Source organism: Streptomyces sp. NPDC031225, assembly GCF_055570355.1.
On the sequence record NZ_JBVIHJ010000016.1, the window covers coordinates 56529 to 171613 of the forward strand.

The window sequence follows — 115085 nt, forward strand, 5'->3', positions numbered from 1 at the left end:
TCGGGGTGAGCGCGCACGCGAGCGAGGTGGCGGCGAACGCTGCGACGCCGATACGGAAGACACGGCGGCGGCCCGCGATGTCGCCCAGCCGGGCGCCGGTCAGCAGGCCGAGCGCGAACGCGAGCGTGTACGAGGCGCTGAACCACGGGATGTCGGCACTCGCGCCGCCGAGGTCGGTGTGGATGACAGGGCCGGCGATCTGGACGATCGTCGCGTCGAGGAGGTTCATGGCCTCGGCGACCAGCACCGCTGCCAGGGCGAGCCACCGCCACCGGTACGCGGGCTCAGGCTCCGCAGGCCCAGGCCCAGGCCCAGGCCCAGGCACGGACTCGGTCGCGGGGCCCGGCTGCCGGCGCGGGTCGGCGGGTGTGCTGCGGTGCGTGGCGCGGGACATGCGCTCTCCCCTGCGGTGTCCGGGACGGCGGGCGCCCCGGTGAGGCGTCCGGCGACCACCGTGCCGCCGCTCCCGCATCTACATCCATCCCTGGACAACGGATAGGTGATTACTTCCATGAGGTTCGACTAGTTTGGTGAATATGCTCGTACTGGATGACCTGGACCGTGGCCTGATCCACGCGCTGCAGGTGGACGGGCGGGCGCCGTTCACGCTCGTCGCCGACGTGCTCGGCTCCTCCACACAGACCGTGGTGCGCCGCTACCGCCGCCTGTACGCCGAGGGAGGTCTTCGCGTGGTCGCGCTGCCCGCGCCGCGCAGCTCCGGCACCCACCAGTGGTTCGTTCGGCTGACCGCCGCGACGCGTACCGCGCATGACATCGCGGTCGCGCTCGCGCGCCGCCCCGACACCTCGTGGGTGCGGCTGACCTCGGGCGGCACCGAAATCGTGGCGATCATCCACACCAACCCCACAGGCCCGGACGCCCACGCGCTGCTCCTTCGTGACATCCCGCGCACGGCGGGGATCACCGCGGTCTCCGCGCACTACCTGCTCCACACCTACTTCGGCGGGCCTACCGCATGGCGCGGCCGTGTCGACGCCCTCGACGCCGTACAGGAGGCGCGGCTGCGCGCCGAGAGCGGTGCGGGCCCCGGACCGGACGCCGCTCCCGCGCACACCACCGCGGCGGCCCACGGCCGGCGGACGGCAGACGCCGGGCTGGAACCGGCGGCTCCCGTGTACCTGCTCACCGACGCCGATCGGCGGCTGCTGGACGCACTGCGCGAGGACGCCCGCATCAGCTACGCCGACCTCGCTGCCGCGACCGGCTCGACCGCGTCCACGGTGGCCCGCAGGCTCACCGAACTGCGTGCGCGCGGTGCGCTGTTCCTCGACCTGGACGTCGACCCGGCGCTGCTGGGCATCACCGTCTCAGCGGTGCTGTGGATGCAGGTGGCGCCCGCCCACCTGGACGATGTCGCCACCGCGCTGGCCGGGCACGAGGAACTGGCGATGGTCGCGGCGACGACCGGCCCGACGAACCTGGTCGCGCACGCGCTGTGCCGGGACGCCGAGGGACTGCACCACTATCTGACCCGGAAGGTGGCGTTGGAGGCGATCGCGCGAATCGAGACCGCGCCGGTGCTGCGCACCTACAAGGCCGCTGCGACCTTGCGGACCGGCTGAGCAGGGCCGCACCCGGCGCGGTGGCACCCACGGATCCGTCGACTCTCCGAGCAGGATCGACAACAACTGCAAGACCCCGGCCGGCCGGGGTGGGATCAAGTCGGACGGACCATCAGCGCTCGCTTCCCGAAGACTTTGGTGGGGTGACTTCGCGGATTCGGGGCACTCGACAGACACGCAACGGACTACGCCAGGAGGTACGTCATGATCGCCCTCGGCATCATCCTGCTCGTCATCGGTTTCCTCACCGGCATATCGATCCTGTGGACCCTCGGCATCATTCTCGCCGTGATCGGAGCGGCATTCTGGATCATGGGGTCCATGGGCCACGCGGTCGCCGGCCGACGCCACTATTGGTGACGCAGCAGCCCTGAACGCGACGGCGCTCGGCAGGCCGTCGCGCTGCGCCCTGCCGTGGGGGCCTCTTCTCAGAGGCCCCCGCAGCGACGTCCGGCCGGTGGCTCGAACGCGGGCGCCCCTTCTCATGGGGCACGGATCATCGGCGTACGGTCGGCTCCCGTCCCGGCTGCGCGGGGAACCCCCACGGGCATCACCGGACACGCGTGCAGCCCGTTGCTGCCCGGCGTTGCCCCTCAGGGGGTCGGCAGCTGGTCGTACGTCCGGAACGTGTAGGTCGCGTCGTACGCCATGAGATTTCCGCTCGGCGCCGGGAGACCGAGCCTCCTGTTGAGCGGCGCGGTCAGCGGCCCGCAGTTCGCAGCGGCGGGAGCGGCGAAGGTGTCGTCATATGCCGAGAACTTGATCAGGGGCGGATCCTGTGAGACCCACTCCGAAGGGCCCGACCGCTTCAGCCGGAAGTCGATCGGCGCACGCGCCCCGATGGTGCAGTCCTTCGACAGCAGCGGATTCAAGAGCCGGAAGCGCAGACTGAACTGCCCGGTGTAGAAGTCGGATCGGCCACCGTACTCCGCCTTGATCGCCAGCCGGAGCTGCCGCGGGTACTCACCGGCCGCAACACCGGTCAGTCCGCCCGGAACGGCGGTGGGCACCGTATGCATCGCACCCCACACCTGCCCTTCGGTGCCGTCCGGCATCGGCCCCTCAGCGTGTGTCATGGTGATCGGGGCGAGAGTCAAAGTTATCTTCCCCATCGCCAACTTCGGTTGTGCGGTGTGCACTTCACATCTCCAACGGACCGGATCCGCCCCGGCGGGAAGTGGCGGGCAGTCACTGAAATCGGCCGCGGACCGGGCGGTGGCGGCTTCGGCCCTCGATCCGGCGTACGCGAGATTCGGAGTGCACAGCCCCGCAAGGCCTGCCAGGGCCGCGGCCCCGGCGAGGGTCACCGCTGCGCGGCGGGCACGAGAGGGGCGGGAGGCATCGGCTGTGGTGTTCGGCATGACCAACAGCCTGCTGGCCGCGACCGGGCGACGGCTATCGGTGATGCCCCTGCCTCAACCCCCAGCCGACCCTGATGGACCGTCAGGGTGACGGTTCAGGCCGGGGCGGGCGGCGTTGCCGGTGGCGACGGCCCGAACCTGGTCGCGGCGATTCCGAAGACGTTGCCCGCGCGGCACAGGCTATGGACGGTGCACGATGTCGAAGCGGCGCTGCTCGGGTCGTCGGCCTCCGTCGTGATGCCCGCCCGCATCGAAGTCATCGGCTCTTCCTCTCAGGGGTGACTCCGCCCGAGGGCCTGTCCGGCGGTCGGACGGCGGCCTTGGCGCCCGTCCCGTTCATGCGGGGCAGCCGCCACGCAGCGGCCGTCGTAGAGGCGACCGGATGCCGATCCGACGGCCGGAACCCGGACCTGCCATTTCGCGCCGGACGGGTGGTTCGGAGCAGCCGGCCGTCGGCACACCGGACCGGATGGGAGCTCTGTCGCCCGTGTCGGCGGCACGAGGCCCCACTGGAGTCGCTTCGGATCGGCGCCGGGATTCTGGGCCGTTCCGCGTGCTGTCGTGAAGGACTGGGGTGTCACCACGGTTCGAACAGGCCGGAAACCGGGTTGTGTGAACCACTGCAGGAACGACACTCGCCACTCCGGAGGGCTGAGCCATGACCGCGCCGATCCCCGTCTACTTCATCCATGGGCTGTGGCTGCACAGCACCTCCTGGCAGCCGTGGATCGACCTGTTCCGTCAGGAGGGCTACGAGCCGTCCGCCCCGGGCTGGCCGGGCGATCCCGACACCGTCGCGGAGGCGCGCGCGAACCCGGAGAGCATCGCCGACCACGGAATCGACGAAGTCGTGGAGCACTACGCGGCACTGATCGCCGAACTGCCCGCGCCGCCCGTCCTGATCGGCCACTCGTTCGGCGGCATGATCGCGCAGAAACTGCTCGGCCAGAACCGCGCCGCGGCGGCCGTCGCGATCGACGCCGCACAGATCAAGGGAGTCCTGCCGCTGCCCCTGTCGGCGCTCAAGGCAACGCTTCCGGTGTTCCGGAACCCCGCCAACAAGCGCCGTGCGGTGTCCCTGACCGCCGAGCAGTTCCGGTTCGCCTTCGGCAACGCGGTCTCCGAGGAGGAATCCGCGGCACTGTACGAACGCTGGACCATCCCCGCCCCGGGCAAGCCGCTCTACGAGGCGGCCGCGGCCAACTTCAACCCGCACTCCCCGGCCAAGGTCGCCACCGACAACTCCGGACGCGGCCCGCTGCTGCTGATCTCGGGCGGCAAGGACCACACCGTTCCCGAGACCGTCACCCGCGCCACCCTCAAGCAGTACCGGCACTCCGACGCCGTCACCGACATCATCGGCTTTCCCGATCGGGGGCACTCCCTGACCATCGACGGCGGCTGGCGTGAGGTCGCCGAAACGGTGCTGACCTGGCTGGGACGGCAGAACCCGGAGGTCGCGCGATGACGTCGAGCACCGTCGGGCCCTCCGTCTTCGACCTCGGTCTGGCCGGGAGGAGCGCCGTGGTCACCGGCGCCGGGCGCGGGATCGGTCTGGCGGTCGTCGAGGGTCTTCTCGGCGCCGGTGCCCGCGTCGTCGCGGGTTCCAGGAGCCGCACCGATGCCCTCGACGCCCTGGTCAAGGGCGGTGCTGAACTCACCGTCGTGGAGCTCGACCTGGCCGATCCCGACGCCCCGGCCGGGCTGGTCGCGGAGGCGGTCGCCGTCCACGGCGGCATCGACGTGCTGGTGAACAACGTCGGCGCGGTGCGCCCCCGCGTGGACGGCTTCCAAGCCGTGTCCGACGCCGACTGGGAGTGGGCCCTCACCATCAACTTCATGTCCGCCGTGCGGGCCACCCGTGCCGCGCTGCCCCACCTGATCGCGAGCGGCGACGGACGGATCGTCACCGTCTCCTCGGTGAACGCCCGACTGCCCGATCCTCTGGTCATCGACTACGGTGCCGCCAAAGCGGCCTTGACGAACTTCTGCAAAGCCCTGTCCAAGCAGGTCGGGCGGGAGGGCGTCCGCGTGAACACGGTGAGTCCCGGTCCGGTGGAGACCGCGCTGTGGAAAGGCGCGGGTGGCGTCGCCGCCACCGTCGGGCAGTCGCTGGGAGTCGATCCGGTCGAGGTGGCCCGCAACGCCGCCGGCGCGGCGGCCACCGGCCGGTTCACGACCCCGGCCGAGGTCGCCGACGCCGTGCTCTACCTGGCGAGCCGGCGCTCCGGGAACATCACCGGCGCGGACTTCGTGATCGACGGCGGCATGATCGACGCCCTCTGACGTACATCTCTGACGTATGCCTCTGCGGTACGTCTCTGGCGTCGACAGGCCTGCACATGCGATGAGCGGACGGGACCGTGCCAACGGGTGCGGTCCCGTCCGTCCATGAAACCCAAGTTCCGGGTGCCGCGCGGTCTCGGTCGTGGCGGCGGCAGTTGGCGGACCGGTGCTCCAACACGGCCACCCGGCCGAGCTGTTGTGGTCAGCCGGGGCTTTCCCCGGTTGTCGAGCGGAAGCGCCCCGCGGACGACGTGTGTTCCTGGGCCGAGGAGACGGCACAGTCACCCGCATCCCGGGTTCGCCCCCGGATCGTCGGCCGCGGCGCAGTACCCTGACCTTCCAGGCAGACCGAGCGGGGGGACCCGGCTGGTGGGGGGAACGTGGATCTCGTCGGCCGGGACGAACAGCTGGACCTGCTGCGCAGACTCCTGGCCGAGCCACTGAGCCACGGGAGCGCGGTGCTCGTCCGCGGGGCGCCCGGCATCGGGAAGACGGCGCTGCTCGCCGCGACCGCCGCTTCCGCCGAACGGCTCGGCTACCGGGTGCTGCGCACCAGTGGCGTAGAGGCCGAGAGCGAGATTCCCTACGCCGGTCTGCAGCGCGTCCTCCGTCCGTTGGGGACAGGACGCGCCGGGCTCGCCGCCTCGCACCAACAGGCTCTGGACACCGCGCTCGGGCACTCCGGAGCCGGTGTCCGCGACATCTTCCTGGTCGCTCTGGCGGTCCTCAACCTCCTGGCCGACGCGGCCGCGGTCGCACCGGTGCTCGTCCTGGCCGACGACGTCCAGTGGCTCGACGACGCCACAGCCGACGTCCTGGCCTTCGTGGCGCGCAGAGTCGGCACCGAGCCGGTCGTCATGGTGGGAGCCGCTCGGGAGGGATACCGGTCGCGGCTGAACTCCGACGAGCTCACCTCCGTGATCCTGGACCCGCTCACGGACGGCCAGGCCGCGCAGCTCCTCGCGGACCGCGCCCCGGATCTGCGTCCCACCGCGCATCGCCGGCTGCTGGCCGAGGCGGCCGGCAACCCGTTGGCACTGACCGAACTGTCGCGCACCCTCGGTGCGTCGCCCGATCCGCACATCTCCCGGCTGCCCCTCACCGAAAGGCTCCAACGGGCCTTCACCGACCGCCTGGAGACCCTGCCCGACATCACCCGAGATCTGCTGCGGATCGCTGCCCTCAACGACAGCGGGTCGCTCCCCGAGATCTACCGCGCGACCCGGGAGTTCACGGGCACGGCGGCCGGACCCGCCGACCTCGACCCGGCCGTGCGCGTCCAGCTCGTCCAAGTCGTCGGTACCGAAGTGCGGTTCGGGCATCCGCTGATGCGGTCGGCGATCCAGCAGACCATGCCCACCGGCATCCGCCATGCCACGCACGCCGCCCTCGCCGCCGTACTCGACCAGGATCCCGACCGACAGGTACGTCACCGGGCCGCCGCGGCCGACAGGCCCGAGGAGTCGATCGCCGCCGCTTTGGAGGACGCCGCCCACCGGGCCGCACGCCGCGGCGGCATCGCGGCGGCCGTGGCGGCTCTCGAACAGGCCGCCGGGCTCAGCGAGGACGCCGGCCGTCGGGCGGAACGCCTGTTGCGCGCGGCCGACTTCGCCGTCGAACTCGGTCGCCCCGAGACCGTGACCCGACTGCTGGACCAGGCGCTCACCGGGCCGCTGTCACGGCGGCAGCACGCCACCGTCGTCTGGCTGCGCGGCAGCTTCGACGAGGGACTCCACAGCCACGCGTCCGGCGCCATCTCCCTGACGGCACTGGCCGAGGAGGTGGCCGCGGAGGACCACGCGCTGGCCCTGCGGATCCTGTGGAGCGCCGCGCAGTTGTGCTTCTGGTCCGACCCGGGCCCGGACGGCCGCAACAAGGTCCTTCAGGCCGTGGAGCGGATGGAGCTGGACGAGCGCGATCCGTGGCGGCTGGCCATCTGCGCCTACGCCGCCCCGATCGACCGCGGGTCGTTCCTTCTGCACCGTGCCCGGCACGTCGAGCCGAAGGAGGGCGACGACGGCCGTACGTACCGCATGCTCAGCACCGCGTCACTGCTCGCCGGAGGCTTCGACCTGGCCCGGGCGTTCTCAGCGGCCGGCGGTGCGCCGCTGCGAGCTCAGGGACGCCTGGGTCTGTTGGCCCGAACGGTCGGTGCGGACGCGTGGAGCGCCCTCGTGGTCGGCGACCTGGGCGCGGCGATCGCCGCCACCGAGGAGTCACGAAGGCTGGCGCGCGAGACCAGCCAGACGATGATGTACGGGTTGATGACCGCCACCGCGGCCAAGCTGGCCGCGCTGCGCGGTGAGGTGGATTCCGCCCTGCGGCTGGCCGAGGAAGCGGAGGGGATCGGCCTTCCGGCCGGGGCACGGCCGGTGCTGGCCACCGCGTCGATGGCACGCGGACTGGCCGCGTTGGGCGCCGGACGGTTCGAGGAGGCCTTCGGCCACTTCCGCCGGCTTCACGATCCGGCGGATCCCGCCTTCCAGGTCGCCCTGCGGCTGACCGCCGTAGGCGACCTCGTCGACGCCGCGACCCACTGCGGGCAACTGAAAACCGTGCTCCCGATCGTCACGGAGCTGGAAGAGGTCGCCACGGTGACCCCCGCACCGGTGCTGCACGCAGACCTTCGTCTGGTCCGGGCCCTGCTGGCCGCCGACGAGGACGCCGACCCGCTCTTCGCGGCCGCGCTGGGCGCCGACCTCACCGCCTGGCCGCTGATCAGGGCCCGGACCCATCTGCTCTACGGCGAATGGCTACGCCGTCGGCGGCGCAGCGTCGAGTCACGTGACCACCTCCGGGCGGCCCGTGACATGTTCGACGCGCTCGGCGCGATCCCCTGGGGGGAGAGAGCCAGGCAGGAACTGCGCGCCTCGGGTGAGACCAGCCGCCGCCGCGCCCCGGACGCCCGCGACCAGTTGACCGCCCACGAGCTGCAGATCGTGCAGCTCGCCGCCGAGGGGTTGACCAACCGTGAGATAGGCCAGCGGCTCTACCTGTCGCACCGCACCGTCAGCTCGCATCTGCATCGGATCTTTCCCAAGTTGGGCGTGGTCTCGCGCGCCGAGCTGCGGACGGTGGTCAGCGCACTGCGTTGACCACCGTCACATGACGCTCGCCGACGCGTACGCGTCGCTCTAGCGTTCCCCACGCAGGTGTCCCCGAGCAGGGGCCCATGCGGAGGGCATCGACGAGTGGGGGAGCGGTCCCGTGGTGTGGAACGCAGCTCGGCAGGCAACCGTCCGACCCGTGGCCACGGTCGCCATGGTCGGCCGTCACGCCGAACGCGAAGCCGTCGGACAGCTGCTCGACGCGGTACGTGACGGCCTGAGCGGCGTCATGGTCCTGACCGGCGAACCCGGAATCGGCAAGACCCGGCTACTGGAGTACGCCGCGGCCCAGGCCGCCGAACTGCGCGTGGTCCGGCTGACCGCGGTCGAGCAGGAGACCGGTCTCGGCTTCGGCGCGCTGCACCGGCTGCTGCGGCCGTTCCTCAACCGGGTGGCCCGGCTGCCCGACCCGCAGCGGGCCGCACTGGACGCGGCTCTGGGCCTGGCGTCGAGGCTGCCCTCGGACCGCTACCTGGTCGGGTTGGCGACGCTGACCGTGTTGTCCGAGGTGGCCGCCGATCAGCCACTGCTGCTGTTGGTGGACGATGCGCAGTGGCTGGACCGGGAGTCGGCCGAGGCGCTCGCGTTCGCCGCCCGTCGGCTGCATGCCGACTCCCTCGGCCTGATCATCGCCGTCCGTGAAGGGCTCGCGGGCACGGGCCTGTTCGACGCGCTCAGCGTGCGTTCCGTCACCGGCCTGCCCGAGGCGGAGGCCAGGGCCCTGCTCTCCTCCGGTACCCGGCGGGTGGACCCGGCCGTGGCCGACCGGATCGTCGTCGGCACCGGAGGCAATCCGCTCGCGCTGCTGGAACTCGCCGACGCCCTGACGGCCGAGCAGCTGTCCGGGATCGCCCCCCTCCCCGATCCGCTGCCGGTGGGCCGTCTGCTGGAAGAGCACTTCCAGCGCCTGGTCCGAGCCCTGCCGCCGGAGACCGGAACCCTGTTGCTGCTGCTCGCGGCGGCTCCCCCGGGCGAGACGGGGATGATGTGGCGAGCCGCCGGCAGGCTGGGCCTTTCGCCCCGCGCCGTCGAGCCGGCGGTCGCCGCGGGCATCCTCGGCCGTGGGCTGCCGACGGCCTTCCGGCATCCCCTGATCCGCTCGGCGGTGTACTCCGGCGCCGAACCCGGCGAGCGCCGCCGGACGCACGCGGCACTCGCCGCCGCCTGCGATTCCGTGCGGGACACCGACCGCCGTGCCTGGCACCGGGCCGAGGCCTGCGAGGGAGTGGACGAGAAGGTCGCCGCCGACCTTGAGGCCGCCTCCGAACGAGCCCGCTCCCGCGGTGGCTACTCCCAGCAGGCCCTCTTCCTGTCGCGCGCCGCTGATTTCACCAGCGACCCGGCCAAACGGACCGAGCGGCTGCTCGACGCGGCGCAGGCCCATCTGATGTCGGGCGACGCATCGGCGGCACGGACCGCGCTCGACCTGGCCGGGGCCGACATCCGTGGCCCGGTCATGCGCACACGCGAGCTGCGCATGCGGGCCACCGCACAGATGTTCAAGATCCGCGTCGCCGACGTCCCCGCCATGCTGATGGACGCCGTGGCCAGGCTCGGTCCGCAGGACCCACGGCTGACCTGGGAACTGCTCTGTGAAGCGCTGCACGCCGCGCTCGTCGCCCATGGCTGCACGCAGGGCACGTCGTTGGCCGACGTCGCGGCGGCCGTCGTCGCCGTGCCACGCGCCCCGGACACGGCCGCGCCAGGCCGTGACCTGCTGATGGAGGGCCTGGCCCGTCGCGTCGCCGAGGGTTATGAGCACGGCGCGCCCATGCTGCGCACCGCTCTGGACCGGCTGCGGAACGGCGGCGAGTTCGGGGACACGAACAGCCCGTTGGCCGTGATGGTGGCCATGGGCTGTGACGATCTGTGGGACATCCGGGCCGGGCGCGAACTCACCGAGCGCCTGGCGGTGGCGGACCGTGACGCCGGCGCGCTGTACGCGCTGAGCATGACGCTGCTCGTCGAAGCACGCTGTGAACTCTGGGACGGACGGTTCACGCGGGCGGAGGTCCGCTACGCCGAGTTCGACGACATCGCGGCCGACACCGGCTTTCCCGGTGGCGGGGACATCAACCGCCTCCACCTGTTCGCCCTGACCGGCCGGGAGGCCGAACTGCGGGCGGCGGTGCGGCGGACCGCGGAGATGAGGGGCAGCGGCCACGGCCTGCTCCAGCTCCTGGCGCAGCACGCGCTGAGTCTGTTCGAACTGGGGCAGGGACGCTACCGGCAGGCGATGCGGCACGCCCGAGCGGTTTTCGAGGCCGACCCCCCGGCCTGCGGCAACCTCGTTCTTCCCCTGCTCATCGAGGCCGGTGTACGGGTCGGTGACCGAGCCGGCGCGGGCGCAGCCCTGGCCCGGCTGGAGGAACGCGCCCCGCTCGCCGATACTCCCTGGGCACTGGGCACCCTGGCTCTCGGCCGGGCTCTGACGGCCGAGGGCGACGATGCCGAGCAGTGCTACCGGGAGTCGGTCGACGTGCTGGAATCGGTCCCGATGGCCCTGGAGCAGGCCCGGGCACGGCTGCTGTTCGGCGAATGGCTGCGTCGCCGCAAGCGGCGTTCCGATGCCAGGACACAGTTGCGCGCCGCGTACGAGAGTTTCGACACCTTCGGGGCGGTGCCGTACGCCGAACGTGCCCGGGCCGAGTTGCTGGCGACCGGCGAGACGGCCCGCAGGCGGACGGAGGAGACCAGGTCCGACCTCACGCCGCGGGAACGGCAGGTGGGCTCCATGGCCGCCTCGGGGCTGACCAACGCGGAGATCGCGACGCGGTTGTTCATCACCACCTCGACCGTCGAGTTCCACATGAACAAGGTGTTCCGCAAGCTCGGCATCACCTCCCGGAGGCAGATACCTCGCGCGATCGGCGAACCGGACCCGGCCGACGGCTGAGCCGTGGGTGCCGTTCAAGGCGCTCGGCACAGGCCGAACCGGGTCCGGGACATGGGATCGAGGCCGCACCACCGCACTGCACAGCCGGGCCGGGCGGGCCGGGGTCAGGAGACCGTGAAGTCCTGGAACTCCGCGATCCCGCGAGCGCTGGTCCAGCCGTTCGCCGCCGTCATGAAGACCCCCACGTCCTGGGTTCCGGCGGCGCCGCCCGGTGTGGCCGTGCCGATGGTGGTCCACGTCGTGCCGTCGGTGCTGGCCTCACCCGTGTATGCGGAGCCCGCGCGCGTCAGGCGCAGGAACACCGGTGCGGTGAAGGAGCCGGCCATCTTGATCGAGTCGAACCTCCCGTCCTCACCGGAGTCCCAGGACAGCACGCATCCGTTGGACGGCGTCACGGCCAGGTTGACGTACCCGGGCGAGCCGTCGGCCGACAGGTCGTTGCGCACGATCAGCCCGGCTCGGGCCCAGCCGCCGGTGCTGTCCTGCGAGACCACCTTCACCGTGGCGGTGGAAGCGGCCCCGAACGCCCCCGCGCGGTGGATGGCACCGAACTGGTTGGTGCCGGCCCACAGGTCGGCGCCCGCGCCCTCGATGGCGAGCGCGGAACCGGACTGGCCGAACACGGCGTCGTTGAAGCTCACGGTCCGGTACGGCTCCCGCACCCCCGTCGCCGCCATGAGCCGCACCGACGCCGCGGCCGTCCCCCTGGGCGAGCCCGCAGAGGCGCCGCTGCGGTAGGTGGCGGTGGCAGGGACGCGGGTCACCAGGTCGGTGACGGTGCCGGTGAGCGTCAGCTCGAAGTCCGCCGAGAACGACTCACCCGGCGCGACCGAAGCGGAGGTCACCGCACCCACCGGCTTGGCGGTCATCCCCTTGGGCGCCTGGACGGACAGCGTCACCCCGGTGGCCGGCGCGAACCCGTTTCGGTTGGTGAACGCCACCGTGACGGTGACCGCACCGCCCTCCGTCACCGCGCCCTTGGGGGAGGACGCCGTCAGCGTGGCCTGGTGCGGGTCGGCGGCCAGGGCGTCGTGCACCCGCCGCGCCAGCTTGTGGACGTCACCGGTGGTCCTCGTCGGGTAAGTGTCGTGCTGGTGCGCCCAGTTGTCCTCCAGCACGAACCAGTCGATCGCCTTCGGGGCGCGGTTCTCCTTCAGGGCCCGGGACAGTTCCTGGAAGTACGTCTTCCAGCGGGTCAGATAGAGGCCGCCGACCAGCCCGGACCACTCCCGGTTGGCGTAGTCGTGCAGCCCCTCCTCGCTGCTGACCCGGCCGCCCCAGGTGGTGATGATCGACCGTGCGTCGTACTCCAGTTGGTCCTTCTCGGCCCTCGTGCCGCCCCAGGAGCGGGCATCGGCGAGCCACCGGCCGAGCAGGTGCTGCCCGCTGGTGGCCAGCACCTTGTCCATGAGCCTCATCCAGTCCAGCCAGACGCCGGTGAGCTCGTCGAAGCGGGCGCGGTCGGCGGTGTCGTAGGCGGCCTTGATCTGCGGCAGCAGCATCCGGCTCCGGTTGGACAGCACCTGCCGGGCCACGTCTGCCAGGTCGTACCGGTAGGCCGAGCTGTCGCGCAACGCGGGCGCCACCTGCAGCAGTTCGGTCAGCGCCCGGTCGAAGACGGTGGTGTCGTAGCGGTCCGCCTCCGGACCCCAGGCGGCGGCCTTGTTCGCGCCCAGGCTCGGGCGGGCACCGAACAGTCCGTCCGGTGCCTCGCTCCAGGCGTCGGCGCGGGTCATGCCGTACGCCGTGTCGCGGATGGTCTGCCAGGCGGCGAGGGCGTGCGGGTCCGCGGCGCCGTACCGGGACACCGCGTACGAGGCGAACCAGTCGTCGAGGTCGATCGTGCCGGGTGTCCAGGCCAGGTCGGTGAGCAGGGCCAGCGCGGCGTGGTTGTTGTCGGCGCCCTCCGGCATGGCGGCGATACCGGCCAGGGCGCTGTTGTCCTTGTCCCGCCACTTCGGGTATTGCTCCACCCAGTCGGGGGCGTTGGCGCCCATCGGGGTGTGGCCGCCGAAGTTCCAGATGCTGCCGAACGCGTAGGGGGTGCCGCCCCAGTCGCTCTCCCGGTCGGTGACCGTGGTGTAGCGGTCCGAGAGGCCGTCGACGACGAACATCCCGGACTTGTCGACGGCGTCGAGGATGTCCCTGCTCGGGTTGTTCTGCCAGCCGAGGATCGCCCAGACGGCGCCGGGGTGGGCCTTGCGCAGCGCCGCCTCCACGGCCTTCGCGGCCTCTCCCACGGGTACGTCGCCCGGGTTTCCGCCTTCGTGCAGCAGGTCCATCTTGTACATCGAGCTGTCGCCGAGGCGCCCCGACTGGGCGCGGTAGAAGGCGGCGGCGACCTCCGCGAACGCCGTCGTGCGCGGGTCGAGCCAGTCGGGTCGCTTGAAGGCGCCCCAGTCGCCCTGGGGCACGACCCGCGCGTCACCGCCGTTCCGCGTCACGAACCCGTCGGGCACGGTCCCGAAGTAGCCGGGCAGCACCGGGGTCATGCCCAGGTCCCGCAGCCGGTCGGTGATCTTCGCGGCGAGGTCGGCGCGCTTCTCGATGAGGCGTCGGGAGACGGGGCCGCCGAACCCCGACATGTTCTGCAGCAGCCACCACGGCTGATGGGCGGGAGCCGGTATCCACGCCCGCAACTCCGCGTCGGAGTAGCCGAATTGGCGGAAGGTGTCGTAGTAGACGGCGTCGGCACCGGTGTAGACGAGGACCTCGTTGACACCGTGCAGAGCGAGGACGTCCAGTTCCCGTTCCCAGGCGTCCCAGTCGCGGTACGGCCCGGTGTAGCCGTCATTGGTGTCGTTGAGGGCGAACCGGTGCGGCACGTTGGCCGTCGCGGTGATCTCCCCGTCGGGGGCGGGCAGCAGCCGGGGCAGGTCCAGCTGTTCGCCGTTCCAGGAGATGTCGGCCTTCGCCGCCCGCCCGAGATAGGTGTGGAGGCCGGTGAGCAGCACCGCCGGGCTGGTGCCCTGCACGGTGATCGCACCGGTCCGGCCGGTGACACGGAACCGGTCGGCGCCGCCGGGGGCCAGTGCGCGGAGCGTGACCTGACGGTGGTGATCGGGCAGCAGCCGGCGCAGCGCCACCGACGCGGGGGTGGTGTCGAACGGCTTCGCGGCCTGGCCGACCGCCCCCGGAGCCGCGTGGGCACCCTGCGGCGGGGACAGCAGCACCACACCGCCGAACGCGGCCGCTCCCGTCAACAGACCTCTGCGGCTGAGGGGTTGATTGCCTGTCATGACGTTCCTCTCAAGACTTTCCGGATCTTCGTGCTCAGATCGGCTCGGCCGCACCGCGGCTCGGATCAGGCGACGGTCATCGCGAAGATGTGCAGGGCTGGACCACCGCTGCCCACGCCGTCGCCGACCTTCGGCAGCACGACGGAGTGCAACTCCCTGTCCTGGAGATCGACGCCGGAGGTGAAGAGGCTGACCGCGCTGTCGTCGCGGCCCGACGGAAGGTTGCGGTACGGCAGCACGACCGCCGCGGAGGCGTACGCCCCGTACCAGTCGGGGACGTCCACGGAGAAGTCCTGCTCGGTGCCGTCCGTGTACACGACCTTCCCGGTGCCCCGGCCCGCGCCCCAGGTGCTGGTGCCGAGAAAGGCCAGCCGGCTGCCGGTGCCGGACAGCCGTACGCTCTGGCCGAGCGACACCACGTTGTCCTTGCTGCCCGGCTCGGTGTCCGGCCAGGTGAAGGCGGTTCCGTCATAGGTGACCGAGGCGCCGGGGGTGAGTCCCGCCGACGCGAGCGCCTCGGCGGACAGGCTGGAGCGCGAGCCGTCGATGTCGGCGGTGGTGGTGTCGGTGTCGGAGGAGATCCCGGCGTTGTCGAAGGCGCCGGCCAGTGTCCGGTAGGGGAGGTGGAGCAGCGAGGTCGCGCGGGTGCAGTCCGATCCGTGCTCGTGCACGTCGAAGACCGCGTGGGCGACGAACGGGACCACGCCCTCGGCGTCGTCGGACAGCCGGGTCTTCCAGGTCCGGGTCACCGACCGGCCGGTCGCCACCGTGCCGAGGGAGACCGTGCGGCCGGCGCCGCCGTCCACGGAGAAGGACAGCACTGTGCCGCGCAGCGCGATCCGGGTGGTGTTGGTGAGTTCGGCCGTGAGGGTCACCGACTCACCGGGACCGGGCGCGGCCGGCTCGAAGGTGAGCGAGACGGGCGGCGTGAGGAAGTCCTCCTCGGGGCGGTAGCGGCTCACGCTTCCTCCACGGTGAAACGGTCGAAGAGCGCGCGGACGGTCGTACCGGGATAGTTGGTGTTGACCGCGCTGGCGACCACACCGGCGTCCATGGCCCCGCTCGCCGAGGGCACCGTGACACTCGCGACCTCGGTCCAGGACAGCAGGTTGGTGGTGCTGTACGCCGTGTACGTGGTGCCGGAGCGGACCAGCCGCAGCCAGGACGGGTGGGCCGAACCGCCGCCGCCGGCCCAGGTGTCGAGACGTCCGTCGCCGTCGCTGTCGGTCATGAACTCCAGGCCGTACCGCAGCGACATCGTCAGGACGGCGTAGCCGCCCTTCTCGGGCGCGGTCAGGTCGTTGGCGACGGCGATGCCGTACTTCGCGGTGGGGTTGTCGGTCCCGGTGAGGCCGACGGCCTCGACCTGCACGGCACTCGACTCGGTGACGGAGCCGGGGAGGTGGACGACCCCCTTCTCGTCGGTGCCGCCGGACAGGTCCCGGCCGCCCGCCCAGATCACCAACTGGCTGCCGTACTGGGCGAATTCGGTATGGTCGGCGGTGGTGAACGTGCGGTACGGGTCCCGCACCCCGTTGGGCACGTAGGGCACCGTGAACGTCTTCGCGGCCCGTGCGCAGTCGGTGCTGCGGCTGTCGACGTCGAAGACGAGGTGCGCGGAGAACGCCACGTCGCCGGCCACGTCGGCCGGCATCGCCGTCTCCCAGCGGCGGGTGGTTCGCGCGCCGCGCCGCAGATCGCCGAGCGGGACGGTCTTCGCCGCGGTGACGGTGCCGGGGCCGATCAGATGGAGCACGGCGTTGCGGAGCGGGAAGGGACAGTCGTTGGTGAGGACCGCCGTTGCGGTCACCGTGTCGCCACTGGTGGGCTCGGCCGGCTCGGTGGTGACGGTGAGCGTGGGCCCCAGGGTGTCGAACTCGGTCGCGTTGCGGATTCCCATGCGGCTCACCGGTTCCAGTCGACGGTGAAGACGTTGGCGATGCGGCTGGGAAGGGACGACGGGACGCTGATGTGGATCTTTCCGTCACGGCGGGTCCACCTCAGGGTGCCGCTCGTGCCGAGGAGCCTGATCCTGGAGGTGGCGCTGATCGGGATGTCGCCGGGTATGGAGAGGGTGCCGCTGGGCGCACCCAGGGCGATGATGTTGAACTTGCCGGGGGAGACGGTGTACCGGATGCCGAGCGGGCCGCCTTCCTCCTCGGCCCGTACCCAGGGCGCCGATCCGTAGATCGCGGGGCCGTTGACCTTCAGCCAGGCGCCGATGTCCCGCAGGCGTTCCTGCATGATGCCGGGGATCGTGCCGTCCGCCTTGGGCCCGATGTTGAGCAGCAGGTTGCCGTTCTTGCTGACCACGTCGGCGAGCAGCCGGATCAGGAACTCGGAGGTCTTGTAGTCCTCGTCGGGCTCGTGCTTGTTGTAGCCCCAGGAGTAGCCGATGGTCATGCAGCACTCCCACTTCTGCGGGTCCATCGTGGGGTTGGTGCGCTGCTCGTACGTCGCGAAGTCGAAGTGGGTGTCGAACCGGTCGTTGATCACGACACCCTTGGGGTGCTTACGGTTCTTGGCCCGGTTGTAGTAGTGGGCCATGGCTTCTTCGCTGCGCCAGGGCGGGTTGCCGGTGGGCCGGAACCACTGTCCGTCCGCCCACAGCAGTTCCGGGTCGTAGCGGTCGATGATCTCGTGCAGCTGCTTGAGCTCGTAGTCGCCGACGTAGTCCGTCACCGGCTTGTAGCCGGTCAGCGGGATCTCCTTGTCGGTGTAGAAGTTGCGCATGGGCCGGCCGATCGACGGGTTGAAGAACTCGCCGAGCGAGTAGTACAGGCCGGGTCGTACGGTGCCGCGCTTGCGGGCCGCCGTCATCAGCTCGCCGACGAGGTCGCGCTTCGGGCCGTACGCCACGGAGTGACGGTTCGTCACCTTGCTGGGGTAGAGGGCAAATCCGTCGTGGTGCTTGCTGGTCAGCGCGAAGTACTCGGCACCCGCCTGCTCGAACAGCCTTACCCACGCGTCCGGGTCGTAGTTCTGCGCGGTGAATTGCGGGATGAGGTCGTCGTAGGTGACGTTCTCGCCGTAGGTGTCGCGGTGGTACTTCCACTCGGCGGTGTCCTTGGTGCTCTGGTACCACAGGTACCACTCGGAGGCGCTTCTCGGTGTCGCGCCCGCGATGGCCGAGTAGATGCCCCAGTGGACGAAGACGCCGAACTTGGCGTCCTTGTACCAGCGCGGCACCGGGTGGGTGTCGAGCGACGCCTTGGTCGGCTGGTAGTCGGCGATGCCGTTGCCGGTCGGGCCCGTGCCGGTGAGGGCCTGGGCGGTGCCGGGCGGGGCGAGGAGCACGGCGCCGCCGACGGCGGCAGCCGTGGTCATGAAGTGCCTGCGATTGACTGCCATTTGGGAGCCTCTCACTTGGTCGTGGAGAAGGAGTCGAAGACCGCGGTGGTGGTCTGGCCGGGGTAGTTGAGGTTGACGGCGCTCGCGACCAGGCCCGCGTCGCCGTCGCCGCTCGCGGACGGCACGGTGGCGGCGGCGACCTGCTGCCAGGCGGTCCCGTCGGCACTGGCGTAGGCCGTGTAGGTGGTTCCGTCGCGGACGAGCTTCAGCCAGGCGGGGTGGTAGGAGGAGCCGCCGCCGGCCCAGGTGTCCAGGCGGCCGTCGCCGTCGCTGTCGGTCAGGAACTCCAGGCCGAACTGCGCGGACATGGTCAGGACGGCGTAGCCGCCCTTCTCGGGCGCGGTCAGGTCGTTGGCGACGGCGATCCCGGCCTTGGCGGAGGGCCCGCTGCCGGTCTGCCCGACGACGCGGGCCGTCACGGAGCCGGCGGCGGGTGCGGCTCCGGGCAGGTAGACGGCGGCCTTCTCGTCCTTCCAGCCGGACAGGTCCTGGCCACCCGCCCAGATGGCGAACTGGCCGCCGTTCTGCGCGAATTGGGCGTCGCCGGTGGTCGCGGTCGTCCGGTACGGCGCCTGTACGCCGGAGGGGACGGGGGTGACCGTGGCGTCCACCTCGTCGGCGTCGGACCGCGGTCGGCCGTTCTGGTGGTAGGAGGTGCGAACCCCCAACGGGTGGGTGCCCCAAGCGGTGTCGGAGCCGGGGGTGACGGTCCAGGTGACGGTGGTGCTCTGCCCGGGGCCGAGGGTGCGCAGGCGTTCGCCGCCCGTCGGTTCGGCGGACCAGCCGGCCGGGAGCTCCAGCCGGGTGCGGAGTCCGGTGGCGGCCGTGCGGCCGTCGTTGGTCAGCGTCGCCGTGATCTTCGTGCCCTTGCCGCCGGTCCCCAGACTCGGCCGGTACGGGGTGAGGCGGACGCGGGTCGAGGGGCAGTCGCGCGCCACGCGCAGGCCGGGAAGGTCGATGGCGTCGGCGAACGCCTTCATCCCGGTGTCGTTGGGGTGCAGATGGTCGCCGGAGTCGAACGCGGCGCCATACCGGGTGGGATCGTCCGGGTCGCGTACGGCCCGGTCGAAGTCGGCGTACCCGTCGAGGAATCCGCCGGAGACCCGGACGAACGCGTTGACCTTCTGCCGGTCGGCCTCCTTGGCCTCGGTCCACCAGTCGCCCCAGCCCCGGTACGGGACGACCGTCGCGCCGATCAGCCGCATGCCGCGGCCGTGCACGCGCCGGGCGATCTCCTTCATGCCGTCGATCACCTGGTCGCCGGTGGCGCCACCCCAGCTGAGGTCGTTGACGCCTTCGAAGAGGACCACCGTGCGGGCGTTCGGCTGGGTCAGGACATCGCGCTCCAGCCGTTCGAGCGCCGAGGGGTTGCCGTCCGTTCCCGCGGTGATCCGGTTGCCGCTGATGCCCTCGTTCAGTACTCCGGCGGGGGTCGTGCAGGCGGACAGCCGGGTGGCCAGGTAGTCGGGCCAGCGCCGGTCGGCGTTGGACGTGGAGGACGCCCCGTCGGTGATGGAGTCGCCGAGCGCCACGACGGACCCGGCCGCACTGCCACCCCGCACATCGACCCCGGTCAGGAACGGGAAGGTGGAGTCGGTCCTGGTGAAGGCCCCTCCTTCGGCGTCCCCGGCGTGGTCGCCGCCGCCGTCGGATGTCCAGTAGACGGTCTGCAGGCCCATCCAGTGCTGGCTGATGTGGGTGAGCCGACCCGGGAAGTACAGGCTGACCACCACGTCGCTCAGAGCGGGCACGGTGAGCCGTACCTGGTCACTGGCCGCCTGCCCGCCCGCCGGGATCGTCACCTCGCTCTTCCCGCCGAAGCTCAGCTTGCGCGGCTTGGTGACAGCGCTGCCGTCCTCACGCAGGCCGACGGTCGCGTGTCCGATCGTCACCGGCTCGGTGGTGAAGTCGTTGGTGAGCCGGATGCGCACGCTGGACCCGCCCGCGCTCACCCGCACCGGGATGCGCACGGTCACCTCGGAGGTGCCCGGGTCGTAGGCGGCGTGCTGGGCGGTGGCCCAGGTCCCGGTCCACCCGTGGGTTCCCGTCCGTGTCTGCTGCACCGGTGCCGCTTGTGCCGTGGGCGCCGCCGGGAGCAGCAGCCCTGCCAGTACGGCGACCGTGCCCGCGGCCAGGGCCGCCAGTCTTCTTCGGTGTCCGAGAACTCGGAGCACTACGGTCCTCCTCAGGAACAGCCGCGGCCGAGGCCGAGCGAGGTCAGGTCGATGGAGTCGGCGAACGCCTGCATCCCGGCGTCGTTGGGATGCAGATGGTCGCCGGAGTCGTACGCCTCGCCGAGCCGCTGCGGGTCGGCCGGATCGCGTACCGCCCGGTCGAAGTCGGCGTAGTCGTCGAAGACGCGGCCCGAGTGCCGTACGAACGCGTTGACCTGCTGGCGCCGGGCCTCCGTCTCCTCGCTCCAGCCGCCCCAGGTGAAGCCCTTGTACGGGGTGATGGTGGCGCCGACGACCCGCATACCGCGCTGGTGCGCCCGGCTCGCGATGGTCTTCATCCCGGCGATGATCTGCTCGGCACTCGCCCCGCCGAGGTCGTTGATCCCCTCGAAGAGGATCAGGGTCCTGGCCCCCGGCTGGGACAGCACGTCCCGTTCGAGGCGGTCCAGCGCGGAGGGGTTGGTCTCGGTCCCGGCGGTGATCCGATTGCTGGCGATGCCCGCGTTGAGCACCCCGGCGCCGGGCCGGCAGGCGTTCAGCCGCGCGGACAGCAGGTCGGGCCAGCGCCGGTTGGTGTCGGCCGTCGAGTAGGACCCGTCGGTGATCGAGTCGCCCAGCGCCACCACGGCCCCCGCCCTGGGCGCGCTCACATCGACGCCGGAGAGGAACGGCCAGCTCGTGGTGGTCCAGGTGAAGGCTTCGCCGCCGGGGTCGGCGGCATGGTCACCGGCCTGGTAGTCCGTCCAGTACACGGTCTGCTGCGCCCACCAGTGGTCGGTGATGTGTGAGACCTGACCGGACAGATAGAGGCTGACCACCAGGTCGGCACCGGCGGGCAGCGGGAACCCGACCGGGTCGCTGACCGCTGTGCCGCCCGCCGGGATCGTCACCTGCCGCTCCCCGCCGAACCGCACCTCGGTCGGCCGCTTGACGGCGGAGCCGCCGTCGCGCAGCCCCACGGTCGCGTGACCGATCGTCACCGGCTGGGTGGCGTACGCGTTGGACAGCCGGACGCGGACCCGGGACCCGCCGACGCTGGTGCGCACCGGCATCCGCACCGTGACCTCGGACATGCCCGAGACGTCGTAGTGCTCGCTGGGGGCGGTCGCCCAGGTGCCGGTCCAGCCGTGACCGTGACCGGCCTGCCGGCCGGCCCCGGCGGGCGCGACCGGCCCCGCCAGGACCGCGATGAGCGCAAGCAGCAGGGCGATGGGCCCGCCGCGTATCGCTCGCGTCCGGGCGGCCATCAGGAACCGTCCGCACAGGTCAGCCTGGCGTTGGCCCAGTCGGCGTGGTCGCTGGAGACGTCGCCGCCCCCGTCGACCAGCAGGTCGAGCCAGCGGGCGCCGGACACGTCCACGTCGACGGCGGTGCCGCCGTCGGAGCCGGACACGACCGGGGTGGTGGCGAGGGTGCGGCCGTCGGCGACCACCTGGAAGGAGACGCTGCCGCCGTCACCGACCTCGTCGTCCACCCCGGCGACGGCGGTGAACCGGGTGCAGCCACCGCCGAGATAGACCCGGACCTGACTGTTCGCGTGGACGCCCAGACCCTTGTCGTAGGAGGTGCCGGCGATGGTGAGGGTCCGTCCGTCCCCGGAAGCGGCCTCGCCGTTGGACAGGTCCTTCTCTACGGGGCCCCAGCCGTTGACCGCCGTGACCAGGGTCAGATCGCTGACGTACGCGTCCTTGGAGAGCCCCGGCGGCGGCACCTGCACGGCACGTTCGCCGGTCACCGTGGACGGGTGGCCCTTCTGCTGAAGCGCAGCGGTCGCTGACAGCACGGCGTAGTGGACCGGGTCGGCGGGCGGGGTCACGGTGTACACGGCGGTCACCGACGCGCCGGGCCTGACCCGTGCGAAGCCGGTGGCCCCGTCCGCGGTCGCGGTCCAGCCGTCCGGGACGGTCAGGGCCAGGTTGACGTCGTGTGCGGTGGGGGCGTCCTTCGGCACGGCGAGCGTGACGGGGACCTTGGTGGCCACGCCGGTGCTCAGGAACGGCTCGGCGTCCACGGAGACCCGGGCCCCGGCGTCCGGCATGGCGTACGTCTTCGCGTCGTACGAGGGCGCGGCCACCGGCTTCACCTTGATGCCGCCGGCCGTCGCGCCGAGGTCGACGAGTTTCGCCGAACCCGGGCCCGCCGCCTTGCCGTTGGACCACACCGCCAGGGCGATGCTGTTGTCGCCCTGCTCGCGCAGGATGCCCTTGGGGATGACGAAACGGGTCTGGGGCCCGGTGGCGGGCAGATAGCGTCCGATCAGCCAGCCGTTGACGAAGATCTGCGCCCGGTAGGCCGTGCTGCCGCCCTCGGCCTCCGCCAGGTCCAGCGCGATCGCGTTGTCCTGGCCCTTCGGCAGGTCGAGCTTCGCGCTGGTGCGGTACCACCGCACGCCGGGCTCCGTAGCCGCGGACCTGGCGGCGAGTGTGGTGCGCTTCCAGTCGCCGTCCGGGTAACCGGGCAGCGACCAGCCGGCCCGCTCTCCGTACAGACCGCCGTTGTTGTACGGGCCGCGTGCGGGGTCGACCGGGTTCTCGCCGCCACGGCTGCCCTGGATCTTCCAGGTGAGGGTGGAGGCCCCGCCGATCACCTCGGCGCCGAGCAGGCCGCGCGGCTCCTTGGAGTAGTCGTGGCCCCATTCCTCGTTGTGGCCCGCGTTCTCGGCCAGGACGGCGAGCACGTTGTCCGCGCCGGCCTTGAGGGTGCCCGCCGGGATGTCGAAGGTGTGCGCGCCGTCGCCGGAGGTGCCGAGGTGGCGGCCGTTGAGCCAGACCGCGTACTGGCCGGTCGGGCCGGTGTCGGCGTTCAGGGCGAGCGCGGTCGCGGCCCCGGTGGTCTTGAAGCGGCCCCGGTACCAGACGTCGCCGTGGTGGTAGCCGTACTCGTCCATCGCGAGCACCGGCAACGAGCCGTTCAGGGCGGCATTGTTGGCGGTGAGACGGGCGGCCGTGGTCCAGGAGGAGTCGTCGAAGTCCGGGGCGGATTCCGGGGCTTCCTGCTTGTACTTCCATGCCGACAGCCTCGGAAGCCTGACCGGGCTCGGCGCCTCGGTGACGGTGGTCCTGCGGCCGTTCCAGGTGGCCTTCTTCGCGTCCGCGATGACCTCGATCTTCTCGGCCTTGGCCGAATCGCCGGTCAACGTCAGTGTGCCGCCCGTGACTTCGGCCGTACGGACCAGGGACGGGCCGCGCACCAGAACCGGCCCGGCGGAGGTGTCCTGACGCCACCAGTGGGCGGTCTCGGCGACGTCGGCGATCAGCAGTTCCAGGCCGTTCACCCGCACCCGGATCAAGCCCTTTTGGGTGTAGTTGAGGCGCAGGTCGCCGCGTGCGGCGTCCCAGGTGGTGGTGACGTCGCCGTCGAGTACCTTCACCCGGGGCCGCTTCGCGTACCGCAGCACGGTCTCGCCGGCCTCGCCCGCACGCCCGTACAGCAGGGCCACTTCGCGGTGGCCGATGGCGGCGTGCGTCATGATCTCCGAGGTGGAGTAGACGAGTCGCTGGTCGCCCAGGTCGTAACCGGCGACGAGGAGTTTGGCGTCCCGGCCGTCCACGGTGATCGCGCCCTGCTGCGGCACGCGCGGATAGTCGCCGTCCGCGCCCGACAGGGACAGCGTCGTCTCGTCCTCGTCCTTCACCCGGGTGTCGGTGTGCCGGACTGTGAAGAACTGGGTGCCGTCGTCCGGGTTGACGCGCCGGTCGATGCGCAGCGCCTCGTCGGACGGGGTGGGCGCGGTGGCCTTGTCGGTCCGTGCCAGTGAGCCGACCGAGTTCACGAAGTATCCGAGGCGCTTGAACTCCTGGTATTTGTCCGTGAGTTGGCGGGACTCGTTGATCGGGGCCCCGTAGTCGTACGACGTGTAGACGGCGTTCGGGTCGGTGAGCCAGCCCCAGTTGGTGCCGCCGTACGTCATGTAGAAGGACTGACCGGTGACACCGGCGGCGATGTTCATCTTGCCGAAGACCCGGGTGAAGTCGGTGCCGGTGAGTTTCGCGCAGTCCTGGTAGCCGGTGCCGCCCCACGGGTCGAAGGCACCGCCCTGCGCCTCCGGGATGAGCAGCGGCGACTCGGGCTTCCACTCGTTGACGTAGGAATAGTCCGGCAGGTTCTTCCAGGTGTCGGGGTCCTTGCAGTCGAAGCCCTGCGGGTAGGCGTCGAAGCCGTAGATGTCGGGGGCGCCCTTGCCGCTCACCCAGTTCTGGTTGGCGCCCCCGTCGTTGACGAAGGTCGGCACGTCGATGCCGTCCTGCTTCGCCCAGTCGATGAGCGTCTGCATGTAGTCGGCGTCGTGTCGGCCGCCCTGGTACTCGTTCTCGACCTGATAGAGGATCACCGATCCTGTACCGCGCGTGAGTTGGTGACGCGCGATGATCGGGTTGATCCGGCTCATCCACTCCCGCGCCGCCTTGAGGTACTCCGGCTCGGAGGTGCGGTTCACGCCCGCCTGGGCGGAGCGCCAGGCGGGCATGCCGCCGCCGGACACCTCAGCGTTGATGTAGGGGCCGGGGCGGGCGATCACGTACAGCCCTGCCCGCTCGGCCTCGTCGAGCAGCCGTTCCACGTCACGGATGCCGGTGAAGTCGTAACTGCCCGGCTTGGCGGAGTGGTAGCCCCAGTCGAAGTACAGGGAGACCGCGTTGAAGCCGCCCGCCTTGATCTTCTGGAGCACGTCACGCCAGGCGTCCGGGCTGGGCAGCCGGAAGTAGTGCAGCTCGGCGCCCCAGATGTAGAGGGGTTTGCCGTCGACGCGCACGGAGTACTGGTCGTAGGTGACCGTGTGCTGCTTGCCCGCCACGGGGACCACCTGGGCCTCCGCCTCGGCCGGTGCCGTCGCCGCCGTTGCGGTGGGCACGGTCAGGGACAGGGCGGTCAGCAGGGATGTGAGCAGCAGGGATCTCCCGGGCCTTCTCATGACGTCAGCCCCTTCACCACGGCCGCCCGCGCGGTCTCGATGTCGGTCACGTTCTTCGTACGGCCGTCCAGATCCCGGGTGGCCGTGGTGAGCGCCTCGGTGAGGGCCGCGCTGTCACCGCCGTCCTTCGCGCGGAGCTGCCGTATGAGCTCGAAGTCCTCGATGCCTTCCTTGAGTTGCTCCCAGCGGATGCTGGACATCGGCCCGTTCTTCCCCGGGTAGACCAGGTACTCGTCGCCCTGGGTGAAGATGTGCACGGGCTGCTTGAAGGGGTCGCTGGTCCAGCTGTTGTACGACCAGCGCAGGAACCCGTCGAGATCGCGCTCGGCGGAGATCCACGGCAGCATCCGCGACTCGACGGCGGGGGAGTACGACAGGGTGTTGGGGTGGGCCGGCGCGCCGTACACGTAGAACGTGGTGATCTTGCCGGCCGCGCGCCGCTGCGCCGCCTTCTCCTTCGTCATCGCGTCGATGCCGCCCCAGTCGACCGACAGGTTCGACGCGACGCCTTCCGTGGTGATCGAACCGGCCACGGAGATCCGGTCGTCGAAGACCGGCGCCACCTCGTGGACGAAGTCCTTGACCACCGTCATGGTGCTGATCGGCCGCTCGTCGAAGGACAGCCAGGTGTCCTTCAGCCAGCCCTTCTTCTTCAAGTGGGCCTCGAAGGCGGGCAGATAGGCGCCCCAGGCCTCCCGCCAGCGGGTTCCGCCCAGATCGACGTTCTCGTAGACGGTCTTCCGGGTTCGCGTATCGGTGTAGGTGAGGTGTTCCTGGTCCTGGAACGCCAGCATCGAGAAGGCGCCGATGTCGGGGCCGAGCCCGGCCTTCCTGGCGGTCTCGACGTACTTGTCCCAGCGGGCGAAGTCGAAGGCGAACCTCGTCCCGTTCCACGTCCAGCCGACCATGCTGGTGTACGGCGTCGCGGTCTGCGACTGACGGGTGCCGAGGGACCACTGGTGGTGCCAGGGGTTGTCGACGATCGTGGTGTTGATGACCTTCTGCCCGCGCGAGGCCAGATCGCGGTTGTACGCCTCGATGAGCTTCCAGTGCTCCTTCGACCACAGCTTGACCTTGTGGGCCTGTGCGATGGTCTCCGGCTGCGCCCAGACGTCGAGGAAGAACTTGTAGTCGGCGGGCGCCGGCACGGTGGCGTCGGCGACCTTCACGGTGAGCGGGTACGTGGCCTGCGTGTCGTCGCCGACGGCGACGCGGACCGTCCCCTTGTAGGTGCCGGGCCTGGCGTTCTTCGGGATGTGGAAGGTGAACCAGAGCGGCTGGGCGGCGTACGCGGGGACGTCGACCGAGTCGCGTTCCTCCAGCGGGTCGCCGACGACGTCCGGGTTGCGGTCTCCGGAGACCTCCTTGGCGGAGCTGACCTGGTCGATGGTGGCCGACCAGTCGACCTCGCTCTTGGAGCGCTGTACGGGGACGTACTTCACGAACCGCACCTTGGTGCTGTCGCCGTCGAGCTTGGCGCCCCCCGGCCCGGTCAGGTCGCCGACCTTCGCGTGCACGTCGTCGAGGGGCGTGCCGGAGGCGATGGCGAGCTGCGCGGAGACCTGTTCGCCGCGTACGGCGTCCAGGGACAGGTCCTTGGTGTCCTTGCCCTCGATGGCGGTCATCGGATAGCGCGGGACGCGGACCTCCGCGGAGCTCGCGAAGGAGCCGGTGGGGACCCAGATGACGGTGTCCCTGGTACCCATGGCGTCGGCGACCTTCACGGTCAGCCAGGTGGTGGTGGGCTTGTGCTGGTCGTCGTCGGTGGCCGCGATCACGGTGGTGGTGGTCGCGACGAGTGCGCCGGCGAGGAAGGACGCGATGAGGGCAGGTGTACGGGCGAGCCGTGGCATGGGTGAACCCCTGTCGGAAAAGGGCCGTCGGATACTGCCGAGCTGTCGGGGCGCTTCCGGGCTGCGTCGGCCGGAAGCGCCCCTGACGCGGTGTCCGTTCAGGACGCGCAACTGTTCTGGACGCGGTCACTGCTCAGGGCGCGGTGACCGAGAAGCCGTCGAAGACGGCCTGGATCCGTTCACCTGGGTAGTTGACGTTGGCGCCCGAGGCGACCAGGCCCGCGTCGCCGGTGCCGGAGACCGAGGCGACCGTGGCAGACCCGACGGTGGACCAGGTGGTGCCGTCCTTGCTCGCGTACGCGGTGTACGTCGTGCCGTCCCGCACCAGTTTCAGGTAGGCGGGGTGATACGTCTGGCCGCCGCCCGCCCAGGTGTCGAGCTTTCCGTCGCCGTCGCTGTCGGTCATGAACTCCAGGCCGTACTTGTCCGTCATGACGAGGACCGCGTAACCGCCCTTCTCGGGCGCGGTCAGGTCGTTGGCGACGGCGAGGCCGGCCTTGCCGACGGGACTGGCGGACTCTTGGGAGACGAGCCGTGCCCGCACGGTGGCCTTGTCCGCGACGACTGCCTTCTCGTAGACGGTGGCCTTCTCGTCCTTCCAGCCGGACAGGTCCTGGCCGCCCGCCCAGAGGGCGAACTGGTCACCGGCCTGGGCGAATTGGGCGTCACCCGCGGTGTCGGCGGTGCGGTACGGCGCCGAGACCGCGCCCGGCTGCGGCTTCACCTTCACGGGAACGCGGTCGGAGACCGGCGGGCTGCCGTCGTAGGTCACCGTCCCGGTGAGGGTGTGACTGCCCCAGGCCGCGTCGGCGGGCGGGGTGACGGTCCACTTGGTGGTGAGCGTGGCGCCGGCGGCGAGCGACCGGGTCGTCGCGGCCGTGGTGGCCTCGGCGCGCCAGCCGTCGGGCGCCTTCAGCGCGGCCGTGACCCGCTTCAGCGGCCGGGAGCCCCAGTTGGTGGCCGTGGTGGTGATCTCGAAGGCCTCGCCGTTGCCGGTCTCCGGCGCGTCGGGGGCGAGCAGCACGGAGGCGGCGGGGGCCTTGGCGCTCCGCAGGGCACGCAGCGCCTTGGCGGCGCCCTTCGCCTTGAGGTTCACGAAGGCGGGGGTGACGCCCAGGGGAGCGCCGTAGCCCTTGAGATCCTTCGGACCGCGGATCACGGTGCCCTGGTTGACGTCGTACCAGGTGCCCGGGGGCAGGTGCACGGTCCGGGTGGCCCGGTCGGCGACCTGCGGTGCGGCGAGGACGGCGGGGCCGAGCATCCACTCGTCGGAGACGGTGTAACCGGCTTTGTCCTTCGGGTAGTCGAAGAACAGCGGCCGGACGATCGGGTCACCGGTCTTCAGGGTCTGCTGCACCTGGTCCCAGATGTACGGCGCGAGACGCTCGTGCCGCTTGATCGCCGCCCGGTACAGGTCGATGGTCTGCTGGTCGTAGACGACCTTCTGGCCGGTCGTCACGTCGATCGTGTCGACGGGCGAGGTCGAGGAGTACATCAGCGGCATCAGCGAGGCGACCTGTGCCGAGCGGATCAACACGTCTTTCTCGGGGGCGGGTTGGCCTCCGGAGCCGCCGATCATGTCGGTGGTGACGAAGGGGTAGCCGATCGTGGAGATCGCCAGGTTCTGGCTGACGGAGGCGCGGACCGAGTCCCAGCCGGTGCCCTTGTCGACCTGCCGGGTGACGAACCCGGCCTGGTGGGCGGTGGAGCCCCAGTGCACGCGGATACCGACACCCTGGAGGTCGAACTCGTCGGCGAGCTCGGTGCCGAGACGCTGGTAGTCGGTGGGCTTGAACCCGTCGCGCGGGGCGCACTTGTCGTCGAAGAAACGGGTGTCGAACTTCAGGCCGTCGATGTCGTAGTCGCTCATCAGCGTCTTGATGCGGCCGGTGTACCAGGCCTTGGCCTCGGGGTTGGCGAGGTCGATGATGCCCGCCGTTCCGTTCCACCACGTCACGGTGCAGGGCTTGGCGGTGTCGGCGGCATCCTTGAGCAAGTAGCCCTTGTCGACGGCGAATTGGTAGTTGTCGGAGTCGAGGTTGATCCACAGGGTGGTCCAGAGCCCGAAGTCGAAACCGAGATCGTGGATCTTCTTCGACATGGCCTTCGGATCGGGATAGGCCTTGGCGTCGAAGGTCAGGTTGCCGTAGTTCGACTCCCACTTGTCATCGAGCTGGAGGGCGTGCCCTTCGAGCCCGTTGTCCTTCAGATCGGTGGCGTAGTCGAGGACCTTCTCCTGGTCGACGTGGGTGTAGAACTGCGCCCAGGAGTTCCAGACCGGCTTGGCGTACTGCTCGTACGTGGCGTCGCTCTTCGCCGGTTTCCCGACGATGCCGACGTAGTCGCGGTAGACCTCCAGCGGCGTCGACTCGACGAAGACGGTGGCCTTGTAGGGGTCGCCGGACTCTATGTCGAAGCGTCCGAGTCCGTCCTTGCCCTCGTTGATCGCCACGTCCATGACATGCCCGGTGTCGACGCGGAGTCCGGTCGAGCTGGAGGTGTACCAGAACGGATCGATCATGTGGTACGACGCGGGGGAGAAGCCGGGGTGCTCGACCTGGCCGCTGTCCAGCGGCCAGGGCTGGTCGGTGCCGGGGCCGCCCTGCGGGGTCTCGGCCTCGCCGTGCCCGTACCAGTGCCCGGCGGAGGCCAGGTCGTAGGCGAGTCCCAGCCGGTCCGGCTCGACTCCCTCGACGTTCCAGTCGAGTTGGTAGCGGTCGGCGGCCGGGGTGAGGCGCGCCTGCACGGTGGCCCCGGCAAACGTGGTGCCGGCGGTGAGGGTCAGGACCCCGTCCTTCCAGCGCCAGCCCGTGACGTCGGTGGCGTGCTGCCACGAACTGCCGGAACGGAACCGTAAGGCGCCGGTGCCGCCGCCCGCGGTGGCGAGGACGGACGTTCCGGCGCGTTCGGTGCGGAGGGCGAGATCGCCGTCGGTGGGTATGTCGACCGAGTAGCCGGTGGTCTTCCCGGTGGCCGGTACGGACAGGGTGAGAACGTCCGCGGTTTCGGTCACCTTCGGCCGTGGGGCCGAAGCGGCCTGCGCCGGCTGGGCCAGGGGCTCCGTGCCGAGCGAGGCGAGAGTCAGGGTCAGGGCGGCGGCAAGTACGGCGCCGAGTCTGCGGGGTTGTGCACGCACTGTTGTCCTCCAGCGGGCAGAGGCTGGGAGTCTCTGATGAGCGATGCAAGATCTTGTAGTTTTGCGCACATACTCTTGCAGGAAAATTCATCTGTCAACGATGCGGTCCTTGATTCCCGCGGGGCTCCGCGGGCCGGTGATACCGCTGTTGAGGGGCGGGTCCGCTGCTCACGGCATGAGCCGCGGGCAGCGGACGAGGCCCCGGAAGGCCGTAAATTCTGTGTGAACGGCGTCAGGCGAGAATTCCCGAACGCGTGAGATGACGCGGGTTGTCCGGGTCGAGCCCGCGCGCCGCGCCGAGGGCGACGGCGAGCCGCTGCACCAGGACGAGGTCTGTCACCGGGTCATGGCCGAAGGGCGCCGGTCGGTCGCCGGTTCGTGCGATCTCGCCGGGCAGCCCTTCAGGTATGCCGGGCAACTTGCCGAACCACCAGGCCACTCGCCACTCGCCCCGGTCCGGTGACGCCGATCGGCCTGTGGGGGTACTTCATCCACGGGTACACCGCCGTGCAGGCGTCCGCCGCCCCGCGCAACTTCAGTGCCGCCTCCGGTGTGACGCCGTACGCCCAGCCGCCGCCGAGGAACGTGAACTGCCCGGCGCCGAGGAGCTCTTCGGCAGGGCTACGGCTGCCCCTGCACGGCCGGAGCGCTCAGGTGCTCGCCGGACAGGGCGCGAAGAAACGCCAGTTCAGGAGTGGTAAGCCGGGTCTGCGCGAGCGACGTCTCGTCGGCGAACTCCAGGAAGGCGGCGGTGTCCACGAGTTCCATGACGGCGGTCACGCGGCCGGCGGTGACCGCGACGGTGGGGCCCCCGCAGACGCTGGAGCGCGTCCGGCACCTCCGTCGTGGTGCCCGACCGGGTCGGCGCGACCTCCCGGTCGAAGCGCGGCCCGACGGGCATCGCGGACGCCGGGAAGGCATCGGCCCCGCCATGTCCGCCGGACTCGCGGAGCATCGCGTACGCCTGGGCCATGAACCACGACGTGCCGCAGCCGGCGACGGCCACACGTTCACCCGTCGTGGCAGCTCCGCGACGGGGGCGGCTTCAGGCCGTGCGAGGGCGACGGCCTGCTGCCGGCACCGGCGGGGTGGCGATCTCGGTCTCCGTCCGGCTCGTGCGACTCCCGTCTCGGACGACATGGCGTGGACGTGATTGCCGTGGTCGCGCGGTGAATCACCGCCCCTGCGTGAGTGCCGGCGCCCATGCGATCCGCATCCGGCGTGACCGAGTCGTGATCCGGCGGCCCCTTGACACTATGCGTGATTGGTCGAGCATGATGTTGATTACTGCTCGAAGTGGGCAACATTCGAGCATAAATAAGCATTGAGCCGCACCCAACGTCACTGCAGTGGTACGAAGAGAGGGTGGTACCCGAGTGAAACGGCACCTCGCAGGCACAGCCACAGGCCTGGTTCTGGCCTTGGCTCTCACCGGATGCGGCAAGGGGGGCTCCTCCGACAGCGGCGACTCGGACGGCCGGACGATCACCTTCGTGGCCGCGAAGTACGACGACGACACCCAGCCCTACTGGGCGCGGCTCATCAAGGACTTCGAGGCCCGCAACGCCGGCTACAAGGTCAACCTGGAAGTCGTCGACTGGGAGCAGATGGACTCCAAGGTCAAGACATACATCCAGACCAAGCAGCAGCCGGACGTCCTCAACTACAACAAGTTCTCGGACTTCGCCCGCGACGACCTGATCTACCCAGCGGACGAGGCGGTGTCGGCGAAGGTGCTCGGTGACTTCCTGCCCCTCTTCGCCGACCAGGCCAAGTACCAAGGAGTCCAGTACGGCCTGCCGTTCATCTCCAGCGCGCGGCTGTTCTTCTACAACAAGGCGATCTTCAAGCAGGCGGGTGTCACGGCGCCGCCGAAGAGCTGGGCCGAGGTCGAGGCCGCCGCCAAGAAGATCAAGCACGTCAAGAAGACCGGGGTCATCCCCCTGGGCCTGCCGCTCGGACCGGAGGAGGCCCAGGGCGAGTTCGGCATCTGGTCGATGAACAACGGCGGCGGCTGGGTCGACGGCTCCGGCAAGTGGGCCGTCGACCAGCCGGCGAACGTGGAGACCCTGACCTACCTCAGGAAGCTGACCAAGGAAGGGCTGACCCAGCCCAACCCGGAGACCACCAACCGCAAGGACGTCTTCAACCAGTTCGCGCAGGGCCGGATCGGCATGATCAACGGCGCTGTCTTCATGCGCAAGGGCTTCATCGACCCCGTCGACAAGAAGCTCGACTACGGCGTCGCCCCGCTGCCCAGCAAGGACGGAACCACCCACAACACCCTGGGCGTGCAGGACTACTTGGTGGCCTTCAAGAAGGACGGGGGCAAGAACCGCGAGGGCGTCAACAAGTTCCTGGACTTCGTCTACCAGAAGGAGAACGCCTCCAGGTTCCTGTCCACGGAGGGATTCCTGTCGGTGACCAAGTCGGCCGGTGACGCGCTCAGTTCGGACACCGGCTACTACAAGCCGTTCGTCGACGCCCTGGCCGGCGCCAAGTTTGCCCCGGCGGACAACCCGGGCTGGGCTGCCGTCGACGGCGCGGTGAAGCAGCAGATAGGCACCGCCGTGGCGGGCGGCGATCCGAAGAAGGTCCTGGAGAAGATCCAGAAGACCGCGCAGAAGACCGGCTGACGCATGACCGTCCACGACATATCAGTACGCGCCTCCGGGGACCGGCGGGAACCGGCCCCGGAGGCGGCGGCACCGCCCCCGGCCCCCGTCCGCAGGCAGCGGCGCGGACTGCGGGCCCTGGAACCGCTGCTCTGGCTCGGGCCCGCCGTCGTCCTCATCCTGGCGATGGTGGTCTGGCCCGTCGTCGAAATGGTCCGCACCTCCCTGACCCGGATCAGCTCCACCGGCCTGTCCCTCGGCTCCGCGGGCCTCGACAACTACACCGACCTGTTCGCCGAGGAGGACCTGCCGGGCGTACTGCTGCGCACCCTGATCTGGGTCGTCGGCGTCGTCGCGGTCACACTCCTGCTGTCGCTGGGGCTCGCCCAGTTGCTCAACACGCGTTTTCCCGGGCAGCGAGTGGTCCGCTGGGCGCTCATCGTGCCCTGGGCGGCGTCCGTACTGATGACCGCGCTCATCTGGCGCTGGATGCTGAACAACTTCTACGGCGTCGTCAACCGCCTCCTGATGGACGTGGGCCTCCTCGACAAACCCGTGAACTGGCTGGCCGACCCGGTCCTCGGTTTCGCGGCGATGATGGCGGTTGCGGTGTTCGTCTCCCTGCCGTTCACCGCGTTCGTCATCCTCTCCGGACTCCAGACCATTCCCGCGGAGATCTACGAAGCGGCCCGCATGGACGGCGCCGGGACCGTCAGGACGTATCTCTCCGTCACCCTGCCGCTGCTGCGGCCCTCACTGCTGGTGGCCGCGATCATCAACATCATCAACGTGTTCAACTCGTTCCCGATCATCTGGGCGATGACCCGCGGCGGCCCCGGCTTCGCCACCGACACCACGACGACCTTCATGTACAAGCTCGCCTTCGACAACCAGGCCGTCGGCGAATCGGCGGCGATGGCCGTCGTGAACTTCGCACTGATCCTCGTCGTGGTGCTCGCGTATCTGCGGGTCGTGCGGTGGCGGGAGGAGATCCGATGACAACACCGGCCGCACACGCCGGACCACGGGCCGGACACCGGGTGCGCACCGCGCTGGTCGCCGGAGTCGGCTGGCTGGTCGCCCTGCTCTTCCTCTCCCCGTACCTCCAGATGCTGCTGACGGCGCTGAAACCGACGCCGGAACTGATGAAGTCCCCGCCCTCGTACCTGCCGTCCCACTGGCAGTGGTCGAACTTCGCCGACGTGTGGTCGCTCGACGATCCGCCGGTCGCCGGCTCGCTGGGCTTCTCGCTGTACGTCGCCGCAATGTCCACACTGCTGGCGCTGCTCGTCGGGCTGCCCGCCGCGTACTACACCGCGCGGCACCGTTTCCGCGGCCGCGGCGCGTTCCTGCTGCTGGTCCTGGTCACCCAGATGTTCGCGCCCACCGCACTGCTGGTCGGCATCTACCGGGAGATGGTCAGCCTCGACCTGACCGACACCGGCGAGGCGCTGATCCTCGTCAACGCGGCGTTCAATCTGCCGTTCTGCGTGTGGATCCTCAACGCGTACTTCGCGAGCGTCCCCAAGGAGTTGGAGGAGGCCGCGTACCTGGACGGGGCCGGCCGGCTGGGGGCCCTGGCCCGTATCACCCTGCCGCTGGCCATGCCCGGTGTGGTGACGGCGGCGGTCTACACGTTCATCGCCGCCTGGAACGAGTACGTCGTCGCACTCACCATCACGTCCTCGAAGGACCGCACGACGCTGACCAAGGCCATCCCCGGGTTCGTCACCGCCTACCAGGAGCAGTGGCAGTACCTCTTCGCCGCTTCACTCATCGCTGTCGTCCCGGTCGTGGTGCTGTTCATCTTCGTGGAACGCCATCTGGTCAGCGGTCTGACGGCCGGTGGCGTCAAGGGGTGAGACAGGGTGTCCACCGGAGGAGACCGGGGCGGGCGTAGCGGAAGGGCCGGGCGTTGTCGAAGGGTCGGGGCCGGACCTCGTCCCGGAGGCCACGAGGGACCTCGCCGCACCGGCGCGCCGCCTGCCCTTCCCCGCGGCCGCCCGGAGCGACCGGCAACCTCCTTGTGGCACAAGGACGTTCAGGCGCGGACGATCTCCACTCCGGCGGCGACGAACGGCTCGATGAGTCCGGCGGGAGCGTCCCTGTCGGTGACGAGCACATCGACGTCCTCCAACGGGCAGATCCGCGCGAACGCCCGCTTGCCCAGCTTGGAGGAGTCGGCGACCACGACAACCTGCTGAGCGCGCCGCGCCAGGGTCCGGTTGATGCTGGCCTCGCCCTCGTGATGGGCCGTCGCACCATGCACGGCGTCGATCGCGTCGACTCCGATGAACACGTGGTCCAGCGTGATCTCGGCGAGCAGTTCGGTGGCCAGCGGCCCGATCAGTTCGTACGAGGCCGGGCGGGCCACCCCGCCGGTGACGACGAGCTTCACATGACGGCGTACGACCAGCTCGTTGGCGATGTTCAGGGCGTTGGTGACAACCGTCAGCGACGGCTCCGCGCTGCCCTCGGAGCCGAGGTCGCTCCTGGTCGCCAGCGCCCGTGCGACCTCGGTGGTCGTGGTACCGCCGTTGAGGCCCACCACAGCCCCGGCCTTGACCAGACCGGCTGCCGCGTGCGCTATCCGCTCCTTCTCGGGGGCGTGGCGTGCCGCCTTGTAGCGCAGCGGCAGGTCGTACGCGATCGCGTTGATCACGGCGCCACCGTGGGTGCGGGTGACCATCTGCTGCCGAGCCAGCTCGTCGAGGTCGCGTCGGATCGTGGCAGCGGACACCGCGAGTTCGGTCGCGGCCGCCTCGACCTCGATACGCCCGTCGCGCGTCAGCATCTCCAGCAGCGCGCTCCACCTGGCTTGCGGTGTCGCCATCTCCGTCGCTCTCTGTCGGTGGTGTGGGCATCCATGAAATCACGGACAGCGCCCACCGCCGTGATGCTCATCGCAATTTTCAGTACTTTATCGCGACCAAAGCAACAATTTGTTGCACCAGGTTTCACGATTTCCGTCACCGTCGGGCAGGGAGCGGCCGGCGTCAGACGACCCTCCCGCGCACAGGCGCTGCATGGCCGGGCCGTCGGCGAGGCCCGACCGCGGCAGTGATCGCCGCTGCGAGGGCCGGACGTCGTCAGGGCAGTTCACCCCGCGTGTTGAGCTGCCCCATCCCTGTGTTGCTCAGCCGGCGCCGGCAGCCATCGCCACGAGTTCGCCCAACACCTCGCGCTCGATGTCGAGGAACGACCGCTCCTCCCCCTCGGCGATCCACTTCCCGAAGGCCACGCCGAACACGGTCACCCCGGATTCCGCGGCGAGCGTGGCCGTCGCCGCGGGAACCCCCCGCGAGCGGAGTGCGGCAGCGACCGCCGTGGCAAGCCCGGCCAACTTCAACAACTCCCGTTCCTGCAGCGCCGGATTCCCGGAGATGATCCTCTGCCGCCGCCTGGAATGATCGCGGCGCTCGGCCGGGAAGAACGGTGCCGCGGCGGACAGAGCGGACTCGACCATCTCGAGCGGTGACGCGTCCGGCGCAGCCGCGGCCACGCCGTCCAGGAATGCCTGCTCCAGCAGTTCCTGGCCGCCGAACAGCACCTCGCGCTTGTCGGCGAAGTGGCGGAAGAACGTCCGTTCCGTGAGGCCGACGGACTGGGCGATATCGGCCGCGGTCGTCCCGTCGTAGCCGCGGCTGATGTACAGATCCATCGCCGCTCTTTGCAGTCGTTCCCGGGTCCCGGGCTCCCATCGCACCATGCCGACCATCTTAGTGATGACAGCGGCTGACATGACAGCTACAGTGACGACAGCCACTGACGTCAGTGGCTGACATCGCTTGCCCGTCCGCTGGGACCGGGCATTGAAGGAGATCGTCCACATGCGCGTTTTCGTCACTGGAGCATCCGGGTGGATCGGTTCGGCCACCGTCGACGAACTGCTCGCCGCAGGTCACGAGGTGGTCGGGCTCGCCCGCTCCGACGCCTCGGCCGCATTCCTCGACGCGAAGGGAGCCCAGGTCCGCCGCGGCGACCTCGACGACCTCGAGGGCATCCGGGAGGGCGCCGAGACCGCTGACGCCGTACTCCACCTCGCCAACAAGCACGACTTCGACAATCCCGCCGTCTCCAATCGGGCCGAACGGGCCGCCGTGCAGGCGATCGGCGATGTCCTGACCGGATCCGGCCGTCCGTTCCTGCTTGCATCCGGCGTCGCCGGCCTGGCGCAGGGCCGGCTGGCGGCCGAGGCCGACAAGTCGCCTTTTCATGGCCCGGACTCCCCCCGAGGCGGCAGCGAGAACCTCGCACTGGAGTACGTCGATCGCGGCGTGAACACGGTCAGCGTGCGGTTCGCCCCGACCGTGCACGGCGACGGCGACCACGGGTTCATCGCGATGCTGGTCGCGATCGCCCGTGAGAAGGGGATCGCGGGCTATGTCGGCGACGGCACGAACCGCTGGTCGGCGATCCACCGGTCGGATGCCGCGCGGATCACCCGACTGGGACTGGAGAAGGCCCCGGCGGGAACACTCCTGCACGCGGTGAGCGAGGAGGGAGTCCCCACCCGGGAGATCGCGGAGGCCATCGGGCGGGGAATCGGCGTTCCCGCGGTCTCGATAGCACCGCAGGACGCACAGAGCCACTTCGGCTGGATCGGCCGCTTCTTCGGCATGGACGCCGCCACCTCCAGCACGCGCACACAGGAACTCCTCGGCTGGACACCGAGCGGACCCGGCCTCATCCAGGACCTGGACGCCGGGTCCTACTTCCGCTCCTGACACACCGGGCACACCTTTGGGCCGACAGGCCGTACGCCGTACGACGAGGAAGGCATCGTCGACGGCTACGTCCCGAACCCGAGTGTCGAGGCCGATCCGTCTCCCGGCGGAAGCTCGCCGGATGGACGAACTCGCCGAACTTCACAGGCGGTTGGATCGTAGACCTTGCCGCCCTTCCGCTGCCAGACGACCCGACCGCTCTTGCCGGCCGCGCTGTTCGAGGCCTGCTGCAGCAGGGCCGTCGCCCTGGCGGAGTCGGTGTCCAGCGAGGTGGGGCTGTTGCCTAAGGCGCTGCCGGCCGCGCCGACCGCGGCACCGAGGGTGATCAACAGGCCCACCCAGACCAGGACGACGGCGAGCCGGTGCCGATGGCACCAGCGGGCGAGAGGAGACATGGACGAGCCTTTCCAGAGGTGCACGCGCGCTACCGGGCCGGTCATCTCGGCCCACCCTCACGTTCGCAGCGCCCGGATCTCTCGTCGTCGGGCGATCGCAGGCATGTGCGTCTACTGCGCTCGAAGTAGACGAGGTGCCGACGCGGTATGCCTGTGCTGATCACTCAGAAGACCGCTGCACCCTGGCTCGGCACCCCACCCCACCCCGGCTCGGCCCGCCGAGCCGACAGCCACGGATCGCCCCGGGGCGGCGCGCGCCTGCGCGGGTTCCGCCCGCAAAAGCTCCTCGCATGTGAGCCTGAAACGGGCCCAGGGTGCGCTCGATGAACGCACATCTCGCGGAATCCGTTGGTTCAGCCGATCAGGGCCTCGGTGATCTGGCGGGTGGTCTGCAAGGCGACCCGGGGATTGACGGCGGCGTAGGAGACGTACGCGTTCAGGCCGGTGGCCAGGGCCCAGCCGCGGCCCCGGGTCCAGGTCGCGTCGTCGAGGCCGAGGGCGGCGCGGAAGGCAGCCCGGCTTCCGGCCGACATCAGGGTGAAGGCGATGGTCAGGTCACGGGCCGGATCACCGATGCCCAGCCCGCCGAAGTCGATGACCGCGCTGAGGCGGCCGGCGAAGGTCAGTAGGTTGCCGGTGTGGAAGTCGCCGTGAAACCAGACGGGCGGGCGGTCCCAACCGGGGGCGCTCAGCGCCGCAACCCACAGCTCGGTCATGGCCGCGGCGTCGAACGTACCGTCAACCTCCGCGATGGCGGCCCGCGTTGCACCGTCCCTGTCGGCCAGCGGCCGACCGGTGAGGTCCTCGTGAGCGTCATCGGCCGGGAAGTCCTCGGGTCGGACCGTCTGAAGGGTGATGAGGAACTCCGCCAGTTGGACGGCAGTCCCGGATGAGCCGCCCAGCGCCTCGACGGTCGCCACCTCGCCGTCCAGCCAGCGGGACACCGCCCACGGCCACGGATAGGTGAAGCCGGGCTCACCCACCCCCACCGGTACGGGGATGGCCAAGGGCAGGTGAGGGGCGAGCCTGGGAAGCCACTCGGACTCCTTCACGGCCTGCCCGACGGCCCCCGCATGGCGGGGCATCCGGACGGACAGGTCCTCGCCCAGCCGGTAGATCACATGGTCCGAACCGGCAGGGTGGAGCCGCTTGAGGGGCAGCTCGGCCCACTGCGGGAACTGCGTGTCGACCAGGCGCCTGGCCAGTGCGGCATCGATCACGGGCCCCGGGGCCGCCGTACTCCCGATGGCCACGTGCAACTCCTGCGGTGGGCCCGCTCCATGCGACGGGCGGCGGAGCCATCACAGTGCCTGATGGACCCGGCTGTCGAACCGTTTTTCTCGACTGACCGCCCTCCGCCACGCGAACTCCACTCGCACGCCTGCCGAATCCGACCCAGCGCCGTCCTCCCGATCCGAGGGGGCCTCCCCGGCTCATGACCGAACAGGCCTTCTTGGCCTGCCGCGGGAAGTGACGTCGTACCAGTTGTCGTCGATGCCGCATTCGCCGCCCTCGACCGCGCTGTCATCTGCCGACGACGACCGCACACCGCACTTCGTCGGGAGTAAGGGCAGGTGACGCACCCAAGAGACGGCCCTGCTCGATGTGTCAGAACGCAATCGCAACAGTCTGGCCCGCGCAGCCTCACATGCGGGACCTCAGCACATCGACCTCACAGCCCGGCGCGAACGGGTCGAAGCCATGCTCGGTCAGCCAGCGAACCACCAGCAGACTGCGCAACGACCACCACGCGCGGATCACGTCCAGGTCGACATCGGAGCCGTAGCCGGCGATGACGTCGCCGAGTCGCTCCTCGTGTCCGAGAGTCAGGACGGCGAGGTCGAACAGGGCATCACCCTGACCGGCCTCGGACCAGTCGATGATGCCCGTGACCTCGTCGCCGTCCACGAAGACGTGCTCGATCTGCAGGTCGCCGTGCGTGAACACCGGAGTCCAAGGCCGGAGCGCGGCCTCGGCGACCAGGCGGTTGCGGGTGACGAGGTCGGTGGGCAGGACGCCGTTCGTCACGAGCCACTCGCACTCCCAGTCGAGATCCGCCGCCAACTCGTCGAGACCCCGGCCGGCCCGGCCGACCCGGGGCGGCAACGGCGCGTCGTGCACCTTCCGGATGGCGGCACCCGCCGCGGCCCACGCCGCCGACGACGCGGTCGACGGCTCGCCGAGGTGGCCGAGGGCCGTTCCCGGGACGGCGGCGATCGCGAGAACGGGCGGCTTGCGCCACAGGATTTCCGCGGTCGGGACCGGCACCATGGCCATCGCCTCGACCTCGGCGTCGATGCGCGCCTGATCGGTGTCCACCTTCAGAAACACATCGCCGACGCGCAGGGTCGCGCGCTCGGAATGGGCGACGACGACTTTGACCTCATCCATGGGCGACCAGTATCCCGGCGATGACCGTTTGCGTCGCCGGATTTGTCGCGCACGCGCACGCGCACGCTCGCGCACGCTTTCGCAACTGCCCGCGTCCTGCCATCCGGAGGTCGCGCGCAGGACACCAGCCCCTGACCAGGCGTCAAGCCACGACTTCCGTCACGACTTTGTTGACGACTGCCGAGGTCGGCGGGCCGGGGCCGCGGTCTGCGAGCAGGAGATGCCCGCCGCCGACCAGCGACAGGGGGAGCGAGTCGATGTCGGCGTCGGCCGCGATGCGCCCAGGTCACGCTCGTCGACCAGATGAGCGGGGAATGCGGTCGTGGTCTGGGCCAGGATCGCGATGCCGCCTCCGGGTCTCGCCTTGCGCAGTCGTGCGCGCAGCTGGTCCCGAAAGGTGATGACCGGGATGAGCGCTACCGGCATCGTCCCGGAACGCGGTCGGAAGCGCGGTCGGAAGCGCGATCGGCTCTCTGGGGGGTGCTTCACGATGAACCACACCACCCTGGCCGGGCGGGAAAAGATGCTGCGGAGGTGGCGCGGGCCCGGTAATGTCCCGGCTGTGCGTTGATCTTCAGGGTGGTGGCATGGCGGCCACCGCAGACGGAGCGGCCGCTCTCCTGCCGGCACGGCGGTGAGGGCTGGTAGGCGTGTGCAGTCCGTCCAACTCACCGGAGATCACCAGCATGCTTCCCGAACTGACCTATGCGGAGTTGCTCAGCCGCATCGCCGACGACCCGGCCGTCGTCGGGCTCGTCCTCAAGGGTTCCCACGCCCACGACGGCATGGCCACCCGGTATTCGGACCGCGATGTGTACGTCGTCCTCGCGGAGGGCGCGGACAGCGAACTTTCGGGCTTCCACGGTCATCGTTCTGCTGAGCTCGATGTCGTCGTCGCCACGGTCGACCAGTTCCGCGACTTCGACGGGCACGAGCGTTATGCGCTGTCCCGCGCCCACGTCGTGATCGACCGGTTGGACGGCGGAATCGCCGAGATCGTCGGCGCCAAGGGGCTTCGTGACCGTGCCGAGGCGTCAGCGGCGGCGGCTGGTTGGCTGGATGCCTATGCCAACTCCCTCTACCGTTCCCTCAAGAACGCCCGAGACGGCAACCTGCTGGCCGCCCACCTCGACGCGGCCGACAGCATGAGTTTTCTGCTGGAGCTGCTGTTCGCCCTGGACCGTCGTCCACGTCCCTACAACAAGTACCTGGAGTGGGAGCTGGAGAGGTTCCCCCTGCCAGGATGGGCAACGAGCCCGCTCCTCGAACGGATCGGACTGATCGCGGGAACGGGTGACGCAGACCTCCAGCGGGTCCTCTTCGCCCAGGTCGAGGCTGTGGCACGCGAAGCCGATCACGATTCCACGCTCGATGCATGGGGCGAAGATCTGCTGTTGATGCGTCCGGAACCGGACCTCAAGGCAAAGTAGGCCATCGCAACTCGGCGCGCTCCTCGATCAGTTCAGTTCGGGCCGCGCGCCCAAGGTGTCTTCCCTCTCCGGTCGACATCACCATCACGTCGACCAGCGAGGGAAGTCGCTGCGGACAGCTGTGCAGATCCCCCGGCAGTGGAAGCCGTTCACCACCGTTCACCAGCCCGGGTGCAGCAGGCGCTGGTCCCGGTGGCCGTCGGCATGACGGCCGGGGGCGTCTCCTCGAACCGTTGCATCGCCCCGAGCCCGCGCATCGCGAAGAGCACAGTGAACCCGGCGGATACCGGAGAGCGATCGTCAGCCCGTACGTCCGACGTGCCGCTTCACGCGTGGTGCTGTCGAGTCCGAATCCGCCACGCACTTCACGCTTCACGCGTGAGCGATGAGTTTGGGCAGCGGATCGTGTCTGCCCTGACATGACTCGACCCATCGCCGACATCTCGGTCTCTCTCGGCGGCTTCATCACCGAGCCCGACCCCAGCCCGCCCAACGGTCTGGACACCGGGGGCGAGGCCCTGCACGCGTGGGCGCCTCCCGCCGACCCCGACAACCGCCACGCACCTGACCTACGACGCCTCCCGGTGACGCGATGAGCACTGTCACCGTCAATGAGATCGCCCTGGGCGTCGAGTCGTTCGGTGACGACGGCGCGCCCCTCGTCCTGCTGGTGGGCGGGACGACAATGCTCTCCTGGCCCGATGCGCTGTGCGAACGCCTCGCCGCCGGTGGGCGCCGCGTGGTGCGCTACGACCTGCGCGACAGCGGGGAGTCGACGACCACAGATCCAGAGGCGCCCGCCTACACCCTGCGCACCCTCGCCTCCGACGCGGCAGCCCTCTCCGACACGCTCGGTGGGGGACCCGCACACCTCGCTGGGATCGGCGTCGGCGGGATGGTCGCCCAGATGGCCGTACTCGACCACCCTGGCGCATTCTCGGCGCTCACCCTGGTCGGCACCCGCGCGGTTGCCCCGGGCCCGCCCGACGATGACCTCCCCGACCATGACCGGACGACGATGAGCCGGCTGTTCGCGCGCCCGATGCCCGATTGGACCGACCGCGAGGAGGTTGCGGAGTTTGTCGCCGCAGGCGCGGAGATCGTCGGCGACGACCGCGCCACCGCGTACGCAACCGCTGCGCGCATCTGGGACCGCACACCCGGCACCGCACCCCCGATCCAGCTGGCCAACCAGATGCGCATGGTGTTCTCCAGGCTCGACTGCACACCCCGCTGGCGCGAGCGCCTGCCCGAGATCAAGGTCCCCGCCCTGGTCGTCCACGGCCGCCACGACCCGGTGTTCCCCGTCGGCAACGGCGAGGCGATCGCGCGCGAGATCCCCGGGGCACGGCTGCTCGTCCTCAAGGAGGCTGCCACTGCGATCCCCGATGCAGCGGTCGGTGAGGTCGCCGAGGCGATGCTCGCGCTCGGATAGAGAACGGCGGGTGCCACGAGGCTCCGGCCTCCACACAGCAACCAACGCCGAGGCCTCGATCCGGCCGAGCGCCCGCGATCGACACGAGGCCGGCGAACCGAATCGGGAGCCGCCAGGGCGGGTCGATTGCCGTCGCGGGGCTTGACCATGGTGGGCGGCGTCGTTAACTTGCCAGAGGTCCGCTACGTGGACGCTGTTCACGGTATCGAACGGCGCCGGAGTCTTCCTCGCCGCCGGTCGGTGGCCGGAGCGGCATCCAGCAGCACCTCCCGTCCAAACGGCAAGCGTGGATACACCCCTGAGTGTGGGAGCGCTCCCATTGAGCGTGTCCACCCGGACCTGGCAAGAGCCTTGCCCCCAGGGGTCTGAGCATGACCTGCAGCCAAAAGGAGAGGGCATGACACAGAGTCGGAACGAACCCGCAAGCGGCGAGCACAGATCACCGAGTCGCAGGACCGTCCTGGCGACGATGGGGGCGTTACCCATCCTCACAGCCGCGGCGTCGGCCACGGGGGCCGCTGATGCCGCGGCCGCGACGGCCGCCACCACGGCGGTCATCGATGCGTCCGCCACACGGCAGACGATCCGAGGGTTCGGCGGCATGAGCCACACCGCCTGGGCCGGCGACCTGACGGCAGCCCAGCGGGACACGGCGTTCGGTACCGGCGACGGACAACTGGGCTTCTCGCTGCTGAGGATCCCCGTCCCCGAGGACCGGACGGCCTGGAACCGTGACCTGGCGACGGCGAAGCGCGCGGCCGAACTCGGGGTGGCCGTCATCGCGTCCCCGTGGAATCCTCCGGCCTCCATGGTCGAGACCTTCGTCCACGGCAGCCAGACCAATGCGCGACGTCTCCGGTACGACATGTACGGCGCCTACGCCCAGCACCTGAACGACTTCACCACGTATCTGCGGAACAACGGAGTGAACCTATACGGCATTTCGGTGCAGAACGAGCCCGACTACGCCCAGGACTGGACGTGGTGGACCCCCACCGAAATGGTCCGGTTCCTGCGGGAGAACGCCGGCTCGATCGGTACCAGGGTCATCGCGCCGGAGTCCTTCCAGTACCTGAAGAACATGTCCGACCCGATCCTCAACGACCCGGCGGCACTCGCCAACGTGGACGTGATCGGCGCTCACCTCTACGGCACGTCGTTCGCGAACTTCCCGTACCCCCTCTTCAAACAGAAGGGTGCGGGCAAGGAACTCTGGATGACGGAGGTCTACTACCCCAACAGCACGGATTCGGCGGACCTGTGGCCCCAGGCGCTCGACGTGGGGGAGCACCTCCACCGCGCCATGGTGGAGGCCGAGTTCCAGGCCTACATCTGGTGGTACATCCGGCGCAGCTACGGCCCCATGCGTGAGGACGGCAAGATCAGCAAGCGGGGCGCCGCCATGGCGCACTTCGCCAGGTTCGTCCGACCCGGGTACGTACGGGTGCAGGCAACGGCGACGCCGGCGACGAGCGTCTACGTCTCGGCGTACCGGGGCGGCGGCTCCACGGTCGCCGTCGCCGTCAACAAGGCGACCTCCGCGGTGAGCCAGCCGTTCACCCTGGTGAACGGTGCCGCCTCCACGGTCTCCTCCTGGCTGACCGACGCGAGCAGGAACGTCGCCGCCCAGGGGACGACCGGAGTGTCCAACGGCTCCTTCACCGCCACGCTCCCCGCTCGAAGCGTGATGACCTTCGTGATCCGTTGACCTGGCCTCCCGGCCGAAACACGCGATTTCTCTTGATTCCAGGTCTCTGGAGGCCGGTCCCTCGCAACTGAACGACTGCGCGGGGATGCGGCCCCGCGCAGCCGTTCCGTCGCGAGAGAGTGACCGACGCCAGGACAAATCACATCAAGCCGTAGCTCGCATGGGTCGGTATCGCTGGGCTACTGCCCCCGACCGGAACTCATGGCGGTCCACGAGTTCGAGCTGGATGCGCTCGCGCAGACCAGCGAGCAACGTCGGCCCGTGTCCGGCAAGGACCGGCTGCACAAGGAACTCGTACTCGTCGATCAGTCCCAGATCAGCCAACGCCAGGGGGAGTGTCACGCCACCCACCCACAGGCCCTCGCCTGACTCCTGCTTGAGCCGCTGGACCGCTTGCCCCAAGTCGCCTCGCACCAGGTCGGCATTCCAATCGACCCCGCTCAGCGTGCTCGACACGACGTACTTCTTCGCCCCGTCGATGGCCTCGGCGAACGGGAGCTGCCACTCATCCATCCAGTCAGGCCAGGTGCCCGTGGCCGGCTTCCGCCACGCCGACTCCATCATCTCGTAGGTCACCCGGCCGAAAAGCAGGGCATCGGCTCGCTCCATCTCAGCGGTCCAGTAGCGCATGGACTCCTCGTCCGGGGGGAGCCCTGCCTCGTGATGACAGCAGCCGTCGAGCGTGACGTTGATCGAGTATCGAAGTGGTCTCATCTCGTTGCTCTCCCTTGGTGCGCGCCCGCGTTCACCGGACCGTACTCAGACCACTGTCGGCGCCATTTCTCATCGGTGCCCCGATCGCACCTCCTGTGACGCCTCGTGTCGCGCACTTCAATGTCGTCGTGATGCGAACCAGACCGTAGACCGAGCGCGCGACTGATTCGGCGCTCTGGGCGTTCAGGTTCACAACGAGTTCGTGCCGTCGACCTTTCAGATTCCAGCATGGCGAGCGGCGATCTCCAGCAGATGCAGCGCGCGATGTCGGCGGCGGGGCTGCCGCTTCTCCAGCGGACGAGGCTTCCGTGGGCGCCGGTGCAGCAGCACGTGCCCGACGCAGCCCGTCAGGACAGCAGGTCGCGCCTGCATGCAGGGCGGTTTCAAGTTCCGGGATTGGGTGGATCGTCCGCGTTGAGCGGGAGTTGACGCGGCAACAGCACAGGCACGAGACCGGTGATCATCAGGGTGTCTACGCCAGCTGTTCACATTGAGGTCCCGTGCCTGCCGTCCTGGCGAAACTGGTCCCCCACCAGCACGACACCGGTCGCCTGCGCGCCCACCTCCAGCGCGTACCCGACCCGCGTTCGCGTCGCGGACGGTGGTATCCAGTGCTCGGCCTGCTGCTGATCTGCGCCTGCGCAGTCGTCTCCGGCGCCCGGACCATCACCGAAATCACCGAGTGGGGACAGCGCGCCAGCAACGGGGTACTGGAAGAACTCGGCATCCGCCGCCACCTGCCTGGACGTCGCCGCGCCCCGTCAAAGGCCACCCTCACCCGCCTCCTGGCCGCCCTCGACGGCAGGACCTCCAACAGCACCGGCCACGCGCGGGAGCGGGAGCGGGGTCCGCTCCTGGGCTTCGGCAACGGGGTGCGACGGGGGCATTCACGGATGCCCCGCTGGGCACTATGGTGTGGGAGCGCTCCCACTGGTGGCACCGCGGTGATCAGCAGAGGGGATCCCCACATGACGATCGGACCCGTCGGCCGGGGCCGGACGCGGCGTGGCCTTGCTGCCGTCACCGGTGCACTGATCCCTTCTGGCCGATCCGGCCGGCCCGCGCGGTGACGGGTGTGCGGGCCGCCTGACCGTCTCCCGTTCCCTGTCCCCCAGCGAAAGAGGGATGTGTGATGCGACAACACCATCGGCCGACGCGCCGCCGACGCCCGGCGTTGTGGTGCGTGGCCGCCGTGGCGCTGCTGACCGGCGCAGTGGGAACGCAGCCGGCCGCGGCGGCCGCCCCTCGACCTACGGCGGCCGTTGCCTCGCCGGCCTCCGGCACCGATGGCGTCACCGCGGGCAACGCCGCGATCGCCTCGGTCGACCTGGCCGGCACGTGGGGCTTCACCCCGGCGGGCCGGTCGGCGACGTCGATCACCGTGCCGGGCGGCGGCTGGTACAAGCAGGGCTTCACCGATGTGAACGAGGCGGTGTACTCCCGCACCATCACCGTGCCGGACTCCGGGCAGCCGCAGTCGACGTGGATCGAGTTCGGCGCGGTGAACCACCAGGCGACCCTGTCGGTCGACGGGCGGACGGTGGCGATCAGGACCACTGCCTTCACACCGTCGAACTTCGACATCAGCGCCTACGCGGCACCGGGTACCACGCACACCGTCACGGTCGCTGTGAAGGGCAGGGGCGCCCTGAAGAACCCCGCGAACGGCAGGTATCTGGTGCCCGACGCGGCCGACTGGGCTGAGGCCGTACCGCAGGGGATCTTCCGTTCGGCGTTCCTGCGCGTGTATCCGGCGGTGTACGTCAGCGACACGTTCGTCCGTACGTCCGTGACCAGTCAGACCCTCACCTACGACGCGTCGGTGACCAACACCTCCGGCGCCGCGCGGACGGTGACGCTGACCGGATCGCTCGCCTCCGACAACGCCACGTCGTTCAACTACCCGGCGCTGCCGAGCAGCACGGTGACCGTGGCCGCCCACTCGACCGTCAAGGTGACGGTCGGGCCGGTGGCGTGGAACCTGAACTCCTCCTCGTACTGGTGGCCCAACGTCCCCTATCGGCAGGGGTATCGCGCCCAACTGCACCGCCTGACGGTCCACGCGGCGACCGACGACGGCCGCACCAGCGACGCGACCTACCGCTTCGGATTCCGGGAGAGCAGCCAGAACGGCGAGTACTACTACCTCAACGGCGTGCGGGTGAACTTCCGCGGCGACAACCTCCAGGGCGCGGACTACGACCGCATCAACAACGGCGGCAAGGGCGACGCCTACGACACCCTGCCCGGCTTCCTCGCGCCCTCCTCGGGAAACGGTGGCTGGCCGCAGGCGGTCGACAACTACCAGCGGCTCAACTACAACTTGGTCCGCATTCATCAGGAGCCGGCCAGCCCCTACATGCTCGACGTGGCCGACGAGATGGGCCTGATGATCATCGACGAGACCGGCATCCGCGGCTCCAACAGCCTTCAGGACTTCGTCGCCGGGCACGACAACATGGTCGACCACGCCCGCGCGCTGACCCTGCGCGACCGCAACCACCCGGCGATCATCCGCTGGAGCCAGAGCAACGAGCCCGGCAGCAGCGGTATGGACTCGGAGCAGTTCGAGAAGGACCTGTACGCGGCGATGAACGGCAATGACGGCACCCGGCCGGTCAGCGTCGACGCGTGGGTCGGCGCTCCCGCGAATCCCTACCCCACCATGACGTACGCCAACTTCGATGTCTTCGGGCACTACTTGGACGGTTTCGGCGCCTACGGCGAGAAGGTCGTGTCGGTGCCCGGCCGGCCCGACGGCGAGGGCGAGTACATCTGGCCGAAGTGCAACACCAAGCAGGGCTTCGAGTGGTTCGCCACCACGATGGTGGCCAAGCGCGGCAAGGACGCCAGCGACTTGCGCCCCTACACCCTGCTGTCCGCCTGGGCGGGCGTCATACCCGGCGTCCGCACTACCGACTTCACTCCCGAAGAGGGCGGCCATCCCGTCTACGGCGCCGACAACCTCTCCGACCCGTGGAGCAATCCGCAGTTCCAGCGCATCCAGGCCGCGTTCAACCCGGTCGCCGCGATCGACCTGCCCTACTGGTCGGCCTCCGGTGTGTCGGACTCCAACGGCACCTTCCCGCTCCCGCAAGCGGTCCCCGGATACGCCGCCAACAGCACCGTGAACCGTACGATCTCGGTGTTCAACGACGACTTCACCGGCACCGCCGTGGGCTTCGCCTGGAGCGCCCACCTCGACAGCGCCACCGGCCCGGTGATCGCCTCCGGGAACACCACCCTCACCGTCCCGCTCGGCTCGAAGGCGACGCAGACCGTGTCGTTCACCGCGCCGTCCAGCGGCTCACGGGTCTACCTCGTCCTGTCCACCAGCAAAGCCGGGACGACCGTGTTCAGCGACGAGGTCGAGTACTTCACGTTGAGCGGCGGCGGGAGCACCGGTCCCGCGCCGGGCACGTACCGCATCGTCAACCGCAACAGCGGCAAACCGCTCGCCATCACCGGCAACTCCACGGCCGACGGCGCCAAGGCCATCCAGCAAACAGGGAACGCGACCTGGACCCTCGGTTCCGCCCAGGACGGCGCCTACACCCTGCGATACACCGCGAGCGGCAAAATGCTCGACGTCAACGCCTCCTCCACCACGGCCGGACTGCAACTGCAGCAGTGGTCCGCCAACGGCGGCACGAACCAGCAGTGGTACCTCCGGCCCACCGGCGACGGCTACTACACCATCGTCAGCCGCGCCAGCAGCCTGGCCGCCGACGTGTACGGCCAGTCGACCAGCGACGGCGCTCAAGTCGTGCAGTGGACCGCCACCAACGGCACCAACCAGCAATGGCAACTGACACCGGCCTGAGCCGGCGGCCCGCCCGCAGGATGTGCCGCCACCTCCCCGTGGCGGCACATCCGGGGCCTGCGGCCACCCCAGGGGCGCACACAGGGGACGCCACGGCGTCGTCCGTCACCCGGCTCCAGCCCGGATGGAGGCCCCCGGCCCCGCGCGGGGAGATCCGCCGCGTGCGGGGACGACCATCATGGCGGTGAGTCGAAGGCCGCTGATACGGGCGGCCGGCCGCCGGAACGGTGGCGAACGCTCGGGGTCCCGGGGAGAGTGACGCCGAGGACCTGCTGCCGTACGCGACGCGCGATGGCGTCACGGTGGTTTCAAGTTCCTGGTAGGAGGGGGCTGTCGGTGATGCCCCAGATCCAGAGGGCGTGTTCGGGCGCGTCCCGGATCGCTCGGGTGGTCTTGGCGATGTTGTCCGTTCCGAGTAGGCGCAGTCTGCCGATGGCCAGGTTTCGCAAGGCGGCCATTACCCGTGGTGCGCTGCCGGTGTGGACGGTGGAGGCGTCCTCTGCGAAGACCACGTCTCTGACGTGGTGGCTGGCGTTTTCGATTGCCCAGTGCCCGCGCACGTATCCTCCCAGGTCGGCAGGGGTGGCCTGGTGGGTTTCGAGGCTGGTGACGGCGTAGACCGTTTCCCGGGTCTGCCGCTTGCCGGGCTCTTGGCGGCGCCGGTGGACGCGCAGGGCCAGTCGTGCTTGCGGGAAGGCGATCCCGCCCAGGTTCGCCGCGATGGCCATCGTCTTGACCGAGCGGGACTCCCGCCGGCCGTGCCCGGTCCCCGATGCGGTATGCGCGACGGGTACTTGTTCCCATGGCAGAGCCTTGAGCTGGGACGACGCGGTCGGCTGGTTCCCCTTGATCACCGCGATGCAGTGGGCCTTCTTCTCCTGGACCAGCCAGCGCACCTGGTCCTTGACGCTGTGCAGGGCGTCGAAGGTGACCACGGTGCCGGTCAGATCGAGTGGCTCCAGCAGCGGGCGGAAGGCGGCCGTCTCGTTGGTCTTTGCCCCTACCTCCCGCTGGGCCAGGGTGACGGTGGGACGGTGAGTGACGGCGGAAGCAGGTGCCGGTGGCGCCGGCCTCGGTGCGCGGAGCCGGTCAGGGCCTTGCCGTCCACCGCGATCGCCGGCGGCGGTGCCGAACCGGTGGTGGCGACGTCGGTGTGGTGGTCTTGGGCCAGGTAGGCGCCGATCGCGGCGTCCAGGGCATCGCCGTCGAGGGCGGCCAGGAGGCGGGTGAGGGTGGCCTTTGGCGGGGCGCGGCGACGTCCGGGCAGGTGGCGGCGGATGCCGAGTTCTTCCAGTACCCCGTTGCTGGCGCGCTGTCCCCACTCGGTGATTTCGGTGATGGTCCGGGCGCCGGAGACGACTGCGCAGGCGCAGATCAGCAGCAGGCCGAGCACTGGATACCACCGTCCGCGACGCGAACGCGGGTCGGGTACGCGCTGGAGGTGGGCGCGCAGGCGACCGGTGTCGTGCTGGTGGGGGGCCAGTTTCGCCAGGACGGCAGGCACGGGACCTCAATGTGAACAGCTGGCGTAGACACCCTGATGATCACCGGTCTCGTGCCTGTGCTGTTGCCGCGTCAACTCCCGCTCAACGCGGACGATCCACCCAGTCCCGGAACTTGAAACCGCCCTGCATGCAGGCCGTTCACATCGAGACGCCGGCGTGAGAAAAGCAAGCGGCCGTGCGGGGAACAGTTGGTGCGGTCTGCGCGGTTGCATCGACTGGGGGACCGGCGCCGCACGGGCGTGGAACACGGAGACCGCAAGGTCGTCCTGCCTTGGCAGGATCCGGGCCCCTGGATCGCGGTATGCCCGCTACGCACTTGGATCAAGACGTAATTCTCTGCAGGAGGACTGTTTTATGACTGACCGGCCTTTGACGCTCATGGCCGTACACGCCCACCCCGACGACGAGGCCACCGGAACCGGAGGGGTCCTCGCACGCTATGCGGCCGAGGGCATACGCACGGTTCTCGTGACGTGTACCGACGGCGGCTGCGGTGACGGACCGGGGGGTGTCAAGCCGGGCGATCCCGGGCACGATCCGGCCTCGGTCGCCTCGATGCGTCGGCAAGAACTTGAGGCGAGCTGCGAGGTCCTGAAGATCAGCGATCTGGAGATGTTGGACTATGCCGACTCCGGGATGATGGGCTGGCCGAGCAACGACGCTCCCGGATCCTTTTGGCAGACCCCTGTGGAGGAAGGCGCCGCCCGAGTCGCCGAACTGATGCGGCACTACCGACCCGATGTGGTCGTCACCTATGACGAGAACGGCTTCTACGGCCATCCCGACCACATTCAGGCCCACCGCATCACGATGGCGGCGCTGGAGATGACCACGCTGACACCGAAGGTGTACTGGACGACGATGCCCCGCTCGATGATGCAGCGGTTCGGCGAGATCATGCGTGAGTTTCATGAGGACATGCCGGAGCCGGATCCTGCCGAGGCTGCCGCGCTGGCCGAGATCGGTCTCCCTGATGATGAGATCACCACGTGGGTGGACGCCACCGCGTTCAGCGGGCAGAAGTTCGACGCGCTGGCCGCGCACGCCAGTCAGGGCGAGAACATCTTCTTCCTCAAGATGGGCAAGGAGAGGTTCGGCGAGTTCATGGGCACGGAGACCTTCGTACGTGTCAAGGACGCCACCGGCACGCCCGTGCCCGAGAAGGACCTCTTCGAGGGACTGCGCTGAGCCGACGGGTCGACAGGGATCCGAGAAGCCCACGCGACCGCACGGGGGATCGAGCGGCCACGCCCGGAGTGCTTGTGCACGTGGCTTCCGCTCCGGCAGCTCGCCTTCAGGCACTCGCCGACGGCGTCGACACCTGCCCGCACCGCTCACCCGACACCGCGCTCGTCCTGAAACCACCTGGTACCGCACAGCTGTGAGGCCTGAAGGCTCCTGACGCGTAGGGCGCGCGACAGCCCAGGTCACAGACCCGGTGGTCTGCTTTGGCCAAAGCAGACCACCGAGGTGGCGAGACGAAGCTCAGGCTCCGGTGTCCGCCACTGCGGCAACGCAACAGATCACAGGGATCTCCAGGTTCCTGATACCTGCTGACATCGCAGCCTTTACCTCGACCACGCCTGTACGAAGAACTCGTAGAAGGCCGGCGGGACGCCTGCCTCCTACGGGTTGCACCACGGGCTCAGCTCGGTTCGCACGACCCGGTCGGGATGGTGATGTCGTGCTGCTTCGGGCCGTCAGCCGGCCCGGCGCGGCGCCGGCTCGCTGTTCTTGTCCGTTTCGATGACGTGGACGCACCGGTTGAGGGCGGCGGCCATGTAGCGGCGCCAGAGCGGGGTGAAGGGGCCGGCGAGGATCCAGCGTCGGCCGGGCAGCGGCTTGAACTCGTAGGTCCAGCGGATGAGTGTGCCGTCGCCGTCGGGGTTGACGTTGAACTCGCCCCGAGCTCCCTCCGCGAGGCGGGAGAGGATGTTGGTGAAGTTGGTCAGCTGGTAGGCGAAGCTGGATCCGGGCGTGTATTCGGTGAGTTCTTCATCGGCCTGGGAGCCGTCGTCGAACTGCGGGTTTCTTCGGGCGCCCGCGTGGTCCCAGGCCTCGGTCTGGTTCTTCACACCGCTGATCCCGGGAAACGGGAAGACCGGGCGGAAGACGGTGGGAAGGTCGATGGGGGTCAGGATGCGGAAGGCGTCCGGGGGTGCCGTGAGAGTTCGCTGTTGGACGGTGATGGTGACGGTCTTGTCGTCGGACTTGATGAGGAGAGTGGTCATGGTTCAGCTCGCAGCGGTGGTGGTGAGGGCCGGGTAGTCGGTGTAGCCGCGGTGGTCGCCGCCGTAGAAGGTGGCCGGGTCGGGCTCGTTGAGGGGCGCACCCGTGCGGATGCGGTGGGGCAGGTCGGGGTTGGCCAGTGCTTTGGCACCGACCGTGACGACGTCGGCCAGACCGGAGTCGAGATCGGCGAAGCGGGTGTCGAGCGGGGTGCCGGCGCGGTTGACGAGCAGTGCGGTAGACCACTGCCGGCGCATCCGCCGGAGGAGTTCTTCGTCAGGCCCTTGGATGACGTGCAGGTAGGCGAGGCCGAGCGGGTCGACGGCGTCGAGCAGTGCCGGGTAGACGTCGTGGGTGTCGTGCTCGGTGATGTCGTTGTAGGGGTTGCCGGGGGAGATGCGCAGGCCGGTGCGGTCGGCGCCGATCTCGGAGGCGACCGCAGATGTCACCTCGGCGGTGAAGCGGATGCGGTTGGGGACGGAGCCGCCGTACTGGTCGGTGCGGTGGTTGGCATTGGCTGAGAGGAACTGGTGGAGGAGGTAGCCGTTGGCGCCGTGGATCTCGACGCCGTCGAACCCGGCGGCGACGGCCGCCGCCGCCGCGTAGCGGAACTCGTCGACGACACCGGTGATCTCGTCGGCGGTGAGGGCCCGCGGGACGGGCATCTCCTGGGGGCCGCTGGTGGTGAACATGACGCCCTTGGGCTGTATGGCCGAAGGGGCGACGGGCGTGCGCTGGTGCGGAGTGTTGTCCGGGTGGGAGATACGGCCGGTGTGCATGAGCTGGACCACGATGCGGCCGCCCTCGGCGTGCACGGCATCGGTGACCTTGCGCCAGCCGGCGATGTGGGCGTCGGTGTAGATGCCCGGGGTCAGCAGGTAGCCCTGGCCGTCGTCGGAGGGCTGGGTTCCTTCGGTGATGATCAGGGCCATCGAGGCCCGCTGCCGGTAGTACTCGACGTTGAGCTCGCTCGGTGCACCGTCCGTCAGGGAGCGGTCGCGAGTCATGGGTGCCATGGCCAGCCGGTGCGGCAGTTCCATGGCACCGACGGTGAAGGGGGTCCAAAGAGTCACGGGATATCGCTTTCTGCTGTTCAGCGCTGTCAGATGAGCGGGAAATGTCAGAGGGAGCTGAGGACGCGGACGCGGTCGGCGGTGGCACGGCGAGCAACGTCGGTGGTGAAGGCGATGGAGTCGAATTCGTGCGGGACACCGGGGTGCAGGTGGAACTCCACAGGGACGCCGGCCCGGCTGAGCTTGGTCGCGTAGGCGAGGTCCTCGTCGCGGAAGGCATCGAGCTGGCCGACCTCGATGTAGGCCGGGGGCAGCCCGGTCGCGTCCACGAGCCGGGCGGGAGCCGCCGTGGCGGGCACGTCCGGCCTGCCCGCCGCGTCGCCGAGCAGCGCCGGCCACGCGGTGCGGTTGTCGTCGTAGGACCACAACAGGTACGGCTCGATGTGCGGGTCGGGCGTGGTGGTGCGGTCGTCGAGCATCGGCATGAGCAGGATCTGCCGGGCGATCGCCGGACCGCCGCGCTCCCGGGTGAGGATCGACAGAGCCGCGGCCAGTCCGCCCCCGGCGCTGTCGCCCATCACTGCGATACGGCCCCGGTCGACGCCTAGTTCGTCGGCGTGGTCGTGCAGCCAGCGCAGGGCGGCGTAGGCGTCCTCGACCGGCGTCGGGAACGGATGCTCGGGGGCCCGGCGGTATTCGACCGACAGCATCGGCACCCCGCTGGCGGAGACGTAGCGCGAGACCGGTCCGTCGAACAGGTCGATGTGGCCGAAGATGTAGCCGCCGCCGTGGAAGAACAGCACCGCCGGCCCCGCCGCGGCGCCGGTCTTGGCGTACCAGCGCATGGTGATCTGTGTGCCGTCGTCGGCGGTTGCGCGGTGCTCGGCGGTCGTGACGTCGGTCGGCATCGGCTGGGCCGCCGAGGCGGCACCGATGATCGGCTCCCACATGGCGCGGCGTGCGGGCACGTCGCCTACCGCCGGGGGTGTGGCGTGCGCCATGGCCTCGGCCATGGGGGCGAAAACCTGGGCGAACTCGGGGTCGAAACCGAGTGACATGGCTGTCCTGTCTTCTTGGCTCATGGGTCTGAGCTGGTGTGATGTGGAGGAGCGGTGGAGTCCCAGGCCCAGGCCAGGATTCAGCTGTGGCCGGCATGGATGTGCTGGGGGGGGGGGGGGGGGGGGGCGGGGGGGGGGGGGGGGGGTCGCGGGGTGGGGGGGGGGGGGGGGGGAGGAGAGGGGGGGGGGGGGGGGGGGGGTGGTGGGTGGGGGGGGGGGGGGGAGACCCACGCGAGCGGGATGAGGCTGGGGTGGTGTTGGGGGGGGTTTGTCTGGTTCTCCCCTCCCCCCCCCCCCCCCCCCCCCAGCCCCCCTTGATGGCTCGACCGCTTGTAGGAGACGCCACTTGTAGGGAGACGCGACGCGATCGCCGTGTCGGAGAAGGTTGCCTAGGTGAGAGAGACGGCGGAGGGAAGGACGAGGACCTTGCCGGAGAGCGCGCCTTCTGCGGCCTCCGCGTGCAGCGCCGGCAGCTCGGCCAGCGGCACCCGGCGAGCGATGTCGACGTGCAGCGCTCCGGAGTCGACCAGCGTCACCAACCTCGCCAGCTGCGCGGCGTCGCTGTTGACGAAGAGGTTGACCCCGCGCACGCCTCGCTCCTCGTCGGATGGCGCGGGCATCCACACCGTCGTGTTCACCACGACGCCGCCGTCGCGGACCACGGAGGTCAGCGCGGCCAGTTGGATCGGATCGACCGGCGCGAGATTGAGCACGACGTCGACCAGCGCGGACAGTTCGGGGAGCCCGTGGTCGAACACCTCATCGGCACCCGCCGTCCTGACGCGTTCGCTGCTGCGCGGCCCGGCCGTGGCGATCACGTGTGCACCGGCGTGCTTGGCCAGCTGGACGGCGTAGCCGCCGACCGCCCCGCCCGCACCGTTGATCAGCACCCGCTGACCGGCAGTCAGCTTGGCGTGGTCGAAGAGGGCCTGCCAGGCGGTGAGCCCGACCAGCGGCAGCCCGCCCGCATCGGCCAGCGGGATGCTCGCGGGCGCCGCCGTGAGCAGGTCGGCCGGTGCGAGCACGTACTCCGCCGCCGCGCCGGCACCGGTCATCGGCAGGAAGCCGACAACCTGGTCACCAACCCTGACCCTGTCCGCGCCCTCGCCCAGCGCGTCGACCGTGCCCGCGACGTCGATGCCGGGGGTGTGCGGCAGGGTCACCGGGATGGGGCCCTGCATGAAGCCCGCACGGATGTTGCCGTCGACCGGGTTGAACGACGTCGCGGCCACCCGGATCCGGACCTCCCCGGCCGCGGGGACCGGCTGTGCCACGTCCTCGTAACGCAAGACGTCCGGAGAACCGTACTCATGGAAACGCACTGCTTTCATGGCAAATACGACCTTTCATGGCTGAGAGCGTGTTTCAAACTTGAAGCATTGCAAAGCCTGGGCACGCCTGGGCTTTCGAGACGGTGCCTTCAGATGTGCGAGGGACGACAGCCTTTAGGTGGCGGTCAGGAGCTGAAGCTTGCCGTGGCTCGGGGAGCCGGGCACGGCTGTGAACACCAGTAGCGTCTGATGCTGCTCCGGATCCAACAGCATCTCGGCGTACAGCTCCAGCTCCCCCAACTCGGGGTGCAGGTAGCGCTTGAGGTCGTGATGATGGGTCACTCCCACCTCGTGCAACCGCCAGATGTTCGCGAACTCGGAACTGACCTCCAGCAGCGCCGCGACGATCTCGCCGGCCCTCCCGGTGGGGTCCGCCGTGTACGCGTCCCGGATCTCCGCGGCGAAGACCCTGCCCCGTATCGGATGGTCCTCGACGGGGTAGAGGCCACGGATCCGCCGTTCACCGGTGAACCAGCGGTAGACCAGGTAACGGGACAAGCCCGAGTACTGGGTGTAGTCACCGAGCAGAGCGACCGCCGGGTGCGTCTGCAGCAACGCCTCGCCGAGCCGTGACAGCACGATCGCGGGCACGTCCGAGAGACCGGCGACGATCCGCAGCATCGTGGGACCGATGTAATCGTCCCGAAGAACCCGCCGCGGCGCCGGGATCCCGCCCAGGACGAAGAGGTGGTCACGCTCGCTCTCGTTGAGACGCAGCGCCCGGGCGAGCGCGACGAGCATCCGCTCCGACGGCGCCGGACCGCGCTGCTGCTCGATGCGGCTGTAGTAGTCGGCCGACATCTCCGCCAGCGCCGCCACCTCCTCGCGCCGCAGCCCGCCGGTGCGGCGCCGCTGCCCGCGGGGAAGCCCGACATCCTCCGGCTGCAACGCCTCACGACGCGCTCGGAGAAAATCTGCCAGCAATGCCCGGTCCATCGTCGGACCTCCTCTGTTCGACAGGACAATCTTGACGCGAACCGGGAACCGGATGAAGGGCGGCTTTAACCGCGGACAAGTTGTCCCTGGCTAGTGCTGTGACCACATGGGTTCGCCGAGGCGGCGGCTTCGGCGGTTGCATGGACGGTGAAGTCCGATCCAACTGCCGGGAGTGGCGGCTGAGACTGCGCCACATGTGCAGGTTGACCGACCAAGAAGGGCACCAGCGTCGTTCCATGGTGGTGTGTGCCAGGAGGACCTGCGCCGCGGGCGAGGTGGCCTGGCCGGCGCGTGGTCTCTCGGCGGCCGGGGGCGGCAGGTTGTCGCCGGGGAAGATGCAGATGCGGTTGCCGATCTCGGGGGTGGTGTGGAGTGGTTCTCCGTCACGACGTGGTGCATGAAGTAGGTGCCGGCCGAGATGTGGGCGTCACCGCCCTGGTCGTGTGGGTCCTGGAGGGCCACCGCGCCGCGCAGCCCGACGTACAACCTAATCTCGTCGTGCTCGTACGTACCGGCCGCCAGGGTGCTCACGGATGAGGAGCCCCGGAGTTCGTTGACGACCGTGTCCTGCAAGGTCACCGAGCTCATGGTTCTCTGGAAGCCGTCGACTGTAGAAGCGGTGAATTCCGGCAGTACAGGTCTCCCACGCGGTCGTTCCAGGTGTCGATCAGCGGCTCCCACGTTCTCCGGCCGGTTCCGGTGGCGTCGCCTCGGCGTCGGCGGTGAACGTGCCCACCCTGGTTTCGTTGCCACTCGGGGTCGGTTGCCTTTGACGCTGCGGGGCCAGGGGTTCACCGAGGACGAGCGCGAGACCGTGCGCCGGCAGACCGGCCGAGTGCCGCGGCTGGCTCGAAGGCGCCCTCGGCAGCGGCGAGTTCACCCGGGAGGGCAAGTCGTGCAGGGCCTCAACGGCGCTGGGACGGCGCTGACTTGCGGGCACCCTTCCCTGCGCCGCTCACGGACTCGTGCCGGCGCCGTCCAACAACTCCGCGATGCGTTCAGCTGTCTTCTGACCCGCACGCTGCTTGATCAGACCCTCCTTCGCGATCGCCCGCACATGCAGGATGGCCGTCTCATCTCCACTGCGAGTCACCGTGAGAGTGACCACCACCGGGTTCATGTTGAGGGTTCCGCCTCCGGTGACCACGCAGAGAGTCACCCGGTCCGATCCTGCCTTCGCCATCTCCGGGTCCGCGCCACCGGTCAGTTGGGCGAGCAGAGCGCGGGTGTGTTCAACAGCGAGTTCGAAATCCAGTGGCAGGTCGCGGTCGAACTCGCCGATGTCATGCTTGAGGAACCGGGAGGCGAACTTCCCACCAGCGTTGATGTGACCGAGGGCTTCCGCTAGGAGCTTGTCCTCTGGCTGCTGCATCCGGCGTCCCCTTCTTGCCTGCACGCTGGAGATAAGTCCGCCAAGAGTGCGCCACCGCACGACTGTTTGCAACAACAGGACCTACTGCCACACCTGTCGGGCGCCTACGAACTCACGCCCCGACAGGCCGAGTTGTGAAGGCCCGTTGAGTGCCGTCGTCGGCTCTGTGGTTCACCCGGATTTCGAAGTCATCGATCCGCTGATGCAGACGGTGCGTTGTCAGGGATCGGTGGCGACAGTGCTGGGCGCAGTACCCGTGGCGGGCGGTGCTGAGGCGGAGATCGCTCTCTTCGCTCCACCGTGCCCATGGCGGCGGCCTGCCACGTGACCCAGTCCTGCTCCACCCTGGGCTGCGTCGGCACTTCCGCGATCCGGCGTATGTGCCGACTCCTCAGGCGTGTGCGGGGATGTCCAGGGCGGTCCCGTACAGGCGGGACACCCGGATCAGGATCACCACGCGGCGATCGGGCAGTGGCTGCTCGCCGGGGGCCGCCCCGTCGATCGGATCCACTATCTCCGCCTCGCCTTCCGCCACGGCGAACGACCAGACGTCCGGACCGCTGACGTGCAGTGAGGTGTGCGGGTCGCGACGCAGCTGGCGGACCTTGAGGCGGTCGGCGGTGGAGGAGACGCGCAGTACGCGTTCCTCGGCGTTCCAGTCGTAGAGGACGGTCGACAGGTGCGGGTGGCCGGTGCTTCTGACGCTCGCGAGTACGCCGAACTGCTGCTGTTTCAGCAGCTGGGAGAGCTCCTGGTCGGTGAGCACGCGGGGGGCCGGGCCGTCGTTCTTGGTGGTGGCGGCGGGGGTGGTTTCGGTGGCGGAGGTCTCGCTCATGCGGATCGGCCTTTCAGCAGTGGGGACGAGGGTGGGGGAGAGGGCGTGTCAGACGGTTGTGCCGTGCGCGGGAGCATGCATGTCGAGGGCCGGCTCCTCGGCGACCTGGCGGGGGCGACGCAGCATGGTGAAGGCGATGGTGAAGGCGATGACGAGGAGCCCCGCGCCCACCGTGAAGGCGAGCCGGTAGCCGCCGGTGAGCGCCTCGGCCTCTGTACGCCCGCCCGCCGCGAGGCTCTCGGTGCGGGAAGCGGCCACGGTGGACAGAATCGCGACGCCCAGGGCCATGCCGATCTGCTGAGTGGTGTTGAACAGGCCGGACGCGAGACCGGCGTCCTTCTCGTTCGCGCCGGACATTCCGAGCGCGGTCAGCGCGGGCAGCGCGAGGCCGAAGCCCGCGGCGAGCAGCATGACCGGGAGGAGATCGACGGGGTAACTGGCGTGCACAGGAACGCGGGTGAGGAGACCCAGGACGCCGATGAGGAGCACAATGCCTGCCAACAGGACGTTGCGCTCACCGAAGCGGGCGTTGAGACGGGCGGAGACCCCCAGGGAGACGGCACCGATGACGGCGGCTGCCGGGAGCATCGCGAGACCGGTCCGGGCGGCACCGTATCCGAGCACCTTCTGGAGGTACAGGGCGACGAGGATCTGGAAGGAGAAGAGCGCGGCAACCATCAGCATCTGGACCAGGTTGGCGGCGGAGACGCTGCGTGAGCGGAAGATCCGCAGTGGCATCAGGGGGCTCTTCGCGGTCCCCTGACGGACGAGGAATGCTGCGAGCAGTACGGCGGCGAGGGCGCCGAAGCCGAGAGTGCGGCCCGAAGTCCAGCCGTACTCCTCGACCTTGACGACGGTGTAGATGCCGAGCATCAGACCGGCGGTGACCAGAACCGCGCCGAACACGTCCGCGCCCGCCTTGAGACCCAGACCGACGTCACCGGGCAGGACACGTACGGCGATCGCGAGGACGGCGATGCCGATCGGCAGGTTGATGAAGAAGATCCAGTGCCAGTTGAGCGCGTCGGTGAGTACGCCGCCGAGGACCTGGCCGATGGACGCACCCGCCGCACCGGTGAAGCTGAAGACGGCAATGGCCCTGGCCCGCTCCTTGCGCTCGGTGAACAGCGTCACGAGGATGCCCAGGCTGACGGCGGAGGCCATCGCGCTGCCGATGCCCTGCAGGAAGCGGGCGGCGATCAGCAGAGCGGGCGAGGTGGCCACGCCGGCCAACAGCGAGGCAGCGGTGAAGACGACGGTGCCGGCCAGGAACATGCGCCTGCGGCCGATCAGGTCGCCGAGCCGGCCGGCCAGCAGCAGCAGGCTGCCGAATGCGATGAGGTAGGCGTTGACGACCCAACTGAGGCCGACGGGGGTGAACCCCAGGTCGTTCTGGATGGCCGGCATCGCCACGGTGACGATGGAGCCGTCGAGGACCACCATCAGCATCCCGGCGGCGATGACTGCAAGGGCGAGCCGGAGTGAGCGCGGGGGAACGGGTGATGGCGTGGAGCCGGATGCAGCAAACATGCGGTCTCTCCTGTCGGTTGGGACAACAGGAGAGACCGTAGCAGATAGTTTTGTTGCAGACTATCTCTTTCGTTCTTACTGTGACCCCGCTTCCCCGCCTCCCCCTTACCTGGACTGGCGCGCTCGACGGGCGGCGCGCGGTGCCTCGACAGGGGTGGCCAAGCCGTCGCCGACCAGGTGCTTCAGGGCCCGCAGAAGGGCGTCCCTGTCCTTGTCGGGCAGTGTGGCCAGGGTGTCGCGATGCACGCCGTCGACGATCTTTTGGCTCTGCTCGGCGACGCGGGCTCCCTCGTCGGTGACGGCGATGATCCGGGCCCGCCGGTCCGTACTGGAAGGGCGGCGCTCAGCCAGGCCCGCCTCCTCCAGGGCGTCCACCGTCACCACCATCGTGGTCTTGTCCATGTCGCCGATCTCCGCGAGCTGGATCTGAGTGCGCTCCTCCGCCAGGGCGTGGACGAGCACGCAGTGCATCCGGGCGGTCAGGCCGATCTCGGCGAGGGCGGCGGACATCTTGCTCCGCAGGACGTGACTGGTGTGGTCGAGGAGGAACGACAGGTCCGGTTCGGTGCGCGCGGGCGTCATGGCGGTCATGTCTGCCAGCGTAGAGCAACTCGATCCGAGACGGATTATCCAAAAAGGACCTTCATGGAGTCCGGGCAGGCGGAGGGTCCGGTTCGGCGCCGGCGAGAGCTTCTCCAGATTGCGCAGCGGACCTCATCCCGGCCGAGACGAGTGCCCGTCGATCTCCGCACGCACCGATTGAGCCGCCAGCTGGGCGCGGACTTCATGGTGTCTACCAAGCGCTCCAGAGAGCGTCGTGACGGTGGCGGACCGGAGCGATATCTGCGCCGTCAAGATCGTGGCCGGCGCGGTGCAGGCCGCGGATCCGCTGAGCTTGGAGGCGGCCCTGGAGCCGCGCCCGACCTTCAGCCATGGCGATTTCGGTCGAGAACGAGTCACCTCTGCAGTCGAGCACCATCCACTGCCAGACGGTGATCCGGAGCAGCGTTTTCGTCGGGACAGGGCGACGGCCCTCGCGGGCGGCCCGGGTCAGGTCAGCATGCGGGTAGCGCAGGTCGTACAGGGACATGGACGCCGAAGCGCCGTTCCGGATGCGGAGTCGCCAGGGAGTTGTGCGAACGGTTCGGGACATCGAGAGCCTCCGTAGGGGCCCCTGGGCCTTCCAGAGGTACCTACGGAGGGTGCGCAGTGGTCAGCACGACTCAGCCCTTCGTCGTTCGGACGATCTGCCGGCGGCACCGGAGGTGCGGAGTGAAAGCCCGACGACGATAGTCCGTGCGAGTCAGTGACTCCAGTAGTCGCGGCAGGGCAGTTCGACCCACACATCCGGAGGACCGACCATCGCACGCCGGTCGGTCAGACGCAGTCCAGCGAAGGCGCAGGAGTAGGCCGCGGCGTCGTGCAGATGGAGGTACGAAGCCAGCACTTCTTCGGAGGTGTCGTTCTCGTGCGGTCCTCCACCCGGGTGCAGGTCCCAGCCCTCGATACGTCCATGACGGGCGATGCTGCCTTGGTTGCCGCTCTTGGGGTCGGCGTACAGGCCGTAGCAGAACGTTCCGGCAGGCAACCGGGTCAACATGCCCGGCATGTGCGGCGCATGTCCCCAGGGCTGTGTCACGACGGAGTCGCCAGGCACGGACGTCACGCCGACGATCTGCAAGCTCTCGTCCACGTCGTACCCGAGCGGATCTTCGAGCAGCTCGCCGATGGCTTCGTCCTCCACGGCCGCCGCCTCCAACCGCCGGCGCACCGCTTCGACCGCGTCGATGCCGGACACGCAGGCCGGCCCCGTACCGTCGTAGTGGGATGCGCCCAGCGCCGCGGCTAGTGCTGTGGCCACGAACGTTCGCTGGGCTTCCTCGTTCGACTACGGCGACCAGATGCAGGAAGCCACCGAGAAGCTTCAGGACGACTGGAAGGACTCAGCCTTTCCAACCCGAAGTTGCAGGTCGCTGGGTCGGCGTGGGACGGGGCCCGGTGCGCTCGGGCTGGTCGTAGCCTTGATCGTCAGCGGGTGATCGTCCGTCAGCGGGGAATTCAGCCGACGCCCGGATCGTGCTGGTCTTCCGTGTGCCCTACCAGAGTGTGGACGGTCCCGCGACGACCCAGCCAGCGTCGGTTGGCTTGATCCAGAAGCCCAATGACACCTCGATCACCTGCGCGCGGTAGGTGACCTCGGCGTAGAGATGGCTGCCAGTGTGGCCCCAGTTGAAGTCCCCGAGATCGAGCTCGCAGAGCCAGGACAGGTCCCGCTCCCACGCATCGGCGGCAGGGCTGCAACTCGCCTCCTTCGCATCGGCGCTCGCTCCGACCGAGCTGGCCCATAGCGACTTGAGCACATGCCGGACTGATGAGTGATCGACGAGCTGTTCGGCCTCAGGGACCTTCCCAGCTCGGAGCAGGCTGAAGTAGCGGCAAACGACCGCTTCGACGTCGGTCTTGGCAGGGCGCTCCGTCCAGATCGTCACCGCGAGATCGTAGAGGATTGGATGACGCCCCTGAGCGGTTTCACCCTGAACATCGCGGGCGGTGTGGGTTGGCGTGGGGCGGGGCTGCGGTGCTTCCCCGAGTATCCCGCTCCTGTCCCGCACCAGCCCCGTGACCTGCAGGCAGGATGAAAGCAACTCACTGACTCCGGCTTGGCCGAGGACCGGTAGTGTCGATCCACTGCCAGGGACTAGGGAGTTCTCATGTCGGCCAGCTGGGCGTTGTTGATATTCCCCGCCGTTCTCGTGGTGATCATGCTTGGTGCGATTGCTGTTGCGAAGGTGCAAAAGGGCTCGCTCGGGCGAGACGAGCTCAGGTCGGTGAGGGCACCAAGCGCCGTGGCTCCGACCGGATTCCAGCAGTCGGTGCAGGAGAGCCGAGAGGAATTTGTGCGGAGGCACTGGCGCCGCTCGGGTGTGGTTGCCAACGGCGTGACCCTGGTCGATCTCTACGACCGCATCCGGGCCCTCGAAGAACGCGTCAGCAGAGCCGAGCAACTTCCCGCGTCTCCACCACCGCCTGACTGAGCCAGGTGCTGTGACCGCGTGGGTTCGCCGGGTTGGGTTGGGTTGGATCAGGCCGCGGCTGTGAGAGGGCGTCCGCCCCGTCGGATGCCTTTCTCGCTGCGGATGCGGGCGCGTTCCTTGCGTTCGGCGCCAGGACGTCGCGGTGGCGGGTGTTGGCGTTGCGCCACCGGAGGCAGGCGTGCAGGGCTCGGGTCTGCACGGTGTGGTTGGGGTGGTTCGAGTTGGCGATGGTGAGCTGTCGTAGCGGTCCGAAGTGGGCTTCGATCGGGTTCGTCCACGGGGCGTGGGTCGGGGTGAAGCACAGCTCGACCTTGCTCTTCTTCGCCCAGCGTCGGATGTCGGCGCCTTTATGGGCGGACGGGTTGTCCAGGATCACGTAGACCGGGGCGCCGTCGGGCCGGGCGGCGCCGATCGGCCTCTTCCGCTGCCGCAGGCTCCGTGTCGGTCAGGTGCACCCGATCCGGTACCGGGAACAGGCTCGGCGTCGGTCCGGCCAGGCTCAGCCGCCCAGGTGACCAACCACCGATCGACGGCCGCCAAGGACCAGCCCCGGCAGCGGCGAGGGCCCGTGCGTTTTCCGTGCCGCCACCGATCCCCCCGCCCAGGTCGCATGTTGTCTCACGTCGCGCTCGCATACGGGTCTGACACTGGGGATCTACCGGCGGGATCAAGCTCCGATGAGACGGGATCCGTCTCGAATGGTCTGGTCTGTCGACGGCGCTGTGACCTGCGACGGCCGATCAGTTGACCTGGCTCGGCTCCGCCACCGTGTTCTCCACCGCGCTCACTCCCGGCCGGAGAGAGGAGCGCGTAGCTCGACGCGGAGCCGGATGGTCGTGTCGATGGGCAGCCCCAAGCCGGAGTGCCGAAGATCCTTTGCATAGCGTGCGATGAGGTCCAAGTCCCGCAGTTGCCGCTGCAGTTCTGAGGCGAGCGCTTCGTCCGTGTCGTCGGCGAGTTCGCCGTCTTCTTGCTCAGCCAGATACTCGAGGCGCTCGTCGGTCGCCTCAACCGCCCGGCTACTGGTCGAGACGGCGAACTCCTGACAGTCGAACAGGTAGGCAAGTGCGGCATACAACGTCGCCGCCGCAGCCGACTCGTCCGCGTCATCCGGCCCGTCCTGGCCGTCGTTGTGGCAGTACTCGCTGAGCAGGTACTCGCCGACCCCACGCTTTACGGCCGAGAAGGCGGTCGAGTTGCCGAGCACGCCCTCCCATACGGAGTTGAGCAGGGGGCGCAGGCTTACGGTGAAGGGAGCCTGTTCGTCTTCCGGCAGTGCCTCATGCCAACTCATCAGGCGTTCCGCGACACCGGCGGCGAATACGCCGCGCTCGCCGGACGACGCGGCCGTCAGCCGCTCCGCCACCAGCGCTGAAAGCTTCTGCCAAGTATCCATTCGAGCCGCCCCAGAGTCGCGATACCGGCGTGCTCACACCGGTAGGCCGATCATCGCAGTCACCACTGACAGCGCAGCACGTGAGCTCCACGAGGAAGGCGCGGGTACTGAACGGTTGCGCACGAGCGGGCCCTACAGGTCCGTCCGGCATGGTCAGCATGATGTCGGTGACGCACGGGTCGTCGTCCAGCTGCTGTCGCAGCGCCTTCAGGTCACGCGGCGAGTCGCATCGCCGAGGCGTGGCAGGCGGGGTGGTGAGCAGGGCGAGGCGCAGCGGGCATGGGCCGCCGCTGACGCGCGCGGTTCTTGCACGGTGTCCGGGGTGTCGGTCGACGAAGTCAACGAAGGTGGACCAGGATCCGGCCGGCGTTGGTCGGATCCGTCTCCACACGGGCGTAGAGCTTCCTGAGGTGCTTCTGCGCAAGCACCGCCAGCACCCGCTTCTTCAACTGGCCCGTCCCCTTGCCCGGGATGATCTGGACCGTGTCGACGCCGGTGGCGGCTGCCTTGAAGAGGGTCTGCCGCAGGGCCGTGTCGATGGCGCGATCGCTGCGGAAAACGGGGTGCAGATCCAAGGTGAGCAGGGCCATCGCCTCCGATGAGCTCGACCCCCGGGACATGCCGGGTCCCAATGGGGCTCGTCGTACGGTCGCAGCGTATGCGATCCTCTTCGCCCCCGTCCCCTCCGCAGTTCCCGTACTTCGGCCGCGCTGCTGGGGCTGGGACGCTCGACTGCGGTGCGGCGGTACGGACGACCAGGTGCGGTGGTCGTCGGATGACTGGACACCGGCCGTGGTGACGCCGCGGACTGTGCTGACCGGGCGGTGGTCGCCGAAGTACGAGGGATGGCTTCCGACGTAGCCCGGGCGTTCTGCTCAAGGTTCACCGCATGCAGGGTCTGCTAGATGAATGCGTCTGCGGAACCACGGCGTACGTGCTCTCTTGTGGTTACTCAGAAACTATAGGAGAGTGCGTTGAGCTGGAAGAACGTACTCTTCGGTGACAGGGAAACCTTATGGAGACCAAGCAGTTCACGGGCTCACCCGAAGACGCGGACCTGAGGCGTGCGGACTCTCTGGCGCGGGAGATCTTCTCGGACGTCGCCAACAAGTGGGCGTTCCTGATCATCGAGGCTCTCGGAGAGGGCACCCTGCGCTTCAGCGAGTTGCGTGACGAGGTCGAGGGCATCAGCCACAAGATGCTCACCCAGAATTTGCGCATGCTGGAGCGCTACGGCCTGGTCGAGCGGACGGTGCACCCCACAGTGCCGCCGCGGGTCGAGTACACCCTCACCGAACCGGGCCGAGCCCTGCGTGCCACGGTCGATGGAATGTGCGGCTGGACCCACCAGTACCTGGGTCACATCGAGGCCGCCCGCCGTCGCTTCGACGTCTGACGGGTGCACAGCACTCGCAGAAGGCGTTCGGCCGTGGCCGTGGTGAGCAGACCTCTGCAGGCTGCGTAGACGCGTTGGCCGAGCAGACGTAGAGCCCAGCCAAGGCCGGACCTGACGACGACGGGCACTCTGCGTCGTACTCCGAGCCTGTGTCGTGAGGAAGTGCCGCAACTCGCCCAATGCCGCTCGATTACGGCACGAGGCCGGGGCAGGCCCCGTTGCGGCTCACGCCGGCTTGAGCGCAGCCACCTTTCCGCCTGGCGGGATCGAACGCGTCGCCCGGCAGCAGCGCCGTACGGCGGTAACGCCTGCACGTGACCCAGATGCTGGAGCGGTCCCTGCAGATCGCCACCACCGTTGACTCGCCAGGCACGGGCGCCATCTGGCGATGGACGGACACGACCCTGTCGGCGTGGTCACTGCTCCAGGTTCGTCCACCGGCTGACGCGGCTGACGGGCCTACTGTTCGCGATCCTGAATGCGTGGGAATGGCGGCCCGGGCCCGGGGCAGACGGTCGCTGTACAGGGCATGTTGAATTTGGTGATCAGGGAGACTCACGATGCTCATGGCACACCCCGCGGTACTGATGAACCTGGTCGAGCAGTACGAGACGCTGCGGATCCTGCATGCCGAAGAGGGCAGCCCCGAGGTGCGTCGCCGCATGGACGACGTCGCCTACACCCTGTGCGTGTCGACCGGCACCTGCGACATCGACGCCGCCCTCATCGCCGCCCGTCACCAGTTGCCCGGCGCCCGCCCGCAGGACGATTCCCTCCTCACCGCCTGATCGATCTTCGCGTTCGTACCCCGACCCCGACCTCGGTGTGCGAGTGCAGATGCGCCCAGCGTGGCCAGCCTCGATGAACCAGCTCGGCCGGCCACCAGCCCCGGGCGGCGGCCGGTTCACGCGTCCGCCGGCTCCGCCTGGGTCGTATCGGCTGTGAGGTAGTCCTCCGTGATCTCCTTCGGGCCGAACGGCCACACCTTCTCGAAGCGTGCCCACAGCACGAAGGCCACGCAGCCGAGGGCCAGCCACGCCAGGGACCACTCGATGGGGTGGCGTCCTGGCGAGTTCTTGTCCGAGTAGCCGTAGATGACGCACCAGCCGACGAAGGCGATGACGCTCGGGATCGGGTAGAGCCACATCCGGTACGGACGCTTCAGCGTCGGCTGGCGCCTGCGCAGCACGCTCAGTGCCACGATCTGGGCTAGGGCCTGGACGATCACCATCACGGTCGTGAGGAGTTGGATGAGGGTCGCCAGATCGGTGTGGCGGCCGATGAGGAATCCGATCGCGGTGATGACGCCCATGGTCGCGATGCCCAGGGTCGGGAAGCGGTGCTTGGGGTGCAGCTTGGCGTAGGGGCGGAAGAAGACCCGTTCGCGGGCCGCGTCGTACGGTACGCGCGAGCCGCCGAGCAGGCCGGTGAAGACGGAGGCGAAGGCGGTGATCAGGATGAGGACGGTGACCGTGTCGGCGGCACCCTTGCCCCAGGTCTCCTCCAGCACCGCCGAGGCCACCGAGGTGGAGGCGATGTCCTTCGGATCCGTCATGCGGTGCCAGTCGATCACGCCGAGCGTGCCGATCTGCAGCAGCAGGTAGATCGCCATGATGCCCAGGATGGAGAAGATGATCGAGCGGGGCAGGTTGCGCCCGGGATTCTTGATCTCGGCGCCCATGTAGGCCGTGGTGTTGTAGCCGAGGTAGTCGTAGATGCCGATGGTCAGGCCGCCCGCGAAGCCGATCCAGAAGCCGCTGCTGCCCAGGTCGAAGGCGTGGGCAGGGTAGGTGAACGCGAGGTGGGGGCTGAAGTCGCTCGCTGCGGCGACGATGACCAGCGCCACCGAGGCGATCATGACCGCCCACATCACGGCCGTGATCCGCGCGATGTGCTCGATGCCCCGCCACAGCAGGATCACGACCAGGGCGATGACGCCCAGGCCGATCAGATCGCCGGAGGTCTGCCCCAGTCCGGGGGCGAGGTAGCCCAGGTACTGAACGAAGCCGACGACGCCTGTCGACATGATCAGCGGGATGAAGAGCATCGCCGTCCAGACGAACAGGAACGGCATCAGCCGGCCGGTGCGGTACTGGAAGGCCTGGCGCAGATAGACGTAACTGCCGCCGGAGCCGGGCATCGCCGCGCCCATTTCGGCCCACACCAGCCCGTCGGCCAGGGCGAGGACGGCACCGGCGACGAATCCGATCACTGCCTGCGGCCCGCCGAAGGCGGCCACCATCAGCGGGATGGTGACGAACGGGCCGATGCCGCACATCTGGCTCATGTTGATGGTGGTGGCCTGGAACAGGCCGAGGCGGCGGACGAAACCACCGCCGGGTGGCGGGCTACCGGACATGAGGGCTCCTGGGGTGGGTGCGAGGTGAAGGGGTGAGGTGCGGCGTGCGGGCCGGTATCCGGTGTCTGTAGCCCGATAAAGTTAAGTAGCCTTACTTGATGCGTCAAGAGAGGGGGCTCCCTGTGCGTGAGAATGGTGGGATGGCCGCCGGTGACGTCGAAGAGCAGCAGGAACAGCCCTGGAACCGGCAGCGGTTGCGCAGCACCAACGAGCGGTTGCTGCTGGAGCGGCTGCGCGCGACCGGCGCCACCTCGCGGGCACAGCTGGCCCGTGAGAGCGGCTTGTCCAAGCCGACTGTCTCCAGCGCGCTCGCCTCACTGGAAGCGGCCGGTCTGGTCCACGAGGTGGGCACCCACGTACCCGAACGCGGCCGTACGGCAGTGCTGTACGCGCCGGACCCGGCGGCCGGCTACGCCCTCGGCATCGACGTGGGCCGCAGCTGGCTGCGGGTCGCCGTTGCCGACCTGGACGGCACCGTCGTGGCCCGCTCCGACGTGCGCAACCACGCACGCAGCTCGGCCACGATGGCCGACCTGGTGGTGGCGACGGCACGGCAGGTGATCACCGGTTCGGGCGTGGCACCGGACGAGGTGGCGCACGCGGTGGTGGGCACGCCCGGTGTGTACGACGAGGAACAGCGCAGGGTGCGGTACGCGATGCACCTGCCGGGCTGGGGGCGCGCCGGACTGTTCGACCGGATGCGCGAGGAGTTGGGCGTCCCGCTGGAGGTGCACAACGACGCCAACCTCGCCGCGCTCGGCGAGTACACGTACGGCGTCGGGGCGGGCAGTCGACTGTTCGCGTACATCCTCATCGGTACCGGTCTCGGCATGGGCGTGGTGAGCGAGGGGCGGCTGTTCACCGGGGCGCGCGGTCTCGCCGGGGAGATCGGGTTCCTGCCGTGGCCCGGGCAGCAGAAGCCCGAGCGGCTGGAGGACGCGGTGTCGGGCGTGGCGGTCGTGGAGGCGGCGCGCCGGTTCGGGATGAGGGGTCAGCTCACCGCGAAGGCGGTGTTCGACGCGGCCCGGCAGGGAAACGACGCCGCGGTGCGGGCGGTGCGGCTGGAGGGTGAACGGATCGCCCACACGGTGGCGGTCGCCGCGGCCGTACTCGACCCGGATCTCGTGGTTCTCGGCGGCGGGGTCGGGCACAGTGTGGACCTGCTCCTCAAGCCGGTGCGCGACAACCTCAGGGCCCTGACGCCACTGCGCCCGAAGATCGCCCCGAGCCGGCTGGGGGAGGACGCGGTGCTGCTGGGCGCGGTGGCGACGGCGCTCGGGACGGCTCGGGATGTGGTGTTCGAGCAACGGTCGGGTGCGTCGTAGGACTCCGGGGCAGAGAACCGGGCGGCTGGGCCGGGAACCCGACCGCCCGGCGGAATCCGGTGAGTTCACGCTCTGTCGTCGTCGCGCAGGACGGAGTACGGCGGACTGCGTGGTGGTCGCGGCCGTGCCCGTCGGACGGGGGAGAGGTCACACCTGGTGGTGCGCTGTGTAGACGGTCGCGGCCATCGGCGCCGTCACAGGTCCGCTGCCGAGGAGGGCGGCCATCTTCTGTGTGACGGCGGCCTGGATGGTCTGCGCGTCTTCGCGGGCCTTGAGGGCGGCGCTCACCGGTGTGCCGGTGAGGAACCCGGTGGCGACGGAGGCGGCCGACTCCGCGACCCCGTCCAGCGTGACCTCCACGGTGGAGGCCAGGGTCAGTCCGGCGGTCGCGAGGTCCGCGGCGACCACGGCCGGATCGCTGTAACCGTGGGGCACGTCGTTGACGAACGAGGGCGCCCCGTCGGGCATGGACTGCTCCAGGGCCATCTGGAAGGCGGCCCCGAAACCGTGCGAGGCCAGCGGGCCCCAGCTGTTGAACAAGAACCGCCCCTGCGGGGCAAGGACCCTGCCCACCTCGCCGTAGGCGGCAGCTCTGTCGAGGAAGAACATCACCCCGAACTGGCACAGAACCAGGTCGAAACTGCCGTCCTCGAAGGGCAGCTCCTGGGCGTCCGCCTGTCGCCAGTCGGCGCCCGGCACCCGTGCTGATCCGGCGGTGACCATCGCTTCGTTGAGATCGGTCGCCACCACCGAGGCCGTGGGCACCGCGGAGAGCAGGGCCTCGGTCAACGCCCCGGTTCCGGCGGCGAGCTCCAGCACGGTGAGCGGCTGCAGCGCCGCCGCCCGGGCGGCCAGGTCGGCGGCAAAGGGGCGGAAGAAGACCGGCACCAGGTGGCGCTCGTAGGCCTCTGGCATGGACTGTGTCCACCGCCGGTTCGCATCGTCTGTGCTCACTCGACAGACACTAGCCCTGCGAGAGGTCCACGGCACCGGCTCAGTCGCCGCGGCGTCAGGCCGTCGTGAAGTCGGCGTCGGGCCCGGCCCGGGGGCGGGGGAAGAGCGGTGGTTCATCCCCGGCACGCTGCGCACACCGTCAGGAGTTCCCCGGCCGACGGTGATACCCGCGCGCTCTCGCCGCTGACGTCCGGTACGCCGGACACGGCATTCCGGGATGTCAGTGCTGATCGTCGAGGACGGGGCCGTCGGCGGTGACGCGGTGGTTGGTCGCGGCTGGGCCTCGGGAGGCGGCGGTGCCCCGCGAGGAGCCTGGTGGCGCCGTGATGGAAAAAGTCTGATCGACAGGGCAGTCGAACCCCGTTCCGTACCCGTCTTTACAGGAGAACGAGGGAGGGCCTATTGAACGCCGACGAGGAACGCCAGTTCCGCGAGTTCGTGGCAGCGCGGTCGAGATCGCTGCTGCACACGGCATACCTGTTGACCGGGGACTGGGAGCAGGGCCGGGACCTGCTCCAGACCGCGCTCGCCTCTACCGCCCGGCGTTGGTCGAAGCTGCGCGACCGGGAGCAACCGGAGATCTATGTGCGCCGGGCGCTCTACCACGCCCAGGTGGACCGCTTCCGACTCCTCAGCTGGGGGCGGGAGACCGTCACGGACATGCTGCCGGACCGCCCGTCCGGGCAGGGCTCCGACTTGGCCGACGCCGTGGTCCAGCGGCAGGACATCATGGCCGCGCTGCGGCGGCTGCCCAAGCGTCAGCGTGCGGTGATCGTGCTGCGTTACTTCGAGGACCGGCCGGACAACGAGATCGCCATGATTCTGGGCGTCGCTCAGGGGACGGTTCGCAGCCAGACCCACAAGGCCCTCACATCGCTCCGCACCACGCTGGCCGAGGCAGGGCAGACGGCGGCTTCCTCCACTGCCTCCGGAAGGGGCCTCATCGCATGAACGACTCGAACGAACACCCGCTGCACGACACGTTGCTGCACGATGCCCTGCACGCCCACGTCCTGGACAGCGGGGACGACTCCGGTGCCCACCTGGTCGGCCTGGCCGACGGCGCGTTGCGGGTCGCCCGGCGGCGGCAGCGGCTGGCCCGCGTGGGGGTCGGTGTCGTCACCGCCGCCGTGGTCGCCGGCACCTGGATGGCCGTCGCGGACGGCGCGACCTCGAGCGGGCACGTGGTGCGGCCCGCCGCAGGGGGTGACACCGGGAAGGCGGTCCCGGTGTCGCTCCTGCCGATCACCTCGGAAAGGGAGCAGGCATGCACCGAGGCCGGCGGGCGCTACTCCATGCCCGCGACCGCGGACCATCCGGCGTTGTGCGTCCAAACCGATCGAACCAGGGGCTTGAACGACATCCGTGTCGCCTCCGCGAAGGCTGAGAAAAGCACCGTCGACGGCACCTGGCAGGTCCTCGCGACCCTCAGCCCCGCCGACCGGACCCGTTTCGCCTCCCTCACCGGCTCCATCGCGGGGGCCCCGTATCCGCGCAACGCATTCGCCATCGTCATCGACGGCAAGCTCTGGGGCACGCCCTACGTGTCCGCCTCGCTCACCGGCGGTCGATTCGAAGTCGTCGGGGGCTACCTCGGGGACCTCACCAGCGATGCCGCCCACGACCTCGCCCAACAGCTGGATCCCGGGTGAGTCGTTGAACAGCCGACTGCTGCTGGGGCGTTGACCAACCCGCTCACGGCCGATCTCATCCGGTGAGGGCGATCGAGACGCCGTTGTCCCGGTCGACGGTCAGGGTTTGCGGGCGAGGGCGGCGGCGATGAGGTGTTCCCAGACCGTGAGTTGCAGTTCCCCCGTGCTGTTCCAGGCGGTGCCGGTCTGGTCGGGGCGCCACAGGGGAGCGGGGACGATGCCGGGGTCGAGGATCTCCAAGCCGTCGAGGAGGGCGGCGAGTTCCGCGTCGGTGCGCCAGCGGCCGCGGCCGAACGTCTGCTGGAGGACCTTCTCGGCCTCCTGCGTCTCCGGGTTGTTGCCGGAGCGGAAGTGGCTGACGAAGAAGTGGCTTCCGGAGGGCACCTGGTCGCGCCAGTAGCGGACGATGCCGGCCGGGTCCTCGTCGTCGTTCACGTGATGGAGGATCGCGCTGAAGATGACCGCGACGGGTCGCGTGAAGTCGATCAGCTCGACGGTGTCGGGATGGGTGCGGACCCCTTCGGGGTCGCGGACGTCGACGGCGACGACCCGGGTGCGGTCGTCCTTCTCCAGCAGCGCCCTTCCGTGGACCAGGACTTGGGGGTCGGTGTCGACGTAGACGACTCGGGCCTCGGGGGCGTGCCGTTGGGCGACCTGGTGGACGTTGTCGGCGGTCGGCAGCCCGCTGCCCAGGTCGATGAACTGCCGGATGCCGGTGGTCTTCACGATCTCTGCGACAGCGCGGGTCAGCGCAGAGCGGTTGGCGTAGGCGATGGCCACCGAGCCGGGCAGGTCGCGTTTGAACACGTCGCCGATCTCGCGGTCCACGGCGTAGTTGTCCTTGCCACCCAGCAGGTAGTCGTAGACGCGCGCGATGCTGGGCTTGGCCGGGTCGATCGAGGAGCCTTCGTACGTCATGACGTCCATTTTCCCTGCAACATCGCCTGCTGACCACGTTTTTGCGATGCCTGGGTCGACTCATGTGCAGGCGGCCAGGGTTGGCGTCCCTTGGTGGACGGTTGCGGGCGGGGACGGTCGGCGTGCGACGACAGCCACGTACGGAAGCCGGCGGTGTGGCACGAGGTGCGCAGAGCGGCGAGAGGCACCGCTGCAACGCGCTCAACGACCGTCCTCGCGAGCGGCGCGGGATCGTCACCGCGGCGTTCGAGCCGATGCGCTTCCTACGTGGCCCGTGGGTCTTGCCGGCGCTGACTCCTATTGCCTGGGCCGAACCCGAACCCAGGCCCAGGCCCAGGCCCAGGCCCCGGCCCAGGCCGTACGATCCATCGGACGACCACGTCCACAGTGCCGGGCTCCGTCCCAGCAGTGCCTGTCGCGTTGGGGCTGCGCACCGTCGGGCACGAGCTCAAGGGGACGGCGTGACCGGGGGCCGCAGGCCGAGCCACTGTTCAGCGTCCCAGGCATGGAACCGCTCTACCTCGGTGAATCCCAGCTTTGCCGCGAGGCGCATCGAGGCGAGATTGGCGGTCTGGGTGGCGAGGACCACCGGCTCGCCCGGAAGGACGCCGTCGAACCAGTCGAGTGCCGCCGCGCACGACTCGGCGGCGTATCCGAATCCCCACGCGCGGGGCAGGAACAGGTAGCCGAGATCGGCCTTCCCCGCAGCAGCCGGGCGATGGCGCTCCGATGCTCTCCTGAGCAGGATCTGGCCGATCATCGCTCCGTCGAGATCAACGACGAAACTTCCCGGCCACCGCCCGGGCACCTCGGGCATCTCACGCTCAAGCTCGTCACGCCGCCGGGGGCCACCGAGATAGGTGTGCACCTCCGGCGAGGCGTGCAGCTCGATGAACGCCGCACGGTCCCCGGCCTCGGGTGCACGGAGCACGAGCCGCTCGGTCTTGATCGGGGCAGGCGGCCACGCGACAGGCCCAAGTTCAGTCATGCCGATCAATCAATCAGCGGACTCGGCGGCGATCAAGGCTCGCGGACCGGTCCACCCAACGTTCCGGACGTTCCGGGCCGATCGCTGTGAAGCCGGCCTCCTCGGGTGCGTTCGGCTCCGACGGATTCTTCCGCTTCGGAGGTGGCGGGACTGCACCGCCCGGAGGAAGGCGCGGGCGTCGGCTCTGCGCGCCTCCGCCGACCTGGCGGAACCCGCCCCTCGTACGGACTTCCGCACTATCCTGACGTCGCCTTGACAGCGTTGTCCGCAGACCTCACCGCCTCGGGGGACCGTGTGCCAGCTCACGAACAGCCCGCCGGGGGACCGGACTTGGACGAGCTGCGTCGGCGGACCGTGGCCACGGCCCCGCAAAGCGAGGCGGGGATGGTCGTCTGCGAGAACCTGGTGCGGATCTACCAGACCGAGGGTGTCGAAGTACAGGCCCTCCAAGGCCTCGACCTGACCGTGGCGCAGGGCGAGATGATCGCGGTGATCGGGGCCTCCGGCTCCGGCAAGTCCACGCTGCTGCACATACTCTCCGGCCAGGACGTGCCCACCGCAGGGGCCGCCGAGGTCGCCGGACACGACCTGTTGGCGATGAAGCGCCGCGAGCGGCTCGGCTACCGGCGCGGCACCGTGGGCTTTGTCCGGCAGCAGACCTCCCGCAATCTGCTTCCCTATCTCTCGGCGGCCGAGAACGTGATGCTTCCGATGACGTACACCGGGATCAGGCGCTCCCGGCGCCGGGCCCGGGCGGAGGAACTGCTCGACCTGCTGTCCGTCGGCCACTGTCGGGACCGCACCCCTGACACGCTCTCCGGCGGTGAGCAGCAGCGGGTCGCCATCGCCGTCGCCAACGCCAACGAGCCGCGGGTGCTGTTCGCCGACGAACCCACCGGCGAACTCGACACCGCCACCAGCGACGAGGTCTTCGCGGCGCTGCGCCGGGCCAACGAGGACCTGGGTGTCACCGTGATCGTGGTGACCCACGACGCGTTGGTGTCCGAGCAGGTGCAGCGCACCGTACGGATCCGCAACGGCCGTACCTCGACCGAGGTGCTGCGCCGGGTCGCCACCGGCGAGGACGGTGTCCAGGTGCTCACCGCTGAGGAGTACGCCGTCTTGGACGCCGGCGGACGGCTGCAGCTGCCGGGGGAGTTCACCGAGCGTCTGCACCTGCGCAAGCGGGTGCGGCTGGTCCTGGAGAGCGACCACGTCGGTGTGTGGCCCGACGAGGCCGCGCGCCGCGCGAGGTCCGACGCGCAGGACGCGGCCAACGGCGGCCCAGAGTGCTGAGAGCGCCGAGACAGTCGGTTGTGAGTGGGGCGCCGGTGGCTGTCCGGGTCGCCCCCCGCGTGCCGAGCCTTCACGTGAGGCGTAGGACGCCTGCCAGTGCGCGTCGGCGGGCCAGGACGGTCTCGGTGATGGTGGCGGCCAGGATCAGCGCGGTCACGCCGGCGACGAGGGCGACGGTCAGCGAGTAGTCGGTGTGCAGCGCGGGTTGGGCCGGGCCGCCGGTGAACTGCCGCAGGTCCAGTGTCCGCGCCATGAGCCGGGGTTCGAGCAGCCCGAGCAGTGTGCCGCCCACCGCTGAGGCGAGCGCCAGCGGCAGCAGTTGCAGGAAGTGCAGCGCCCCGGCTTCCTTGCCGCCGAGTCCGAGCGTGCGCAGGAACGAGGTGGTGCGGCTGCGTTCGTGGGAGGTGAGAGCCAGTTCCAGGATGAGCGCGAGCAGGCCCGACAGGGCGGCCAGGATCGAGCTGGTGGTGTAGATCGTGCCGAGTCCCCGCGTCAGACCGTCGGTGCGCAGAGTGCTCAACGTCTCGGAGCGGACGCGGATCCGGGCCGTCGGCCCGAGCGTCCTGGCCGCCGCCGACCGCAGTGCCGCTGGTTTGACGGTGGCGGGGTCGTCGGCCTTGAGGAGCAGGACGGTGCTTCCCGAGGGCTGACGAGGGATCAGGTGATCGGCTCTGGCGGTGGTGATCAGCATCGGCGTGCCGGCGGCGATCTGCGCTGTGACCGGCCCGAGGAGGGGGTCGTGCAGTTCTGTGGCGGTGAGGGTGCCGACCGGCTTGAAGGTCAGGTCCTTCGGGGGCTTGCCGTAGGGCACGACCGTGGAGGTGAAGCCGCCGGTGCGCTCGCTCGCCCGCAGGCCGGGCGAGAGGAGGGAAGGCAGCGGGGCGTTCGCGTCGGCTCGGGTTTCCGTCGGGGTGGCGAGCCGGGACAGCAGGGCGCCGGCCAGCGGTGACTTCGGGGCGACGGCGACCAGTTGCCGTGGATTCACGGTGATGACGGCGACCTGGGAGATCACCGTGCCGTCGGTCCGGCCTACCAACTGGAGGCTGTACAGGTGCTGGAGAGCGGTCCGTAATCCGGTGGTGCCGGTCCCCGGTCCGGGGGCTGCGGTCCCGGCCACCTTCGCGCTCGCGTCGGCGCCGGTGGTCCAGGCCGCACCCGTCGACAGCCCGTCGTCGACCGTCCGTTGCACGAGGCCGCCGAACACGGCGGTTCCCAGGGTCAGGACCAGGACGAAGAGGGCGAGCCCGGTCGCCGGTGCGTCGTGGGCGGCCCGGGCTGCCCCGATGAAGGCCACCGCTCCCCGCCCGCGCCGGGTCTGCCGCAGCACCGGGCGCAGGACGAGCGGGTACACCCGCAGCAGGACGAGTACGACGGTCAGCGCCACCAGAACCGGCACCGCGCCCAGAATCCCGTCGGGCCTCTGGGTGCGCAGCGCGACCACGCCCGCCGCCGTCGTGAGCAGCACCGTCAGCTCCAGGACCACGCGGCGGCGGACGGCGATGTTCCGGCGCGAGCGCCGTAGCCGGGCGGGTCTGCGCGGCTCGCGGACCGCGAGCCAGGTCATCAGAGGCACCGTCAGCCCTACCGCCGTGGCGGCGAGGGCGGCGGTCGTCGGTTGCGGTGATCCGGAGGTGCCGGTGGGAGCGAGGGCCCCTCCGGCCGCCCAGCCGAGTACCGCGGCGATCAGTACGACCGGCCAGGCCACGGCGCAGCGCAGCAGCACCAGCCGAGTGGTGGACGCGCCCCGCGCGCGCTGCAGGCGCAGATGTGCCTGCCTTCGGCGCAACAGCAGCCGTACCGCGACGATGACGGTGGCCAGTGCGACCGCGGCCAGCGCGTCGACGGCGAACGTCGCCAGTTCCCTGGCCTGTTGGTCCTGGGAGGTGAAGGCGGCGAGCAGCGGGGTCAGGGAGTCGGTCACCAGCAGGGGCCCGGTGGCCTGGCCGCCGATGTGGCAGCTGATGTCGCCGGTGATCGGGTCGAGTCCCTGACACAGGGCGTCGCTGAGGTCCGCGCTGTAGTGGGACAGCGGCCCCGTCAGAGCGCGGGCCCGGTCGAGTGCCGCCCCGGACAGGTCGGCGCGCAGCTGCCAGGTCACCCGTGGGCCGCTCACCCCCGCGCCGGCCAGCAGGTCGGCGGCGTCGAGGCCGACGAGGCCGCGGACGGCGAGCACCGTGCCGGCGGAGTGCTCGGCCGGGTAGCGCGACGGCTGGTCCAGCGTCTCCTGGCCGGTCCAGAAGTCGTCGGCCCCGGCCGTGGCCCGGAAGACCCCGCTCACCTGCAGTTGTGCCCGGGGCGGGGCGTCCTGCACCCCGAGCGTCTTGGCGAACTCAAGGGTGAGCCGACTGCCGACCCGGACACCGAGCGCCTGCGCGGTGGCCTGCGACAACCCGATCTGGGGCGCGCTGCCCAGCGGCGTCCGGTCGGCCGGCGCGTGGCCGCTGACGTAGTGCAGGTGGGCTCGCGCGGTCGGCAGGTAGCCGACCGAGACCTGGGTGCTGGTGTTGGCCGTCCCCGGCGTCGTCCCCGGCCCCGGCGGCTGCGGTGAGATCAGGGATGCCTGGTTGTAGTCGTAACTGCCGCCGGTGATGGTCACATGGCGCGCGGCGGGGCCGCTCAGCTGCTCGGTGAGGGTGCGGCCGGAGTCGAGCAGGGCTGCTGTGTCCACGGAGGGCGGCACGGTGTCGAAGACCTCAGGCGTGGTGCTCAGGGCGATCTCGGGCGCTTGGGTCAGTGCGGCGTCGACGCGCTGCCGTAGCGCCCGGTCCTCCTGACCGCCCACGAAGGCGGGGACCCAGGCGCAGAGCGCCGTCAGCATCAGGACCACCATCGCCAGGCAGGCCAGCAGCGGCAGGTCGCCGCGTGCCTCCCTGCGTATCAGGCGCCGCGTCACCGCCGCGCCCGGGCCCACGGTTCGCATCACCGTCCACCGCTCTTTCCGGTCGTGTCCGGCCGCCGGGCTCAACGGTCCTCCCCTGCCCGCAGCACACGTACCAGGTCCACCCGGGCCAGCAGACGGGCCAGGGCCAGCACAACCGCACTGATGGCCAAGGCGGTTGCCACTGCGGTGAGCGCCACGATGCTCCAGGGCACGACCTGCGGCAGCGGCGGGTACGGGGCCCGCCCGTTGTCGTCCACGGTGACCAGTGGCAGCACCGCCGTGGCCAGGGCCATGCCCATGAGCGCCCCCGGGACGACCGCGAACAGCGCCAGACTCAGTTGCTCTGCGCCCAGCAGCGCGGACAGGTTTCCGGCGCGGACGCCGATCGCCCGCAGCAGGGCGAACTCCTTGCGGCGCTGACGTGTGGAGACCACCGCGTGCACGGTGAAGGCGACGACCGCGAAACCGGGGGCCAGATACCGCACCAGTTCCAGCACTCTTCGCAGCCCACTGCGGAACGGGTCGTCCCGCAAGGACGCGGCAGTGCGTGCCGTGGTGGTGACGGAGCCCAGCGCGGGCTGCGCCTCGGCTGCGGCCGCGGTACGCGCACTGTCAGTGCTGCTGAGCCACCAGAACGAGGGAGCCTCCGGGTCGGCACCGGCCCGCGTCATCGCGCCGGCGAGTTGGCGCTGATCGGCGATCAGATGCCCTTGTCCGCGGCCGAGTCCGGGCGGCGAGTCGACCCGGCCCACGATCGTGGCGGTGATCCGTGCGCCGCCCAGCTCCAGCGTGGTGGTGCTGCCCACGTCCAGGCGCGCGTCGTTCAGCGTCGAGGCGTCGGCCCGCACCGGCAGCGGCGCCGGCCGGCCGGACGGGCCCGCCACGAGGCGCACCCGGCTGGCGGGGCGGCTGTCGTAGTCGTCGGCGGACAGGTCGCCAAAGGCGTCGTCGGTGGCCTGGGAGGCCCGGATGCCGGTGCTGATGGTGGTCTGGAGCACCTGGGGGCGGCCGGGAACGATCGAGCACACCCCGGGAGTGCCGGGACCGTAGGCGCCGGTCAGCTTTCCTTCGCATGCCCCCGCCGTGGAGTCGGCGGCGTTGTCCGTACCGTCGGTCCAGACCTGCCCACCGGGCAACCGCGTGACCCAGGTGTCCGCTGCGCCGCGCCCGCCCAACCGGATCAGTTCCAGGTCCAGCCGCGCGGGACGCACCTTCGGCTGCGGCAGAACGCTGATCGCGGTCACCGTCAGCGGATACTCCCGCGGGTGACCGCCACTCAGCGCCACATCGAGCGGGACCACGACGGTGTGCCTGCGTCCGTCGGCGGCGGGCAGGTGGGTCGCCACCGTGCTGACGAGGCCGGAGGCGTCCTGCACGGTGAGTTCGAGGCTCGGCGCCGCCCGACTGCCGTCGCTGCTCAGCCGCTCGTCCAGCAGCAGCGCGGTCGGGCGCCCCGGCAGCCGTATCCCGAAGGCGACCGGTGACGGGGTGCGGGGAGCGGGCCCGCCGATCGTGCCGACCAGGTCTGCGTTGGCGCCGCCGGGCAGGGTCACCAGCGACTGCGTCACCGGTGTCACGGCGGTCACCGCAGGCAGCGCGCGATAGGCGGCCCCGAGTACGGAGGAGGGGTAACTGTCGGCAGGAGAAGGGGAGATCCGCACGTCCGCGCCGACGGCGAACGCGGCCTCCTCGGACTCCAGGCCCTTCAGACAGGCCAGCTCGGTGGTGGCGAAAGCGCTGACCGACACGGCCAGGCACATCAGCACCACCGGTCCCGCGTTGCGCGCCGTCCGTCGGCTCAACTGCCAGCCCGCCAGCGCGAGGACGAGGCCCCGGCTGCGACGGCCGAACGCGTCCAGCAGGAGAGAGGTCAGCGGCAGCAGTCGTAACAGCAGGAGCGCGGCTGCCCCGGCCACCAAGGCAGGCACCAGGACCAGCACCGGGTCCGCTGACGCGCTGCCGGTGCCGAGGCCGGCGATCAACGAGTGATGCCGCCGCAGTTCCAGATACCCCAGGACCGCGACGGCCACCAGTGCCAGGTCGGCGCCCACCTGCTGCGCGGCGGCGGCCCGTACGCCGCGGGCCGGCCGCGACCGTGCCGACGGCAGCACGGGAAGCAGCACCGCCGCACCGTGCACCAGCAGGGTCAGACCCACCGCCGCCCACGCCCCGGTACCCCGGCTGCCGGGGTGCAGCAGCCCGGCCAGGAAGGGCGCGGCGACGGCGGCCGGGATGCCCGTGAGTGCCCACTCGGCCGCCGCACCGCGCAGCAACCGCAGGGTGCCGGCGCCTCTGGCCCGCTGGAGGGCCAGCTCATCCTGCCGACGCACCGTCAACTGACGAGCAGCCAGCACCAGGGTGGCCAGGGCGAGCGCCGCCAGCATCACGCTCGGCAGGTACAGCGAGGACCGGGCCGCCACCATCGGCACCACCAGGTCGTCGACCGCGCCCGGCAGACCGGAGCTCACCGTCAGGTCGTCCAGCGACGGCTGCCGTCCGCGGAACACCGACACGCGGCTCTGGCTGCCGGACAGAGCGCGCAGCCGGTCGCGCAACCCGGGGAGGTCCTCCGCGTCGATACGGGAGAAGTCGGGCTGGACACTCCAGTGGGCCGTCAGATGTCCGTTCAGGGCGGCGCTGCCGTTGAGAGCCGACGCCGACACCACCAGCAGGCGCTGGTCTGCGGTTTCCCCCTTGGTCAGGTCACCGGCCATCGCGGACCAGAACCCGACGGCACCACGTGCCCGGAAGACGCCGGTGATCCGCAGAGTCACGGTGCGTCCAAAGGCGTCCTGCACCTGAAGGCCGGAACCGGGTTCGACGGCCAGACGCCTGGCCAGCGCGACGGGCACCGCCGTATCGACCGGGGCGGTGGAGCCCGTGGCGACCCGGACATCGGGCAGCGAGGTGAACGCGCCGGCCGGGGCGTCGGCCGTGTCGGTGGGCCACCGTCCGGCGACCAACTGCCCGAACCTGCCCCCGTCCTGCACCGCGACCGGGTGCAGCCCGCTCCCTCCGGGACCGCGCGGCGGACCCGCCCCGTCGACCCCCGTCACGGAGACCGTCGACGTGCCCAGCAACCCCACGTACGTCCGCTGCGGCACCCCGGCGAACACCCGCTCGGCGGCGGCCCGCACATCTCCATCGGCGGCGGCCATTCCCCCGGCCCGGAACGACGCGTTGACGTTAACCTGCGCGTCGAGGTCGGCAGACAGTCGCCGCACGGCCCCGGCCTGCACCGAACTCCCTGCCAGCGCCGCGAGCGCGGCCAGTGCCGTCGCACACAGCAGCACGGTCACCGCGACAGCCGCCAGCACCAGCCCGTGCTGCCTGGCCCGCCTGGCAACGACGGGAAGACGCTGCCGGACCGGACGCGGGGCCCCCGGACGTCGCCGCGGTGACGACGTGAAGGCCGTGGCGACCACATGAACCCCCGCAGAATCGAACATGTGACGGTGACGGCGCGCCACAGTCCTACCAGGCATCGGCCCAACGACACAAGGATTGCTGATCTCTTGAAGACGAGGGCGAGATGGGCGCGAGCACAGGCGCGGTCGCGGCTGGATCCGCCACCGCGCTCCGCGAGGGCGGTCAGCCCACGTGCACGGTTGCAGAGGCGGATACGGAGTGGACGCCGAAGCAAGGAGGTCGAGTCTGCCTCGGCCAGACATCACACGCCGGTGGGCCTGGCGGCGGGCGATCCCCGAGGACATTTCGACCGAGATGAAAAGGATGGTCCTTCCGCTCTGCGACCGCGAGAGTTCTCCAGACACAGTGGTGGGCTGACCAACACCGCTGCCGGAATCGAGACAGATGGGGAACAAACAATGCGCAAGATCGCGATGACCGTTGCGGGGCTGTCTCTCATGGTGGGGGCCGGACTTGCCACAGCGCCCAGCGCTCAGGCGGCGACGGCATGTCCCAGCGGGGCGTTCTGCATCCGTGAGGCGAACGGCACGATCCTGAGCAAGAACATCTTCTACAGCTACGGCGCCCACAACCTGTCGAACGTCACCGGACAGCGTGTGGTCGTCAACAACCAGACCGGCGGTGCCGGCTTCCAGGAATGCCTGGGGTACGACGGCCTGAACTGTTCGGATGTGTACCGCTTCAGGGGTGAGTATCCCGCTCTCGACTACACGCCGATCAACTCGATCGTTCTCGTGCGGTAACGAAGCAGACCAACGCCGGGAAATCGATGCTGGATTGGCCGGGGTCTGGCCGATTGCTGGTGTGCGGGGCCCTCCCCTGGCCGGCACCAGCGATGTTCCAGCCACCACGCGGGGATGAAACCGGGCCGACTGCCCCGGCGCCGCAGGTAATCGCGAAAAAGCCCGTTGCTGTGCAGGCCTTGTCGGCGCAAAGCAGTTGGCTTTCGTGTGCGGCCTGCCCGGCTGTCGCCCACCGCATCACGGGGTGAGCTGGTCTCCTTGATGACAGCAGGCCTGCGCAATCGGCCGCGCATCCGCGGAAATCACGGTTGGCGCACCCGCCCCTGCTCGGTGAGCAAGGGCTCCAGCCGAAGCGGTGCGACGGGACTGCGCACCGCGGGGGTCATGCCTGACGTCAGATGCGGTGCGATCGACGGGCGGCTCAGCGGTGGTATTCGCTGCGGGTGGTGAGCCAGGTGGTGACGGCGACGGCACCTTCGAGGAGTAGGACTCCGGTGAGGTTGTCGGCGATCGGGACCGGGGCCGATCGCGCGGCGCGGGGCCACGTCCGGCTACCGCGTCAGTCCGGCGCGCTGCTCACCGGCACGGTCAAGGTCGGGACACGCGCCGCGACCGGTTCGGGTCGGCCGGGGGACCATCGGCATGGATCAGATCCTCGCCGTACAAGCACTTGCGTGGTCGACGAGAGCCGCAGCGTGGCATCCGACAGGGCCGACCGGACCGTATGGCGGACCTGCCGCGACAGCAGCTGGGGGTGTTCGGGCAAAGAACGCGGCACCCCGCCTGAACCCCTGCCCGAGCCTTGCGGCCAGCCGTGAATGGGACCGTGAGGGTTCAGCCGGTTCGATGAGCGATGTCACCGGCCGAGCCGGAACACACCAGCCGTCACCGGGGACAAGCGGGCCCCGAATGAAGCTCACGGTCTACGGCTGGTGTGTGGACCTGGCCTACTGCGTGGGGGCTGCCCGGTCGTAGACGTTGTCCGGCGTGACGATCTCCGTGATCGCCCGCGCTAGCAGGGAGGACGGCTCCTGGCCCTGGTAGGTGATGTCGGTGTTGATCGTCAGTACCAGGGTGGCCTTCTTCGAAGGCAGGTAGACGGTCACGGTCTGGTAGCCGGGGATGGAGCCGTTGTGCCCGATCCAGCCGCCGCTGTTGAAGATGCCGAGGCCGTAGCTCGTGCCCGGGTGCCCGGTGGGAAGCATCTTCAGCCGCTGCGCCTGGGTCTGTGGCCGCAGCAGGGTGCCGGTGGCGACGATCCTCGCCCAGTGATGCAGGTCGTGCAGGTCGGAGATCATCGCTCCGGCCGCCCAGGCCCAACTGGGGTTCCAGTCCGTGCTGTCGGTGACCTCGCCGCTCAGCGTCTGGTTGGTGTAGCCGTGCGGGTGCGGCTGAGGAAATTCGGAGCGGTTCGGAAGCAGCGTGTGGGAGAGGCGGGCGGGACGCAGCACCCGCTTCTCGATGAAGTCGGCGAGGCGGTGCCCGCTGACCTTCTCGACCACGAGGCCGAGCAGAGTGAGGTTGGTGTTGGAGTACTGGAACTGGGTGCCCGGCGCGAAGGTGTTCTTGTGCTTGAAGCCGTACGCGAGTACCTGCTGCGGGGTGAAGGACCGTTCCGGATCGCTCAGCAGATCGTGCTGGAAGTCCGCGTCCTCGGTGTAGGGGAAGAGACCGCTGCGCATCTCGGCGAGATGGCGCAACGTGATCCGGGATCCGTTGGGCACATGGCGGACGTAGTCGGAGATCGGGTCGTCGAGCCCGAGCCGGCCGTCGTCGACGAGCTTGAGCAGCGCGGTGACCGTGAAGGTCTTGGTCTCGCTGCCGATGCGGACGAAGACATCGGTGTTCATGGGCTCGCCGGTGGCTTTGTCGGCGATACCCGTCGCGCGGACGTAGCTGCCCTTGCCCGGCATCCACAGACCAGCGACGACACCGGGAACGCCGGCCTGCCGACGGACCGTCTCGATGGCCTTGTCCAGCCGTGAGGCCAGCGCGCGGTCGAGTTCATGCGGGGGACAGTCGTCATCGACGGACTGGCGGGTCGTGAGGGTCTGGGCAGCGGTGGCCGGGGTTACTGCCGTCGAAGCCATCACGGATGCCGCGAGCAGCGCTGCGGCGAAGACACGGCGGGCGGGGATACGACGTCTCATGTCCGACTGCCTCTTCCGGATTCGGGGCGGGACAGCTACGTCACCATCCGTGCAGCTGGCGCGGGTCCTCCGCGTGCTCGACTTCGCTGGTGTCCACCCGTTCAGCGCGTCCTGAGTCGCTCCGACGCACTAGGGCGCGGATCGAGTCGTGATCAATGGGTGCTCCGGGTGAGGTCTTGGGTCCAGATCGTCGAAGCGCGCAGGTTCAGGCCGGAAATGACTTCGTGGCGTCCTCGTCGCCTGAAACGGCTGATCCGGCACGGCCGGTTTCAGGACCAGGCGATCTCGCCATGGCGGGAGACGAAGCGCCCAGTGCCGGCGCCGGGCTCCTCGGTGGCGAGGGCGACGATCGCGTCCGTGCCCTCGGTGACGGTCTGGGGGCCGCTGTGACCGTTGAGGTCGGTCGCGGTGTAGCCGGGGTCGGCGGCGTTGACGCGGATGCCCTTGAGCCCCTTGGCGTACTGCGTGGTCAGCATCGTCAGCGCCGCCTTCGAGGAGGTGTACAGCGGCGCGACGACGTGCGACTCGGGCCGGCCGGGGTCATGAGTGAGGGCGAGGGAGCCCATGCCGCTGCTGACGTTGACGATCACAGGATCGTCCGAGCGGCGCAGCAGCGGCAAGAACGCGCTGGTGGTGCGGACGACTCCGAGGACGTTGACGTCGAGGACGGCGCGGGCGTCGGAGGCGGTGAGGCCGCTGGGATCGCCGACGGGGCCGTGCACACCGGCGTTGTTGATCAGGACGTCGATCCTGCCCTCGTGTTCGGCGACGTTCGCGGCCGCGGCGGCAACGGACGCGTCGTCGGTCACGTCGATGGGGACGTAGCGTGCGCCGAGCGCGGCGGCGGCCTCCTCGCCCTGCTCGGGGTTGCGGGCTCCGACGAGCACGGTGTGGCCGCACTCGATGAGGCGGCGGGCGGTCTCGCGGCCGAGGCCCTTGTTGGCTCCGGTGATGAAGGTGATCGTCATGCGTTCGATAGTTGCCCCGAAGAAGGAAGCGGGCCAGGGACGCTTTGACGGTAGGAAGACCAGTACCACCCTCGCGCACACACGCATGACCGGGGATGCAGAAAGATGGAGAGCATGCCGACGACACCCGGAACCGGACTGGGCGCGATGATCCGCACGTGGCGGGACCGGCTGCCCCCGTCGGCCGCCGGGCTGCCGGTGGCCCGCGGACGCCGGGCGGCCGGGCTGCGGCGCGAAGAACTGGCTGACCTGGCCGGGGTGTCGGTCGACTACATCGTGCGCCTGGAACAGGCGCGGGCCACGACACCCTCGGCATCGGTGGTGGCGTCCCTGGCGCGCGCCCTCCAGCTGTCCACCGCAGAGCGGGACCACCTGTACCGGCTGGCGCAGCTCGTACCGCCGGTGGACGACGCGATCTCTGACCATCTCCCGCCCGGCGTGCAGCGGGTGCTCGCCCGTCTCGGGGACGTGGCGGTTGCCGTGTTCGCCGCTGACTGGCAACTGGTCTGGTGGAACCGTGGGTGGGCCGTCCTGCTGGGCAACCCCTCCGCGGCACCGCCGCGACTGCGCAACTTCGCCCGCGACAGGTTCCTGGTGGGCGCCGGCCCCGCCCACCTCGCGCTGTGGCCGGTGACCGAGGCGGACCGCGACGCCACCGACGCCGCCGTCGTCTCCGACCTGCGCCGCGCCACCGGTCGCTTCCCCAAGGACAGCCGGTTGACCACGCTGATCCGCGATCTGAACGCGGGCAGCAGGAGGTTCGCCGAGCTGTGGGCGACCGGAGAGGTGGCCGCGCACCGCGAGGACCACAAGACGATCGAACACCCGGCGGTGGGCCCGGTCACGGTGGACTGCGACGTCCTGACCGACGGTGACTCCGAACTAAAGATCGTCATCATGACCGCCGTGCCCGGCAGCGAGGACGAGACGAAGCTCCGGCTCACCGCCGTTACCGGCCCACCGGCCACCACGCACAACTGATCCGACCCATACGTAGATCGACCGGCTGCATGTGCCGTACCACGAAGCCGAGTTCTGGAACAAGGACCTCACCCGGAGCACCCGTTGATCACGACTCGTTTTTCACGGGCGACCCGGTAATGACGCAGGCCGACGCCGTCTCTAGTGCAGAGGCGTGGTCGCGGAGGGCAGTGCCGGGGCGACGGCCACCGCCGTATGGCGATCGGCGCCCTGGCCGCTTTCCGCGACGCCGGTCTGACCCCTGTGAGCTGCTGCTGGTACGAGTCGTCGGCGAGGCCGCCGCCGGAGGGGCTGTCAGGGGTGCCCGCCGCAGCCGCAGCCCGTCAGGGTCGCCCCTTCCTCGGGCGGCGGGGTCTGAGCGGCGGCCTCTTCCACCGCCGCCAGCAGTCGGCGGCGTTCCTCCGGCGGGATCCACCTGCCGTCGACGACCACGCCGTGGATGCGGCGGGTGTTGCGGATGTCGCGCAACGGGTCGGCGTCGAGGACGAGCAGATCGGCAGCCTGTCCTCGGGCCACGGTGCCGACCGCGGACAGGCCAAGGGTGCGGGCCGCGTCCCGCGTGGCCGCGCGCAGGGCCTCAGCCGGGGTGAGGCCGGCCTGCACGAGCAGCGCCAGCTCGTCGTGGAGGGCGAAGCCCGGGACGAGGAACCCGGTGCCGGTGTCGGTGCCCGCCGCCAGCCGAACACCCGAACCGTGCAGCTCGCCCACCAGTCGCAGCCGGTGCGCGAAGATCCGCCGGATCTGCCGTTCCTGTTCGGGAGTACGCCCACCGGTCAGGGCTGCCAGCTGGTCCGGCCAGCTCTCCACCTGCCAGGCGGGCAGGTACTTCCACTCCTCGGCCCGGGACGGAACGTCGTCGGGCAGCTCCAGCGTGCGGTGCACGCTGAGCGTGGGGACGACTGCTGTCCCGTGCGTCGCCAGACTACGGAAGAGGGCGTCCGCCCGCTCCCGGTCGTAGCCCTGCACCGCCCGCCATTCGAGGGGATGCACCTGCTGGAACCAGCTGTGGTAGCGGGACAGGCTGCTGGGGTCGCCCGCGTCGATCCGTACGGCGGCCAGGCGGCGCCGTATCTCCGCCTCGTGCCGTGAGGTCGCCAGGAGCAACGCGTGCAGGTGCTCGATGGTGCGGTGGCCGCTGGCGCTCGCCTCCGCGATCCGTACGGTGTCGGGGCAGTGCCCGAGGTGGGGGAGGCCCTGGCGCCGGGCCTCGTCCGCGATCGCGAAGTAGGCCTCGCGGGACAGGCGGGAGTACACCTTGACGAAGTCCGCGCCCTCGCGCTTGACCTGCCGTACTGCGCGCCGCGCTTCGGCCGCGTCGCGCACCTCGATGGTCGGGCCCACGTCGGCCGCCCACAGTGAGGGGGTGCCGTCGACGATGGGGCTGCCGACCACCCAGCGGGGGCCGAGCAGCGCACCGCTGCGGATCTTCTCGCGCCACTCGTGATGGACCGGCTGCCCCCGCATCTCCCGGACCGTGGTGACACCGGCGAGGGCGTACAGAGCCGGGATCACCGTCTCCGGGCCGTCGCTGTGGGTGTGCGCCTCGATCAGTCCAGGCATCAGGTACTTGCCGGTCAGGTCGACCGTGCGGGTGTCCGGGCGGAGCCGGGCGTGTGCGCTCGGGGCGAGCTGGGTGATACGACCGCCCTCGACGACGACCGTCATGTCGGGGGCCGGAGGTGCTCCCGATCCGTCGATCACGGTGACGTGGGTGAGCGCCAACGGGCCAGTGTCGGAGTCGTGTTGGGCTTTCGCTCCGGCCGCGCGCACCGTGGCGGCGTGCGCCGTGCCGGTCAGTGCCGTACCCGTCATGACGGCGGCCCCTGCCAGGAACCCTCGTCGGGCCATGCCGCGATGTGCCCCAACTGGTGCTTCGGACATGCTGTTTGCCCTTCTGCTCGCGAATCCGTCGGCGGGGTCCGCCGACCCCCACGACTCTCGCGGACACGGGGCGACAGGACAGTGCGGCCAGACGGTGAGTGTGAGGGTGTTGCTGGGACCACCGGGGCCCTTCCGGTGCTGGGGCTGCCCCGCGCGTGAACGGCCGACGTCCCCGTCGGTCGCTCTCACGCAGTGTCCGGATCGCGGGCCGACTGTCACAGCGCCCACGGCACGATGAGTTGCTGCGCGCGGCAAACCCGGACTGCAGCGCGGTCCTGTGCCGCCGGACGTCCTGGAGATGGGACACCGCCGGGCCCGCATCTGCCGTAGCACGCCCGAACCGGACCCGCACGCTTGAGTACTGTGACGTCGCATGACCGACACCGAGACCGAGATCACGGCAGACCTGGTCCGCGACCTTCTGCGGGAGCAGCATCCAGACCTTGCGGGACTGGCCATCCGGGAGGTGGCGGGCGGCTGGGGCAACCAAATGTGGCGCCTCGGGGACGAGTTGGCCGTACGCATGCAGCGCATGGACCCCACCCCGGAGCTCCAGCTCAAGGAACGGCGCTGGCTCCCCGTACTCGCCCCGCGCCTGCCGCTCCCGGTACCGACGCCGGTGCGGTTCGGTGAACCGTCCGAGCGCTTCCCCAAGCACTGGACCGTGATGACGTGGGTTCCCGGCGAGCCGCTGGACCACGGCTCGATCAGCCGCGACGCCCACGCCGCCGACACGTTGGCGGGCTTCCTCAGGGCGCTCCACGTGGCGGCGCCCGCCGAGGCGCCGCCCAGTTCGGACTTCGGCGCTCACCCCAAGAAGTGCACGGATGGCTTCGACCGCTTCTTTCAGGCCGTAGTCCCCGACGGCATCGCCGACGATGTCCGGGCCGTCTGGGACGATGCCGTTGCAGCGCCCGAGTGGGAGGGCCCGCCTGTGTGGGTGCATGGCGACCTCCATCCCGCGAACGTCGTCGTCGCGGACGGAACGCTTGCGGGCATCGTCGACTTCGGTGCCCTGTTCGCCGGCGATCCGGCGTGGGACCTCGCCGCCGCATGGGTGCTGTTGCCCGCGGGCACAGCCGCGCGGTTCTTCGACATGTACGCGCATGCGGACGAGGCGGCGATCCGGCGTGCCCGCGGGCTGGCCGCGATGAAGTGCCTCTTCCTGATGCTCATGGGGCAGAACGGAGACCGGGGTCTTCCCGGCGGCAAGCCGCACTGGGGACCTGCGGGCCGGGCGGCACTCGACCGTGTTCTGAAGGGTGTTTGATACGCGCTGCCATAAAGTCGACTACTCGACAGGACAGTTGGGGAAACACCGTGGAGATCACCGTCCAGTGGATCCGGACGACGTGGACGAAGGAATCCCGGGGCGGGGATGCTGCGGCTCGAAGGAATGCGGCCCCGGTCGGCTTCGCTCTTCCGCCTGAGGCGGCTCCCCTCGCGCATGTGATCCGGATGCATGAACGCGACGGCTTCGAACCCAGTTACAGCCGGGCAGTCCTGCGCAAGGTCGATGTCCAGCTCCGTGAAGCAGATGATCGACTGCGGGTATTTCCGCGAGTGCAGCCAATGTTTGCTCTGCCGCCTCGGAAACGGCGGCCACCGGCCGTCCGGCTCATTCCTGGTCAATGGGTCCGCTGGCAGCTCAACTACCGTTTCAGCAGTGCAATGGGCATTCGGGGCTGGACGTACTGGCTGGACACATTCAACATCGCATACGGCCCGGTGAATTCCGATGTGTTCTTGTCCGCGCCCACGATGTTCATCGATGAGCGCGGACCACTTCGGTAGTTCCAGGGGCCGAGGCGGGGGAGTCGGGATGGGGCGTGGAAGGCCGGTGGGCCGGGGGTCGGAACACGTGACCTGTGACGGACCGTCAGTGCCTACTGTAAGGCAGGGGTGTGAAGAAGGGGGCTGGGCCGGGCACACCGCGTGGGCACGCTTCCGGACCACCTGCGCACGCTCTCCTGCCGGCGGCCGGGCGCTGATGAACTCGTCGCTCACGTAGGAGAAGGGGGAAGACCATGCGTCATCGTCTTGTGCGACGGTTCGCTGTGCTGTGCGCGTCCGCCGCTCTGTTCATGGGGGCAGGTCTGGCGGCAGGAACGGCTTCTCACGCGTCAGTGTCGACGCTGACGGGTTGCAGGCATCCGTACGTCTGTGTCTACAACGCCGACGAGATAAAGGTGGGCAACTACAAGGACGTCACCCGCTACTGGCAGACCTTCAGTCGTGCCGACGTCGCATACGTCTACAACGCGCGGCACGACGGTGCCGCGTACTTCCTCTACAGCGGTGGGTACACCAGCTGCGTTGAACCGGGGCGCCAGGCCGCTCTGAGGATCCAGGGCTACGGCAACGTGACCGGTATCCGTATCGCGACCAGTTCGGACTGCTACCGCTGACCCGCTTGGGGCTTTCGCGGACACGTGGTGTGCCGCCGGCTCCGATCTGAACCCGTGGGGGACGGGGACTCGCAGTGTGGACAGGCCTCTCCATCGTCCGGCCGCGTGCCCGGGCGATGGAGGGGCCGAGCGCGACGACACTGCGATCCTCGTGATCGGTGCGGCGACCACCACTGGGCCGAAGGTGAGCAGGAGCGCCTGTATCTGCTGTACGTCGTCGGTGCTGCGAGTGATGAACGTCGGCGGGCCGAAGTCCAGATGTGCCCGACGTCTGTGCGCGGCAGGCCGTTGTCGATCAGATCCGTATTGATCGTCGGCAGATACAAGGTGGCGGCGACGCTGACCGACTGGAAGACGGTCACACCGGCGAATCACCTTCGATGCTCGGCGAGTTGAGCGCGGACCAGGCGCGTCGGTCAGGCTTTCGTAGGAGGTGCTCAGGCGATGACGAAGCTGGGGTGCAACAGTCCGGCGGGGTCGTACTTACGGGCCAGATGCAGCAGTCGGTCACGACGCTCGGCGTCGAACAGTTCTGCGGCGGCGCGTCGGTCGGGTCGTCCGAGAGTGAAGTTCGGCGAGCTGCCCACGGCGGTCCCGGACCAGCCGGCAAACAGTTCATCCTGCAGCGCCCGCGCGCTTGCCGCGTTCGACCTGGTGGTCGGGGACACCACACACAGCAGGTACGTCGCCTCGCGGTGGCTGACCGCGTTCGGCACCCTCGGCGGAGTGGACAGCGCCCCACCGAGATGACGAACCGAAATGATGGCGGGAACCGACCGGCCTGGCGCCGACAGGGCGATGGTGTCGCGGAGGCGTTCCTCGTCGATCGCCCGCAACAGGACATTGTCGGCGACGTACGCATGCGGCTGATCCGGTTCGCTGAAGACGGTGTCGGACCGCCGGTACGGGATCTCCTGCACACCGTCGTACGCGGGTTTCAACGCCCGCAACGGGGCCACCAACTCGTCTGCCTCCGCAGCCGAACCCAGGTGGGCGATCTGGACATGGGCCATGTGCCGCTTGGAAACGTCGAGTGTGGTCAGCGCCGAAGTCATCTCCGAGGGAAGTGTCGCGGTCCAACGCAGCCAGGTTGAGACCACCTCCGGCGTCTCGTCCAGGTCGAACATCAGACCGCCCCCGACCAGCCTGGCGACCGGCATCAAAGACATCTCCAGCGCGGTCACGATGCCGAAGCTCCCTCCACCGCCGCGGAGCGCCCAGAAGAGGTCCGGCTCCTGGTGTTCCGAAACCCCCAGCAGGGAGCCGTCGGCGGTCACCAGCTCCAAGCGCGTGACATGGTCCGCCGCGAAGCCGTAGCGACGAGCCATCAGCCCGACGCCGCCACCGAGCGTGTAGGAGACAGCGCCGACACCGGGCATGCTCCCGGACAGCGGTGCCAGACCGTGGCGCGCGGCGGCCTCGATGACGTCGCGCCACCGGGCTCCGGCGCCCACCCGTGCGGTGCCGGCACCGGGGTCGATATCGACACCGTCCATCCTTCGCGTCGACACCAACACACCTTCACCGGCCAGCGGGTTGGCGAGCCCATGTCCCGTGGCCTGGACTGCGATCGGCGTACATGACTGCGCGGCGTGCCGGACGGCCGCCACGACGTCGGCGGCGGCCCGTGCCGCGACCACGCGGGCCGGCTGATGGTGCTCCCGCAACTGGAAGCCGGCACGGTGCTCGTCGTACTCGGCGGACCCTGGGTGGTACGCCACCGGTGATTCGGCGTCGGTCGTGTGGGCACTCATCGCGAGCACCTTTCTGGATCGGGGGGTGCGTGCGCGTACCCACGGCGAACAGGCAGCTCCTAGGTACGTCTCCACCACCAGCCTCACCGGAATATGCGCCGCATCGTGTCGCAATTCCTGAAAAACTTGGGGTGTGACGCCAGACCGCTTCTTCACCCTGATGCTGCTCCTCGCATCGAGGGATGCAGTGACCACACAGGAACTCGCCTCGGCGCTCGGGGTGTCCCTGCGAACCATCACCCGGGACCTGAACTGGCTCCGCGACGCCGGTCTGCCGGTGACCGCACAACGGGGCCGCCTCGGAGGCGTGACCCTGCTGCCCGGGTCCGGGCTCGACCTCACGCGACTCACGCCGGACGAGCGTGATCATCTCTCGCTCACCGGGCTGGACGAGAAGCAACGTGCGGAGCTCAACGCATCGGTCGAAAGCCGCCGCGCGCTCTCCAAGATCGCCGCTGCACAGTCACGTCGAGGTCATGAGCTCCTGCCGCTCACCGACGTGGTGCACGTGGACAGCCGTCCCTGGCTCCAGACACGAGCTTCCGGCACGACTCCGGCTTCGCTGATCGGCTCAGTGCGGCGAGGCCGGCGGCTGCGGATCGAGTACGACAGCCCGCGCGAGTCATGCCCACGCGACCTGGTCGTGGATCCCTACGGGCTGTTGGCCAAGGCCGGCATCTGGTATCTCGTCGCCGACTGTGCCCGCGTGCCACGGATGTACCGACTCGAGCGGATCACGACGTGGAAAGAAGTCGACCAGCCACGACGGATCCGCGAGAGCCAAACCCTGGCCAGCGTCGCTGCAGCGCTCGTTGATCAGTGGGAACACAACCATGCGATAGAGGTCAGCGCCACCATCGACCACACCCAGATCGAGCGAGCGCGACGGCTCTTCGGCCAACGACTCGTCCGGGACGACCATGAAGAATCCGCCACCGGCCACAAGGTGACGATCCGCTTCCTGCACCTGGAAGACGTGCGAGCACTACTGCCGTTCGGGAGTGCCATCACTGTGCACGGCCCCACCGAAGCCACGGCTCACCTCAGCGCCCTCGCCACCAACCTTGCCCACCACTATGCGCCGTCACCAACGCCCTGACCAGCACCAACTAGCCAGTACCTGCATAGGTCCCGCCCCGCACACCTGCATCGCCTGACCACCGCCGACAGTGGCCGCTACGAATGCGCCACGCGGCCGAGACCGGTAACCACCACCTGTGGGGCACCGACGACCTGATGGCGCAAGGTGAAGCACATCACCGTCTGTTCCCGTTGGCCCGTACCCGACCGACGGGTTAGGTTCCAGCGATCACGGGGCAGGACGTCCTCACCTCCCGAGCGCAGATCTCCCTTTCGCACCTCCTTTGACGAGAGATACAGGACATGTCTGCTCAAGAACGCGCACATCAACCTCCTCGCCGCGTCGGCGTCGTGGCCGAGTCCGTCTCCGGAGAGACGCGGGTCGCCGCGACCCCGGCGACGGCACGGCTGCTGCTGGGCCTCGGCTACGAGGTCGTCGTCGAGTCGGGGGCCGGCGAGGCCTCCGGTTTTGACGACCAGGCGTACGCCGACGTCGGCGCGGGGATCGGCGAGGCCTGGGACGCGGACGTCGTCCTGAAGGTGAACGCCCCCAACCAGGCGGAGATCCGCCGGTTGCGGAGGGGCGCGGTCGTGGTCGCCCTGCTGGCCCCGGCGCAGAACCCCGAGTTGCTCCAGGCACTCGCCGACGCCGGGGTGACAGCGCTGGCACTCGACGCGGTGCCGCGCATCTCGCGGGCCCAGTCGATGGACGTGCTGTCCTCGATGGCGAACATCGCCGGCTATCGCGCGGTCATCGAGGCCGCGCACGTCTTCGGACGGTTCTTCACCGGGCAGGTCACCGCGGCGGGCAAAGTGCCGCCGGCGAAGGTGCTGGTGGCCGGCGCGGGCGTGGCAGGTCTCGCGGCGATCGGCGCCGCCTCCAGCCTCGGCGCGATCGTGCGCGCCACCGACCCCCGTCCGGAGGTCGCGGACCAGGTGAAGTCGCTGGGCGGCGAGTACCTGCCGGTGAACGTCGCCCAGGAGGCGAGCACCGACGGCTATGCCAAGGCGACCTCCGCCGACTACGACCGCGCCGCCGCCGAGCTCTACCACGAGCAGGCCGGGGACGTGGACATCGTCATCACCACCGCGCTGATCCCGGGGCGGCCCGCACCGCGCCTGCTGACGGCCGAGGACGTGGCCGCGATGAAGCCGGGAAGCGTCATCGTCGACATGGCCGCCGCGATGGGCGGCAACGTCGAGGGCACCGTGCCCGGCCGGATCGTGGTGACCGACAACGGCGTGACCCTCATCGGCTACACCGATCTGGCCTCCCGGCTTCCGGCCCAGGCCTCGCAGCTGTTCGGCACGAACCTGGTCAACGTGCTGAAACTGCTGACCCCCGACAAGGACGGGCAACTGGCGATCGACTTCGACGACGTCGTGCAGCGGGCGGTGACCGTGGTGCGCGACGGTGAGGTCACCTGGCCGCCACCCCCTGTCGCGGTCTCCGCTGCTCCTGCCGCACAGCCCGCGGCCGCACCCGAGGCGCCCGCACCGAAACAGCCGAGACTGACGTCCGCCCTGCGCTTCGGCCTGATCGGGCTCGGGATGCTCGCGATGTTCCTGCTGGTGGCCTTCGCGCCGGCCCAACTCGCCGGCAACTTCACCGTGTTCGCGCTGGCGGTGGTCATCGGCTACTACGTCATCGGCAAGGTGCACCACGCGCTGCACACCCCGCTGATGTCGGTCACCAACGCGATCTCCGGGATCGTCGTGATCGGCGCCCTGCTGCAGATCGGACACCAGAGCTGGATCGTCACCACGCTGTCCTTCGTGGCGATCCTGCTGACGAGCGTCAACATCTTCGGAGGTTTCGCCGTCACCCGCCGCATGCTGTCCATGTTCTCGAAAGGCTGAGCCGAGATGACCTCCCTGACAGCGTCCCACGCGGCCGACCTGGTCGCCGCCCTGCTGTTCATCCTCAGCCTGGCCGGCCTGTCGCAGCACCGCACCTCTCGTGCCGGTGTCGTCTACGGCATCGCCGGCATGGGCCTCGCCCTGGTGGCCACCGTGGTCGTCGCGGCGCAGAGCATCACCGCCGGAGCGGTCGCGCTGATCGTGCTGGCGATGGCGCTCGGCGCGGCGATGGGCCTGTGGCGGGCCCGGCGCGTCGAGATGACGCAGATGCCCGAACTCATCGCCGTCCTGCACAGCTTCGTCGGCCTGGCCGCGGTGCTGGTGGGCTGGAACAGTTACCTGGAGGTGGAGTCCCACGGCGCGGCGCAGGACGCGATCGGTGCCGACCTGCTGGGCATCCACCACGCCGAGGTGTTCATCGGCATCTTCATCGGCGCGGTCACCTTCACCGGCTCGATCGTCGCGTTCCTGAAGCTGTCGGCGCGCATCAAGTCCCGGCCGTTGATGCTGCCGGGCAAGAACGCCCTGAACATCGGGGCTCTCGTGGCTTTCGTCGCGCTGACCGTGTGGTTCACGATCAGTCCGAGCCTGCCCCTGATGATCGCGGTGACCGCGCTGGCCATGGCGCTCGGCTGGCATCTGGTCGCCTCGATCGGCGGCGGCGACATGCCCGTCGTGGTCTCCATGCTGAACAGCTACTCGGGCTGGGCGGCGGCCGCGGCCGGCTTCCTTCTCGACAACAACCTGCTCATCGTCACCGGCGCGCTGGTGGGCTCCTCCGGTGCCTACCTGTCGTACATGATGTGCAAGGCGATGAACCGGTCCTTCCTCTCCGTCATCGCGGGCGGTTTCGGCATCGAGGCGCCGTCCGGCGGCGCGGAGGAGCAGGGGGAGCACCGCGAGGCGCGGGCCGCGGAGGTGGCCGAGATGCTCGCCCAGGCCCGCTCGGTGATCATCGCCCCCGGCTACGGCATGGCCGTCGCCCAGGCCCAGCATCCCGTCGCGGAGCTGACGCGACAGTTGCGCGGGCGGGGGGTCGAGGTTCGCTTCGGTGTCCATCCCGTCGCCGGGCGCCTGCCCGGTCACATGAACGTGCTGCTGGCCGAGGCGAAGGTGCCCTACGACATCGTCCTGGAGATGGACGAGATCAACGACGACTTCGACGGCACCTCGGTCGTCCTGGTCATCGGCGCGAACGACACCGTCAACCCGTCCGCGACCGAGGACCCGGCGAGCCCGATCGCCGGGATGCCGGTGTTGCGCGTCTGGGAAGCCGAGCAGGTCGTCGTCTTCAAACGCTCCATGGCCTCCGGTTATGCGGGTGTGCAGAACCCCCTGTTCTTCCGGGAGAACAGCAGCATGCTGTTCGGCGACGCCAAACAGAGCGTGGAGGAAATCCTGCACGCACTGGGCGCCGACAGCCGACGCGACGCGGCACAGGCTGCGCAGCAGACGACGGTGCCCAGTCGCTGACGAGTCCGTTGCCGCGCTCCAGCCCGAGCGCGGAGGGGCGGGGATCGGTGGGCGAGCCCCGGCGGTCGTGAACCGGCTTCTGCCCCACCTCGGGTTCCGGCGTCCGCACCTCTCGCTCGCCACCCCGCTCAGGCGGATCCGGATGGACGATCACTGCGGAGGGTGCCGCGGATCGCTCTGCGCTGGCTCACGGTCGTGTCGCCCCAGACCCCGTCCGCTTCACCGTGGCGGACGGCCCAGTCACGGCAGGCGAGGAGCACCGGGCACCGGCGGCACACAGCCCGGGCACGCGCCGTCGCAGTGTCCGTCTCCATCAGGGGGAAGAACAGTTCGGGGTCCTCGCCCACGCACAGCGCCCGAAGGCGCCAGGCAGAACCATGATTTTCGATCGATGGTGTACGAGCCATACCGCACCTCCGCGGTCCGACCAGGGCACAGGTGTGAACGTGGCTTGGAAGCCACGGTCCCGGCAGAGGTGCACGACATCATATTCCGCATGGCCGAAAGAAGGCCATAGTGGACTTTCGCGGCACAGTACGTCGTGGCCCGGCCCGAGCGACGTAGGCACGGTGGGCACACGTTCGCCGGCATGAGGCGCGGGTTTCGCACGGAAGGCTGTCTGCGGGTCCCCGATCCTCCGAGGACGCGCAGACAGCCGGCCCCGGGTTCGTACGGGTGCCGACGGCCCGGGGGAGTGGCTTTGGATCGCGGTCAGGAGCCGACGATGCGGCGCACGTTGTCGACGGCACCGCAGTCTGCCTTCAGATGACGCTCGCGCTCTTCCAGGAACGCCTCGCCCAGTTCCTCGCGGCGCTCCATGGCCACGTTCTCGCGTGCGCCGTTCAGGATGGTGCGCTCCTCCTCGTCGGCGTGGTGCGTGATGGCCTGCACGAGTTCTTCCAGCTTCTCATCCCACTTCTCGGAGCCGACCTCATCGACTTCCAGGAGTTCCAGGAGCGCCTTGTTGCCCTCCTCGTGCTCCTCCTCGCCGTGTTCCACCTCGTCGTCGTCGATCTTCTTGTATCGCTTCAGAGCGGGATACACCTTCGCCTCTTCCGCCAGAGCGTGGGCGATCAGCAGATCGGAGAACTCCCGAAGAGCGGCAGCCCGGTCGGCTTCGACGCTGCGCAGCAGGTGAAAGAGATCCTCCATCTTCCGGTGGTCCTGGAGAATGAGTTCAACCACGTCTCGGGTCTGCGCCATGGGGGTAGGCATCACTTTCGTGCGGGGGTCCTTGCAGGAATCCGGCTACCCCGTCCTGCGGTGTTCAGCGGTACGTCCTGATCGAATGACGAGCAGCCCGTTCTCCGGCTCCGCGCTCGCGTTCAGGCCGGCCTCCAGATCGCCGCCGATGATCGCGGTTGGTCCGGCTTCAGTACGGCCGCAAAATCTCGTGCTCGTTCAACGCAGCCTCCTACCGCGCCAAGACAGCATCCAGGCCGGCCAGGACAAGGCCGGCGAAGTCCCGGGCTTCATCCGGATCACCCCGCTCGCAGGCCGCACCACCTCGGCCACGCCGCTGCGGACGATGTGAAGGGAGTCTCATTGCCCCCATGGCCGTGTGCATGCTGCTGGCCGTGCCCGTCTCCACCCGGATTGCCGCCCGCGCGGGCAATGCCACAACGTTCCGTGTCGCACGGGAGTTGCCGCCGTGACGCTCCCCGCGCCGGGAGCGGTCCACGACCGGCTGGGGGACTATCTGGTGGCCGGGGCCGCGCTCGGGACGGCGTACGGTTTCGCCTTCGCGTCGCTCGGCGGGCTCGTCGTCGACGCCGTGCCCGCCGAGCAGACAGGCGCGGCCACCGGCGTCAACACGATCCTCCGGACCATCGGCGGCGCGGCGGGCGCCCAGCTCGCCACCGCGATCGTCACGGGGTCGGCGGGCGGCGGCTCGACGGTGCCTACGGAATCCGGGTACAGCACCGCGTTCTACGCCGCGGCGGTGGCGGCCGCGGCTGCTTTGCTGATCTCCGTCGGGGTGAGGGGAGGTGGCCGGTCCCCGGCGCCGCACAGCCCGACTGGTACGCACGTCCCGGGCCGGTGAACCGAGGGGGCACTGTCGTCGGCACGGTTCCTGTGTCCGGCACTCCCGAACGCATCCGGGGTCCGATGACAAGTACAGGGTGAGACCGTCGTGCGGCGGTCGGAAACGGAGACTCGGTGAAACCGGATGAACCGGGAAACCGGCGCCGCGGCGGGCGCCGCCAACGCGCCGGCGACCATCACGGCGCCGCCAGTGACCATCACGGCGACAGTGGGCCGAACGGTGCCGGTGACGAACACGGCGACAGCGAAGCCCAGTTGACGCGGTCGGCGCACGGTGACTCGGCGGCCTTCACCCACCTCGTGAAGACCCATTCCTCCGCCCTGCACGGCTACTTCGCCCGGCGGATGCCCGCCGCGTCCGAGGATCTGCTCGCCGAGACCTGGCTGCAGGCGTTCGCCGCCCGCCGCACGTTCGACCCGGCGCGCGGTTCGGCACGGGGCTGGCTGTTCGGGGTGGCCCACAACGTGCTCAACCAGCAGCTGCGGCGGGCGGGACGGCAGCAGGAGCCCGCGCCGGGGCCGGATGTCATCGACCCCTGGCAGGTGGTGGACCAGCGGCTGGACGCCGCCGCGATGGCCCCCGCGCTACGCCGGGCGCTCGCCGAACTCCCGGTAGAGGAAAGAGAGTTGCTGCTTCTCATCAGCTGGGAGCAGCTCAGTCCGACCGAGGCCGCCGCTGTCGTGGGGATCCCGGCGGGCACCGCCCGTTCGCGGCTGCACCGGGCCCGCGGCCGACTGCGCGACCGCCTCACGCTGCCCCGCCCGGCGGGACGGAACCTGACCGCGACGGGAGACCTTGCATGACCACGTACGACGACACGGAGGCGAACGGTATGAACGAGCGAGGCGCACTGCTGGACTTCCCCGGCGCCGATGAACTGGCGGCGGCGGGCCACGTCGAGCCCCTGTCGGAACGGGCGTTGGCCAGGATGCTGGCCGAGGTCGAGGCGGCCGTGGCCACGGAGGGGGCGGCCGTAACCGCCAAGGGGGTTACCGGCATTGTCGTCACAATGCCACAACGACGGCTGTTCGGGCAGCAGTTCGGGCGTCGACGGGCCCTGATCGGGCTGCTGACCACGGCCGCGGTGGCGACCGGCGTGGTGACGTACGCGAACAACGGCACGACCTCGGCGGGCAGGGGCACGCACAGCGAGGCCCGCGCGAACACCGCGACCGTCTTTCTGGACGACATCTCCACGGTGGCCGCCAGCCAGTCGGCTTCCTCGGGGAAGTACTGGAAGACGCGGACAACGGTCGGGACCACGTACATCTCGCAGTCCATGAACTACTACGTCGTCAACAACGGGAAGGTCTACAAGAAGGGGCTACGGCCCGACTGGCAGGTCGGGCCGAAGGACCTCGACTGGAAGGGGATGGAGCAACTGACCACGGATTCGGGCAAGTTGCTCGACCTGCTGCAGTCCCCGCCGCGGCCCAAGAGCATCTCACCCTTCGACCAGGCGGTCACCCTGCTCACCGACTCCCCGGCGAGCCCGAAGCTGCGGGCCGGGGTCTTCAAGGCGATGGGCGGCCTGAAGGGCGTCAAGCTGCTCGGCCAGGTCAAGGACAGTACGGGGCGCGGTGGTACGGCAGTTGAGTTCGCGGAGGCCAAGAGCCTCGGCCAGGTGATCGTCGACCCTAAGACCAGCGCGATCCTGGAGTACACCTTCACGTGGACTGCCGGGCCCAGCAAGGGCAAGGTCACCCACCAGACGTTCCTGTCGACGGGCTTCACGGACAAGCTCGGCTGACCTGGGGAGGGGTGGGGGTGGATGGGTGGGGGAGTCATCCCCCACCCGTCCTTACCGCTAGTAGGACTCCCTTAGGTTGTTCTGGCTCTCTTTGGGCTGGTGGCGGGTGTTCTGGGCAGGGGCAGGTGGTGCAGGTGCCGGTCCAGCAGTTCAGCAGGTCCTGGATGGTGTGTCGGCGGCGGCGGCCTGGGCGAGGCGTCGGGATTTGACCCCGGCCGGCCGCACCCGCAGGGACAGGAAGTGCGAGCGCATCGGTCCGCGGGAGCCTTCCCGCCAGGTCACCTCGGTGAAGGCCTGCCGCCCGTGGCCGGCCGCGAGTGCGGCCACCGGGGTCGGCTTGTCGCGGTAGCGGGGCTGCGGCTTGCGGCCGTTGCCGGACCAGACGGGGGCCGTGGGCACCGCATCGTGGGGGTGAACGCTCACATCGGAGCGGATCGCCACCACGTGACCGATGCGGCGACGCTCCAGCCCGTCGCGGAAGTCGGCGTTCTGCCCGTAACCGGCGTCGGCTACCAGCACCGGCGGCACCAGACCCCATCCCGCCAGCTCATCAATGGTGTCCAGGGCCAGGCGCAACTTCTCCCGGTGCCCGATCTCGTCCGGGATCCCCGTGTGCGGCCCACCTCTGCGGAAGCCGGCCCTCGTAGCGGTGACTGAGCTCAATGATCACGCACAACGGCCCGGGGGTGAATCCCGGGCCGCTGGTTACGTGAGGCAGCCGGCGCCCGACAGCTGTCGCCGGTGGCCGGCCGAGCGTCGGCCGGAGCCGACTCGGCCATGGGCGTTCACGTCAGCGCTTGGTCGCCTTGGCCAGGGCCGGGACGAACTTCAGGGCGTCGACGGTGCCGACGCCGGTCGCGAGGTCGTAACCGTTGACCGCCTTGTAGCCGGTCACGCCCTGGTAGCTGTTGTTGGTGCCGTCGTTCACGTCGACGATGCCGTTGGCCTTGGCGTTGTGGGCATAGAGGGCGTAGAGGGCCTTCTGGATGTTGCCCACCCGGTGGCCGCCCGCCTGGTCGGCGAGGGCGACGATGCCCGAGAAGAGCGGGGTCGCCTCGCTGGTGCCGCCGTAGACGTCCCAGCCGACGGTCGTCGGGTCGAAGCTCGAGTAGACCCACGCTCCGCCGTTGACCGCGGCGGTCATCGAGATGTCCGGGGTGCCGCGGCGGGAGCCGACCTTGCTCTTCACACCGTCCTGGAAGGAGGGGCGGGTGAAGACGTGGGACTGGCCGCCGCCACCGGAGCCGTAGTCGTTCCAGGCGCTGTCCGCCTTGACGCGGTTGCCCTTGGCGTCGAGGTGCAGCTGGGTGCCGCCGATCGAGGTGACCAGCGGGTCCGAGGACGGCCAGGAGTTGACGCGCTTGTTGTAGTACGTCTTGCCGTCCGCCTGGAGGTCGGTCGCGCCGCCGTCACCGGAGGCGGCCAGCACGGTGACGTGCTTCTTGTCGGCGTCCTTGAAGGCGTACCGCAGGTTGTTGATGCTGGAGAAGTTGCCCTTGCCGAAGCCGGGGAAGGTGTTCTCCGTGGCGCCGAAGCTCTGGCTGATGACATCGCCGACACCGTGGTCGATCAGGTACTTCTCGGCGTTCATCATCTCCGGCAGACCGGTGGTGCCCTCGGTCTCCGAGACCGCCGTCTCCACCACGACGATCTTCGCGGCGGGTGCCACCGCGTGCGCCATCTCGACGTCGAGGGTGGTCTCGCCGGCCCAGCCGGTCATGTCGGAGTTCTTGGGGTCGAAGGCGGGCACATGCCCCCACTTGACGACCTTCACCTTGGTGCTCGGAAGCCCGAACTGCTTGCTGTAGGTGTCGAGATCGTGCTGCACGGTCGGAGAGCCGTACGAGTCCACGATGACTATGGTGCGCCCCTTGCCCGTGACTCCCTTGCGGTACAGGGCGTTCAGGTCGTACGCGGCCCGGTACTGGAGCGGGTTGTAGCAGTTGATCTGCCACTGGGCCTGGCACTGCGCGCTCGTGAGCGGACTGCTCACCCCGCGCACCAGGGCGTGTCCGACGACGGCCGGTACCACCTTCGTGTGCGCGGCGGCGGGTGCGGCGGCGCTGACGCCGGCCGGTGCGGCGGCCGTCAGTGCGGCGGCGGAGAGGGCGGCGACCGAGGTGGCGGCCGCGAGGCCTCTCGCGCAACGGGATATGTCCATGGATCCTGCCTGTTGATCGGTGATCTACGCGCATCCCATCGAACGAATCATGGACAGAACAAGACCGTTGAACGGACGATGCCGAACCCTTTACTCCGCGATGGATCGCCCCTGTGACGCCTGTTCTTCGGCTGTATCCCCTTCCTCGCCACAAAGTTCGGCCCAGGGATACGGCATGCGGGGTATGCGGCGGTGACTTCAGTCCAATCACCGCCGGCTTCTCCTGGTCCGCGACTCCGCCTTCCAGCTCAGCGACCAGTTCAGCGAACCGCACGGGCGACTACTACGGCTACTACGACTACTCGACATACACATCGACAGCGTCCAGGCCGGCGCCCGCGCCACCACCACCGCCCTGCGCTCCGGCTTCCGCGTCGACCAGACGAGCGTCACCCTGGCGAACGGTGCACGCACGCCCACGGCGGCACCGCCTCCTCCCTCACCCTGGACAGCGGCGAATACGTGACGAGCACCCAGCGCCGACCGCCCAGGTCACCCCGGCATCCGGGCCCTCGGGGAACGTGTGTACGGTGTGCTCCTCAGTGATCCGGAGTGGCCGAAAACCGCTCCCTCTCCTACGGAGTCGCCACCGTGCGGTCTTCCCTTCGTGCGGCCACAGCCTCAGGCGCGGCCCTCCTTCTCTCCATGCCGGCGGCCGGGCACGCCCTTGCCGACGACGGTCCCTCCGGTACCGGCGCGGTCGGTGCGGTGAGCGTCGTCGAGCAGGTGGACTCCGTCACCGGTGCCGCGGAGGCGCAGGACGCCTCGGGCGCGTACCGGGGTGACGTCCTCGTCCGCTTCACGCCGGTCGCCGACACGGGCTTTCACTTCGAGGCCGGCACGGGCAAGGCGGCGTTCACCACGCGCGACGGGGCGGGCAACTACAGCTCGGTGACGGTCAGTTCCGTCGGCACCGGGTACTTCAGGCTGGACACCCGGAATCTGCCGGACGGCCTGAACACCCTGGACGTCACGCTCACCGAGACCCCGGACGACAGCGCCTCCGGGGCCGCGGACCAGAGCGTCGGCGGCACGGTCGCCCTCGCCGTCGCCAACCCCTCAGCGGTGTTCACCTCCCCGCAGGCGCACGCGCTCGTGTGGGGCGCCACCACCTACACCGTGAACGCCCTGGCGGCCAAGGGCGGTTCACAGATCGATCACGTCGACTTCTACGAGACGGCCCTGTTCACCAAGAGCAACAAGCCGCGCGCCACAGACGACACCGCCCCGTACACGTACACCAGAACCTACTCAACCATGGCGGGCCACCCGCTCGTCGAGGCCGTCGCCGTCGACAAGGACGGCTACCGCTCAGCCCCCGCGTGGCTGGGTGTCACAGCCACCCCCGGCCCGACCGTGAGTGCCACCACGGTCACGCCGAAGCTCGCCCACGGCGGCGCCGACTCGATGGACGTCGAGTGGACGGCCGCCGTGCCCTACGGCTGGAACCTGACGACGAACGACCCCAAGTACTACGAGGTGTGGCTGACCAAGGAGGAGGTCGCGGTCGACGGCGCCACCGTGCGGTCCTACGCCGACGGCGACAATCCGTTCTCCCCGCTCCAGGTGCGCAGCGAGGGCCACTACGCGAGCACCGAGTGGGGCGACGGCCTCGACACCTCGGCCTGGTCGGTCGGTACCCACACCGTCACCGTGACGGTCACCGACAGCACGGGCGCGGTCGGCACCTCGTCCCTCACCGCCGTCGTGACCGCAGACAAGCTCACCGCGACCGCGCCGGGCAGTGTGGTCCTCGGCCAGAAGGCGACGGTGCACGGTCTGCTCACCACCGGCACGGACAACCCGCTGCCCTCGCGCACGGTCTCGCTCCAGGCCCGGCCGGCCGGCGGCACCGGCTGGAAGACCGTCGCCACCGGCACGACCGACGGCAACGGCCTCGTCGCCCTGACCACCACGCCCGCCCGCAACGAGAGCCTGCGTCTGGTCTCCGCCGCCGGGACGAGTCCCGTCTCGGCCGCCGTCAAGGTGTCGGTGTCGCCCAAGGTGACGCTCAAGGCGTCCGCGACCAAGGTCAAGCGGGGTGCCACGGTGAGGTTCACCGGTACGGTCTCCTCCAAGGAGACCGGCGCCAAGGTGAAGCTGCAGGTCTACCGGGGCGGCGCCTGGACGACCCTCGCCACCAAGACCCAGTCCGCCACGGGCCAGGTTGCCTGCACCGTCACCGAGAAGACCAAGGGCAGCTACTCCTACCGGCTGCTGACCGTGAGCACGGCCGGTTTCGCCGCCGCACACAGTGCCTCGCTGAAGGTCACCGTGAGCTGAGTGACCCGCTCCCGGGCGGACGGGACGGAGCCTGGGGCCCCTGTGTGCCGTCTTCCTGTACGGGCTCAGTACGAACGGCGGAAGCGGTTGGGTCGCAGGGTGAATGCCGTGAGGCGATCCGGCCGGCCGAGCGCTTCCCCGACCTGTCCCAGGTGCTCGAACACGTGAGCAAGCCGCCGATTACCGACGGCGACCTGGCCGACCGGGGACGGCAGGCGCGTCTGTTGGTCGCACACCCGCATGTGGTCTGCAACGTGTCGCGGCTGATCACGGAGGCCGACCACGACAGGTGGACCGTGGACGACATCCGCCCGCCGATCGCTCTGCCGGCTCGCGGTGGTGTCGGCCCGACGGCATACGGTCCGGGCACGCACCGTGGCACTGTCCGTCTCCACCACGGGGGAAGAACGGTCCAGGGCTCTCGCCCGCGCGCAGCGCTCGGACGCGCCAGGCAGCGCACCTCCGCTGGGGCTGCGACGCGATCGCGATGGGCAGTCCCACCTCAGAGCGTTGGCAACGACGGACCGACCCTGGCGTCATGCGTACGGATCGAAGCCGATCCCAGACGGCTTGGAGTGGTCGAGGGCGTACTGGAAGTCGCCGTCGTCGATCTTCAGCGTGGCGGAGCCGAAGTTGGCGGCCACGAGCTTCTCGCGGAACCCGGCGGGATAGCCGTTCCAGCCGACCAGCCGCGGGAAGAACCAGCCGCCCGTGGCGTTCTCCGGCGGCTCGTCGTTGCCGCTCGCGAACCGGAAGCAGTGGGTCGAGACGCCGTCCTTGTGGTAGACGATCTTCGGATGGGTACCGTCGAAACGCACCGCTGAGCGCGCGGCCACCTGGTAGCCCGAGTGCTGGGACACCGACACGTACTGGACCTGGTCGCCCGAGACCCACACCACGACATGCTCCCAGTCGTGGGTGTGCCCGATGGCCGCGGGACCGAGTGTGGCCTGGTCCTTCTCGAAGTAACTGGCGTACATCACTGCACACCAGCCGTTGTTGCACTTCGCCCGTGAGTACGTGTTGGCGTTGGCCAGTTGGGCGTAGTCGTGGCACTTGCCGTTGACGTCGCCGCCGAGCTTCAGCCCTGGGTTGATCGTGCCGTCGGCCCCGATCGCGGCAGTGGCGTAGCAGCCGTCGCCGTCGTAGTCGTAGGCGGGGGAGAAGGTCTGCTCCAGACCGTCGGCGTTCTGCGGGAGCAGGGTCAGGACGTTCGCCTGGGCGGTCGCGGGGATCGCCACGACGAGTGCCAGTGCACCCAGAGCGGTGATGAGGGATCTCAACTTGCGCATGCCGTACCCCTTGTTCAGCAGTAGAGGTTGCCGCCGGGGCTGACCCCGAGGATCGACGTGAACCGGTTGTAGGCGTCGACGCGGCTCTGGACCTGGGCCGGGTTGCGGCCGTCGCACTCCAGGGAGCCGTTGATGGAGCGGATCGTCTGGCCGAAGCCGGCCTGGTTGACCATGGCGTTGTGCGGGGTCATGGTGCCGGGGCCGGACTGGGTGTTCCAGTACCACAGGCCGGTCTTCCAGGCCACGGCCGAGTCGTTCTGCACCAGCCAGGGGTTGTTGAGCAGATCGATGCCCAACGCGTCGCCCGCCGCCTTGTAGTTGAAGTTCCACGACAGCTGGATCGGGCCGCGACCGTAGTAGGCGGCCTGCCCGGCCGGGCAGCCGTACGACTGGTTCCAGTCGCAGTACGTCGGGTAGTTGGCGGTGTTCTGCTCGACGATGTACACCAACCCGCCGGTCTCGTGGTTCACGTTGGCGAGGAAGGCCGCCGCCTCCTGCTTCTTGACCGTGTCGCTGCCCGTGGTGGCGAAGCCGGGGTAGGCGCTCAGCGCCGCGACCAGGCCGCTGTAGGTGTAGAAGGAGTTCCGGTTCGGGAACATCTGGTTGAACTGCGCCTCGCTGACGGCGAATCCGGACGGCGTGCTCCCGCCTCCGCTCGCGGGCGCGTTCCACTTCTGGTTGGCGGTTCCGGCGCAGGTCCAGATCTGCAGCCGGGTGCCGTTGGCGCTGTTGTTGTCCCGTACGTCCAGGCATTTGTTGGCTGCCGGGTTGACGATGTCGCGCGCGCCGGAGACCACCCACTGCTGGTTGGCACCGCCCGAGCAGTCCCACAGCTGTACGGCCGCCCCGTCGGCGGTGCTGCGGTCGGCGATGTCCAGACACTTGCCGAGCGCCCGCAGGGTCCCGTCACCGGAGTTGGACCAGATCTGTGCACCGGTGCCGTTGCAGTCGTAGAGCTGTACGGCCGTGCCGTTGGCGGTGGACGCGCCGGCCACGTCGACGCACTTGCCGGCGAGGCCCGTGATGGTGCCGGAGGCGGCATGTGCGGGTGTCACCGCGAGCAGCGCGGTGAGCACGGCGCCGAGGGCGGCGAAGACCGCGAAGCGACCTCCGCGGAGGGATACGGACATGGGTGAGCACGCTCCTTGAAGGGTGTGGGGGGGGACCGGGAGGCCGCCCCCCGTCGAGGCGGGGCGGCCTGCGGGCGTCGCTTTACGGGTAGCTGGTCAGATTTGCCACGTTGGACGCGGAGTTGGAGGGGCCGCCGGTGCCGTTGACGACGTGCCGGATGGTGCCGGTGCCGCCGAGGGAGACCGTCACCATGCTCTGGAAGCGCACGCCCGCCGTGTTGGGCGCCTCGATGGCCCGCTCGGCTGCCACAGAGGGGTTGACGTTGAAGTAGCAGTAGCTGCCGAGACCGTAGGCCTGGTGGCTGGTGACGGAGTCGGCGACCTTGTAGGCGGCGTAGCCCTGGGTCGAACCATTCGTCCAGGCCGCCTGGTTGGGCGGGTCGTAGGGCATCTCGTTCTGGTAGAAGTACGTGCGGCCGCCGTTGCCGTTCCAGATGGTCTGGTACTTCTGGTAGTGCTCGACGAACAGGCCGTACGCCGTGACGTTGTCGCCGTTGACGACGAGCCCGGTGTCCGCGGTGTTGCTGGTCCAGCCGACGCCGCTGCCATGGTCGGCCCGCCAGATCCACATGTGGTCGCCGATGACGTTGTCGCTGTTGATGACGAGGCTGGTGGTCGCCTTGCCGATGCCCGCGCCGCCGACGCGGAAGTACACGTCGTGCAGGGAGGTCGGGTTCGCGGTGTGGGACGCGGAGGAGCCGGCCGGCCCGACCTCCATCAGGGTGGGCGAATTGGTGGTGCCCGCGTCGAAGAGGACACCTGCGACCTTCACCCCGTCGACGTCGGCCACCCTCATCGCGGTGACGCCGTTGTCCGGCACCAACGTGGCGAGACCCAGGCCGAGGACCACGGTGTCGGGGCGGCTGACCTGGAGTGTCTGGTTGAGGTGGTACACACCCGGGGTGACCAGGAGGTTCTTGCCCGCCGCCAGGGCCGCGTTGATGTCCGTGGCACTCGCGCCCGGCTTCACGACGTAGAAGGTGTCCAGGGAGAGGGAGTTGCCCGACGGGGAGCCGTTCGCCCAGCTGGTGCCGGTGGAGTTGGACCGCACCGACGGCACGAACACCTTGTAGGCGCCGTCGGCGTCGACGTACAGGAACGGCTTCTCCCGGCCGACCGGGGACTGCGCGACCGTGGTGTGGGGCGGGTTGGGGAAGGTGGTGCCGGGGACGCCCTGGCTGCCGACGAAGACCATGTTCCAGTTGGCGCCGGTCCAACTGCCGAGCTGGGAGTTGCGGGTCAACCACTGTTGCTGGCTACCGGAGTTGACCTGTCCGTCGATCTTCGTGTCGGCGAGGAGACCCCCGCTGGACCAGCCGCTGTCGTCCAGGGCGAGGTTGCCGCGCAGATGCATCCGGCGGTAGGCGGCGGCCTGGGAAACAGCCCAACGGTCGCTGCCGCCGGTGGGGTTGACGGAGAGGTTCTCGGCGCCGCGCCAGAAGTTCTGGGTCGCGTTGCCCTGGAACCAGTCGGCCTCGGCGTGCACCGCGCCGTTGATGGTGACGGCGTCCGGGGTCAGGCCGAGCCCCGCGACCTGGGTGTAGAAGCCGACGTTGGCGTCCGCGGTGTAGGAGCCGGGCTTGAACAGGACGGCGTAGCGCTGGGAGCCGAACTGGTTGGTCTCCTGCTGCTGGAAGAGCGAGTTCAGCTTCGACTGGATCGTCGAGGACGACATGGAGGGGTCGAAGACCGTGACGTTCGGGCCGAGGTCCGGGTTCGTGGCCGACGGGGTGACCGGGACCACCTGGAAGCGCTGGGCCGCGCTGCCGTTGCACGTGTACTGCACGAACTGCACGCCGTCGGTGGTCGAGGCGCCCGGGTCGTCCAGGCACTTGCCGCTGTTGCGGTTGACGAAGTGGTAGGCGCCGCCGCCTTCGTGGACGGGCAGCCACTGCTGGTTGGCGCCGCCGCCGTAGGCCCAGAGGTGCACGGGGGCGTTGTCGGCGGTGGAGACGTCGGCGACGTCGACGACCTGGGCGGTGTTGTTGCGGTTGTCGATGCGGACGTAGCCGTCGCTGGTGGCGGTGAAACTCCACTGCTGGGCCGTGGTGTTGTTGCACGCGTACTGCTGCACGACGGTGCCGTTGGCGGTGGCGGCCGACCTGGCGTCCAGACACCGCCCGCTTGCTGCGTTCATGACAGTCGAGAAGCCGGTGGGCGGTGCTGTGGCGGCGTAGGCGGGGGCGGGCAGGGACGTCAGGACGGATGCGGCGGCGGCCGTGACGAGCAGGGCGGCGCCGGATCTGCGAAGGCGTGTGAGGGTGGGCATGCGCAGAGCCCTTCGTGGGGGGCGAGGTGTCTGGCTGACCTGTGAACCTAAAGGTCTGTACCATTTAGGTCAAGGGGTGAAGTAAGGTTTGAGGAAAGGGGGTTGGTGGGGGCGAGTGTGGGACGCCCACGCCAAGAGCCACGGTGTCCTCGTCGGCTAACTGCGCATCCAGTAGAGCCGCCCATCCCACATCACTCAGAGCCTCTTCGCCGAAGAGGCCGTCTGCCCGGTGATCGTCTCCTGCTCTATCGTGCCCGGGGCCCGTGCTCCGACCAGGTTCATGCGCAGCGCGGCATCGGTGTCAAGTGATCGGCGCACTCGGGCCGCGCGCAGGGCGACGCGCACACCACCCTGGACTTCTCCTCGTCAGCCATGTCACCGCGCCCGGCGGCGATTTCGGCGAGTACGCCAAGCTCGGTGACCTGGCGGACACGGTGCTCGGCACCGCCATCCCGCCCGGCGACGCGGTCGTACCCACCCCGAGCGGAGCGACCGCGTCGATATCCACGATCTGTTCCGCCTACCTGTGGAATCTGCTGTTGGCTCGTCTGGGCCGAGTCCCCGTAGGCCAGCAGGAGTCCCTCCCTCTCTGGCGCAGCTCCAACCTCCCCGACGGAGACGTGACCAACCAGCGTCACTTCGACGACTACCGGGCGGCCATCCCGATGCTGTGAGCCGTCGAAGTGTACGGAACCCCTCGATGAGATCTGTCCGTGCGATGACTGCGTCGGCGAGAACACCACCGATGCATGTGCGCGAGGCCTGCGCGTAGTTGTGGCAGCCGCTACGGCGACCGGTACCGCAGCCAGCAACGGGACCGAGCCCTGTCGGGGCAAGCTCCACGCCTGCGTGGGGGCGAGCTGCACGCCTGCGTGGCCCGGCCGCGTCGTAAAGGTGCGGCCGGACCCTGCGCACCCAGGGCACACCAGTGCGCGTCGGGCAGTGAGCCGGGGTATTGGCCGGGTCTCTACCGGGAGGCGAGGCGTCGCAGGACTGCCGAGGAGACCGAGGTGGGCAGGACACTCAGGGTACGGACCAGCGCGGTTGTCGCCCAGGGGAAGTACGCCTGCGCCGGTTCCTTCTCCAGAGCGCGGATGACATGGCGTGCCGCTCTCTCCGTGCTGACCTGGAAGGGTTTGGGCAGGCCGTCGGCGTTGACCCGGTCGGTCCCCACGAAGCCGGGGTGGATGCTGGTGAAACGGATTCCGTGGGGCGCCAGTTCGACGCGCGCCGTGTCGATGAGCGTGCGGGCGGCTGCCTTCGCGGCCGAGTATGGGCCTTGACGGGGGATGCCCATGAGGCCGGCCAGTGAGTTGGTGTGGGCGATCAGACCGCCTTGTTCCTGGCTTCTCAACTGTGCGATCAGCGGGATGAGGTAGTTGACGACGGTGTCGTAGTTCAACGCCATGATCCGGGACACGTCCGCGACGCTGACGTCGTCCATCGCCATGTCCGGTCCCTGGCCGGCGTTGAGCAGGGCGACGTCGACGGATCCGTACTCGGCGACGGTACGCGCCACCACATCGGCGGCCGCCTGCGGGTCCAGGGCGTCGGCGGCAATGTCCAGGCAGGTACTGCCGGCGGCTCGTATCTCCTCGGCCAGGGTGGCCAGTTCGGGGGCGCGTCGCGCCGTGACGACCAGACGGTTGCCACTGTGACCGAGTCGGCGCGCGACCTCCGCGCCGATCCCTGAGGAGGCGCCGACGATCAGAACCGTCCTGTCCGTGATGCGTGCCATGGTGTTCCTTCACTTACCGACGGGATGGAGAGATCCCGCGGGACGGCCGGTGCCGTGGTCGTATGTCGCCTCCATGATCACAGAACGTTCCAACTCGCAGTTCCCGATCTGTGGATGAGACGACCACTGCAGCCCTCGACGCCCTGTACTGAAGGCGCGGCGTCGCTCGGCAGGTGACGCAGGCTGAGAAGCCGATGTTGCCACGCCGGGGGTTCCCGTGCCCTCGAAGGGCTGCCCGGCGGGGCGACGGTGTCCGCCTCGTCTACGGCAGCGCCTGAGCTGGCCGGGCCATGGTCGTCCCCGCCCTCGCGTCGTCATCGCCTGCGTGCCGGCGGAAGCAGGGTGGCCGCCCGCTGTCGGCAGGTGTCCGCCACGGAGTGAACGCCTATCGCGGGCCCAGGCTGCCGCCCTGGTCGGTGCCTGGTCCGGTTCGCGAGAGGCTGACCATGGCGCGGTAGAGGGCGGTGGGCGCCGGTGCTTCGGGCAGCGGGGGGAGCGGTGCGCCGGGTGTGGCGTAGGAGCGGAGCATGTGGCCGACGAGGCGGCGCCAGGTGTCGGGGGCGGCGTCGCCGGTGGCGGCGATGACCCCGGCGTTGGCCATGAGCAGGATGACGACGTCCTCGTGGGTGAAGTCCGCGCGCAGGTACCCGGTGTCCTTGGCGCGGGCGGTGAGTTCGAGGAAGCGGTGGTAGGCCTCGGCGCGACGGGCCTCCAGTGCCTTGGCGGCGGGGAAGGTCATGGTCAGGACATCGGCGAAACCGCGGTCGGCGGCCTGCATGGCGCAGACGGCATGGAGGTATCCGGTGAAGCCGTGCCAGGGGTCGGGGTCGGCGAGTGCCGCGGTAACGGCGTCGACGTAGGCGTCCATGCGGTCGGCGAAGACCGCGTTGACGAGTTCCTCGCGGGTGGCGAAGCGGCGGCTGAGGGTGGCTTTGCCGACGCCTGCCTCGCGGGCGACGGAGGCCATGGAGGCGCCGAGGCCTTCGGTGGCGTAGAGGCGGCGGGCGGCGGTCAGGATAGGGAGGGGCATCCCCACCCGCCGAAGAGCAGGTGGGGATGCGAAGGCGTCGCCATACGAACCGGGATCCGTCGGGTCCGACCGGTACGGGGGGCCTGTCGGGGCTCAGGCGCCCGGGTGCAGACCGGGCCAGCCGGGTGTCGGGTCGCCCTTGACCTCGCCGAAGTAGAGGGCGAAGGTCTGCTTCAGCCGCTCGACCTGGGCCCGGTCCTCCATGAAGCGAGGGAAGCCGTCCACGTTGGCGTTCGGGTACTCCCAGATCGGCTTCAGGCCGGTGGGCGGCGCGATGTCGGTGCGTACCGACCAACTGTTGGAGGTCTGACGTTCGGTGGACAGCTGCCAGTTCACATAGAGCTTGGCCGCCGTGGGGTTGGCGGCCTGTTTCAGGATCGCGATCCGCTGTCCCCACCCTACGAACGGGTGCCCGTCGGGCATCATCCAGCGATTCGGGGTGGTGATGAGCGGGCTGCCGCCCGTGCCGACACCGATGATCTTTTCCTTGGCGGTGACCGCGGTGCCGGGGGAGAAGGAGCCGCGGGCGAACTGCGGTTGCTGGGCGGCGAAGTCGGCCACCCAGTCCCAGCCGTAGGTCTCCGCGTAGAGGGCGAAGAGGTAGAGCACCGCGTCGTCGTCGTGCGGGTAGGAGGAGGCGATGGCGCCCTTCCAGCGAGGGTCGACCAGGTCCAGCGGAGTCTGCGGCGCGTCGGCCCCGGCTGCCGCCACGTCGTACAGGTAGCTGAAGGCGATGACCATGCCGGCCACCCAGGCACCGTCCGGATCCCGGAACTTCTTGTGGAGCTTGCTGAAGCCTGCGGGCTTGTAGTGCAGCAGCCGTCCCTGGCGCTTCCAGCGGGTGAAGTCGTGCAGCGTCTGCAACTGCACCACGTCGGGCACCAGGGTGTCGGTCGCGAACTGGTTGTCTACGCGGGCGTCGTGGTACTTGCTGTAATCCACTATGAGGTCGAGGTTGATCTGCGGGAACCGCTGGCGGAAGGCGGTCCGGGCGCCGGCGCCGCTGCCGGAGTTGGCGAGGTCGCCGCCCGCGTAGATCACGAGCTTGCCGCCTTCGGCGATGGCGGCCTCGTACAGCTCGTCGAGACTCCTGCTCTCCTCGGGGCCGGCGCCGCGCGTGGTTGAGGTGGGGGCGGCCGCGGCGGGGGACGCGGTGGCGCCGAGTGCGCCGAGTCCGAGTGCGGCGCCTGCTCCGGTGGTCAGGAGGCGCCGTCGACTGGGGAGGCTGGTCACTGGGGTAACCCTTTCTGCGTGGGGGCAGGGATGTTCCCGGAGTACGGGCGGCGGACCGCCTCGGCCGGGACAACGGGAGCGGAAACGACCAGGCCGCTGTTCCGGTACGGCGTGCTCGACAGGCCCATATCAGCCCCGGCCTTCTCGCCCGGGCGTCCGTGGCCGTGGCTGGAGAACGCGGTGGTGATCTGCATGCCGGGACTGATGATCTCGGCGGCCAGCGGGCGGTGTTCGCGGGTGGGACAGGCTTTGACCAGCATCGTTTCCTCCTCGGCGGTGACGA

General features: G+C 69.6%; 93 protein-coding genes and 3 pseudogenes (2 of these 96 cut by a window edge). 39 read left to right on the forward strand and 57 right to left on the reverse strand.

Annotated elements, in window-relative coordinates:
* On the reverse strand, positions 1-247 hold the 5' end (the start) of the coding sequence (locus tag ACZ48Z_RS26120; RefSeq protein WP_468738309.1) for an MFS transporter. 1118 nt of this gene lie to the left of the window's left edge; only the first 247 of its 1365 coding nucleotides appear in the window; it begins with the start codon at positions 245-247; the stop codon falls past the left edge of the window.
* 289 nt (positions 248-536) lie between these two features.
* Here ACZ48Z_RS26120 and ACZ48Z_RS26125 point away from each other — a divergent pair, with 289 nt between their 5' ends.
* Complete coding sequence (locus ACZ48Z_RS26125; RefSeq protein WP_468738310.1) at positions 537-1583, forward strand: Lrp/AsnC family transcriptional regulator; 1047 nt, start codon at positions 537-539, stop codon at positions 1581-1583.
* Between the two features lie 204 nt (positions 1584-1787).
* Complete coding sequence (locus ACZ48Z_RS26130) at positions 1788-1943, forward strand: DUF6131 family protein (protein ID WP_328752723.1); 156 nt, start codon at positions 1788-1790, stop codon at positions 1941-1943.
* Between the two features lie 233 nt (positions 1944-2176).
* On the opposite strand, the gene ACZ48Z_RS26135 is transcribed toward ACZ48Z_RS26130, so the two are convergent.
* Positions 2177-2659 carry a hypothetical protein gene (locus ACZ48Z_RS26135; RefSeq protein WP_468738311.1) on the reverse strand — a complete coding sequence of 161 codons (483 nt, stop codon included), beginning with the start codon at positions 2657-2659 and terminating at the stop codon, positions 2177-2179.
* Positions 2660-3031: 372 nt separating this feature from the next.
* Here ACZ48Z_RS26135 and ACZ48Z_RS26140 point away from each other — a divergent pair, with 372 nt between their 5' ends.
* The 5 genes from ACZ48Z_RS26140 (at position 3032) to ACZ48Z_RS26160 (ending at position 11233) form a co-directional block, all read left to right on the forward strand.
* Entirely contained in the window at positions 3032-3226 is a 195-nt protein-coding gene (locus ACZ48Z_RS26140) for a hypothetical protein (protein WP_468738312.1), read from the forward strand.
* 376 nt (positions 3227-3602) lie between these two features.
* Entirely contained in the window at positions 3603-4412 is an 810-nt protein-coding gene (locus ACZ48Z_RS26145; protein WP_468738313.1) for an alpha/beta hydrolase, read from the forward strand.
* Positions 4409-5230, forward strand: coding sequence for an SDR family NAD(P)-dependent oxidoreductase (locus tag ACZ48Z_RS26150; protein ID WP_468738314.1), 822 nt, complete (start codon positions 4409-4411; stop codon positions 5228-5230). The genes ACZ48Z_RS26145 and ACZ48Z_RS26150 overlap by 4 nt, the downstream gene beginning before the upstream one ends.
* A 380-nt stretch (positions 5231-5610) precedes the next feature.
* Positions 5611-8325: an AAA family ATPase gene (locus ACZ48Z_RS26155; protein WP_468738315.1), complete on the forward strand. Its 2715-nt coding sequence runs from the start codon at positions 5611-5613 to the stop codon at positions 8323-8325.
* Between the two features lie 151 nt (positions 8326-8476).
* The gene (locus ACZ48Z_RS26160) at positions 8477-11233 is read left to right on the forward strand and encodes a helix-turn-helix transcriptional regulator (protein WP_468738316.1); all 2757 of its coding nucleotides are present in this window, start codon (positions 8477-8479) and stop codon (positions 11231-11233) included.
* 104 nt (positions 11234-11337) lie between these two features.
* On the opposite strand, the gene ACZ48Z_RS26165 is transcribed toward ACZ48Z_RS26160, so the two are convergent.
* From ACZ48Z_RS26165 to ACZ48Z_RS26210, 10 genes are all read right to left on the reverse strand, one after another.
* The gene (locus ACZ48Z_RS26165; protein ID WP_468738317.1) at positions 11338-14472 is read right to left on the reverse strand and encodes an alpha-N-acetylglucosaminidase; all 3135 of its coding nucleotides are present in this window, start codon (positions 14470-14472) and stop codon (positions 11338-11340) included.
* Between the two features lie 65 nt (positions 14473-14537).
* Entirely contained in the window at positions 14538-15434 is an 897-nt protein-coding gene (locus tag ACZ48Z_RS26170) for a beta-glucosidase (protein ID WP_468738318.1), read from the reverse strand.
* On the reverse strand, positions 15431-16372 hold the full coding sequence (locus tag ACZ48Z_RS26175) for a hypothetical protein (protein WP_468738458.1): 942 nt from the start codon (positions 16370-16372) through the stop codon (positions 15431-15433). Before ACZ48Z_RS26175 ends, ACZ48Z_RS26170 begins: the two co-directional genes overlap by 4 nt.
* A 5-nt stretch (positions 16373-16377) precedes the next feature.
* Positions 16378-17823 (reverse strand): alpha-L-fucosidase, encoded by a 1446-nt coding sequence (locus ACZ48Z_RS26180; RefSeq protein WP_468738319.1) that lies wholly within the window; start codon positions 17821-17823, stop codon positions 16378-16380.
* Positions 17824-17834: 11 nt separating this feature from the next.
* On the reverse strand, positions 17835-19997 hold the full coding sequence (locus ACZ48Z_RS26185; RefSeq protein WP_468738320.1) for a GDSL-type esterase/lipase family protein: 2163 nt from the start codon (positions 19995-19997) through the stop codon (positions 17835-17837).
* 11 nt (positions 19998-20008) lie between these two features.
* Entirely contained in the window at positions 20009-21244 is a 1236-nt protein-coding gene (locus ACZ48Z_RS26190) for an SGNH/GDSL hydrolase family protein (RefSeq protein ID WP_468738321.1), read from the reverse strand.
* The gene (locus ACZ48Z_RS26195) at positions 21244-24906 is read right to left on the reverse strand and encodes a beta-galactosidase (protein ID WP_468738322.1); all 3663 of its coding nucleotides are present in this window, start codon (positions 24904-24906) and stop codon (positions 21244-21246) included. Before ACZ48Z_RS26195 ends, ACZ48Z_RS26190 begins: the two co-directional genes overlap by 1 nt.
* Positions 24903-26759, reverse strand: coding sequence for a DUF4091 domain-containing protein (locus tag ACZ48Z_RS26200; protein ID WP_468738323.1), 1857 nt, complete (start codon positions 26757-26759; stop codon positions 24903-24905). Before ACZ48Z_RS26200 ends, ACZ48Z_RS26195 begins: the two co-directional genes overlap by 4 nt.
* A gap of 133 nt (positions 26760-26892) precedes the next feature.
* Positions 26893-29895 carry a TIM-barrel domain-containing protein gene (locus tag ACZ48Z_RS26205; RefSeq protein WP_468738324.1) on the reverse strand — a complete coding sequence of 1001 codons (3003 nt, stop codon included), beginning with the start codon at positions 29893-29895 and terminating at the stop codon, positions 26893-26895.
* Between the two features lie 621 nt (positions 29896-30516).
* The gene (locus ACZ48Z_RS26210; RefSeq protein ID WP_468738325.1) at positions 30517-30675 is read right to left on the reverse strand and encodes a hypothetical protein; all 159 of its coding nucleotides are present in this window, start codon (positions 30673-30675) and stop codon (positions 30517-30519) included.
* Between the two features lie 641 nt (positions 30676-31316).
* Here ACZ48Z_RS26210 and ACZ48Z_RS26215 point away from each other — a divergent pair.
* Genes ACZ48Z_RS26215 through ACZ48Z_RS26225 form a run of 3 tightly spaced genes read left to right on the forward strand, consistent with a single transcriptional unit; the run spans position 31317 to position 34372 of the window.
* Positions 31317-32531, forward strand: coding sequence for an extracellular solute-binding protein (locus tag ACZ48Z_RS26215; RefSeq protein WP_468738326.1), 1215 nt, complete (start codon positions 31317-31319; stop codon positions 32529-32531).
* 3 nt (positions 32532-32534) lie between these two features.
* Positions 32535-33509, forward strand: a complete 975-nt coding sequence (locus ACZ48Z_RS26220) for a carbohydrate ABC transporter permease (protein ID WP_468738327.1) — start codon at positions 32535-32537, stop codon at positions 33507-33509.
* Positions 33506-34372, forward strand: coding sequence for a carbohydrate ABC transporter permease (locus tag ACZ48Z_RS26225; RefSeq protein WP_468738328.1), 867 nt, complete (start codon positions 33506-33508; stop codon positions 34370-34372). Before ACZ48Z_RS26220 ends, ACZ48Z_RS26225 begins: the two co-directional genes overlap by 4 nt.
* Before the next feature lie 179 nt (positions 34373-34551).
* Here the strand turns inward: ACZ48Z_RS26225 and ACZ48Z_RS26230 are convergent, their stop codons facing one another.
* Together ACZ48Z_RS26230 and ACZ48Z_RS26235 are read right to left on the reverse strand one after the other, a co-directional pair.
* The gene (locus ACZ48Z_RS26230; protein ID WP_468738329.1) at positions 34552-35343 is read right to left on the reverse strand and encodes a DeoR/GlpR family DNA-binding transcription regulator; all 792 of its coding nucleotides are present in this window, start codon (positions 35341-35343) and stop codon (positions 34552-34554) included.
* Between the two features lie 303 nt (positions 35344-35646).
* Positions 35647-36219: a TetR/AcrR family transcriptional regulator gene (locus ACZ48Z_RS26235; RefSeq protein WP_468738330.1), complete on the reverse strand. Its 573-nt coding sequence runs from the start codon at positions 36217-36219 to the stop codon at positions 35647-35649.
* A 121-nt stretch (positions 36220-36340) separates the two neighbouring features.
* Between ACZ48Z_RS26235 and ACZ48Z_RS26240 the strand changes: the two genes are divergently transcribed.
* Positions 36341-37237, forward strand: coding sequence for an SDR family oxidoreductase (locus ACZ48Z_RS26240; RefSeq protein ID WP_468738331.1), 897 nt, complete (start codon positions 36341-36343; stop codon positions 37235-37237).
* Between the two features lie 65 nt (positions 37238-37302).
* On the opposite strand, the gene ACZ48Z_RS26245 is transcribed toward ACZ48Z_RS26240, so the two are convergent.
* The 4 genes and pseudogenes from ACZ48Z_RS26245 to ACZ48Z_RS26260 all read right to left on the reverse strand — a co-directional run.
* Entirely contained in the window at positions 37303-37632 is a 330-nt protein-coding gene (locus tag ACZ48Z_RS26245) for a hypothetical protein (protein ID WP_468738332.1), read from the reverse strand.
* 353 nt (positions 37633-37985) lie between these two features.
* Positions 37986-38885 carry an aminoglycoside phosphotransferase family protein gene (locus tag ACZ48Z_RS26250; protein WP_468738333.1) on the reverse strand — a complete coding sequence of 300 codons (900 nt, stop codon included), beginning with the start codon at positions 38883-38885 and terminating at the stop codon, positions 37986-37988.
* A 391-nt stretch (positions 38886-39276) separates the two neighbouring features.
* A complete protein-coding gene (locus tag ACZ48Z_RS26255; protein ID WP_468738334.1) occupies positions 39277-40023 on the reverse strand; it encodes a phosphotransferase family protein in 747 nt (248 codons plus the stop codon).
* A 142-nt stretch (positions 40024-40165) separates the two neighbouring features.
* A pseudogene (locus ACZ48Z_RS26260) lies at positions 40166-40455 on the reverse strand (TetR/AcrR family transcriptional regulator); the annotation flags it as partial.
* A 254-nt stretch (positions 40456-40709) separates the two neighbouring features.
* Between ACZ48Z_RS26260 and ACZ48Z_RS26265 the strand changes: the two are divergent.
* From ACZ48Z_RS26265 to xynC, 4 genes are all read left to right on the forward strand, one after another.
* Positions 40710-41453, forward strand: a complete 744-nt coding sequence (locus ACZ48Z_RS26265) for a hypothetical protein (protein WP_468738335.1) — start codon at positions 40710-40712, stop codon at positions 41451-41453.
* Between the two features lie 419 nt (positions 41454-41872).
* Positions 41873-42049, forward strand: coding sequence for a hypothetical protein (locus tag ACZ48Z_RS26270; RefSeq protein ID WP_468738336.1), 177 nt, complete (start codon positions 41873-41875; stop codon positions 42047-42049).
* A complete protein-coding gene (locus ACZ48Z_RS26275) occupies positions 42046-42888 on the forward strand; it encodes an alpha/beta fold hydrolase (RefSeq protein ID WP_468738337.1) in 843 nt (280 codons plus the stop codon). The genes ACZ48Z_RS26270 and ACZ48Z_RS26275 overlap by 4 nt, the downstream gene beginning before the upstream one ends.
* Before the next feature lie 397 nt (positions 42889-43285).
* On the forward strand, positions 43286-44596 hold the full coding sequence (xynC, locus tag ACZ48Z_RS26280) for a glucuronoarabinoxylan endo-1,4-beta-xylanase XynC (RefSeq protein WP_468738338.1): 1311 nt from the start codon (positions 43286-43288) through the stop codon (positions 44594-44596).
* Positions 44597-44740: 144 nt separating this feature from the next.
* Here the strand turns inward: xynC and ACZ48Z_RS26285 are convergent, their stop codons facing one another.
* Positions 44741-45310, reverse strand: a complete 570-nt coding sequence (locus ACZ48Z_RS26285; protein WP_468738339.1) for a dihydrofolate reductase family protein — start codon at positions 45308-45310, stop codon at positions 44741-44743.
* 500 nt (positions 45311-45810) lie between these two features.
* Here ACZ48Z_RS26285 and ACZ48Z_RS26290 point away from each other — a divergent pair, with 500 nt between their 5' ends.
* Both ACZ48Z_RS26290 and ACZ48Z_RS26295 read left to right on the forward strand, forming a co-directional pair.
* Positions 45811-46380 (forward strand): transposase family protein, encoded by a 570-nt coding sequence (locus tag ACZ48Z_RS26290; RefSeq protein WP_468738340.1) that lies wholly within the window; start codon positions 45811-45813, stop codon positions 46378-46380.
* Between the two features lie 62 nt (positions 46381-46442).
* On the forward strand, positions 46443-49133 hold the full coding sequence (locus ACZ48Z_RS26295; protein ID WP_468738341.1) for an RICIN domain-containing protein: 2691 nt from the start codon (positions 46443-46445) through the stop codon (positions 49131-49133).
* 308 nt (positions 49134-49441) lie between these two features.
* Here ACZ48Z_RS26295 and ACZ48Z_RS26300 read toward each other — a convergent pair whose 3' ends face one another.
* Positions 49442-50152 carry an ISAs1 family transposase gene (locus tag ACZ48Z_RS26300; protein WP_468738459.1) on the reverse strand — a complete coding sequence of 237 codons (711 nt, stop codon included), beginning with the start codon at positions 50150-50152 and terminating at the stop codon, positions 49442-49444.
* Entirely contained in the window at positions 50134-50637 is a 504-nt protein-coding gene (locus tag ACZ48Z_RS26305; protein ID WP_468738342.1) for a transposase family protein, read from the reverse strand. Before ACZ48Z_RS26305 ends, ACZ48Z_RS26300 begins: the two co-directional genes overlap by 19 nt.
* A 355-nt stretch (positions 50638-50992) precedes the next feature.
* Between ACZ48Z_RS26305 and ACZ48Z_RS26310 the strand changes: the two genes are divergently transcribed.
* A complete protein-coding gene (locus ACZ48Z_RS26310; RefSeq protein ID WP_468738343.1) occupies positions 50993-51826 on the forward strand; it encodes a PIG-L family deacetylase in 834 nt (277 codons plus the stop codon).
* 512 nt (positions 51827-52338) lie between these two features.
* Here ACZ48Z_RS26310 and ACZ48Z_RS26315 read toward each other — a convergent pair.
* From ACZ48Z_RS26315 to ACZ48Z_RS26370, 12 genes are all read right to left on the reverse strand, one after another.
* Positions 52339-52869: an SRPBCC family protein gene (locus tag ACZ48Z_RS26315; RefSeq protein WP_468738344.1), complete on the reverse strand. Its 531-nt coding sequence runs from the start codon at positions 52867-52869 to the stop codon at positions 52339-52341.
* Positions 52870-52872: 3 nt separating this feature from the next.
* Positions 52873-53940 (reverse strand): alkene reductase, encoded by a 1068-nt coding sequence (locus tag ACZ48Z_RS26320; protein WP_468738345.1) that lies wholly within the window; start codon positions 53938-53940, stop codon positions 52873-52875.
* A 47-nt stretch (positions 53941-53987) separates the two neighbouring features.
* Positions 53988-54938, reverse strand: a complete 951-nt coding sequence (locus ACZ48Z_RS26325) for an alpha/beta hydrolase (RefSeq protein WP_468738346.1) — start codon at positions 54936-54938, stop codon at positions 53988-53990.
* 389 nt (positions 54939-55327) lie between these two features.
* Positions 55328-56269 carry an NADP-dependent oxidoreductase gene (locus tag ACZ48Z_RS26330; RefSeq protein WP_468738347.1) on the reverse strand — a complete coding sequence of 314 codons (942 nt, stop codon included), beginning with the start codon at positions 56267-56269 and terminating at the stop codon, positions 55328-55330.
* 114 nt (positions 56270-56383) lie between these two features.
* On the reverse strand, positions 56384-57205 hold the full coding sequence (locus tag ACZ48Z_RS26335) for a helix-turn-helix transcriptional regulator (protein WP_468738348.1): 822 nt from the start codon (positions 57203-57205) through the stop codon (positions 56384-56386).
* A 955-nt stretch (positions 57206-58160) separates the two neighbouring features.
* Entirely contained in the window at positions 58161-58577 is a 417-nt protein-coding gene (locus tag ACZ48Z_RS26340; RefSeq protein ID WP_468738349.1) for a hypothetical protein, read from the reverse strand.
* A gap of 391 nt (positions 58578-58968) precedes the next feature.
* Positions 58969-59412 (reverse strand): pyridoxamine 5'-phosphate oxidase family protein, encoded by a 444-nt coding sequence (locus ACZ48Z_RS26345; protein ID WP_468738350.1) that lies wholly within the window; start codon positions 59410-59412, stop codon positions 58969-58971.
* Positions 59413-59460: 48 nt separating this feature from the next.
* Positions 59461-60942, reverse strand: coding sequence for an MFS transporter (locus tag ACZ48Z_RS26350; protein WP_468738351.1), 1482 nt, complete (start codon positions 60940-60942; stop codon positions 59461-59463).
* Positions 60943-61047: 105 nt separating this feature from the next.
* Positions 61048-61533 (reverse strand): MarR family winged helix-turn-helix transcriptional regulator, encoded by a 486-nt coding sequence (locus tag ACZ48Z_RS26355; protein WP_468738352.1) that lies wholly within the window; start codon positions 61531-61533, stop codon positions 61048-61050.
* 202 nt (positions 61534-61735) lie between these two features.
* On the reverse strand, positions 61736-62032 hold the full coding sequence (locus ACZ48Z_RS26360) for a hypothetical protein (protein ID WP_468738353.1): 297 nt from the start codon (positions 62030-62032) through the stop codon (positions 61736-61738).
* A 213-nt stretch (positions 62033-62245) separates the two neighbouring features.
* The gene (locus ACZ48Z_RS26365; RefSeq protein WP_468738354.1) at positions 62246-62803 is read right to left on the reverse strand and encodes an ankyrin repeat domain-containing protein; all 558 of its coding nucleotides are present in this window, start codon (positions 62801-62803) and stop codon (positions 62246-62248) included.
* 235 nt (positions 62804-63038) lie between these two features.
* Entirely contained in the window at positions 63039-63431 is a 393-nt protein-coding gene (locus ACZ48Z_RS26370) for a hypothetical protein (RefSeq protein WP_468738355.1), read from the reverse strand.
* A gap of 222 nt (positions 63432-63653) precedes the next feature.
* Between ACZ48Z_RS26370 and ACZ48Z_RS26375 the strand changes: the two genes are divergently transcribed.
* A complete protein-coding gene (locus ACZ48Z_RS26375) occupies positions 63654-63977 on the forward strand; it encodes a hypothetical protein (RefSeq protein ID WP_468738356.1) in 324 nt (107 codons plus the stop codon).
* A 47-nt stretch (positions 63978-64024) separates the two neighbouring features.
* Here ACZ48Z_RS26375 and ACZ48Z_RS26380 read toward each other — a convergent pair.
* From ACZ48Z_RS26380 to ACZ48Z_RS26390, 3 genes and pseudogenes are all read right to left on the reverse strand, one after another.
* A pseudogene (locus tag ACZ48Z_RS26380) lies at positions 64025-64395 on the reverse strand (transposase); the annotation flags it as partial.
* 366 nt (positions 64396-64761) lie between these two features.
* Positions 64762-65373, reverse strand: coding sequence for a hypothetical protein (locus tag ACZ48Z_RS26385; protein WP_468738357.1), 612 nt, complete (start codon positions 65371-65373; stop codon positions 64762-64764).
* Between the two features lie 338 nt (positions 65374-65711).
* On the reverse strand, positions 65712-65963 hold the full coding sequence (locus ACZ48Z_RS26390; protein ID WP_200698450.1) for a Smr/MutS family protein: 252 nt from the start codon (positions 65961-65963) through the stop codon (positions 65712-65714).
* 425 nt (positions 65964-66388) lie between these two features.
* On the opposite strand from ACZ48Z_RS26390, the gene ACZ48Z_RS26395 reads away from it, so the two are divergent.
* Positions 66389-66769, forward strand: a complete 381-nt coding sequence (locus tag ACZ48Z_RS26395) for a winged helix-turn-helix transcriptional regulator (protein ID WP_468738358.1) — start codon at positions 66389-66391, stop codon at positions 66767-66769.
* Positions 66770-67329: 560 nt separating this feature from the next.
* Complete coding sequence (locus tag ACZ48Z_RS26400) at positions 67330-67557, forward strand: DUF5133 domain-containing protein (protein ID WP_468738359.1); 228 nt, start codon at positions 67330-67332, stop codon at positions 67555-67557.
* Positions 67558-67673: 116 nt separating this feature from the next.
* On the opposite strand, the gene ACZ48Z_RS26405 is transcribed toward ACZ48Z_RS26400, so the two are convergent.
* On the reverse strand, positions 67674-69128 hold the full coding sequence (locus tag ACZ48Z_RS26405) for an APC family permease (RefSeq protein ID WP_468738360.1): 1455 nt from the start codon (positions 69126-69128) through the stop codon (positions 67674-67676).
* A gap of 140 nt (positions 69129-69268) precedes the next feature.
* On the opposite strand from ACZ48Z_RS26405, the gene ACZ48Z_RS26410 reads away from it, so the two are divergent.
* Positions 69269-70453 carry an ROK family transcriptional regulator gene (locus tag ACZ48Z_RS26410; RefSeq protein WP_468738361.1) on the forward strand — a complete coding sequence of 395 codons (1185 nt, stop codon included), beginning with the start codon at positions 69269-69271 and terminating at the stop codon, positions 70451-70453.
* A gap of 147 nt (positions 70454-70600) precedes the next feature.
* Here ACZ48Z_RS26410 and ACZ48Z_RS26415 read toward each other — a convergent pair whose 3' ends face one another.
* Positions 70601-71368: a class I SAM-dependent methyltransferase gene (locus tag ACZ48Z_RS26415; RefSeq protein ID WP_468738362.1), complete on the reverse strand. Its 768-nt coding sequence runs from the start codon at positions 71366-71368 to the stop codon at positions 70601-70603.
* A 441-nt stretch (positions 71369-71809) separates the two neighbouring features.
* Here ACZ48Z_RS26415 and ACZ48Z_RS26420 point away from each other — a divergent pair, with 441 nt between their 5' ends.
* Both ACZ48Z_RS26420 and ACZ48Z_RS26425 read left to right on the forward strand, forming a co-directional pair.
* Entirely contained in the window at positions 71810-72358 is a 549-nt protein-coding gene (locus ACZ48Z_RS26420) for a SigE family RNA polymerase sigma factor (RefSeq protein WP_468738363.1), read from the forward strand.
* Complete coding sequence (locus ACZ48Z_RS26425; RefSeq protein ID WP_468738364.1) at positions 72355-73059, forward strand: SecDF P1 head subdomain-containing protein; 705 nt, start codon at positions 72355-72357, stop codon at positions 73057-73059. Before ACZ48Z_RS26420 ends, ACZ48Z_RS26425 begins: the two co-directional genes overlap by 4 nt.
* Before the next feature lie 99 nt (positions 73060-73158).
* Here the strand turns inward: ACZ48Z_RS26425 and ACZ48Z_RS26430 are convergent, their stop codons facing one another.
* A complete protein-coding gene (locus ACZ48Z_RS26430; RefSeq protein WP_468738365.1) occupies positions 73159-73977 on the reverse strand; it encodes an SAM-dependent methyltransferase in 819 nt (272 codons plus the stop codon).
* Positions 73978-74425: 448 nt separating this feature from the next.
* A complete protein-coding gene (locus ACZ48Z_RS26435) occupies positions 74426-74965 on the reverse strand; it encodes a GNAT family N-acetyltransferase (RefSeq protein ID WP_468738460.1) in 540 nt (179 codons plus the stop codon).
* Positions 74966-75295: 330 nt separating this feature from the next.
* On the opposite strand from ACZ48Z_RS26435, the gene ACZ48Z_RS26440 reads away from it, so the two are divergent.
* Positions 75296-76261: an ABC transporter ATP-binding protein gene (locus ACZ48Z_RS26440; protein WP_468738366.1), complete on the forward strand. Its 966-nt coding sequence runs from the start codon at positions 75296-75298 to the stop codon at positions 76259-76261.
* A 70-nt stretch (positions 76262-76331) separates the two neighbouring features.
* On the opposite strand, the gene ACZ48Z_RS26445 is transcribed toward ACZ48Z_RS26440, so the two are convergent.
* Together ACZ48Z_RS26445 and ACZ48Z_RS26450 are read right to left on the reverse strand one after the other, a co-directional pair.
* The gene (locus tag ACZ48Z_RS26445) at positions 76332-79181 is read right to left on the reverse strand and encodes a hypothetical protein (protein ID WP_468738367.1); all 2850 of its coding nucleotides are present in this window, start codon (positions 79179-79181) and stop codon (positions 76332-76334) included.
* A 41-nt stretch (positions 79182-79222) separates the two neighbouring features.
* The gene (locus ACZ48Z_RS26450) at positions 79223-82459 is read right to left on the reverse strand and encodes an FtsX-like permease family protein (protein WP_468738368.1); all 3237 of its coding nucleotides are present in this window, start codon (positions 82457-82459) and stop codon (positions 79223-79225) included.
* 510 nt (positions 82460-82969) lie between these two features.
* Between ACZ48Z_RS26450 and ACZ48Z_RS26455 the strand changes: the two genes are divergently transcribed.
* Positions 82970-83314, forward strand: a complete 345-nt coding sequence (locus ACZ48Z_RS26455; RefSeq protein WP_468738369.1) for a hypothetical protein — start codon at positions 82970-82972, stop codon at positions 83312-83314.
* 947 nt (positions 83315-84261) lie between these two features.
* Here the strand turns inward: ACZ48Z_RS26455 and ACZ48Z_RS26460 are convergent.
* Positions 84262-85464 (reverse strand): serine hydrolase domain-containing protein, encoded by a 1203-nt coding sequence (locus ACZ48Z_RS26460; RefSeq protein WP_468738370.1) that lies wholly within the window; start codon positions 85462-85464, stop codon positions 84262-84264.
* Positions 85465-85733: 269 nt separating this feature from the next.
* On the reverse strand, positions 85734-86432 hold the full coding sequence (locus ACZ48Z_RS26465) for an SDR family NAD(P)-dependent oxidoreductase (RefSeq protein ID WP_468738371.1): 699 nt from the start codon (positions 86430-86432) through the stop codon (positions 85734-85736).
* A 114-nt stretch (positions 86433-86546) separates the two neighbouring features.
* Here ACZ48Z_RS26465 and ACZ48Z_RS26470 point away from each other — a divergent pair, with 114 nt between their 5' ends.
* Positions 86547-87413, forward strand: coding sequence for a helix-turn-helix transcriptional regulator (locus ACZ48Z_RS26470; protein WP_468738372.1), 867 nt, complete (start codon positions 86547-86549; stop codon positions 87411-87413).
* 294 nt (positions 87414-87707) lie between these two features.
* On the opposite strand, the gene ACZ48Z_RS26475 is transcribed toward ACZ48Z_RS26470, so the two are convergent.
* Positions 87708-89261, reverse strand: a complete 1554-nt coding sequence (locus tag ACZ48Z_RS26475; RefSeq protein WP_468738373.1) for an amidohydrolase family protein — start codon at positions 89259-89261, stop codon at positions 87708-87710.
* A gap of 406 nt (positions 89262-89667) precedes the next feature.
* Between ACZ48Z_RS26475 and ACZ48Z_RS26480 the strand changes: the two genes are divergently transcribed.
* The 3 genes from ACZ48Z_RS26480 (at position 89668) to ACZ48Z_RS26490 (ending at position 91702) form a co-directional block, all read left to right on the forward strand.
* A complete protein-coding gene (locus tag ACZ48Z_RS26480) occupies positions 89668-90564 on the forward strand; it encodes an aminoglycoside phosphotransferase family protein (RefSeq protein WP_468738374.1) in 897 nt (298 codons plus the stop codon).
* A 50-nt stretch (positions 90565-90614) separates the two neighbouring features.
* On the forward strand, positions 90615-91088 hold the full coding sequence (locus ACZ48Z_RS26485) for a hypothetical protein (protein WP_468738375.1): 474 nt from the start codon (positions 90615-90617) through the stop codon (positions 91086-91088).
* Positions 91089-91321: 233 nt separating this feature from the next.
* Positions 91322-91702, forward strand: a complete 381-nt coding sequence (locus ACZ48Z_RS26490) for a hypothetical protein (protein ID WP_468738376.1) — start codon at positions 91322-91324, stop codon at positions 91700-91702.
* Positions 91703-92139: 437 nt separating this feature from the next.
* Here the strand turns inward: ACZ48Z_RS26490 and ACZ48Z_RS26495 are convergent, their stop codons facing one another.
* Positions 92140-93612 carry an FAD-binding oxidoreductase gene (locus ACZ48Z_RS26495; protein ID WP_468738377.1) on the reverse strand — a complete coding sequence of 491 codons (1473 nt, stop codon included), beginning with the start codon at positions 93610-93612 and terminating at the stop codon, positions 92140-92142.
* Between ACZ48Z_RS26495 and ACZ48Z_RS26500 the strand changes: the two genes are divergently transcribed.
* From ACZ48Z_RS26500 to pntB, 3 genes are all read left to right on the forward strand, one after another.
* Positions 93590-94555 (forward strand): helix-turn-helix transcriptional regulator, encoded by a 966-nt coding sequence (locus ACZ48Z_RS26500; RefSeq protein ID WP_468738378.1) that lies wholly within the window; start codon positions 93590-93592, stop codon positions 94553-94555. The genes ACZ48Z_RS26495 and ACZ48Z_RS26500 overlap by 23 nt on opposite strands.
* A 284-nt stretch (positions 94556-94839) precedes the next feature.
* Positions 94840-96396, forward strand: coding sequence for a Re/Si-specific NAD(P)(+) transhydrogenase subunit alpha (locus ACZ48Z_RS26505; RefSeq protein WP_468738379.1), 1557 nt, complete (start codon positions 94840-94842; stop codon positions 96394-96396).
* 6 nt (positions 96397-96402) lie between these two features.
* Positions 96403-97869, forward strand: coding sequence for a Re/Si-specific NAD(P)(+) transhydrogenase subunit beta (pntB, locus tag ACZ48Z_RS26510; RefSeq protein ID WP_468738380.1), 1467 nt, complete (start codon positions 96403-96405; stop codon positions 97867-97869).
* A 128-nt stretch (positions 97870-97997) separates the two neighbouring features.
* Here the strand turns inward: pntB and ACZ48Z_RS26515 are convergent, their stop codons facing one another.
* Both ACZ48Z_RS26515 and ACZ48Z_RS26520 read right to left on the reverse strand, forming a co-directional pair.
* Positions 97998-98276: a WhiB family transcriptional regulator gene (locus tag ACZ48Z_RS26515; protein ID WP_468738381.1), complete on the reverse strand. Its 279-nt coding sequence runs from the start codon at positions 98274-98276 to the stop codon at positions 97998-98000.
* Between the two features lie 304 nt (positions 98277-98580).
* Complete coding sequence (locus ACZ48Z_RS26520; RefSeq protein WP_468738382.1) at positions 98581-99072, reverse strand: hemerythrin domain-containing protein; 492 nt, start codon at positions 99070-99072, stop codon at positions 98581-98583.
* A gap of 85 nt (positions 99073-99157) precedes the next feature.
* Here ACZ48Z_RS26520 and ACZ48Z_RS26525 point away from each other — a divergent pair, with 85 nt between their 5' ends.
* From ACZ48Z_RS26525 to ACZ48Z_RS26540, 4 genes are all read left to right on the forward strand, one after another.
* Complete coding sequence (locus tag ACZ48Z_RS26525; RefSeq protein ID WP_468738383.1) at positions 99158-99403, forward strand: hypothetical protein; 246 nt, start codon at positions 99158-99160, stop codon at positions 99401-99403.
* A 117-nt stretch (positions 99404-99520) separates the two neighbouring features.
* Positions 99521-99913, forward strand: coding sequence for a hypothetical protein (locus tag ACZ48Z_RS26530; RefSeq protein ID WP_468738384.1), 393 nt, complete (start codon positions 99521-99523; stop codon positions 99911-99913).
* Between the two features lie 116 nt (positions 99914-100029).
* A complete protein-coding gene (locus ACZ48Z_RS26535; protein ID WP_468738385.1) occupies positions 100030-100719 on the forward strand; it encodes an RNA polymerase sigma factor in 690 nt (229 codons plus the stop codon).
* Positions 100716-101666 (forward strand): hypothetical protein, encoded by a 951-nt coding sequence (locus tag ACZ48Z_RS26540; RefSeq protein WP_468738386.1) that lies wholly within the window; start codon positions 100716-100718, stop codon positions 101664-101666. The genes ACZ48Z_RS26535 and ACZ48Z_RS26540 overlap by 4 nt, the downstream gene beginning before the upstream one ends.
* Before the next feature lie 171 nt (positions 101667-101837).
* Here ACZ48Z_RS26540 and ACZ48Z_RS26545 read toward each other — a convergent pair.
* Together ACZ48Z_RS26545 and ACZ48Z_RS26550 are read right to left on the reverse strand one after the other, a co-directional pair.
* A pseudogene (locus ACZ48Z_RS26545) lies at positions 101838-102278 on the reverse strand (transposase); the annotation flags it as partial.
* A gap of 178 nt (positions 102279-102456) precedes the next feature.
* Positions 102457-103827: a S53 family peptidase gene (locus ACZ48Z_RS26550; RefSeq protein ID WP_468738387.1), complete on the reverse strand. Its 1371-nt coding sequence runs from the start codon at positions 103825-103827 to the stop codon at positions 102457-102459.
* A gap of 591 nt (positions 103828-104418) precedes the next feature.
* Between ACZ48Z_RS26550 and ACZ48Z_RS26555 the strand changes: the two genes are divergently transcribed.
* Positions 104419-106110: a hypothetical protein gene (locus ACZ48Z_RS26555; protein ID WP_468738388.1), complete on the forward strand. Its 1692-nt coding sequence runs from the start codon at positions 104419-104421 to the stop codon at positions 106108-106110.
* Between the two features lie 536 nt (positions 106111-106646).
* On the opposite strand, the gene ACZ48Z_RS26560 is transcribed toward ACZ48Z_RS26555, so the two are convergent.
* The 3 genes from ACZ48Z_RS26560 to ACZ48Z_RS26570 all read right to left on the reverse strand — a co-directional run bounded on the left by ACZ48Z_RS26560 (position 106647) and on the right by ACZ48Z_RS26570 (position 110801).
* Positions 106647-107402 carry an NPP1 family protein gene (locus tag ACZ48Z_RS26560; protein ID WP_468738389.1) on the reverse strand — a complete coding sequence of 252 codons (756 nt, stop codon included), beginning with the start codon at positions 107400-107402 and terminating at the stop codon, positions 106647-106649.
* Positions 107403-107416: 14 nt separating this feature from the next.
* Entirely contained in the window at positions 107417-108532 is a 1116-nt protein-coding gene (locus ACZ48Z_RS26565; protein WP_468738390.1) for a lectin, read from the reverse strand.
* Positions 108533-108614: 82 nt separating this feature from the next.
* On the reverse strand, positions 108615-110801 hold the full coding sequence (locus ACZ48Z_RS26570) for an RICIN domain-containing protein (RefSeq protein WP_468738391.1): 2187 nt from the start codon (positions 110799-110801) through the stop codon (positions 108615-108617).
* Positions 110802-111106: 305 nt separating this feature from the next.
* On the opposite strand from ACZ48Z_RS26570, the gene ACZ48Z_RS26575 reads away from it, so the two are divergent.
* Entirely contained in the window at positions 111107-111475 is a 369-nt protein-coding gene (locus tag ACZ48Z_RS26575) for a phosphoheptose isomerase family protein (RefSeq protein WP_468738392.1), read from the forward strand.
* A gap of 293 nt (positions 111476-111768) precedes the next feature.
* Here the strand turns inward: ACZ48Z_RS26575 and ACZ48Z_RS26580 are convergent, their stop codons facing one another.
* The 4 genes from ACZ48Z_RS26580 to ACZ48Z_RS26595 form a co-directional block, all read right to left on the reverse strand.
* Entirely contained in the window at positions 111769-112539 is a 771-nt protein-coding gene (locus tag ACZ48Z_RS26580) for an SDR family NAD(P)-dependent oxidoreductase (protein ID WP_468738393.1), read from the reverse strand.
* A gap of 385 nt (positions 112540-112924) precedes the next feature.
* A complete protein-coding gene (locus ACZ48Z_RS26585; protein ID WP_468738394.1) occupies positions 112925-113569 on the reverse strand; it encodes a TetR/AcrR family transcriptional regulator in 645 nt (214 codons plus the stop codon).
* A gap of 93 nt (positions 113570-113662) precedes the next feature.
* Positions 113663-114802 carry an ABC transporter substrate-binding protein gene (locus ACZ48Z_RS26590; protein WP_468738395.1) on the reverse strand — a complete coding sequence of 380 codons (1140 nt, stop codon included), beginning with the start codon at positions 114800-114802 and terminating at the stop codon, positions 113663-113665.
* Positions 114799-115085 carry the 3' portion of a hypothetical protein gene (locus ACZ48Z_RS26595; protein ID WP_468738396.1) on the reverse strand. 19 nt of this gene lie beyond the right edge of the window, so 287 of the gene's 306 nt are visible here — the last part of the coding sequence; the start codon falls outside the window, past its right edge; it ends in the stop codon at positions 114799-114801. The genes ACZ48Z_RS26590 and ACZ48Z_RS26595 overlap by 4 nt, the downstream gene beginning before the upstream one ends.

Excerpts from the sequence above, each read along its gene's own strand:
- ACZ48Z_RS26540 (WP_468738386.1), top strand. The coding sequence starts at position 100,716 with ATGACCACGTACGACGACACGGAGGCGAACGGTATGAACGAGCGAGGC.
- ACZ48Z_RS26460 (WP_468738370.1), bottom strand. The coding sequence starts at position 85,464 with ATGAGACGTCGTATCCCCGCCCGCCGTGTCTTCGCCGCAGCGCTGCTC.
- ACZ48Z_RS26585 (WP_468738394.1), bottom strand. The coding sequence starts at position 113,569 with ATGCCCCTCCCTATCCTGACCGCCGCCCGCCGCCTCTACGCCACCGAA.
- ACZ48Z_RS26310 (WP_468738343.1), top strand. The coding sequence starts at position 50,993 with ATGACTGACCGGCCTTTGACGCTCATGGCCGTACACGCCCACCCCGAC.
- ACZ48Z_RS26550 (WP_468738387.1), bottom strand. The coding sequence starts at position 103,827 with ATGGACATATCCCGTTGCGCGAGAGGCCTCGCGGCCGCCACCTCGGTC.
- ACZ48Z_RS26520 (WP_468738382.1), bottom strand. The coding sequence starts at position 99,072 with ATGGCGCAGACCCGAGACGTGGTTGAACTCATTCTCCAGGACCACCGG.
- xynC (WP_468738338.1), top strand. The coding sequence starts at position 43,286 with ATGACACAGAGTCGGAACGAACCCGCAAGCGGCGAGCACAGATCACCG.
- ACZ48Z_RS26475 (WP_468738373.1), bottom strand. The coding sequence starts at position 89,261 with ATGGCCCGACGAGGGTTCCTGGCAGGGGCCGCCGTCATGACGGGTACG.
- ACZ48Z_RS26410 (WP_468738361.1), top strand. The coding sequence starts at position 69,269 with ATGGCCGCCGGTGACGTCGAAGAGCAGCAGGAACAGCCCTGGAACCGG.
- ACZ48Z_RS26240 (WP_468738331.1), top strand. The coding sequence starts at position 36,341 with ATGCGCGTTTTCGTCACTGGAGCATCCGGGTGGATCGGTTCGGCCACC.
- ACZ48Z_RS26265 (WP_468738335.1), top strand. The coding sequence starts at position 40,710 with ATGCTTCCCGAACTGACCTATGCGGAGTTGCTCAGCCGCATCGCCGAC.
- ACZ48Z_RS26165 (WP_468738317.1), bottom strand. The coding sequence starts at position 14,472 with ATGACAGGCAATCAACCCCTCAGCCGCAGAGGTCTGTTGACGGGAGCG.
- ACZ48Z_RS26230 (WP_468738329.1), bottom strand. The coding sequence starts at position 35,343 with ATGGCGACACCGCAAGCCAGGTGGAGCGCGCTGCTGGAGATGCTGACG.
- ACZ48Z_RS26345 (WP_468738350.1), bottom strand. The coding sequence starts at position 59,412 with ATGAGCGAGACCTCCGCCACCGAAACCACCCCCGCCGCCACCACCAAG.
- ACZ48Z_RS26395 (WP_468738358.1), top strand. The coding sequence starts at position 66,389 with ATGGAGACCAAGCAGTTCACGGGCTCACCCGAAGACGCGGACCTGAGG.
- ACZ48Z_RS26245 (WP_468738332.1), bottom strand. The coding sequence starts at position 37,632 with ATGTCTCCTCTCGCCCGCTGGTGCCATCGGCACCGGCTCGCCGTCGTC.
- ACZ48Z_RS26145 (WP_468738313.1), top strand. The coding sequence starts at position 3,603 with ATGACCGCGCCGATCCCCGTCTACTTCATCCATGGGCTGTGGCTGCAC.
- ACZ48Z_RS26385 (WP_468738357.1), bottom strand. The coding sequence starts at position 65,373 with ATGGATACTTGGCAGAAGCTTTCAGCGCTGGTGGCGGAGCGGCTGACG.
- ACZ48Z_RS26445 (WP_468738367.1), bottom strand. The coding sequence starts at position 79,181 with ATGCGAACCGTGGGCCCGGGCGCGGCGGTGACGCGGCGCCTGATACGC.
- ACZ48Z_RS26180 (WP_468738319.1), bottom strand. The coding sequence starts at position 17,823 with ATGGCAGTCAATCGCAGGCACTTCATGACCACGGCTGCCGCCGTCGGC.
- ACZ48Z_RS26190 (WP_468738321.1), bottom strand. The coding sequence starts at position 21,244 with ATGGCCGCCCGGACGCGAGCGATACGCGGCGGGCCCATCGCCCTGCTG.
- ACZ48Z_RS26340 (WP_468738349.1), bottom strand. The coding sequence starts at position 58,577 with ATGCAGCAGCCAGAGGACAAGCTCCTAGCGGAAGCCCTCGGTCACATC.
- ACZ48Z_RS26355 (WP_468738352.1), bottom strand. The coding sequence starts at position 61,533 with ATGACCGCCATGACGCCCGCGCGCACCGAACCGGACCTGTCGTTCCTC.
- ACZ48Z_RS26350 (WP_468738351.1), bottom strand. The coding sequence starts at position 60,942 with ATGTTTGCTGCATCCGGCTCCACGCCATCACCCGTTCCCCCGCGCTCA.
- ACZ48Z_RS26235 (WP_468738330.1), bottom strand. The coding sequence starts at position 36,219 with ATGGTGCGATGGGAGCCCGGGACCCGGGAACGACTGCAAAGAGCGGCG.
- ACZ48Z_RS26175 (WP_468738458.1), bottom strand. The coding sequence starts at position 16,372 with ATGGGAATCCGCAACGCGACCGAGTTCGACACCCTGGGGCCCACGCTC.
- ACZ48Z_RS26470 (WP_468738372.1), top strand. The coding sequence starts at position 86,547 with ATGCCGACGACACCCGGAACCGGACTGGGCGCGATGATCCGCACGTGG.
- ACZ48Z_RS26285 (WP_468738339.1), bottom strand. The coding sequence starts at position 45,310 with ATGAGACCACTTCGATACTCGATCAACGTCACGCTCGACGGCTGCTGT.
- ACZ48Z_RS26425 (WP_468738364.1), top strand. The coding sequence starts at position 72,355 with ATGAACGACTCGAACGAACACCCGCTGCACGACACGTTGCTGCACGAT.
- ACZ48Z_RS26505 (WP_468738379.1), top strand. The coding sequence starts at position 94,840 with ATGTCTGCTCAAGAACGCGCACATCAACCTCCTCGCCGCGTCGGCGTC.
- pntB (WP_468738380.1), top strand. The coding sequence starts at position 96,403 with ATGACCTCCCTGACAGCGTCCCACGCGGCCGACCTGGTCGCCGCCCTG.
- ACZ48Z_RS26560 (WP_468738389.1), bottom strand. The coding sequence starts at position 107,402 with ATGCGCAAGTTGAGATCCCTCATCACCGCTCTGGGTGCACTGGCACTC.
- ACZ48Z_RS26580 (WP_468738393.1), bottom strand. The coding sequence starts at position 112,539 with ATGGCACGCATCACGGACAGGACGGTTCTGATCGTCGGCGCCTCCTCA.
- ACZ48Z_RS26415 (WP_468738362.1), bottom strand. The coding sequence starts at position 71,368 with ATGCCAGAGGCCTACGAGCGCCACCTGGTGCCGGTCTTCTTCCGCCCC.
- ACZ48Z_RS26525 (WP_468738383.1), top strand. The coding sequence starts at position 99,158 with ATGACGAGCAGCCCGTTCTCCGGCTCCGCGCTCGCGTTCAGGCCGGCC.
- ACZ48Z_RS26130 (WP_328752723.1), top strand. The coding sequence starts at position 1,788 with ATGATCGCCCTCGGCATCATCCTGCTCGTCATCGGTTTCCTCACCGGC.
- ACZ48Z_RS26255 (WP_468738334.1), bottom strand. The coding sequence starts at position 40,023 with ATGGATGAGGTCAAAGTCGTCGTCGCCCATTCCGAGCGCGCGACCCTG.
- ACZ48Z_RS26150 (WP_468738314.1), top strand. The coding sequence starts at position 4,409 with ATGACGTCGAGCACCGTCGGGCCCTCCGTCTTCGACCTCGGTCTGGCC.
- ACZ48Z_RS26330 (WP_468738347.1), bottom strand. The coding sequence starts at position 56,269 with ATGAAAGCAGTGCGTTTCCATGAGTACGGTTCTCCGGACGTCTTGCGT.
- ACZ48Z_RS26220 (WP_468738327.1), top strand. The coding sequence starts at position 32,535 with ATGACCGTCCACGACATATCAGTACGCGCCTCCGGGGACCGGCGGGAA.
- ACZ48Z_RS26465 (WP_468738371.1), bottom strand. The coding sequence starts at position 86,432 with ATGACGATCACCTTCATCACCGGAGCCAACAAGGGCCTCGGCCGCGAG.
- ACZ48Z_RS26390 (WP_200698450.1), bottom strand. The coding sequence starts at position 65,963 with ATGGCCCTGCTCACCTTGGATCTGCACCCCGTTTTCCGCAGCGATCGC.
- ACZ48Z_RS26295 (WP_468738341.1), top strand. The coding sequence starts at position 46,443 with ATGCGACAACACCATCGGCCGACGCGCCGCCGACGCCCGGCGTTGTGG.
- ACZ48Z_RS26200 (WP_468738323.1), bottom strand. The coding sequence starts at position 26,759 with ATGCCACGGCTCGCCCGTACACCTGCCCTCATCGCGTCCTTCCTCGCC.
- ACZ48Z_RS26325 (WP_468738346.1), bottom strand. The coding sequence starts at position 54,938 with ATGTCACTCGGTTTCGACCCCGAGTTCGCCCAGGTTTTCGCCCCCATG.
- ACZ48Z_RS26195 (WP_468738322.1), bottom strand. The coding sequence starts at position 24,906 with ATGAGAAGGCCCGGGAGATCCCTGCTGCTCACATCCCTGCTGACCGCC.
- ACZ48Z_RS26135 (WP_468738311.1), bottom strand. The coding sequence starts at position 2,659 with ATGACACACGCTGAGGGGCCGATGCCGGACGGCACCGAAGGGCAGGTG.
- ACZ48Z_RS26360 (WP_468738353.1), bottom strand. The coding sequence starts at position 62,032 with ATGTCCCTGTACGACCTGCGCTACCCGCATGCTGACCTGACCCGGGCC.
- ACZ48Z_RS26375 (WP_468738356.1), top strand. The coding sequence starts at position 63,654 with ATGTCGGCCAGCTGGGCGTTGTTGATATTCCCCGCCGTTCTCGTGGTG.
- ACZ48Z_RS26400 (WP_468738359.1), top strand. The coding sequence starts at position 67,330 with ATGCTCATGGCACACCCCGCGGTACTGATGAACCTGGTCGAGCAGTAC.
- ACZ48Z_RS26515 (WP_468738381.1), bottom strand. The coding sequence starts at position 98,276 with ATGGCTCGTACACCATCGATCGAAAATCATGGTTCTGCCTGGCGCCTT.
- ACZ48Z_RS26225 (WP_468738328.1), top strand. The coding sequence starts at position 33,506 with ATGACAACACCGGCCGCACACGCCGGACCACGGGCCGGACACCGGGTG.
- ACZ48Z_RS26335 (WP_468738348.1), bottom strand. The coding sequence starts at position 57,205 with ATGGACCGGGCATTGCTGGCAGATTTTCTCCGAGCGCGTCGTGAGGCG.
- ACZ48Z_RS26270 (WP_468738336.1), top strand. The coding sequence starts at position 41,873 with ATGACTCGACCCATCGCCGACATCTCGGTCTCTCTCGGCGGCTTCATC.
- ACZ48Z_RS26405 (WP_468738360.1), bottom strand. The coding sequence starts at position 69,128 with ATGTCCGGTAGCCCGCCACCCGGCGGTGGTTTCGTCCGCCGCCTCGGC.
- ACZ48Z_RS26315 (WP_468738344.1), bottom strand. The coding sequence starts at position 52,869 with ATGACCACTCTCCTCATCAAGTCCGACGACAAGACCGTCACCATCACC.
- ACZ48Z_RS26430 (WP_468738365.1), bottom strand. The coding sequence starts at position 73,977 with ATGACGTACGAAGGCTCCTCGATCGACCCGGCCAAGCCCAGCATCGCG.
- ACZ48Z_RS26435 (WP_468738460.1), bottom strand. The coding sequence starts at position 74,965 with ATGACTGAACTTGGGCCTGTCGCGTGGCCGCCTGCCCCGATCAAGACC.
- ACZ48Z_RS26455 (WP_468738369.1), top strand. The coding sequence starts at position 82,970 with ATGCGCAAGATCGCGATGACCGTTGCGGGGCTGTCTCTCATGGTGGGG.
- ACZ48Z_RS26480 (WP_468738374.1), top strand. The coding sequence starts at position 89,668 with ATGACCGACACCGAGACCGAGATCACGGCAGACCTGGTCCGCGACCTT.
- ACZ48Z_RS26125 (WP_468738310.1), top strand. The coding sequence starts at position 537 with ATGCTCGTACTGGATGACCTGGACCGTGGCCTGATCCACGCGCTGCAG.
- ACZ48Z_RS26490 (WP_468738376.1), top strand. The coding sequence starts at position 91,322 with ATGCGTCATCGTCTTGTGCGACGGTTCGCTGTGCTGTGCGCGTCCGCC.
- ACZ48Z_RS26565 (WP_468738390.1), bottom strand. The coding sequence starts at position 108,532 with ATGTCCGTATCCCTCCGCGGAGGTCGCTTCGCGGTCTTCGCCGCCCTC.
- ACZ48Z_RS26570 (WP_468738391.1), bottom strand. The coding sequence starts at position 110,801 with ATGCCCACCCTCACACGCCTTCGCAGATCCGGCGCCGCCCTGCTCGTC.
- ACZ48Z_RS26275 (WP_468738337.1), top strand. The coding sequence starts at position 42,046 with ATGAGCACTGTCACCGTCAATGAGATCGCCCTGGGCGTCGAGTCGTTC.